We start from the raw sequence: 114,422 nt of genomic DNA on the forward strand, positions 1-114,422 counted from the left end.
CTCGGTGCGGGTAGTCATGGCATCACCTTGAATCGGGCAAAGCTACGCGAGGCCATTGGGCGTCGGCGGCAAATGGGCGCACAGGATACCACTGCACCCTATGCCGTCGCAGTTGACGAAGATCAAGCTTAGGAGTCCGATAGGGGGCTACGCGAATTCGACCCAAGGAGAAGTGCAGATGGCCAAACGTATCCAGTTCAGCGCCCATGGCGGCCCCGATGTACTTGAATATGTGGACTACACGCCGGCGGAGCCGGGCCCGCAGCAGGTTCGTGTGCGTAACGAGGCCATTGGCCTGAACTTCATCGACACCTATTTCCGCAGCGGCCTATACGCACCACCGGCCTTGCCGTCCGGTCTGGGCGCAGAAGGCGCCGGCGTGGTTGACGCGGTTGGCAGCGAAGTCACCCAATTCAAGGTCGGCGACCGCGTGGCCTACGGCAGCGGCCCGCTCGGCGCGTACAGCGAACTGCACGTACTGCCCGCCGCTAACCTGGTGCACCTGCCGGACGACATCAGCTTCGAACAAGCCGCCGGTGCCATGCTCAAGGGCCTGACCGTGCAGTACCTGTTGCGCCAGACCTATGAACTGAAGGGCGGCGAGACCATCCTGTTCCACGCTGCGGCCGGTGGCGTGGGCTCCCTGGCCTGCCAATGGGCCAAGGCGCTCGGCGTGAAGTTGATCGGTACCGTGAGTTCGCCAGAGAAAGCCGCTTTGGCCAAATCCCTCGGTGCCTGGGAAACCATCGACTACAGCAAGGAAAACGTCGCACAGCGCGTGCTGGAATTGACCGACGGCAAAAAGGTCCCGGTGGTGTACGACGGTGTCGGCAAGGACACGTGGCTGACTTCCCTGGACAGCGCGGCGCCCCGTGGGTTGGTGGTGAGCTTTGGCAATGCCTCGGGCGCGGTGGATGGGGTGAACTTGGGGATACTCTCGGCCAAGGGCTCGCTGTACGTGACCCGACCGACCCTGGCGACCTACGCCAACAACGCGGCGAACTTGCAGACGATGGCAGATGATCTGTTTTCGATGATCCAGAGCGGCAAGGTGCGCATTGATATCAACCAGCGGTATTCGCTGGCGGAAGCGGCGAAGGCACAGACGGAGTTGTCGGGGCGGCGCACCACCGGGTCGACCATCCTGTTGCCGTAAGGCTTAAGAACGCTATCGCCGGCAAGAGCACGCAATCCTCTGTAGGAGGTGCCTTGCCGGCGATCAGCCACACCTCAGTATTACGACGGTCGCACCACCTCACCGGTTGCCAGATTGCGAATCAGGCTTGGATTCTTGCGCCCGCCGAGGGCGCCACCCAGTACCAAGTCGACCTGACCACGGAAATACTGCTCCACGCGAATCCGCGAGCGCGCAGCCGGGCGGCCTTGAGGGTTGGCCGACGTGGAAATCAACGGCCCGACCAGCGAACACAAATCCCGCACCAGAGGATGGTCAGTGACCCGAAGCGCGACCGTGTCGTGCACACCGGTCACCCATTCCGGCAGCAAGTCCTGATGGGGCACCAGCCAAGTGTTCGGCCCTGGCCAGGTGCTGGCCATACGGTCGATCCAGTCTTGGGGGAAATCTTCGAAGAGAAAATCAAACTGACGAATGTTGTCGGCCACCAGGATCAGGCCCTTGTCCACCGAGCGATTCTTGATGGCGAGCAAACGGTCGACTGCTTCTTCATTCCACGGGTCGCAGCCCAAGCCCCATACCGCCTCGGTTGGATAGGCAATCACCGCGCCTGCGCGAATTTCTCGTGCGGTTTCCAACACACGCCACCTGTTGACCATTGCTCATTCTCCGGACTAAAGCTCTGGGCAGTTTACCGATCTTCTTTACAAAACCTAGTTCCAAAAAACCGGCAGCTATAAAAGCTGACCACGCGCCAGCCAGCGACCGCTTTCGCAAATCACCTGGCCTTCAAGCTCCAGCTCCGTGAGGGTCGTCAACACTTGGGACAAAGGCCGACCGCTGGCAATCGCCAGGGCTTCGCTGGTGTGGGGCGCCGCGTGCAGCAACGCCACCAGCGGATGGATCACCGGCATCGGCGCCGGGCGCGACAAGGCCTGCCAGCCCCGCAAGCCTTCGAGGATGTGCTCAATGGTTTCCACCAGCATTGCACCATCGCGGATCAACTGATGACAGCCTTTGGCCCCAGGGTGATGGATGGAACCCGGGATGGCATACACCTCCCGGCCTTGCTCGGCCGCCAGCTTCGCGGTGATCAGCGAGCCACTGGCCACACTGGCTTCCACCACCAGCACGCCCAGCGACAGGCCACTGATGATTCGATTGCGCCGCGGAAAGTTGCTCGCCTGAGGCCCAGCGTCCAGTGGGAACTCGGAAACCACTGCGCTGCCCTGGGCAATCATCGCCTCTGCGAGCCTTCGGTGGCGCTGTGGATAAACATTTTCCAGGCCGGTGCCAAGCACGCCGATGGTGTGTCCACCCACATCCAATGCCGCCTGATGCGCCGCGCCGTCGATACCCAGTGCGAGGCCACTGGTGATGACAAAACCGGCGCTGGCCAAACTACGGGAAAAAGCGGCAGCGGTGTCCATGCCAGGGCGCGACGCGCGCCGGCTGCCGACCATCGCCAGTTGCGGTTTTTCGAGGATTGAAGGGTCGCCAGCGACGAATAACAGCGGTGGCGCATCGTCGATCTGGGCTAGTAATGCCGGGTACTCAGGCTGGTCCCACATCAGCAAATGCTGGGCTGGGCGGCCCAACCACGCCAATGCCTCACTGGCGCCATCTCGGATTTCGGGACTGCGGCGAGCGTCTGCGCTGATGGTTGGCAAGCCCAGTGCACGCCAGGCACTGGCAGGCGCGCTGATGGCCTTTGAAGCGCTGCCGAACGCTTCGATCAACAACCTAAAACGCTTCGGGCCTACTTCTGGCAGCCTGTGCAAGCGTAGTCGGGCCTCCAGTTCTGAAGGGGAAATTTCATTGCTGTTTATCGGAAACATCTGATCATCCTTGACCGGAACAAGCTGTGGATAACTCTGTTGGTAACTTATTTAGCAGGCTATTTATTGCGTTTGCGCAGCAGTCTCGAAACGGTCCATGACTGCCAACGGGCGTGAGGCGCTGAGAACCAGGCCATAACTGAGTTTTTCGTAGGTGCGGAACACCAGCAGAGTGCCGGCGCGCTCATCGGGTAGCTTCGTGGGAACACCGGTGAGCGTGGCGCCGGTTTTAATGACGGTCAGCAGTTGACCCTCCACCAGACCGTCGCGCCGGCCTTTGCTCAGGGTGACAGCGTCCAGCACGCCAATCTGGGTGACGCCCCTGGGGATATCGATGATTTTTCCTTCGATGAAAGGCGCTGACTTTACGGGCTCCAGCGCCGTAGGCAATTGCGCGCGGAGCAGGCGGTCGCCAGGGCGTACCTCCTGAGTTACCCGTTGCACAGCGAGGGTCGTGAGGTCGCCCGCCATCACAAAGCGCGCGGTACCGATGTCATCGGCGTTGATACCCAGCAATTCCTGCGTTTGAGGGTCGGCGTAGACCTTGCCTCGGCGAAAGATCCCATAGCTTGGCTGGGCCGGATCCAGGTCGCCTCTGGCGTGCACACGTTCGCCATTGGCCCCCAGCACGCGCCCGCCGTCGGTCGCGACAATGTAAGGCGCATTGTCCAGATCCTGAGGCGTATCAAGAATACGGTTATGCAATAAAAACCGCTGAATGGCCTGTTGCGTCGGTTGATCCAGACGCGAGCCAGGTTGGGGAAGCAGGGCTGCGGCGAACGGGGCCCATAGCAGCAAGACGAGTAGCGATTTCCTCATGGGGTGAATCTCCTTTATTATGTGCGTTCGCGTGAAATGCCAGAGCCTTCGCGGCTTTCGAACCTTTCACACCGGCCGTATGGGTCCATCCCACCGCCGATTTGCCTTTACCTCACATGTGCAGCAATTACGCTTATGGCTATTTTGAACATCCTCGAATTCCCCGACTCGCGCCTGCGCACGATCGCCAAACCGGTGGCCGTAGTGGACGACAAGGTTCGTCAGTTGGTCGATGACATGTTTGAAACAATGTATGAAGCCCCGGGCATTGGCCTCGCCGCCACCCAGGTCAACGTGCATCAGCGCGTCGTGGTCATGGACCTGTCGGAAGACCGTAGCGAACCGATGGTGTACATCAACCCTGAGTTCGAGCCACTGACCGAAGAGATGGGCGAATATCAGGAAGGCTGCCTGTCGGTGCCGGAGTTCTACGAGAACGTCGAGCGCCCGCTGCGCGTGAAGATCAAAGCCCTGGACCGTGACGGTAAGCCGTTCGAGCTGATTGCCGAAGGCCTGCTGGCAGTGTGCATCCAGCACGAATGCGACCACCTCAACGGCAAACTATTTGTCGATTACCTGTCCACGCTCAAGCGCGACAGGATCAAGAAGAAGCTGGAAAAAAAGCATCGCCAGCAAGCTTGATGCCCTCCTTCCAAAGGCTTGCTGCGGCAAGCCTTTTTCTTTTGTGACTGTTTTTAACCGAGACTTCCCATGACCGAGCCATTGCGCATTGTTTTTGCCGGCACCCCTGAATTCGCCGCCGAACACCTCAAGGCGCTGCTTGCCAGCCCTCACGATGTCATTGCGGTGTATACCCAGCCGGATCGCCCGGCCGGTCGCGGGCAAAAACTGATGCCGAGCCCGGTCAAGCAGTTGGCGCTTGAGCACAACATTCCTGTACTGCAGCCGCCTACCCTGCGCAACGCCGAGGCCCAGGCCGAGCTGGCTGCGCTCAATCCTGACCTACTGGTGGTGGTGGCTTACGGCTTGATCCTGCCGCAAGTGGTGCTGGATATCCCGCGCCTGGGTTGCATCAACAGCCATGCGTCGCTGCTGCCACGCTGGCGCGGTGCGGCGCCGATCCAGCGCGCGGTGGAAGCCGGTGATGCGCAAAGCGGTGTGACCGTGATGCGCATGGAGGCAGGTTTGGACACCGGCCCGATGCTGCTCAAAGTGGTTACGCCGATCACCGCCGAAGACACTGGCGGCAGCCTGCACGACCGCCTGGCCGAAATGGGCCCAACTGCCGTCATCCATGCCATCGCCGGCCTCGCCGAAGGCACCTTGGAAGGCGAAGTGCAAGACGATAGCCTGGCCACCTACGCCCACAAATTGAACAAAGACGAAGCACGCATCGACTGGAGCCGCCCGGCGGTGGAGCTGGAACGGCTGGTGCGTGCCTTCAACCCGTGGCCGGTCTGCCACAGCACCCTCAACGGCGAAGCCTTGAAAGTGTTGGCTGCCCATTTGGCGGACGGCAAAGGCGCCCCCGGCGAGATAATCGGCGCCAGCAAGGAAGGCCTGTTGATCGCCTGCGGTGAACAGGCGCTGTGCCTGACGCGTCTGCAATTGCCCGGCGGCAAGGCGCTGAATTTCAGCGACTTGTTCAACAGCCGTCGTGAGAAATTTTCCCTGGGCACTGTACTTGGGGTGGCCGCGCAATGAACCCACGTCTGGCCGCCGCCAAGGCTCTCGCCGCCGTACTCAACGGCAAGGCTTCGCTGAACAGTTCACTGCCCACGCAGTTGGATAAAGTCGAAGACCGTGACCGCGGCTTCACCCAGGACCTGGCCTTTGGCACCGCCCGTTGGCAACCTCGTTTGTCGGCGCTGGCGGCCAAGCTGCTGCAAAAGCCATTCAAGGCGGCCGATGCTGACGTCGAGGCGCTGCTGCTGGTAGGGCTTTATCAGTTGCTCTACACCCGCGTGCCGGCCCACGCCGCCATCGGTGAAACCGTCGGATGCGCCGACAAGCTGAAAAAACCTTGGGCCAAGGCCTTGCTCAACGCTGTGCTGCGCCGTGCCCAACGCGAAAGCGAGGCGCTGCTGGCGGAGCTGGAACATGACCCGGTAGTGCGCACCGCCCACCCGCGCTGGCTGCAAAAATCCCTCAAGGCGTTCTGGCCCGAGCAGTGGGAAGCCATTTGCGCGGCGAACAATGCGCACCCGCCGATGATCCTGCGGGTCAACCGTCGCCATCACAGCCGTGACGCGTACCTGCAATTGCTGACGGCCGCAGGCATCAACGCGACGCCGTGCGTGTACAGCACCGACGGCATCGTGCTGGAGGCCGCCGCCGATGTACGCAGCCTGCCGGGCTTTGCCGAGGGTTGGATCAGTGTGCAGGACGAAGCCGCGCAACTGGCCGCCGACCTGCTCGATCTGGCACCGGGCCAGCGCGTGCTGGACGCTTGTTGTGCACCAGGCGGTAAGACATGTCACATCCTGGAAGTCGAAAAAGGCTTGGCCGGTGTCGTCGCTGTTGACCTGGAAGCCAAGCGCCTCGTGCGTGTAAGGGAAAACCTCGCACGCCTGGGCCTGAGCGCCGAACTGATCGCCGCCGACGGCCGTGACACCGCCGCATGGTGGGACGGCAAACCGTTCCAGCGCATTCTGCTGGACGCGCCTTGCTCCGCGACCGGTGTGATCCGCCGCCACCCGGACATCAAGCTCACACGCCAACCCGACGACATCGCCGCCCTGGCCGCGCTGCAAGGTGAACTGTTGGACGCGATGTGGCCGACCCTCGAAGTCGGCGGCATCCTGCTCTACGCCACCTGCTCGACATTGCCCACCGAAAATACTGAGGTGATCGAAGCCTTCCTCGCTCGCACAAGCGGCGCCCGTGAGCTGGATCTCGCCACGACGGCCGGTATCAAGCAGCCTCACGGTCGCCAACTGCTCGCGCAAGAAGGCGGACACGATGGCTTCTACTACGCCAAACTGATCAAGATCGCCGCCGCGCGTGGCTGAATGGTTATTGAGGGAGTGACCGGATGAAAATCATCATCCTTGGGGCAGGGCAGGTCGGCGGCACACTGGCCGAACATTTGGCCAGTGAAGCCAACGACATTACCGTGGTCGACACCGATAGCGAACGACTGCGCGACTTGGGCGACCGCCTGGATATCCGCACCGTACAAGGTCGTGCGTCGTTTCCTACGGTGCTGCGTCAGGCCGGTGCCGACGATGCCGACATGCTCGTGGCGGTGACCAACAGCGACGAGACCAATATGGTCGCCTGCCAAGTCGCCCATACCCTGTTCCACACCCCGACCAAGATCGCCCGGGTCCGCGAAGCCGCCTACCTGACCCGCGCCGGCCTGTTCGATAACGACGCCATTCCTGTAGATGTGCTCATCAGTCCTGAGCAAGTGGTGACCCACTACATCAAGCGCCTGATCGAAATCCCGGGCGCCTTGCAGGTGATCGACTTCGCCGGTGGCAAAGCCCAATTGGTCGCAGTGAAGGCCTATTACGGCGGTCCACTGGTCGGCCAACAACTGCGCCAACTGCGTGAACACATGCCCAATGTGGAAACCCGCGTAGCGGCGATTTTTCGGCGTGACCGGCCGATCCTGCCGCAGGGCGATACAGTGATCGAAGCCGACGACGAGGTGTTTTTCATCGCGGCCAAAGCGAATATTCGCGCCGTCATGAGCGAAATGCGCCGGCTCGACGAGAACTACAAGCGCATCGTTATCGCCGGCGGCGGCCAGATCGGCGAGCGGCTGGCCGAGGCCATCGAAAGTCGTTACCAAGTGAAGATCATCGAGATGAATCCGGCGCGCTGCCGGCATTTGTCCGACACCCTCGACAGCACCGTCGTCCTGCAAGGCAGCGCCTCGGACCGCGACCTGTTGATGGAAGAGAACATCGCCGACGCCGACATCTTCCTGGCCCTGACCAACGATGACGAAGCCAACATCATGTCGTCGCTGCTGGCCAAGCGGCTGGGGGCGAAGAAGGTGATGACCATCATCAACAACCCGGCCTATGTCGACCTGATCCAGGGCGGCGATATCGACATCGCCATCAGCCCGCAACTGGCGACCATCGGCACCTTGCTGGCCCACGTACGCCGTGGCGATATCGTCAGCGTGCACTCCCTGCGGCGCGGCGCGGCGGAAGCCATTGAGGCGATCGCCCATGGGGATTCGAAGTCGAGCAAAGTGATCGGCAAAGCCATCCGCGATATCGGCCTGCCGCCGGGCACAACCATTGGCGCGATCATTCGTGACGAAGAGGTGATCATTGCCCACGACGATACGATGATCGCCACGGGTGACCACGTGATCCTGTTCCTGGTGGATAAAAAACATATCCGCGATGTGGAGAAGTTGTTCCACGTGGGATTGAGCTTTTTCTGATCAACCGGAGTGACCGACATGCTCGAATCCCTGGAAAAAATGCTCGCCAAGGGTGTGGATAACTCGCTGCTGCGCTTTGGACTGGGCAAGGGTTATTTGGATCTGAAGGACAACGCCAAGGCGGCGGAGCATTTGCAGAAATGCGTCGAGTTCGATCCGAAGTATTCGGCGGCGTGGAAGTTGTTGGGCAAGGCACAGTTAGGCCAGGGTGATAACTCCGCAGCGCGACAGGCGTGGGAGAAGGGCGTTGAAGCGGCCCAGGCCCATGGCGACAAGCAGGCCGAGAAAGAGATGACGGTGTTCCTGAAGAAACTCGACCGCCAAAGCTAAGCAGATCGAAAATGTGGGAGGGGCAAGTCGAATCGTCGCACCGCCCCTCCCACATTTGGTTTTGTATTGTCTTTGGGTCAATACCACCGCTCTTCACCCGGCGGGCGTTTCTTGAAGCGCTTCATGCTCCACATGTACTGGCTCGGGTAGGCGCCGACATAACGCTCAACGACCTTGCTCATCGCGGCGCAAGACGTGGCAGTGTCGGTGCTGTACATGTCTTCCGGCGCAGCTTCCAGGATCACTTTGTAGCCCGAACCATCCGGCAGTCGCAGGGCATGCAGGAATACACCGACCGCCTTATGGCCCGCGAGCATATTCGGCACGAACTTGCTGGTGAGCGCCTGGGTTGCAAAGAATGGCACGAAGATCCCCGCCGATTCCGCCGGCTCCGGGTCAGCGGGAATACCCACTTGGCCACCTTTACGCACTTCCTTGATCACACTGAGGATGCCTTCCTTAGTGGAAGCCGCCACACGGTTGCCCAACTGCACGCGCTGTTTGCGCAGCAACTCATCCACTGCCTTGAGCTTGGGCGGGCGGTAAAAAATGATCGGTTTGCACTGGTTGCAGTAAAAGTGGTTCAACACTTCCCAGTTGCCCAGGTGGCTGGTGATGCCGACTACGCCTTTGCCCGAGGCCAGAGCTTCGTGCAGCACTTCCAGGCCTTCGACTTCACGCACCAGGTCGATGGAACGCTGGGCCGGCCAGATCCAGGCGCAGGCGCTTTCAGTCAGGGACTTGCCGATGTCCATCAGGCTTTGGCCGACCAGGCGCTCCCGGGCGGCGGGGTCCATGTCCGGAAAGCATTTTGAGAGGTTGATCCGCACCGTTTCGCGGGATCGATTGGGGGTTTTCCACATGATCCAGCCGATGGCCGAACCCACGGCTTGCACTGCGCGCCATGGCAGCAGGGCAAACAACCGAAGAGCGCCTACCAGCAAGGCGCCTTTAAACTTTTCCACAGGTCACTCCTGATCGTGTGTGGTGCGCAAAGCGCGCATTCTAACCGGCGTTGACCAAGTCCGCGTAACGGTCGCAGTCCTGAGTGTGGTCCATGACCATGCCAGAGGCCTGCATGAACGCGTAACAGATGGTCGGGCCAACAAAGGTGAAACCGGCTTTCTTGAGTGCTTTGCTCATGGCTTCAGCCTCCGGCGTAATCGCCGGCACTTCGCTGCGGTCCTTGAAATGGTTGACCTTGGGCACCCCGCCGACAAACGACCAGAGCAACCCCACCGGGTCCGCCAGCGCCAGCCAAGCCGCAGCGTTGCGCCGGGTGGCGTTGAGCTTGAGGCGGTTGCGCACGATACCTGGGTCGAGCATCAGCGCTTCGATCTCGTCATCGCTCAATTGCGCCAACCGCTGCGGATCAAAACCGAACAAGACCTTTCGATAATGCTCGCGTTTGCGTAAAACGGTGATCCAGGAAAGGCCCGCCTGGAACCCTTCGAGTAAAAGCAACTCGAACAAACCCTGCGCATCGCGTAGCGGCGTTCCCCACTCCTGATCGTGATAAGCCATGTACAGCGGATCTTCAGAACACCAAAAGCAGCGTGGCATAAGGCTCCAGGGGATGGTGGCGCGGCCGAATCGGGTATACTCCCGCTCTTTAAATCGCAGCCCAAGTAACAGGTGAATTTCGTGAGCCAGCCTACGCCAGCCGTGCGTACCTTCCAAGACTTGATCCTCGCCCTCCAGCAATACTGGGCCGAGCAAGGTTGTGTGGTACTTCAGCCCTACGATATGGAAGTAGGCGCCGGCACTTTCCACACCGCTACCTTCCTGCGGGCCATTGGCCCGGAAACCTGGAACGCCGCTTATGTGCAGCCCAGTCGTCGCCCGACTGACGGCCGCTACGGCGAAAACCCGAACCGTCTGCAGCACTACTACCAGTTCCAGGTGGTATTGAAGCCGAACCCGGACAATTTCCAGGAACTGTACCTGGGCTCGCTCAAGCATGTTGGCCTGGATCCGCTGGTCCACGATATCCGCTTTGTCGAAGACAACTGGGAGTCGCCGACCCTGGGCGCCTGGGGCTTGGGCTGGGAAGTCTGGCTCAACGGCATGGAAGTGACGCAGTTCACTTACTTCCAGCAAGCCGGTGGCATCGAGTGCTACCCGGTGACCGGCGAAATCACCTACGGCCTTGAGCGCCTGGCCATGTACCTGCAAGGCGTGGACTCGGTCTACGACCTGGTGTGGGCTGACGGCCCGTTCGGCAAAGTGACCTACGGCGATGTGTTCCACCAGAACGAAGTGGAGCAATCCACCTACAACTTCGAACACGCCAACGTCGAAAAGCTGTTCGAACTGTTCGACTTCTACGAAAGCGAAGCCAAGCGTCTGATCGAACTCGATCAGCCGCTGCCGCTGCCAAGCTATGAAATGGTGTTGAAGGCGTCCCATACCTTCAACCTGCTGGACGCCCGCCGTGCCATCTCGGTAACCGCGCGCCAGCAATACATCCTGCGAGTACGCACCCTGGCGCGTTCCGTCGCCCAAGCCTACCTGCTGGCTCGCGCCAAGCTGGGCTTCCCGATGGCAACCCCGGACCTGCGTGATGAAGTGTTGGCTAAGCTGGAGGCTGCACAATGAGTGCTCAAGATTTCCTGGTTGAACTGGGCACCGAAGAGCTGCCACCGAAGGCACTCAACACCCTGGCCGATGCGTTCCTGGCCGGGATCGAAAAAGGCCTGCAAAGCGCTGGCCTGAAGTTTGAAGCCAAGAAAGTCTACGCCGCGCCACGTCGCCTGGCCGTGTTGCTGACCGCGCTGGAAACCCAGCAACCGGACCGCAGCATTAACCTCGACGGCCCGCCGCGCCAAGCGGCTTTCGACGCTGAAGGCAATCCGACCCAGGCTGCCCTTGGTTTTGCCAAGAAGTGTGGCGTGGAACTGAGTGAGATCGACCAGAGTGGTCCGAAACTGCGTTTCAGCCAGGTCATCACCGGTAAGCCGACTGCCAGCCTGCTGCCGACCATCGTTGAAGACTCCCTGAACGACCTGCCGATCCCCAAGCGCATGCGCTGGGGTGCACGCAAAGAAGAATTCGTCCGCCCAACCCAATGGCTGGTGATGCTGCTCGGTGACCAGGTCATTGACTGCACCATCCTCGCCCAGAAGGCCGGCCGAGATTCCCGCGGTCACCGCTTCCACCATCCAGAAGCCGTACGCATCACCTCGCCGGCGAACTATGCCGCCGATCTGCGTGCAGCTTATGTGCTGGCCGACGCCAACGAGCGTCGCGAGCTGATCAGCAAGCGCACCGAAGAACTGGCCCGCCTGCAGGAAGGCACCGCCATCGTGCCGCCAAGCCTGCTCGACGAAGTGACCGCGCTGGTTGAATGGCCTGTGCCGCTGGTGTGCTCGTTCGAAGAGCGCTTCCTCGATGTGCCGCAAGAAGCACTGATCACCACCATGCAGGACAACCAGAAGTACTTCTGCCTGCTGGACGTGGACGGTAAGTTGCTGCCGCGCTTTATCACCGTAGCCAACATTGAAAGCAAAGACCCGCAGCAGATCATCGCCGGTAACGAGAAAGTCGTTCGCCCGCGACTGACTGACGCTGAGTTCTTCTTCAAGCAAGACAAGAAGCAGAAGCTCGAAGACTTCAACCTGCGCCTGCAAAACGTGGTGTTCCAGGAAAAACTCGGTAGCGTCTACGACAAGGCTGTGCGTGTTTCCAAACTCGCTGCCTACATCGCACCACGCATCGGCGGCGATGCGGCCTCGGCCGCCCGCGCTGGTTTGCTGTCCAAGTGCGACCTGGCGACCGAGATGGTCGGCGAATTCCCAGAGATGCAAGGTGTTGCCGGCTACTACTACGCCCTCAACGATGGCGAGGCCGAAGACGTCGCCCTGGCGCTGAACGAGCAGTACATGCCACGCGGTGCTGGTGCAGAACTGCCAACTACCTTGACCGGTGCGGCCGTGGCCATCGCCGACAAGCTGGATACCCTGGTGGGCATCTTCGGTATCGGCATGCTGCCTACCGGTAGCAAAGACCCGTACGCCCTGCGCCGTGCGGCATTGGGCGTGCTGCGTATCCTGATCGACAAGAAGCTCGACCTGGACCTGACACAGGCCATCGTGTTCGCGGTGGGTCAGTTCGGTACCAAGGTCAAGCAAGCGGGTCTGGCCGAGCAAGTGCTGGAGTTCGTGTTCGACCGCCTGCGTGCGCGTTACGAAGACGAAGGCGTGGACGTTTCCGTCTACCTGTCGGTTCGCGCCCTGCAGCCGGGTTCGGCGCTGGACTTCGATCAGCGCGTACAAGCCGTACAGGCCTTCCGTAAGTTGCCGGAAGCCGATGCCCTGGCCGCTGTGAACAAGCGTGTGTCGAACCTGCTGAGCAAGGCCGAAGGCCTGGGCAATGGCGACGTCGACCCTGGCCTGTTTGCCGATGCCAAAGAGTTCTCGCTGAATTCGGCCATCGCCAAGGCAGAAAACGCCGTCAAGCCGCTGATCGCCGAGCGTAACTACGCCGAAGCGCTGGCGCGCCTGGCCACCCTGCGTGAGCCGGTGGATGCGTTCTTCGAAGCCGTGATGATCAATGCCGAAGATGCCGGCGTGCGGAAAAACCGTTACGCCATGCTGGCGCGTCTGCGCGGCTTGTTCGTCAACATCGCTGACATTTCGACACTGAGCTGACCATGTTGAAACTGCTGATTCTCGATCGGGACGGGGTGATCAACTACGACTCCGACGCTTACATCAAGTCGGTGGCGGAATGGATTCCACTGCCCGGTTCGATCGAGGCCATCGCGCAGTTGAGCAAAGCCGGCTGGACGGTGGCAATCGCCACCAACCAGTCCGGCATCGCCCGTGGCTATTACGACATCGCTACCTTGGACGCCATGCACGCGCGCTTGCGCACGCTGGTGGCGGAGCAGGGCGGTGAGGTGGGGCTGGTGGTGTACTGCCCTCACGGGCCGGATGAGGGCTGCGATTGCCGCAAACCCAAACCTGGCATGTTGAAAACCATTGCAGAACATTACAAGGTGCCCTTGGCTGGGATATGGTTCGTCGGGGACAGCCTCGGTGACCTGGAGGCGGCCAAAGCCGTCGACTCTCAGCCAGTTTTGGTAAAGACCGGGAAAGGCGAAAAGACCCAGGCGAAAAACCTGCCGGTAGGCACCTTGATTTTTGACGATCTGGCGGCGGTTGCCGCAGAACTTATCAACAACTAGCCGCCCTCGACTTCCTGACCAAGGACTGTTCGGGAGTGCGCTTTTAACAGGCGGGCCCTGTCCCGCAACGGTAAATGCCGCCATGTCGATTTTGCAGGCCATCAGAACCTTTTTCTTTTACCTGCTGCTGGGCACCAGTTCGTTTCTCTGGTGCACCCTGAGCTTTTTTATTGCGCCGTTCCTCCCGTTCAAGGCGCGCTATCGCTTTATCAACGTCTATTGGTGCCGCTGCGCGTTGTGGCTGACCAAGGTGTTCCTGAACATTCGTTTCGAGGTCAAGGGGGCGGAAAACGTACCGGACCAGCCGTGCGTGATTTTGTCGAATCACCAAAGCACCTGGGAGACCTTCTTTCTCTCGGCTTACTTCTCGCCATTGAGCCAAGTGCTCAAGCGTGAGCTGCTGTACGTGCCGTTCTTCGGCTGGGCCATGGCCATGTTGCGCCCGATTGCTATCGACCGTGACAACCCCAAGGCAGCGCTCAAGCATGTCGCCAAGAAGGGCGATGAGCTGCTCAAAGACGGCGTGTGGGTGCTGATCTTTCCGGAAGGAACACGAGTCCCCTTTGGGACCGTAGGCAAGTTCTCCCGTGGAGGTACAGCATTGGCGGTCAACGCCAACCTGCCAGTGTTGCCGATTGCACATAACGCCGGCAGGTTCTGGCCGAAGACCGGTTGGGCAAAACGCGAGGGCACCATCACGGTGGTGATTGGCGAGCCAATGTACGCAGAAGGCGAAGGCCCACGCGCTATTGCAGCGCTGAATGAGCGCGCCCAGGCGTGGAATGAGGCACAGCAGCGGGCCATGGGTTCTCTACCGCCGGAGCCAGTTGTTGTGGATACGCCGGTGATATGAGGATCTGTGGATAACCTGTGTACGGTTTGTTGGCGAATCAGCTTTTTTGAGTCATAAGAAGCTGATTTACTTACATATTTCCAGAGCCGATAAAATCTCGAAAAACGTGCATAAGTTTTTTCCGCATAAAAAAACCGGTCCTTGTGACCGGTTTTTTATGCACAGCAGAAAAGGACGTTTTAACAGTCTTCCAGCAAGGGCAATTGCAGTCTGAATGTAGTGCCTTTGCCTAGGGTGCTTTCACATTCGATACGACCTCCATGGCGCTCCACGACTGCCTTGACCATGGTGAGCCCTAGCCCCAACCCTTCGCTGCCTTGGGCTGAATCAAAGCGTTTGTACTGGCTGAACAGCTCCGGTAAATCCTTGGAGGCTATCCCGGGGCCCTGGTCGCTGATAAGGCATTCCAACCAACCTTGTTCGCTGCTGTGTCTCAACCGGACGGTGGTGCCGGATGGCGAGTACTTGATCGCGTTCTCCAGCACATTGAATAACGCGCGAGTGAGTAGGGACTGATCGGCTGACACCATCCCTTCATCCGCCTCTTCAAGATCGTGGACCAGGTGAATACCTTTGAGCTGGGCGATCAGTGCTACCTGGTCAAAAGCATCCATTACCAGCATGGCAAACAGCGTCGGTTGGAAGTGGTAACCATCGGCCTCCGCTTTCGCCAACTGGACGAAGGATTCAGTCAGGCTCAAGGCTCGGCGTACTTGCTGCTCAATCTGAGAAAATACTGGCGACTCGGCGTTGTGCACGTCGAGCAGCGCGAGGATCGCCGAGTGCGGTGCACGCAGATCATGGGAAAGGAAACGCAGCATAGTTTCCCGGTGCTGCTGGGCCTCGCGCTCTTTGCTCAGGTCTGTGAGGCTTAGCAACCAACCCAGCGCCACATCCCCTTCGGCAGGTAGTAAAGGAGCAAGCTCCATGCGCAGGCTGCGTTGGTGAATATCACGGAACTCAACAAGCTCCAACGCAGAAAGGGCAGGGCGCACGCCGTTGTGCAGGGGTGGATAGCCCAGATCAACCAATTGGTCCAATAGGTTTTGGTTGACCAGATCGCTGCCGAACACGTCGCGGGCAATGCGATTGGCCAGCAGGATATTGCCTTGTGTGTCTGTGATCAGCGTCGCCACCGGCAGGCACTCCAAACCATCGGCCATAAAGCGTCGTGTGTCCCTTGTACGGCTTACCGCTTGCTCCAGGGCAAAGATGCGCCCCTGCAACACATCACCTTTGCTGGCAGGCGCACGTCGGCGCTCAGGCAGAACTTTGGGTTCGTCATCCAATCGGGCCAACTCCCAGCCAAAGTACGCCAGGATTACGCTGAGACGTCGCCAGTTCCAGATCAGGTAGCTGAGCAGCAATCCGATCAGGCAGGCCGCAGGCGACCACCAGTAGCCGATACGCAATAGGGCAAATGAGCCGAGCAAAGCCGTGAACATACAGCCAAGGGTCATCCACAGTGCAAAGCGTGGGCGGTAGAGCAGCAGCCCCAGTAGCGCCGCCACCAGGGATGTTGCCATCAGGGCAGCCACCCAGTCGGGCAAGTCCACAATGCTGCGACCTTGCAGCAATCCATTGAGCACGTTGGCCTGAATCTCCACGCCCGCCGTGGTTCCCACCATGGGTGAGAGCGGCGTGACATAGCGATCACCCATTCCCGATGCTGGCGCTCCTACCAGAATCAGACGATTGCGCAGCCGCTCGGGGGAGACTTCTCCACGTAATACGCTGACATAAGACACGCTTGGAAAATGGCTGTCGGGGGCGATATACGGGATGCGAACTGCATACTCTCGATGCCAATCCTGGGAATTCGAATCCACAGGCTCACCTGGCATCTCTGAAGGCTGGCCGCTCATCGTGAACGCCAACCACGCCAACTGAGGTGCCGTCGCATTGGGTGGGCCCTCACGTAAATAAAGGCTGCGCACCACGCCATCGCTGTCAGCCTCCACGTTGATATGCCCAACCCCCTTGGCACATTTGAGCAGCGGCCGCATTTGTACTCTGGGTGGGCTATAACTGGCAGAGTCGTCACGCCCCAAGGGCAACAGTACGTTGCCGGCGTTGCACACCGCATCTGCTAAACGTTTTTCTTGGAGGGGATCGGCGGGATCGCTGAAGATTACATCCAACAGAATGCTGGCGGGTTGTGCAGCGCTCAGACGATCGATCAGGTCGGCGTGCAAACTAGGGGGCCAAGGCCACTGGCCGAGCTTCTTCAGGCTGGCGTCATCGATAGTAACCAGCAGGATACGAGGATCCACTGGCAGCGGTGTTAGACGGCGAAGGCTGTCATACAGCGGGTTGTTCAAAGCCAGGCCAGTACTCATTGAGAGGTAGGCTGTGATCGGCAACAACAGCAAACCGATCCACAACCACTCACGAACCAGACCGTGGAACAGCCGTTGGGCATGGGTGGGTTGACGTTTTTCGGCCTTGCCCCAGAGCATCATTGATCAGCGTGTCCCTGTTGTTGGCATGCGGTAGAAGGTGGCATAGCGCCCAGTGAAGCTCATTTTCGACGCGGTGGAAAAGTTTTACTGCTTGCGACTCGTAAAGGTGGGAATTCCAAAGGGCATCCACTATCAGGGCACAGGAGTTTACGACAGCGCATGCGTCGGCTGATCCTTTTCCTTAAGGCTTGGAGCCGGTATCTTTCCCACGTAGGTAGCGAGGACTTTAACTGGGTTAATCACTTATTGATCCCAGCGTACCGAGAGATCCAAGGGGCCGACGAATCTGCGCACAATTCTTCAGATTCGACGGCCGGCATCTGTGCAGTACGTGCCTTCACTACGGCTGCAGTACTCTTCGAGAAGAAAGGACCCACCCATGCGTGTCGCAATACTGGATGACGAACCCGCTGAATTGAGACGGGTGGAACAGACACTGCGACAAATCCCCAGCACCGCCGAACAGCCCTGGACCCTTCATTGCTTCGAGCGTGGCGAAGACCTGCTGCGCCAATTGCGTCGGGAAACCTTTGACCTGCTGATACTCGACTGGCAACTGCCCGATATCACTGGCATCGCATTGCTGCGCTGGACCCGTGAACACATGGAGTCCCCACCCGCCGTGATCATGCTCACTAGCCGCGATGCTGAAAGCGATATCGTCACCGCGTTGAACAGTGGCGCCGATGATTACGTGAGCAAACCCTTTCGCCCCAATGAACTGAAGGCTCGGGTGACCGCCGTTCTACGTCGCCATGGCCTGCAGAAGCCGGCGACCCAGGAAGTACAGAGCTTCAATGATCTGACCTTTGACGATGCCGAATTGACCGTCACTCGTGCGGGAAAACCGATCAACCTCACCGAGCGGGAATACCGCTTGGCGAGCTGCTTGTTCGCCAACCTGGCCCGGCCACTGTCCCGCGAGTACCTCTATGAGCGGTTCTGGACCCATGAAGAAATGGTGTCATCGAGACCCTTGGATACGCATATCTATCGGTTGCGTAACAAGCTGGGGCTAACTGCTGACAGGGGTTGGCAGCTGTTGACGATCTATGGGTATGGGTACCGGTTGGAGAGTGTGGCGACAGCTTCCCATGGGTGAAAACGGTGATGTTCCACGTGGAGCATTTTAGAAAAACTGATTTTCACGTAATAAAAAAGGCCAACGCATAGCGTTGGCCTTTTTTCTGTGGGTCTCGCCTGGATCAGAAATCCAGGTTAGACACTGCCAGAGCATTACTCTCGATGAAGTCACGGCGAGGCTCGACCGCATCACCCATCAGGGTGTTGAAGATCTGGTCTGCCCCAATGGCGTCTTCGATGGTCACGCGCAGCATGCGACGCTGAGCAGGGTCCATGGTGGTTTCCCACAATTGATCAGGGTTCATCTCACCCAAACCTTTGTATCGCTGGATGGTGTGGCGCTTGGTGCTTTCTGCCATCAACCAGTCCAGGGCCTCTTTGAACTCCTTGACTGCTTTCTTACGCTCGCCACGCTGAATGTAGGCGCCGTCGTCCAGCAGGGTGCTTAGTTGCGCGCCCAAGGTGACCACAGTTTTGTAGTCATTGCTGCCGAAGAAGTCGCGGTTGAAGGTGACGTAGTTCGACAGACCATGGGAGATCAGTTCGACCTCTGGCAGCCATACGTTACGTTCACGGTCTTCACGCAGACTGGCTTTGTACACCAGGCCAGATTTCTCCACAGTGCGCAGACGTACTTCGTACTGGGCCAGCCACTCCTGCATCGCTGCATGATCGCCCAACTGCTCCAGGCTCACGGCCGGCAGATAGATGAAGTGTTCGGTCAGTTCCTGTGGGTATAGGCGCGACAGCCGCTTGAGGGTCTTCATAACCATGCGGAAATCGTTAACCAGACGCTCCAACGCCTCACCGGAAATACCCGGTGCTTCGTCGTTCAAGTGCAGGCTCGCATCTTCCAGAGCCGACTGCGTCATGTACTCTTCCATGGCGTCGTCGTCTTTGATGTATTGCTCTTGCTTACCCTTTTTCACTTTGTACAAAGGTGGCTGGGCGATGTAGATGTAGCCACGCTCGATCAGCTCCGGCAACTGACGGAAGAAGAAAGTCAGCAGCAGAGTACGGATGTGAGAGCCGTCGACGTCAGCATCGGTCATGATGATGATGTTGTGATAGCGCAGCTTATCGATGTTGTACTCGTCGCGACCGATACCGCAGCCCAACGCAGTGATCAAGGTGCCAACTTCCTGGGAGGAAATCATCTTGTCGAAGCGAGCTTTCTCTACGTTAAGGATCTTACCCTTCAACGGCAGGATGGCCTGGGTGCGACGGTTACGACCCTGCTTGGCGGAACCGCCAGCAGAGTCACCTTCCACCAGGTACAGTTCAGAGAGGGCAGGGTCTTTTTCCTGGCAGTCAGCCAGTTTGCCCGGCAAGCCGGCGATATCCAACGCGCCTTTACGACGGGTCATCTCGCGAGCCTTACGCGCGGCTTCCCGGGCACGCGCAGCATCGATCATCTTACCGACGACCAGCTTGGCTTCGTTCGGATTCTCCAGCAGGAAGTCCGAGAAGTATTTACCCATTTCCTGTTCAACGGCTGTCTTCACTTCGGAAGACACCAGCTTGTCTTTAGTCTGGGAACTAAACTTAGGATCCGGCACTTTCACTGAGATAATCGCGGTCAGACCTTCACGCGCATCGTCACCGGTGGTGGCAACTTTATGCTTCTTCGCCAGGCCTTCGGCTTCGATGTAGGTGTTCAGGTTACGCGTCAGCGCGGAACGGAAACCCACCAAGTGAGTGCCGCCATCGCGCTGGGGAATATTGTTGGTGAAGCACAACAGGTTCTCGTTGAAGCTGTCGTTCCACTGCAGGGCGATTTCCACGCCGATGCCGTCATCACGCTGGATGTTGAAGTGAAACACCTGGTTGACCGCAGTCTTGTTGGTGTTCAGGTATTCAACGAATGCACGTAGACCACCTTCGTACTTGAACAGTTCTTCCTTGCCGCTGCGCTCGTCCTTAAGGACGATACCCACACCGGAGTTGAGGAAGGAGAGTTCGCGAATACGCTTGGCCAGAATGTCCCAGCTGAAGTGGATATTCTTGAATGTTTCATCGGACGGCTTGAAATGAATCTGAGTACCGGTGGTTTCACTGTCGCCAACGATTTTCATAGGCTCCTGTGGAACACCGTGGACGTAGGTCTGTTCCCAGATCTTTCCGCTACGGCGAACGGTGAGGATCAGCTCTTCGGAAAGAGCATTCACTACCGACACACCCACACCGTGCAAACCGCCGGATACTTTATAGGAGTTATCGTCGAACTTACCGCCGGCGTGGAGCACGGTCATGATGACCTCTGCTGCCGAAACACCTTCTTCTTTGTGCACATCTACCGGAATGCCACGACCGTTGTCGCGCACGGTGATGGATTCGTCCGGGTGGATGATGATGCTGATGTCGTCGCAGTGACCGGCCAAAGCTTCGTCGATGGAGTTGTCGACCACCTCGAACACCATGTGGTGCAGACCGCTACCGTCATCAGTGTCGCCAATGTACATACCGGGACGTTTGCGTACGGCATCCAAACCTTTCAGCACTTTAATGCTGGTCGAGTCGTACGTGTTTTCTTCGCTCATGCCTTCACTCCCGATGGTCGTGGGTCTGGGTGATACGGCCTTGTTCCACGTGGAACAAAGCGACTGGCGTTTCCGTCTGCCAGCCTTCCCTCAATAATTCGTGGTCTACACAGGTGATAAAAACCTGGCAGCGTAATTCTTCCAACAAGCGGCATAACGCACGGCGATGTTGCTCGTCGAGTTCAGACGGCAAGTCATCCACCAGATAAATACACTGACCACGTCGGGCTTGGCTAACCAGATGACCCTGGGCGATACGCAGTGCACACACCACCAACTTCTGCTGGCCACGGGACAAGATGTCCGCAGCATTGTGTGCGCCTAATCTAAGACGCAAATCAGCCCGTTGGGGTCCGGCCTGGGTATGGCCAATTTGCTGATCCCGTTGCAGGGAAGTCGCGAGCACTGCACTCAGCTCACGCTCTTTATCCCAACCACGGTAGTAACTCAGCGTCAGCCCCTCGAGATCCAACAACTCACTCAAGGTCTGCTCAAAGACTGGTTTCAAGGCTTTGATATAGGCGCGGCGGTATTCATCTATTTCATCGCTGGCCAGGCACAATTCCCGGTCCCAGGCCGCTTGCGAAGCGGCGTCAAGTGTACCATGCCGCAGCCATGAGTTCCGCTGCCGCAGGGCCTTCTGCAGGCGCTGCCATGTGGCCATGAATCGTGGTTCCACGTGGAACACTCCCCAATCGAGGAACTGCCTGCGGATTTTCGGCGCACCTTCCAGTAATCGGAAGCTGTCAGGGTTGATCAGTTGCAACGGCAGGATCTCTGCCAGTTGCGCAGCACTGCGAGCGTTTTGCCCGTCGATGCGAATCTGGAACTCACCGCCGCGATCACGAGAAATCCCCAGGCTGCTGTGGCCCCCTTCTGCCAGTTCGACTTGACCGAAGACCGTGCAGGCCAGTTGTTCGTACTGAATCACCGGCAACAAGCGGGCACTGCGAAAGGAACGGGCAAGCCCTAGCAGGTGGATGGCTTCCAGCACGCTGGTTTTGCCACTACCGTTGGCGCCGTGGAGGATGTTGATGCGGGGGGAGGGGGAGAAGGTCACCGGGTGCAAATTGCGCACCGCGGTGACCGAGACGCGACTAAGGGACATCTAGCTTCTGCTGAGCATGATTACAGGCGCATCGGCATAACAACATAAGCCGAGTCGTCGTTGTCGGATTCCTGCACCAGAGCGCTGCTGTTGGAGTCAGACAGGATCAGGCGAACCTGTTCAGTGGTCATCACACCCAACACGTCCAGCAAGTAGCTCACGTTGAAGCCGATTTCCAGGGAACCACCGTTGTAGTCAACGCCGACTTCTTCTTCCGCTTCTTCCTGCTCCGGGTTATTGGCCTGAATTTTTAACTGACCGTTGGCCAATTGCAGACGAATACCACGGTACTTTTCGTTGGACAGAATCGCGGTACGGCTGAACGCTTCACGCAGGGCCTGACGGTCACCGATTACCAACTTGTCACCACCTTTAGGCAGCACACGCTCGTAATCCGGGAATTTGCCGTCGACCAGCTTGGACGTGAACGTGAATTCGCCGGTGGTCGCGCGGATATGGTGCTGACCCAGTACGATGCTGACATTGCCATCCGGCTCGGTGAGCAGGCGCGCCAGTTCGAGAATCCCCTTACGCGGAACGATCACCTGGTGACGATCAGGTTGGCCGATATCGGCGCGCATCGAGCACATTGCCAGACGGTGACCGTCGGTAGCCACGGCGCGGATGATGCCTTCCGACACTTCCAGCAGCATGCCGTTGAGGTAGTAACGCACGTCCTGCTGGGCCATGGCGAAGCTGGTGCGTTCGATAAGACGGCGCAGTTTACTTTGCTCAAGGCTGCAGGTCAGTGAGCCTGGGCCTTCCTCCACAGTCGGGAAATCATTGGCCGGCAAAGTGGACAGCGTGAAACGACTGCGACCTGCCTTGACCACCAACTTCTGCTCATCAACCTTAATGTCGATCAGCGCGTCGTTCGGCAGGCTCTTGCAGATGTCCATCAGCTTACGCGCTGGCACAGTAATCTCGCCAGGCTCTGCAGGCTCTTCCAGCTGCACGCGGCCAACCAATTCGACTTCCAGGTCGGTACCAGTCAGGGACAACTGCTGGCCTTCGACAACCAGCAATACGTTGGAGAGCACCGGCAAGGTCTGTCGGCGCTCGACGACGCCTGCGACCAGTTGCAGGGGTTTCAACAGGGCTTCGCGTTGAATGGTGAAATGCATGGTCTAGTCCCTTGCCTTAATAAGCTGCGCTGGTGTCATCAAGTGGTCAGTGTACGCAGCAGGTTCTTGTAGTCCTCGCGAATATCCGCGTCGGATTCCTTAAGTTCGTTGATCTTGCGGCATGCGTGCAAGACTGTGGTGTGGTCGCGACCACCAAACACATCGCCGATTTCCGGCAGGCTATGGTTGGTCAACTCCTTGGAGAGGGCCATGGCCACTTGTCGCGGACGAGCCACCGAGCGAGAACGGCGCTTGGACAGCAGGTCGGAAATCTTGATCTTGTAGTACTCGGCCACGGTGCGCTGGATGTTATCCACACTCACCAGTTTGTCCTGCAGTGCCAGCAAGTCTTTCAAGGATTCGCGAATCAGCTCGATGGTGATGTCGCGCCCCATGAAATGCGAGTGTGCGATGACTCGCTTGAGCGCGCCTTCGAGTTCACGCACGTTGGAACGAATGCGCTGTGCGATAAAGAAAGCAGCGTCGTGTGGCAGATCGACTTTTGCCTGATCGGCTTTTTTCATCAGGATCGCAACGCGGGTTTCCAGCTCCGGCGGCTCTACCGCAACGGTGAGGCCCCAGCCAAAGCGCGACTTCAAGCGTTCTTCCAGGCCTTCGATTTCCTTCGGATAACGGTCACTGGTCAAGATGACCTGTTGGCCGCCTTCGAGCAGGGCGTTGAAGGTATGGAAAAACTCTTCCTGTGAACGTTCCTTACGAGCAAAGAACTGAATGTCATCGATCAGCAAGGCGTCAACGGAACGGTAGAAGCGCTTGAACTCGTTGATGGCATTGAGCTGCAAGGCCTTAACCATGTCCGCTACGAAGCGCTCCGAGTGCAGGTAAACGACCTTGGCATTCGGGTTCTTCTTTAATAGGTGGTTACCCACAGCGTGCATCAAGTGAGTTTTACCCAAGCCCACGCCACCATAAAGGAAGAGCGGGTTGTAACCGTGCTTGGGGTTATCCGCCACTTGCCAGGCCGCGGCGCGAGCCAGCTGGTTAGATTTACCTTCGACGAAATTCTCGAAGGTAAAGGTGCGGTTCAAGTAGCTGGTGTGCTTGAGCGCGCCTTCGACCTGTACGGTGCGCTGTTCGGCGCGAATCGGTGCCTGCTGCGAGCTGGCACCAGCCATGGGGTCAAAGCTGTCGCGAGACGGCTCTTCATTAATAGGTGCGTTTTTCTGTGACGCCGATTTGGAAGGCGTCTGGGCAACGGGAGCAGGCGAGTTATTAACAGGTGCCGCTGCGGCCTGAGCTTGAGAAGCGCTCGCCGCCAATGGCGCATTCGGCGCAGCGCGAGGCGCCGAGCTGCGTTTGCTGCCTATTAATAAGGAGAGCACAGGCGCAAGGCCATTGCCGTGTTCGTCGAGCAATTCGAGAACGCGGCTCAGGTACTTCTCGTTGACCCAGTCGAGAACAAAACGATTAGGTGCGTAGACACGCAACTCGTCGCCTTCGGCTTCGACCTGTAGCGGACGGATCCAGGTGTTGAATTGCTGGGCAGGCAGCTCATCGCGCAAAAGCTCCACGCACTGCTGCCAAAGTTCCACTGACACGGATATCCCCTAAGTTGAAAGCCGGTGAGGCAAAAACAGCCGCCATTGTAGCGGCGAGCCGCCCACTTATCCACATGTAGGTTGCCCACAGGGCACCCAAAATCAATGTCTTATCCCGGAAAAAGCCGACCAGTGGTCTGTGCATAAGGTATGTGGATAAGCGGCCCTGAGCTCGTTGTACAAGTGGGGGTGAAAGTCTGTGGGTAACTGGGCTGTGGATAACATGCCATTCCACACACAGCTTATCCGACAGCGCAGCACAGGCAGGGCACCGCTTCTCCCCCATGTTGTCATCCTCTGTACATCAAGTGGAATATGGCCTCAAGGCAGTTATCCACAGAGGATGGCCTGCCTAGCTTTTATAAGCTTTACAGAAAAGCTTTAAATAACTTCCTTCTTTATTTTTATATCTATGACATTGCTCATGGAAGCCAGGCGGATAGAAAAGGGGGTTTTACCCGATAGAGATCTAATTGAAGGAAAAGCTGGTTGGAAATTGACCTAGAGGCTTGCTTTCTCTAGAATCGCCGGTCTCTTAAAACGGGGGCCATTCCGGCCCGTTGTGGACGAACCAGGTAACAACGCCATGAAACGTACTTTCCAACCAAGCACCATCAAACGCGCCCGTACTCACGGCTTCCGTGCTCGCATGGCTACCAAGAACGGCCGTGCTGTCCTGTCGCGTCGCCGCGCCAAAGGTCGTGCGCGTCTGGCAGTTTGATAATCCGGTACTGGTGGTGAGTCAGGACTTCAGTCGGGAAAAGCGTCTGCTAACACCCCGGCACTTCAAGGCAGTCTTTGACTCCCCCACCGGCAAGGTTCCGGGGAAAAATCTCCTGCTCCTTGCGCGTAACAACGATCTTGATCACCCCCGTCTCGGGTTGGTGATTGGCAAGAAGAGCGTAAAGCTCTCCGTTGAGCGCAATCGCCTCAAGCGTCTGATGCGCGAATCGTTTCGCCTCCACCAGGACACTCTGGTTGGTTGGGATATTGTTATCGTCGCGCGCAAAGGCTTGGGGGATGTAGAAAACCCCGAATTGATTCAGCATTTCGGCAAGCTCTGGAAACGTCTGGCGCGTACCAACAAACCAGCACCAGCAGTCAGCACCGAAACTGTAGGGGTAGACAGTACCAATGCGTAAACTGGCACTCGTTCCGATCCAGTTTTATCGCTATGCCATTAGTCCTCTGATGGCCAGTCACTGTCGTTTCTACCCCAGTTGTTCCTGCTACGCGTTAGAAGCCATAGAAAATCATGGTCTTCTGCGCGGTGGCTGGCTGACCTTTCGTCGTTTAGGTCGCTGTCATCCGTGGAATCCCGGTGGTTATGACCCGGTTCCACCTATCCCTACCTCCCGTTCTTCTTCGATGGCCGAGTAATCATGGATATTAAACGCACGATCCTGATCGTCGCCCTGGCAATCGTGTCCTACGTCATGGTTCTTAAGTGGAACCAGGATTATGGCCAAGCTGCCCTGCCGACTCAGAATGTTGCTACCAATCAGGCTGCCCCGGCTATTCCGGACACCCCGCTGGGTACCAATGCGTCCGCGAGTGCAGATGTTCCCAGCGCGAATGGCGAGACAAGCGCCCCTTTAGAAACGCCAGTGGTCACCAATAAAGACCTCATCCTCGTGAAAACGGATGTGCTCGACTTGGCTATCGACCCACAAGGTGGTGATATCGCGCAGTTGAAACTGCCGCTGTATCCACGTCGCCAAGACCATCCGGATGTACCGTTCCAACTGTTCGATAACGGTGGTGAACGTACTTATCTGGCGCAAAGCGGTCTGACCGGCACTAATGGTCCGGATGCGCGCGCTACCGGTCGTCCGGTTTATTCGACCGAAAAGAAGGTTTATCAACTGGCTGATGGCCAAAACCAGTTGAACGTCGACCTGAAATTCAGCCTCGACGGCGTCAACTACATCAAGCGTTTCAGTTTCACTCGCGGTTTGTACGACCTGAAGGTCACTTACCTGATCGACAACACCAGCGAAAAACCTTGGAGCGGCAATCTGTTTGCCCAACTCAAGCGTGATGGCAGCTCCGATCCTTCTTCAAGCACCGCTACTGGTACCGCTACCTACTTGGGCGCAGCCCTGTGGACAAGTAACGAGCCGTACAAAAAAGTGTCGATGAAAGATATCGACAAAGGCGCGCTGAAAGAAACCGTCCAAGGCGGCTGGGTTGCCTGGTTGCAACACTATTTCGTGACCGCCTGGATCCCGAACAAGGGTGAAGCCAACCTGGTTCAAACCCGTAAAGACAGCCAAGGTAACTACATCATTGGCTTTACTGGCCCGGCGTTGACCGTCGCTCCAGGTGCCAAGGCTGAAACCAGCGCTACCCTGTACGCCGGCCCGAAAAGCCAGGCCGTGCTGAAAGAGTTGTCCCCAGGTCTGGAACTGACTGTGGATTACGGCATTCTGTGGTTCATTGCCCAGCCTATCTTCTGGCTGCTGCAACATATCCACAGCATTGTGGGTAACTGGGGCTTCTCGATCATATTCCTGACCATGCTGATCAAGGGGATCTTCTTCCCACTGTCGGCTGCCAGCTACAAGTCGATGGCTCGCATGCGTGCCGTGGCTCCGAAACTGGCCGCGTTGAAAGAGCAGCATGGTGATGATCGGCAGAAAATGTCGCAGGCCATGATGGAGCTGTACAAGAAAGAGAAGATCAACCCGTTGGGTGGATGCTTGCCTATTCTGGTGCAGATGCCGGTGTTCCTATCGCTGTACTGGGTACTCCTGGAAAGCGTGGAAATGCGCCAGGCACCGTTCATGCTGTGGATAACTGATCTGTCGATCAAGGACCCATTCTTTATCCTGCCGATCATCATGGGCGCGACCATGTTCATCCAGCAGCGTCTGAACCCAACACCGCCGGATCCGATGCAGGCTAAAGTGATGAAAATGATGCCAATCATCTTCACCTTCTTCTTCCTGTGGTTCCCAGCTGGTCTGGTTCTGTACTGGGTGGTCAACAACGTGTTGTCGATCTCTCAACAGTGGTACATCACACGTAAAATCGAAGCGGCTACCAAAAAAGCCGAGGCGTAATTTACTCTGTGGATAACCACTCAAGACGCCCCCTAGTGGGGCGTTTTGCTTTCCGTCACTTTTGTTCTGGAACCTGCTGATGAGCGCTCCTCGTGAAACCATCGCTGCTGTCGCAACCGCTCAAGGTCGCGGCGGTGTGGGTATCGTTCGAATTTCCGGGCCCCTCGCCGGCATGGCAGCCAAGGCCATCAGCGGCCGGGAATTGAAACCGAGGTATGCCCATTACGGCCCGTTTCTGGATGCAGACCACAGCGTATTGGATGAGGGCCTGGCCCTCTATTTCCCTGGACCTAACTCTTTCACCGGTGAGGATGTCCTGGAACTGCAAGGCCACGGTGGTCCTGTAGTCCTGGATATGCTGCTGCAGCGTTGCCTGCAATTAGGCTGCCGTCTCGCCCGGCCGGGTGAGTTCAGTGAACGCGCGTTCTTGAATGACAAGCTCGATCTGGCCCAGGCCGAAGCTATCGCGGACCTGATCGAAGCGAGTTCCGCACAGGCCGCACGCAATGCGTTGCGTTCGCTGCAGGGGGCATTTTCCCTGCGTGTGCATAACTTGACCGAGCAATTGATCAGCCTGCGCATCTACGTAGAGGCGGCGATTGATTTTCCTGAGGAAGAGATCGACTTCCTCGCCGATGGCCACGTATTGGCAATGTTGGATAAAGTCCGCGAGGAGTTATCCACAGTGCTGCGTGAAGCGGGGCAAGGCGCCTTGCTGCGCGATGGCATGACGGTGGTCATTGCCGGTCGCCCCAACGCGGGTAAGTCCAGCCTTCTGAATGCCTTGGCCGGACGTGAGGCTGCCATCGTCACCGAGATTGCCGGCACCACCCGGGACATCCTGCGCGAACATATCCACATCGACGGCATGCCGCTGCACGTGGTTGACACCGCAGGCTTGCGCGATACCGATGACCAGGTGGAAAAGATCGGCGTAGAGCGCGCCCTCAAAGCCATCAGTGAAGCAGACCGCGTATTACTGGTGGTTGATGCCACTGCGCCTGAGGCTGCGGATCCTTTTGCCCTTTGGCCGGAGTTTCTTGAACAACGACCTGACCCGGCTAACGTCACCTTGATCCGCAACAAGGCTGACCTGACAGGCGAAGCCATCGCGCTTGAAATGGGTGAGGATGGCCACGTCACGATCAGCCTGAGCGCCAAGTCGGCGGGTAATGGCCTGGAATTGCTGCGCGACCATCTCAAGGCCTGCATGGGTTACGAGCAGACCTCGGAAAGCAGCTTCAGTGCGCGTCGCAGGCACCTGGAGGCACTGCGTCATGCCAGTGCGGCCCTTGAGCACGGACGCGCGCAGCTGACCTTGGCGGGGGCAGGGGAGCTGCTGGCCGAGGATCTACGTCAGGCACAGCAACTGCTGGGGGAAATCACCGGCGCCTTCAGCTCCGATGATTTGTTGGGACGGATCTTTTCCAGCTTCTGCATCGGTAAATAGCAACGTTATCCACAATGGTTTACCAGTTGTAGGACACCGTACCGAGCAAGGTACGGCTGTCACCCCAGTAACAACGCCCTGCATCGTTGCAACCGGATACATATTCCTTGTCGAACAGGTTCTTGGCATTCACATCAACCGACCAGTTTTTGTCGAACTGATAGCCAACGGATGCATCCACCAAGGTGACGCTTCCCGCGTCCAATTTTCCGTACAGCGTGGGCGCGGTGTAGGAAAAGGTACTGTCGAAATAACGCACGCCCGCCCCCAGGGACAACCCCTTGAGCCGACTGTCGAGGAATCGGTATTTGCCCCATACGGACGCCTGATTCCGCGGCACCCCGGTCAGCTGGTGCCCTTCGACCAGAGAAGTAGCGGAGTCCTTAGTGATTCGAGCATCAGTGTAGGTGTAGGCCGCCGTTAAATTCAGGTTAGGCGTGACGTTGCTGTTGACCTCGACTTCAACGCCCTTGGACCGACTTTCGCCTACTTGGCGGTAGCTGTTAGTGGTGGCGTCGAGGTAGGTGTCATCTTCCTTGCGCAAGTCATACACCGACACAGTCATTGCCGTATCCCAGCCGATCGGTTCGTACTTCACGCCTACTTCGTATTGGCTGCTGGTAATCGGCTTCAAGGGTGAACCGGCGTTGGAAATCTGCTGTACCGGCACGAATGCAGTGGAATAGCTCACATACGGCGTCAGGCCATTGTCGAACTGGTACATCACCCCGCCTTGATAGGTGAACTTGCGATCTTCAGAGCCGGTATCGCTGGCCTTGTTGACCTTGTCGCGGAAATCACTCTCGACCCAGTCCTGACGGCCACCCAACAAGAATAACCAGCGGTCATACTTGCTCTGCAGTTGTGCATAAACCCCTTTCATCTGCTGTTCGAGCAACGTGTTCTGTACTGCCAGAGGCGTGGTCGGGTCGCGCAAGTAAACAGGGTTATACACATCGATGGTGCCGGCGAACCCGGCATTCCAATCCTGATTGAAAGAAGTGCGGTCGTAGCTGGTGCCGAACAGCAGGGTATTTTCCAGCCCGCCGACCTGAAATTTTCCTTCCAGCTGGTTATCCAGGGAATAAACCATCGACTTGTTGTAGCGATCGTAAGCGTTCATGTTCAGCCGAGTCCCGAAACCGCCGTTGTTCAATTGGCCCGGCCAGGTTTCGTGACGGTTGATACGCGACTGCATGTAGCGCGAGTTCTGGCGGAACTGCCAGTCGTCATTGAAGCTATGAGCGAGCTCATACCCCGTGCTCCAGGCTTCCCGTTCGAAGGTGTTCCAGTCTGGATTCCCGAGCATGGTGTGCTTGGACAACTTACCGTTGGGATTCGTCAGTAACGTGCCGGCAGCTGGTAGGCCGAGTTCCAGGTTGGTGTGATCCTTCTGGTAGCTGGCGAGCAGGGTGAGGGTGTTGTAGTCGTCGAAATTCAGGGTCAGGGAGGGAGCAACGTAGAGGCGATCATCCGGCACATGATCAGTCTGGGTATCAGACTTGCGCCCCAGCATCACCACGCGTCCAAGGATGTCGCCGCTGTCATTGAGCGGACCGGAGATATCTACACCCACCTGACGGCGGTTATTCGAACCATAGCCCAGTTGTACCTCGCCTTGCGGCGTGGCGGTTGGATGTTTACTGACCAGGTTCACCAGGCCACCGGGGGCATTTTCACCGTAGAGCAGCGACGAAGGCCCACGGAATATTTCGACCCGCTCCAGGCCATAAGGCTCGCTGGTGGTGTCGTACCGATTGCCCTGAACACGTAGTCCATCACGCAGCAGGCCGTAGCCATAGTCTGTGGCGTTGAAACCGCGAATAAAGAACAGGTCACCGGCCAGACTATCGCCGACAGCGAAGGGCGGGGCGAAAATACCCGGCACGTAGCCCAGTACTTCGGTAAGGGACTGGGACTTCTGGTCCTTGATGCGCTGACCGGTGACGACCGATACCGAGCGCGGTGTTTCCGACAGTGGCGTGCTGGTTTTGGTCCCAACCCGGCTGTTTTGAGCTTTGTAGCCCACATCCCCGGCGATCTCCTGATTGAAACCGTCCAGTTGAACCGTGCTTACAGTCGTGGGCGCAAGGGTCAGTTCGCCTGTGGGCGCCGCTTGCAATATGTAGCTACCAGGCGCCTGGGCCACAGCCTCTAACGCCGAGTTTTGCAACAGCAGCGCAAATCCCTGCTCCACCGAATAGTCCCCCTCAAGCCCAGGGGTGTTCAAATGAGCGGTCTGCTGGGGCGAAAAGGACAGGATCACATTGGCCCTGGCCGCAAATTGGCTCAAGGCGCTGTCGAGCGGACCTGCGCCAATAGCGAAGTGCTGCACCACGCTGGCTGCAAGGGCGCCTGTTGATAACAACCCGCAGGCAGCGGCGGTAGAGGTAAGCAGCAAACCGTAGGTCAGGCCGTGGCAGGAGAGTCGCTGGCGAAGCTTAGGAGGAAGGCGCATAGGTGGATAAACCCTGAAGGTAGCGTCGTGATTACCTGTAGGGCCGCGTCAGGTAAAAAAAAGATAACCCTGTGGATTATTTTTTTGCTCAGCCGATTCGCTTCACCGAAACCCAGTAACGGGTGAAGTAATTGACCTGGATCGGCAGCGTCGCTTGCAGGTTGGCCAGCACCGCATCGGTGGAATCCAATCGGAATGTGCCGGAAACCCGCAGGCGCGCCGAAGCTGGATCGCATTGCAGGACCCCAGGTCGATAACGACCGAGCTCGTCGATCACATCGCCGAGCCGGGCATCGAGCACGATCAGTTGTCCGTCGACCCAAGCAGCTTCAGCCCCGCTGTAAGGTTGGCTTACCCCTACGCTTTGCCGATTGAATTGCGCACTCTCGCCTGCAATAAGCAGTCGGCTGAGGTCTGGTCGATCAGTGGGTGAAATGCTGACGCGGTCTTCCAGCACTCCGACCTGTGTGAAATCCGGCAGTTGGCGCACAGTAAAGTGTGTCCCCAAAGCCTGGATGCGACCCTGCTGAGTCTCAACATAGAAGGGCATCTGCGCGCCCGACTTGCCAGTGTGGATAAGAACTTCGCCTTCGCGCAGGCGTATCAAGCGCTGGCGTCCGTCGAACAGCACATCAATGGCGGTTTGGGTATTCAGGTCAATCCGGGTGCCGTCGGCCAGTTCGATGCGCCGGCGCTTGCCCAAAGGTGTACGGAAATCGGCCCAAACATTGCCCAGAGACGTATGTTGCTGAACATTCCACCCCAAGTAACCGGTGCTGCCGAGTACCAGCATCCACTTGAGCACCTGGCGACGTTGCTGTGTGGCCGACAAAGCGCGGCGAGTGAAATCCTGGGGCAAGGCACCCAGGCTGCGTTGCAATTGCTCCATCTGATTCCACGCCGCCTGATGGGACGGGTCGATGTTGAGCCATTGCTGCCATGCATGGCGCTCGGCGGCTGTGGGCGTCTGGGATTGAAACTGCACGTACCAGCCGGCGGCAGCCTCGAAGGTCTTGCGATCAGGCGCTGCCATTACAAGGAGGCCATGATCATTGAACATTCGGTCAACGCGCGAACCATGTGCTTCTTCACGGTCGTCAGTGACACCTGCAGTTGATCGGCGATCTGTTGATAAGTCAGGCCGTCAATCTGCGACAGCATGAAGATCCGCCGCGAGCGTTCGCCCAAGCTGGCGAGAGCTTTATCCACAGCCACCAGGGTTTCGATGATGATCGCCTTATCTTCTTCACTGATGGCAGTGGCATCAGGACGCTCGGCCAGGCTTTGCTTATAAGCCTGTTCAATGGCGTGACGCCTGTAGCGGTCAATTACCAGACCCCTGGCGATGGTCGCCAGATAATCACGTGGCTCAAGGATCTGCGCCGCATGGCGCCCACCAAGAATGCGCACGAACGTATCGTGTGCGACATCGGCCGCATCGCAGGCGTTATGCAACTTACCTCTGAGCCACCCGTGCAACCAAGAATGGTGCTGTTCGTAAATATGCTGGACGGCAACCGTGTGTGAAGGAGTAGGCATAGGGTGCGAGAGGGCAGGTTAATGATAATCGCTATTATTAACTGCACTGCAGATTTCTCACAATAGATCTCTTTTTACGCTGTTCACTTCCGAGTCGAAGGATTTCGGTGGCTTCACCGTGACCTCGGTATAGCGTGTTTGCTCGATTTCTGTGGATTAAGCCCTGTGAATAACCGCCCCTGTGCCCAGTTGATAACAGGGCTTGAAACCTGAGTAAAAACCCCTCTGTGGATAAGTGACTGTTTAATCCACAGGCTTAGCGTACTTATCCAAGGGCCTCATTGGCACATGACCACAGACTTTTGAATCTCTGTACATACCGTAAATAAAGGCCTGTAGAGATCTATCCACAGAAATGATGCTCAGTAGAAATAAACATAAAAACAAAGATTTAATAAATTTCTCTCTTTTAATTTCTATTGTCTGTGATTCATCCACAGCTGGTTAAATTTTGTGCAAAGGGTTCTTTAGGAAGGGCTAAGTCCCTATACTTGTCGCCAAAGCTCTAAAACCAGTTCAATCAATCAATTCCTAATTACCTACTTAAGCAGGCACGAGGTGCGTGGTGGATTTCCCTTCCCGTTTTGAAGTGATCGTCATCGGCGGCGGTCATGCCGGTACCGAGGCAGCACTGGCGTCAGCACGCATGGGCGTAAAAACCCTGTTGCTCACGCACAACGTGGAAACCCTCGGTGCAATGAGTTGCAACCCCGCCATTGGTGGTATCGGCAAAAGCCATCTGGTCAAGGAAATCGACGCCCTTGGCGGCGTAATGGCCATGGCAACCGATAAGGGTGGTATTCAATTTCGCGTTCTCAACAGCCGCAAAGGCCCGGCAGTGCGCGCCACTCGGGCACAAGCTGACCGCATTCTGTACAAGGCTGCTGTACGTGAAACCCTGGAAAACCAGCCGAACCTGTGGATATTTCAACAAGCAGCGGATGACCTAATCGTCGAACAAGACGTGGTGAAGGGCGTTGTCACCCAAATGGGTCTGCGCTTCTTCGCAGAATCTGTGGTTTTGACCACCGGAACCTTCCTTGGCGGACTTATCCACATCGGAATGCAGAATTATTCCGGTGGCCGTGCCGGTGATCCTCCGTCGATTGCCTTGGCAAAACGCCTGCGTGAATTGCCGCTGCGTGTCGGTCGCCTGAAAACCGGAACCCCGCCGCGTATCGACGGGCGTTCTGTGGATTTCTCGTTGATGACTGAGCAAGCGGGCGATACGCCGATCCCGGTGATGTCGTTCATGGGTTCCAAGGAGCAACACCCCAAACAGGTGAGTTGCTGGATTACCCACACCAATGCCCGAACTCACGAGATCATTGCCGCGAACCTCGACCGTTCGCCGATGTATTCCGGTGTGATCGAGGGGATTGGCCCGCGCTATTGCCCATCGATCGAAGACAAGATCCACCGCTTTGCCGACAAGGAGAGCCATCAGGTCTTCATCGAACCCGAAGGCCTGACTACTCACGAGCTGTACCCGAACGGGATATCCACTTCCCTGCCGTTCGACGTGCAAATCCAGATCGTGCAATCGATTCGCGGCATGGAAAACGCACATATCGTGCGACCTGGCTATGCCATCGAGTATGACTACTTCGATCCTCGTGATCTGAAGTACAGCCTGGAGACCAAAGTGATCGGCGGGCTGTTCTTCGCCGGCCAAATCAATGGCACAACCGGTTACGAAGAAGCCGGCGCCCAAGGTTTGCTTGCCGGGACCAACGCCGCATTGCGTGCACAAGGCAAAGACAGTTGGTGCCCGCGTCGCGATGAAGCGTACATCGGTGTGTTGGTGGACGACCTCATTACCCTGGGTACCCAGGAACCGTACCGGATGTTCACTTCCCGGGCGGAATACCGTCTGATCCTGCGCGAAGACAACGCCGACCTGCGGCTGACCGAAAAAGGCCGCGAACTGGGGCTGGTCGATGACGTGCGCTGGGAAGCCTTCTGCAAAAAACGTGAAAGCATTGCGTTGGAAGAGCAGCGCCTGAAAGGCACTTGGGTTCGCCCCGGTACCGAACAAGGTGATGCAATTGCCGAGAAATTCGGCACGCCGCTGACCCACGAGTACAACTTGCTGAACCTGCTGTCACGTCCGGAAATCGACTACGCTGGCTTGGTCGAAGTGACGGGCGGCGGCGCAGAAGATCCACAGGTTGCCGAGCAGGTCGAAATCAAGACGAAGTACGCCGGTTACATTGACCGCCAGCAGGACGAGATTGCTCGTCTGCGCGCCAGTGAAGACACCAAGCTGCCTGTGGATATCGACTACACCGGGATTTCCGGGCTTTCGAAAGAAATTCAGAGCAAGCTGGGGATAACTCGACCAGAAACCCTGGGTCAGGCTTCACGTATTCCCGGCGTCACCCCGGCAGCCATTTCGCTGTTGATGATTCATTTGAAAAAACGCGGCGCGGGCCGTCAGTTGGAGCAAAGCGCTTGAGTTCGTTGGTCACCCTGCAACACGCCGAAGAGTTATCCACAGGTGCACGCCAATTGGGCGTCGATCTGACGTCCGCCCAGCATGAGTTGCTGTTGGGCTACCTAGCCCTGTTGATCAAATGGAACAAGGCTTACAACCTCACGGCAGTGCGCAATCCCGATGAGATGGTGTCCCGGCATTTGCTCGACAGCTTGAGCGTGATGCCATTTATTCAAAACGGTCGCTGGTTGGATGTGGGCAGTGGCGGCGGCATGCCAGGTATCCCTTTGGCCATCCTGTTTCCCGAGTCCCAAGTGACCTGCCTGGACAGCAATGGCAAGAAAACCCGCTTCCTGACCCAGGTCAAACTCGAACTCAAGCTGGATAACCTTCACGTTATCCACAGCCGTGTCGAAGAATTCACGCCTGAACTGCCTTTCAACGGAATTGTTTCCCGGGCGTTCAGCAGCATGGAGAACTTCAGCAACTGGACACGCCACTTGGGTGACCGCGATACCCGCTGGCTGGCAATGAAGGGCGTCCATCCGAGTGATGAGCTGTTAGCATTGCCGGCAGACTTCCACCTCGATAGCGAACACGCCTTGGCTGTACCCGGTTGCCAAGGCCAACGCCATCTGCTGATACTGCGCCGCACGGCATGATTGGGAACACAAGCAAGAATGGCTAAGGTATTCGCGATAGCGAACCAGAAAGGTGGCGTGGGCAAAACCACCACCTGCATCAACCTCGCAGCATCCTTGGTCGCTACCAAGCGACGGGTGCTGTTGATCGATCTCGATCCACAGGGCAACGCCACCATGGGTAGCGGTGTGGATAAACACGGCCTGGAAAACTCGGTCTACGACTTGCTGATCGGCGAGTGTGACCTGGCCCAGGCCATGCACTATTCCGAGCATGGCGGTTATCAATTGCTGCCGGCCAACCGCGATCTGACTGCGGCGGAAGTGGTGTTGCTGGAAATGCAGATGAAAGAAAGCCGTCTGCGCAGCGCCTTGGCGCCGATCCGCGAGAACTATGATTACATTTTGATCGATTGCCCACCGTCGCTGTCGATGCTGACGCTCAATGCGTTGGTGGCTGCCGATGGGGTGATTATCCCCATGCAGTGTGAGTACTACGCACTGGAAGGTTTGAGCGACCTCGTGGATAACATCAAGCGTATCGCCGAATTGCTCAACCCAAACCTGCAGATCGAAGGCCTACTGCGGACCATGTTCGATCCGCGCCTGAGCCTGATGAACGATGTGTCGGCACAGCTCAAGGAACACTTCGGCGAGCAGCTTTACGACACCGTGATTCCGCGCAATATCCGTTTGGCCGAAGCGCCAAGCTATGGCATGCCTGCGTTGGCGTATGACAAATCGTCCCGTGGCGCCATCGCCTACCTGGCTCTGGCTGGCGAGATGGTTCGCCGCCAACGCCGCAACTCCCGCACCGCTGCAGCCCAGCCAACTTAAGGAATCCCCATGGCCGTCAAGAAACGAGGTCTCGGACGTGGACTGGATGCACTGTTGAGTGGTCCGACCGTCACATCGCTTGAAGAACAAGCGGTGCAGGCCGACGAGCGCGAGCTGCAGCACCTGCCTCTGGACTTGATCCAGCGCGGTAAATACCAGCCACGCCGTGACATGGATCCCCAGGCGTTGGAGGAACTGGCCAATTCGATCAAAGCTCAAGGCGTGATGCAGCCGATCGTGGTGCGCCCGATTGGTGGCGGTCGTTTTGAAATCATCGCCGGTGAACGCCGCTGGCGCGCCAGTCAGCAGGCCGGCAAAGAGACCATTCCCGCGATGGTGCGTGATGTGCCTGATGAAACGGCGATCGCCATGGCGTTGATCGAGAATATTCAACGCGAAGACCTCAATCCGATCGAAGAAGCGATCGCCTTGCAGCGCCTGCAGCAAGAATTCCAGCTGACGCAGCAACAAGTGGCCGAAGCGGTGGGTAAGTCCCGCGTCACCGTGTCCAACTTGCTGCGCCTGATCGCTTTGCCGGAAGTCATCAAGACCATGTTGTCCCATGGCGATCTGGAAATGGGCCACGCCCGTGCTTTGCTCGGTTTGCCGGAAAATCAACAGGTTGAAGGGGCGCGACACGTTGTCGCACGAGGGCTTACCGTTCGTCAGACTGAGGCCTTGGTTCGCCAGTGGCTCAGCGGCAAACCTGCACCGGTCGAAACGGCCAAACCCGATCCGGATATCGCGCGTCTCGAGCAGCGCCTGGCCGAGCGCCTGGGCTCTGCGGTACAAATTCGCCACGGCAAGAAAGGCAAAGGGCAATTGGTCATCGGATATAACTCCCTTGATGAGCTTCAGGGTGTCCTTGCCCACATCCGCTGAAACATTTGCTTATGTAGCGTGTGATCGGAAATCACTACCCGGCAGTTGAATAGGGGCAGAACCGCCCCTATACTCTGCGCGCATTTTGTCGGCACAAATTATGCCAAGTTATTGATTTCCGGCAGCCGACTATTGAGGAGCAAGAGTGATGGAAACCCGCACGCCAAACACGTTGCCCTTCCATCGCTTGGCTGTTTTTCCGGTTTTATTGGCTCAATTTGTCATTTTGCTAATCGCCGCATTGGCGCTTTGGTACTGGCATGGAGTCGTAGCCGGATATTCGGGACTTTGCGGAGGCCTGATAGCCTTGCTGCCCAATATGTATTTTGCTCACAGGGCCTTTCGGTTTTCCGGCGCCCGAGCAGCCCAGGCTATCGTCCGGTCTTTTTATGCCGGCGAGGCGGGGAAACTGATTTTGACGGCAGTGCTGTTTGCACTGACCTTTGCAGGTGTGAAGCCATTGGCGCCGCTGGCTGTATTCGGCGTCTTCGTGTTGACCCAACTGGTCAGCTGGTTCGCTCCCCTGCTAATGAAAACAAGACTTTCGAAACCTTAGGGCGTTTGAGGCAACCATGGCAGAAACAACCGCTTCGGGCTATATCCAGCACCACTTGCAGAACTTGACCTTCGGTCAGCTTCCCAACGGCGGCTGGGGCTTTGCCCACTCCGCAGCAGAAGCCAAAGAAATGGGCTTCTGGGCTTTCCACCTGGATACTCTGGGCTGGTCGGTCGCTTTGGGTCTGATCTTCGTCCTAATTTTCCGCATGGCGGCGAAGAAGGCGACTTCCGGTCAGCCAGGTGCTTTGCAGAACTTCGTTGAAGTATTGGTCGAATTCGTCGATGGCAGCGTGAAAGACAGCTTCCATGGCCGTAGCCCGGTGATTGCACCGTTGGCACTGACCATCTTCGTCTGGGTGTTCCTGATGAACGCCGTCGACTTGATCCCGGTTGACTGGATTCCTCAGTTGGCCATGGCGATTTCCGGCGACCCGCATATTCCATTCCGTGCCGTATCGACCACTGACCCGAACGCTACCCTGGGCATGGCCCTGTCGGTATTCGCGCTGATCATTTTCTACAGCATCAAGATCAAGGGCATCGGCGGCTTCATCGGCGAATTGACCCTGCACCCGTTCGGCAGCAAGAACATCTTTGTTCAAGCCCTGCTGATCCCGGTGAACTTCCTGCTGGAATTCGTGACCCTGATCGCCAAGCCGATCTCCCTGGCCCTGCGACTGTTCGGCAACATGTATGCCGGCGAGCTGGTGTTCATTCTGATCGCTGTGATGTTCGGCAGCGGCCTGCTCTGGCTTAGCGGCCTGGGCATTGTTCTGCAGTGGGCGTGGGCTGTGTTCCACATCCTGATCATCACCCTGCAGGCCTTCATCTTCATGATGCTGACCATCGTCTACCTGTCGATGGCGCACGAAGAGAACCATTAAGACCAGTCTCGACTAGTCTGATGTCCTTCCCGGTGAAACGGGAAGGTGGCCCACCAGGGCTATGAAACGATTTGTTTTACCGCTTTAAAATCTAAAAAACCTAAACCATACGACGTAAAAGTCGGGAGGAAAGATGGAAACTGTAGTTGGTCTAACCGCTATCGCTGTTGCACTGTTGATCGGCCTGGGCGCCCTGGGTACTGCCATTGGTTTCGGCCTGCTGGGCGGCAAATTCCTGGAAGGCGCAGCGCGTCAGCCAGAAATGGTTCCAATGCTGCAAGTTAAAATGTTCATCGTCGCCGGCCTGCTCGACGCCGTGACCATGATCGGTGTTGGTATCGCTCTGTTCTTCACCTTCGCGAACCCTTTCGTTGGTCAACTCGCCGGTTAATCACTCGTCTTTTCGAGTGATTGGTGTGTTGTGCAACGAATGAGCGAGGTATTGGCGTGAACATTAATGCAACCATTATTGGTCAGTCCTTAGCGTTCTTGATTTTTGTCGTTTTCTGCATGAAGTTCGTATGGCCTCCGGTCATCGCAGCTCTGCACGAACGTCAGAAGAAGATCGCGGATGGACTGGACGCTGCAGCACGAGCAGCTCGCGACCTGGAGTTGGCCCAAGATAAAGCGGGTCAACAACTGCGCGAAGCGAAAGCTCAAGCAGCCGAAATCATTGAGCAAGCCAAGAAACGCGGTAACCAGATCGTTGAAGAGGCTGTTGAAAAAGCCCGTATCGACGCTGACCGTGTGAAGGTTCAGGCTCAGGCCGAGATCGAGCAGGAACTGAACGGTGTCAAAGACGCGTTGCGTGCCCAACTGGGTGCTCTGGCCGTCGGCGGTGCTGAGAAGATCCTGGGTGCCACAATCGATCAAAACGCGCACGCGGAGCTGGTTAACAAACTGGCTGCTGAAATTTAAGCGAGGGCGATCATGGCAGAATTGACCACGTTGGCCCGACCTTACGCTAAGGCAGCCTTCGAGCACGCCCAGGCCCACCAGCAGCTGGCCTCTTGGTCAGCCATGCTCGGCCTGGCTGCAGCAGTGTCGCAAGACGACACCATGCAGCGCGTGCTCAAGGCCCCGCGACTGACGAGCGCAGACAAGGCCGCCACTTTTATTGAAGTGTGCGGCGACAAGTTTGATGTGAAAGTGCAGAACTTCTTGCACGTCGTTGCCGAAAACGACCGTCTCCTGCTTCTGCCGGAGATTGCCGCTCTGTTCGACCTGTACAAGGCCGAGCAAGAGAAATCGGTAGACGTTGAAGTCACCAGTGCTTTTGCATTGAACCAAGAACAGCAAGACAAACTCGCCAAGGTTCTCAGTGCACGACTCGACCGGGAAGTGCGCCTGCAAGTTGCGGAGGATGCCACCCTTATTGGTGGTGTCATCATTCGCGCCGGCGACCTGGTTATCGATGGCTCGATTCGCGGCAAACTCGCGAATCTTGCCGAAGCATTGAAATCTTGAGTTTGAAGGGGCAGCAGAGCAATGCAGCAACTCAATCCTTCCGAAATAAGTGAAATTATCAAGGGCCGCATCGACAAGCTCGATGTGACCTCCCAAGCCCGTAACGAAGGCACTGTCGTCAGCGTATCTGACGGCATCGTGCGGATTCACGGTCTGGCCGACGTTATGTACGGCGAGATGATCGAGTTTCCGGGCGGCGTCTACGGTATGGCCCTCAACCTGGAGCAAGACTCCGTAGGTGCCGTTGTATTGGGCGCATACACCAGTCTTGCTGAAGGCATGAGCGCCAAGTGCACAGGCCGCATCCTGGAAGTTCCGGTTGGTAAGGAACTGCTGGGTCGCGTAGTCGACGCACTGGGTAACCCTGTTGACGGTAAAGGTCCACTGGGCAACACCGAGACCGACGCGGTCGAGAAAGTTGCTCCAGGCGTGATCTGGCGTAAGTCGGTAGACCAGCCTGTACAGACTGGCTACAAGGCTGTCGATGCCATGATCCCTGTCGGCCGTGGCCAGCGTGAGCTGATCATCGGTGACCGTCAGATCGGTAAAACCGCTCTGGCAATCGACGCGATCATCAACCAGAAGAACAGCGGCATTTTCTGCGTCTACGTAGCTATTGGTCAGAAGCAATCGACCATCGCCAACGTGGTTCGCAAGCTGGAAGAAAACGGCGCCCTGGCCAACACGATCATCGTGGCTGCCAGTGCTTCGGAATCTCCTGCGCTGCAATTCCTGGCACCGTACTCCGGTTGCACCATGGGTGAATTCTTCCGCGACCGCGGTGAAGACGCGCTGATCGTTTATGACGATCTGTCCAAGCAAGCAGTGGCTTACCGCCAGATTTCCCTGCTGCTGCGCCGTCCACCAGGCCGTGAAGCTTACCCAGGCGACGTGTTCTATCTCCACTCCCGTCTGCTGGAGCGTGCATCCCGCGTTTCCGAAGAGTACGTAGAGAAGTTCACCAACGGCGCAGTGACCGGCAAAACCGGCTCCCTGACCGCTCTGCCGATCATCGAAACCCAGGCTGGCGACGTTTCCGCGTTCGTTCCGACCAACGTGATTTCCATCACCGACGGTCAGATCTTCCTGGAATCGGCCATGTTCAACTCGGGCATCCGCCCTGCAGTGAATGCCGGTGTTTCGGTATCCCGTGTGGGTGGTGCCGCTCAGACCAAGATCATCAAGAAGCTCTCCGGTGGTATCCGTACCGCTCTGGCTCAGTACCGTGAATTGGCGGCATTCGCCCAGTTCGCTTCTGACCTGGACGAAGCGACCCGTAAGCAACTTGAGCATGGTCAGCGCGTTACCGAGCTGATGAAGCAGAAGCAATACGCCCCAATGTCGATCGCTGACATGGCGTTGTCGCTGTATGCCGCTGAGCGTGGGTTCCTGACCGACGTTGAAATCGCCAAGGTCGGCAGCTTTGAACAAGCGCTGATTGCTTACTTCAACCGCGATCACGCCGAATTGATGGCGAAGATCAACGTGAAGGGTGACTTCAATGACGATATCGACGCTGGCATGAAAGCCGGTATCGAGAAGTTCAAGGCCACCCAAACCTGGTAAGCCGCAGCGGGAGCCGCAAGGCTCCCGCTTGCTAACCTGATAGGTGTTACATGGCAGGCGCAAAAGAGATTCGCAGTAAGATTGCGAGCATCAAAAGCACGCAAAAAATTACCAGCGCCATGGAAAAAGTGGCGGTAAGCAAAATGCGCAAGGCACAAATGCGCATGGCTGCTAGCCGTCCTTATGCGGAGCGTATCCGCCAGGTAATTGGGCATCTGGCCAACGCCAACCCGGAATACCGCCACCCGTTCATGATCGACCGCGAAGTTAAGCGTGTGGGTTATGTGGTAGTGAGCAGTGACCGTGGTTTGTGCGGTGGTTTGAATACCAACCTGTTCAAGGCCCTGGTCAAGGACATGGCGGTAAACCGCGAAAACGGCGTCGAGATCGATCTGTGTGTTGTTGGTAGCAAGGGTGCGGCCTTTTTCCGTAACTTCGGCGGTAACGTCGTTGCAGCTATCAGCCACCTGGGTGAAGAGCCGTCGATCAATGATTTGATCGGCAGTGTGAAGGTGATGCTGGATGCGTACCTGGAAGGCCGGATTGACCGCCTCTCCGTGGTATCCAACAAGTTCATCAACACCATGACCCAGCAGCCAACCGTGGAGCAATTGATTCCACTGGTGGCGACTCCGGATCAGGAACTCAAGCACCACTGGGACTACCTCTACGAACCAGACGCCAAAGAGCTGCTTGACGGCTTGATGGTGCGCTACGTGGAGTCGCAGGTGTACCAGGCGGTGGTCGAGAACAACGCAGCTGAACAAGCGGCGCGGATGATCGCGATGAAAAACGCTACCGATAACGCCGGTGATCTGATCAGCGATTTGCAGCTGATCTACAACAAGGCGCGTCAGGCTGCGATCACCCAAGAGATCTCGGAAATCGTCGGCGGCGCTGCCGCGGTTTAACGGTTCAAATATTCAGAGGATCCAGCTATGAGTAGCGGACGTATCGTTCAAATCATCGGCGCCGTTATCGACGTGGAATTTCCACGCGACAGCGTACCGAGCATCTACAACGCGCTGAAAGTACAAGGCGCGGAAACTACTCTGGAAGTTCAGCAGCAGCTGGGCGACGGCGTAGTTCGTACCATTGCGATGGGTTCCACCGAAGGCTTGAAGCGCGGTCTGGACGTAATCGACTCTGGCGCAGCCATCTCCGTACCGGTCGGTAAAGCGACTCTGGGCCGGATCATGGACGTACTGGGCAACCCGATTGACGAAGCTGGTCCGATCGACACCGAAGAGCGCTGGGGCATTCACCGTCCAGCACCTTCGTTCGCGGAACAAGCTGGCGGCAACGACCTGCTGGAAACCGGCATCAAGGTTATCGACCTGGTTTGCCCGTTCGCCAAGGGCGGTAAAGTCGGTCTGTTCGGTGGTGCCGGTGTAGGCAAGACCGTAAACATGATGGAACTGATCCGTAACATCGCCATCGAGCACAGCGGTTATTCCGTGTTCGCTGGTGTGGGTGAGCGTACTCGTGAGGGTAACGACTTCTACCACGAGATGAAGGACTCCAACGTTCTGGACAAAGTGGCACTGGTTTACGGTCAGATGAACGAGCCGCCGGGAAACCGTCTGCGCGTAGCACTGACTGGCCTGACCATGGCCGAGAAGTTCCGTGACGAAGGTAACGACGTTCTGCTGTTCGTCGACAACATCTACCGTTACACCCTGGCCGGTACTGAAGTATCCGCACTGCTGGGCCGTATGCCTTCCGCAGTAGGTTACCAGCCGACCCTGGCTGAAGAGATGGGCGTTCTGCAAGAACGTATCACTTCGACCAAGGAAGGTTCGATCACTTCGATCCAAGCGGTATACGTACCTGCGGATGACTTGACCGACCCATCGCCTGCGACCACCTTCGCCCACTTGGACGCCACCGTCGTTCTGTCCCGTGACATCGCTTCCCTGGGTATCTACCCAGCGGTCGATCCACTCGACTCGACTTCGCGCCAGCTGGACCCGAACGTGATCGGCCAGGAGCACTACGACACCGCTCGCGGCGTTCAGTACGTGCTGCAGCGTTACAAAGAACTGAAGGACATCATTGCGATCCTGGGTATGGACGAGCTGTCGGAAGCCGACAAGCAGTTGGTAAACCGTGCTCGTAAGATCCAGCGCTTCTTGTCGCAGCCGTTCTTCGTGGCTGAAGTCTTCACCGGTGCTTCGGGTAAATACGTTTCCCTGAAAGACACCATTGCTGGCTTCAAAGGCATCCTCAACGGTGACTACGACCACCTGCCAGAACAAGCGTTCTACATGGTCGGCGGCATCGAAGAAGCGATCGAGAAAGCCAAGAAACTGTAATCCAGGCGCCCGGAAACGGGCGCTCATCAGGTTGAGGCAATCAGATGGCTATGACAGTCCATTGCGATATCGTCAGCGCGGAAGGGGAAATCTTCTCCGGTCTGGTAGAAATGGTGATTGCACACGGCGAACTCGGTGACCTGGGTATTGCCATGGGCCACGCGCCGTTGATCACCAGCTTGAAGCCAGGTCCGATCACTCTGACCAAGCAAGGCGGGGAACGTGAGGTGTTTTACATCTCCGGTGGTTTCCTTGAGGTTCAGCCGAACATGGTCAAGGTACTTGCCGACACCGTGCAACGTGCTGGCGATCTGGATGAAGCCTCCGCTCAGGAAGCCGTCAAGGCTGCTGAGAAGGCCCTGAACGAAAAGGGTGCGGACTTCGACTACAGCGCTGCTGCTGTACGTCTGGCCGAGGCTGCAGCTCAGCTGCGCACGCTCCAGCAGATCCGCAAGAAGTAAGCGGCTACGCCGTGATGCTTATGCGCGATTGATTAAAAAGGGTAGCCTCGGCTACCCTTTTTCTTTTTTAGCAAAACACATCTTTGGTCTGAAGCCGGACCGTCCAGGATTGGTAGCCATTCATGTCTCTTGAAATCGTCATTCTCGCTGCAGGCCAGGGCACCCGCATGCGCTCTGCCCTGCCCAAGGTGCTGCACCCGGTGGCCGGCAACTCCATGCTTGGCCATGTTATCCACAGCGCCCGGCAGTTGGACCCGCAACGCATCCACGTAGTGATCGGCCACGGTGCCGATGCAGTGCGTGAGCGCTTGGCTGCGGATGACCTGAATTTCGTATTGCAGGACAAACAACTGGGGACCGGCCACGCCACCGCGCAAGCTGTGCCGTTCATTACCGCTGACACCGTGCTGATCCTCTACGGCGACGTGCCGCTGATCGAAGTGGAAACCCTGCAACGCCTGCTTAAGCACGTAGTGCCTGGTCAGATGGGCCTGCTCACCGTGGAACTGGAAGACCCCACCGGCTACGGACGCATTGTGCGCAATGCCGATGGCAAGGTCGCGGCCATCGTTGAGCACAAGGACGCCAGCGAGGCCCAACGTGCCATCACTGAAGGCAATACCGGTATTCTCGCCGTCCCTGGCAACAAGCTCGCCGACTGGATGAGCCGTCTGTCCAACAACAACGCTCAGGGTGAGTACTACCTCACCGACGTGATTGAGATGGCCGTGAGCGATGGCCTGCTGGTAGCTACCGAGCAGCCCCACGACCCTATGGAAGTGCAGGGCGCCAACGACCGCAAACAGTTGGCCGAACTGGAGCGTCACTACCAACTGCGAGAAGGTCGCCGCCTGATGGCTGAGGGCGTGACCCTGCGCGACCCTGCGCGTTTTGACGTACGCGGTGAGGTCACCGTGGGGCGCGACGTGCTGATCGACATCAACGTGATCCTCGAAGGTCGCGTAATCATCGAAGACGACGTAGTCATCGGCCCGAACTGCGTGATCAAGGACAGCACCCTGCGCAAGGGCGTGGTGATCAAGGCCAACAGCCATATCGACGGCGCGGTGATGGGCGAGGGCAGCGATGCTGGCCCGTTTGCTCGGTTGCGTCCGGGCACTGTGATGGGGGCCAGGGCGCATGTCGGCAACTTCGTCGAACTGAAAAATGCACGAATGGGCGACGACGCAAAGGCCGGCCACCTTGCCTACCTCGGCGATGCGGTGATCGGTGCTCGCAGCAACATCGGCGCTGGCGCAATCACCTGCAACTACGACGGCGCCAACAAGTACCAGACCACTATTGGCGAGGACGTATTCATTGGCTCGAATAACTCGCTGATTGCGCCAGTGACGATCGGTGATGGTTCGAATACTGCCGCAGGCTCAACCATCAACCAGGATGTGGATAAATCCCAACTGGCCGTAGCTCGGGCCCGCCAACGCAATATCGACGGCTGGAAACGCCCGGTCAAAATCAAAAAGACCTGAGTTATCCACAGCCTCATCAGCAGTGCTATCCAAATGTGGGAGGGGGCTTGTCCCCGATGGCGGATTTTCAGTCAATGTTCTAGTCGACTGATCGACTGCAATCGGGGGCAAGCCCCCTTCCACATTTGGCCTGCGTTGTTTGAAGAATCTGTTCCAGACGCTTGACGATATAGTCCTAATAGGTTTTGATTGCCTTCGTTATCTTTCGAAACGAAACTTATCAATACCATGTCGAAACGAAATACACCCCAACGACGCCACAACATCCTGACCTTGCTCAACGAACAGGGCGAAGTCAGCGTGGACGAATTGGCCAAGCGTTTCGAAACCTCGGAAGTCACTATCCGCAAGGACTTGGCCGCCCTAGAAAGTAACGGCCTGTTGCTGCGCCGCTACGGTGGTGCGATCACCATGCCTCAGGAACTGGTAGGCGATCCTGCCCAACCGATCTCGGCCTATAAGCGTGCGATCGCCCGTGCTGCCGTGATGCGTTTGCGGGAACACGCCCGCATCATCATCGACAGCGGCAGCACCACCGCCGCCATGATCCCGGAACTGGGCCACCAGCCCGGACTCGTGGTCATGACCAACTCCCTGCACGTAGCCAGCGCCTTGAGCGAATTGGAACACGAGCCGGTGCTGTTGATGACCGGCGGCACCTGGGACCCGCATTCGGACTCGTTCCAAGGCCAGGTCGCCGAGCAGGTGTTGCGTTCCTACGACTTTGATCAACTGTTCATCGGCGCCGACGGCATCGATCTGCAGCGTGGCACTACCACCTTCAACGAATTACTGGGTCTGAGCCGTGTGATGGCCGAGGTCGCCCGTGAAGTGGTGGTGATGGTCGAATCCGACAAGATCGGCCGCAAGATTCCCAACCTGGAACTGCCCTGGAGCAGCGTCCATACCCTTATCACCGATGATCGCCTGCCGCTTGAGGCCCGCGACCAGATCCAAGCCCGCGGCATTACGCTGATATGCGCGGCAATCATCTAGGAGAAGCACCATGTGTGGAATTGTTGGCGCAGTCGCCGAACGTAACGTTACCGCCATTCTGATCGAAGGCCTCAAGCGCCTTGAATACCGTGGCTACGACAGCGCCGGCGTGGCCGTCTTCACCAACGCCGGCAAGCTTGAGCGCATGCGTCGCCCGGGCAAGGTCAGTGAGTTGGAGCAGGCCCTGGCCGGCGAACCGCTGGTAGGTCGTTTGGGGATTGCCCACACTCGCTGGGCCACTCACGGCGCACCGTGCGAACGTAACGCCCACCCGCACTTTTCCGGTGACCTGGCCGTGGTGCACAACGGCATCATCGAAAACCACGAAGTGCTGCGCGAACAGCTCAAGAGCCTGGGGTACGTGTTCACCTCAGACACCGACACTGAAGTCATCGCCCACCTGCTCAATCACAAGCTCAAGGACCACAGCGACCTGACCACCGCCCTCAAGGCCACGGTCAAGGAACTGCACGGCGCCTATGGCCTGGCCGTCGTCAGTGCCAGCCAACCGGACCGTGTGGTAGCCGCCCGCAGCGGCAGCCCGCTGGTGATCGGCCTGGGCCTGGGCGAGAACTTTCTCGCTTCCGACCAACTGGCCCTGCGTCAGGTCACCGACCGATTCATGTACTTGGAAGAAGGCGATATCGCCGACATACGTCGTGAAAGCGTGGCGATCTGGGACGTTAACGGTAATTCCGTCGAACGCGAAGCCGTGCAATACCGCGACGGCGCCGAAGCGGCCGATAAAGGCGAATACCGCCATTTCATGCTCAAAGAGATCCACGAGCAACCTGCCGTGGTCCAGCGCACGTTGGAAGGTCGACTGAGTCAGATCCAAGTGCTGGTCAACGCGTTCGGCCCCCAGGCCGCCGAGCTGTTCGCCAAAGTGCGCAATGTGCAGATCGTCGCTTGTGGCACCAGCTACCACGCCGGCATGGTTGCCCGTTATTGGCTGGAAGACCTGGCTGGCATCCCGTGCCAGGTCGAAGTCGCCAGTGAGTTCCGCTACCGCAAGGTGGTGGTGCAGCCCGATACCCTGTTCGTGACTATCTCCCAGTCCGGCGAAACCGCCGACACCCTGGCCGCGCTGCGCAACGCCAAAGAGTTGGGCTTCCTCGCCAGCCTGGCGATCTGCAACGTCAGTATCAGCTCCTTGGTACGTGAGTCCGACCTGACCCTCCTGACCCAGGCGGGTCGCGAAATCGGCGTAGCTTCCACCAAAGCCTTCACCACCCAACTGGTTGGTTTGTTGCTACTGACCCTGTCCCTGGGCCAAGTGCGAGGCACCCTGGCCGAAGGTGTTGAAGCTACCTTGGTGGAAGAATTGCGCCGCCTGCCGACTCGCCTGGGCGAAGCACTGGCCATGGACAGCGTCGTGGAAAAAGTCGCCGAGCTGTTCGCCGACAAGAACCACACCCTGTTCCTTGGCCGTGGCGCGCAGTACCCGGTGGCGATGGAAGGTGCCCTCAAGCTCAAGGAAATCTCGTACATCCACGCCGAAGCCTACCCGGCCGGCGAGCTGAAACACGGCCCGTTGGCACTGGTGGATGACGACATGCCGGTGGTCACTGTGGCGCCGAACAACGAACTGCTGGAAAAGCTCAAATCCAACCTGCAGGAAGTACGCGCCCGTGGCGGCCAACTGGTGGTATTCGCCGACGAGAAGGCGAGCATGATCAATGGCGAAGGCACCCACGTCATCAACATGCCGCACATCAACGACACCTTGTCGCCGATCCTCTACACCATCCCGCTGCAGCTGCTGTCGTACTACGTGGCCGTGCTCAAGGGCACTGACGTAGACCAGCCGCGTAATTTGGCCAAGTCGGTGACAGTCGAGTAATACCTCGCTCACCTGGAGGCCCTGATCGTAAACATTAAAGTCTGTCTCTGAATATTAAAGTCTGTCTCGCTTGGAGCCTCCGAGGGCTCCAAGCGACGATCTATTTCTCCCGCCTCTCTGGTTCCTTGAATTCCTGGGTGATCCACCTTGCTGCTCACCATCCAACCGCACGAATCCCTACGTTCCTTTATAGAAAGACATTTCTACCTAGATTCTCGATCACCTGAGTCGATCAAGTTCAAGGAAATATCCAGGTACTACATGCGGGGATCGTCTATCGGTTTCATCGCTGAGGTACTTGGCAGATCTGACACATACGGTTTCAATCGTCTGCTCCACGATCACACAAGTTATTCGCAAGTGGCGGTTTTCCCAGACTCCGGCCAGCAAAGCTACACCAGATGGAGTTATCAGACGTCTACTATTAGATTTGAAACTGAGAGTCAGCTTCCCGGAATTTGCATCGACTGTGTAAAAGAGGATATTGATTCGCTTGGTTTCCCCTATTGGAGACGTGACCACAGATATGTGAAGGTTTGCGCGAAGCACAATACGGTACTGCTTAGGAAATGCCCTGTTTGTGGAGCCGATATCAGCCGTCACAGCTTGGGATATGGGCATGACCTTCTATGGAACGGATGTAAAGGTCGTTATATTCATCAATATGAATCAAAGAAAAATCAAGATGAAGGACAGCGATTATTTTCAAGGATTTTTGCGGAAATTGGCGAGTCGAAACTTGCTGTTGATCTTGAATTTGTTCTTGCGCATCTTGCAGATGAGGCTATAACACTTTCCGCTGCTGGGAAAATTTCTGAAGAAAAACTAAACGCAATTTATTGGAGACTTGATGGTGCCAGAAGAATTTCAGATACAAAAATCAATTATCGCCCTGACGTTATTTATAGCCAGAATATTATAGACGTCATAGGAGCTGTATATGGGAGCTTCGCAGGTTTGCTAGATAGGCTGGATAAAGCAGGTGGGTTGGTGCGGAACGTTGATGACCTAATGCGTGTCGAGTACCGGGTCTGCTTTTAGATATTACTTGTCATCCTTATCATCAAAATAATCGCTGAACGCGTTCCCCAAGTCATCATTTGTTGGTTTCCCTAAAGGCGGACGCTTAGGGCGCCTCGGGGTTTGAGCCTTCATGTCGGTATCCAGCTTCAAGCTTTTATGCGTTTCACGCTCCTCAGCCGTCAGCGCACCTTTGAAAACAGCTTGTGCGACACGGTTGTCGCGTTCCTTCCTTACGAACTGCACCACATTAGACCGCGTGGGTGAGCCGAAGGGGCAAATAAGGTCCTCTCGCTTGGATTTGTTTTGAATTGCAATCCGCTCCAGTTCCTCAACGTCTATTCTGTATGAATAATACGCACTTGAGGTATACGCTTGATGAACATCCTCAAGTTTAACCCATGTGCGGTTCGAGGCACGAGCTTGAATATATGCTTGTACCATCAGGTGAATGGCTGCACGCTTAAGCCCATAGCTCCCACGATAAATTTCGTGAGAAAAATCTGCGGGTTCGGCCCGAATTCGACCGTCACTCACAGTAATACATTCATCTATGAAATCAGCCCAGATTTTTGACTCTGGTGCATCCGGCCACATGATTCTAGGCTCTGCTACTAAACGTTGAGTGTCTTCTTGGTTACGTTTGAGCAGCTTATGCCCCAAGCTGAAGTTCGATACATACACCATGGGTAAGCCGAGGCCGGACATAGTAAGCAGTATGTCGGTCGTTAGGGCTACGCCTTTCCCAGGCGTTAAATGCTGCATTTCCTCAAGCACTGCCAGAGATATACCGCGCTTGTTTGCTTGCTGCTGTGCTCTTAATTTGAGGGTTGCAACGTTCTCACGGGTAGACACTTCAGTGCCAAGGAAATCAGTGAGTAGCTGCTTACCAGACGCTTTACCCTTAGCGCTAGCGTACCAGTAAGAGTCGGCCGTTTGGGGTTCCATGCAATGATCTATTTTGAACTCAGTAGGACCGGGCATTACGCGAAGTAGCGCTTCGATGGTCGCCGATTTACCCACACCCGCTAAGCCAGTCAGACAAACTGGAAACGTTTCTGATGGTGTTGGGTAATACAAACCGTTGACAAAAATTTGTTCTGTTTCGGACCGCATCGTCGAGTGTATCGCTGCTTTTCCTACCAGCTCTGAAATCAGCTCCAAGCTAAATTGATTTGGTAGAAAAATCTGCCTCAGTTTCATATCAAGGAAGTGAGCAGCTAACATTGGAGGTAGTCGATCAATGTCGCCAACGGGTTCTGGGCGGATCGTTACCTTTTTTCGAATGTTCTCGATATCAATCAGACCATCGAATCGCGTCCGCATTCTTTCGATCATGATTTATTACCCATAATTCGTCTTTGATCATGTAAGTCTCGCTGTGCTTCAGGGCTCTTTGCGGCTCGTCCCGGTTTTCTCACACCGGTATGCCACGCCTTGCCTGTCTCTTTTTCATACTCTTGATAGTGATGTTGTTCAATGGCAACTTTTTCGTTCCGGCGTTTTGCTTGAGCTTGGAGTCGTAACTCGTTGATGAACTTAAGGTCTTCCAGCGAAATATCCCCGCTTCCAGGTCTTGTGCTTGCGGTGTAAACGAAACTTAGCTCGTGAAGCCTGCCCTCAACCTCTACCCATATGTGACGCACACACATTGTCATGCTGTATGCTATTACGCGAATCACGCCACTGTGAGCAACGCGGTCAAATATACCGGTATTAGTAAGCTCTTTTGAGTTGTATTTTCTCCCGAAAAAATAAACGCCTTTTTCTTTGATCACCGCAGGCATAGGTGTCAAAAACTCTCTAATGGCTTCTTCAAATGACACCTTAATGCCATGGTTGCGGCCTAGGGCATCGTGGTAATTCCAAACATTCAGAGGGGTTGGTGAGAAACGTTCCAGCCACATATCTCCATCCATCCGGTCGCTTGCGTCGGAGGTCTCGTTGTCCTTGATAACCCTACGTATCTCTCTACGTGCCATCTCAACAAGATTGAGACCGCTATGAACGTGTACCGGCTGATCTTTGAACTGCTTATCCCTCGGGTGGGATGATTCAACTGTGGCTTTTGATTGCCCAGAATGTGTAGGTGTAACTTCCAGTCGGCCTAGCCATTCTTTTGATTCAGAAACGTTCATGTACACTGCAGGGCCTCTATCGAATATCATCTGGCTTGAGAGTCCTTCACAGGGCCACTCCTCTGGCTTGATATCGATACCAAAAAGCTCACAGTATTTAACCTTGCCTACTGCTATACAAAATAAGGCCATTCGGTATGCCTCTAGACTTTCCCTGCTTCTGGCGAAACCGATACCTACAACCGCCCCTGAAAGTGCACACACTGCTCTTACTACACAAAATGAGTCCAGCGGTGCTCCTTCGATGATTCCCGATATTTTTTCGCTCGGATAATAACCATCGAATTCCAACCGCTGGTTTAGGTTGCCAATCATATGAGCAAAGCTTCCGATGTCTCCAGATTTAGCACGGGCAGCGCTTGGCCCTATCATTTCTTGCGCAAGGGCTGCTGGTTCTGTTTGCCGTTTTACCCAATTCCAGAATTGATTGAAACTTGGAAAAGGCTCACCTTTGGGATGGTAAAACTCTTTTCCCGCTGAACCCTGACGAGTACGGCAACCAAAGGTCTTTCGCAGTGAATCCCCGTAAATATCGTCCTTGGTCTTATCTACCCGTTTGTGTTTCGAGAAGCCGTGCAGAATTTTTTCCTTCATTTCAGGTGTTACGGGATACCCATGATTCTGACCATGGCCGGAGGGGCGACCAAGTTTTTTATCGGTTTTCTCACTCCTGTCCCATTTGCCGCACTGGTCAAAGCGAGGCATCAATGCCCACTTAGTTTGCCCAAATACAAGGTAAGTGAAGAACCATAGCCTGATCCGTGCAGGATGCTGCCTTGGCTTTGAAGCTCTGGCGTGAGCATTGATGATTGCCTCTGGGTCATCTGAGGCCAGTATCTCCGCTCTCTTGGGAATTAGTTCTGCGATGCTCATCAGGCGGCCGTCAACTTTCTCCTCGTATGACTGTTTCGGGCCAACGCGGCGGCTTTCGCGCCATTTGGTTTCGATGCCTGCTGTCGCTCCCAGCCATGGCGGATAATCATGGCTGCCTGCCTCTACGATCTCACCATCCTCTAGCGCCGCTTCAAAGCGCAGCCGGGTCATCGTGTGCAGTTTTGCAGTTGACCCTTTTTCATCGAACTCGACCAGGCGGACACGGTTACATCCACCATCGCTGATGAGAAAGTGGTATTCCTTTCCTTTGATGAGCTCACCGCAGCCCTGGGGAGCGATGAGCCGAGATCCCGCCATCATTTGGTGGCTTCCGAGAAGAAATCCCGATAGTGGTCAATCACTTCGCACCGGGCCTGTCCAAGTGGTTGGTCAATCTGTATATATTGAAATAGGTCTACTGGCAGGGCTCGATTCCAAATATCTTGGTATATCCGTGCGATAAACTGATCCCGATGCCCCCATTTGTTGCTGTAGGCGATGGCTGCCAGCGCAGGAGGGCGACCTATATTAAAGTCCTCTTGCAGTTGATGGCTGAAGTCCTCCAGCAATTGAGAGTCAAGGCTGAGAGGCCGATCATGTAATCCGAAAATCTGATCCAAGTTGGCTACGACAATTGGATCTATATCGTCGAGCGAGAGATTTACTGTTCTGATGCCGGCGCTTGCATAATAAGTTTCTTCTAGGCGAAGACGTAACTCAGCGCGTTCACGATCTTCTCTCCGCGCTTCTAATGATTTCACTTTTGAACGCCGTTTCTCCATAAAATCAAACTTGGAAAGTTTGATGTTCCAGTTTAGAGCATAGGGTGCTGTGCCCGGCTCTCGGAGGTAGATCAGTAGGTCACCCAAGTATGGGTAGGCGGACCACTGGCGTTCGCCGCACGGCGTTTCTATCACCACCTTGGCATGGTCCATCCCTATATCTTTTGCTGCGGCGAGAGTTCCGACTAGAGGACTTAGACTCAAGCCAAGGGCGAAAGGGTGGCCATGCAGGGGATGTACATGCGGCACCGGGTGCAGCATTTTTTGCTCATGAATTTCAAACACTGCTGGATTGAACAACGCTAGTTGTGTGAACACTCGTTCAGGAATAGATAGCAGGTGAAGTGTGCGGCCCAGCTTTCGGCTGTTAAGGCGGCAGATCCTCGAAGTCTTCGGGGCTTCACCTGGTACAGCACAAATGGCGGGAACGTAATCGTCCCCCCACCGGAAATTGCCCTGGCGGTCTCTAATCCGCTTCAGCGTTTTTTCAGAAATCATTATTGTCCATACCCATACCACTTGTTCTGCCAGAGGTGGCCAAGTGGAGTACATGCGTACGAAAGGCGTACGCACACGACCTGGTCCTGTTGGGGCACCCGGATTTACGTTTCAAGGGACGAAGGGGGACTGCAGGGCTTGACGCCCCGCACACGCGGATAGACAATGATCGTGTCAGGGCACTAATCTTGACACAGGGGCTTGGGGTAAAACTCAGGCCTTTGTCTATTCTGGCTCCCCGAAAAGCTAACCAGAATTCTTCATACCGCTTACCTCTTTATATTCTAAATTTGGCTACTTTACTTGGCAGCGAACTTTTTGCTCTAGGCGCATAGCGAAGTTTGGAGACTTAGCATACGCTGCTATCTATGCATTTTTAGATCGATTCGCAGTTAAGCCTATAGCGATTATTACGCATGGTAACGCTATGAAAGCTGTGTTGACAACCTTAAAAGTTTTTTGCAAAGCGCACACAAGATTCCGGTCCCTTCCCTAGCTGCTTGATATAGCGTAAGTTTGTATGGTTGATGTGTGCAAAAGGTTTCAATTGCTCTTCGTTGGATAACTTAGAAGTTATCCACATCGCTAAGGCGTAGCTGAATATCTACGCTATCTGATAGTTCCAAAAAAACTATCCACAACTGCCATCCGGCTACAATAAGTTATCCACAGCACGTATGCGTGCCCGAGAAGCCTTTCGCATGGAGAGGTGCCCATGGCTACCTCTTGTTTTGGACTTTCCCTCGCTTGGCTACCGGGAGAGACGTTCTTCAGTCTTTGCAGTCGTCTGCATTTCCTGTCTGGTCACCTCCGCCCAGCCGCGACTACCGAGCAGCTGTTCAGCCTCTCAGAACGGTGCATCAAGCACGATGTGCCTTGTGGTTTGGATGCTTTCGAGCGGAACACCTCGGGCCTTTGGGGAGAAGCCATCTCCATCATCGAACAGCGCACCATTTTCCCGTTCTTCTCCCCTTTTCAGTCGGATAGCTCAGTCGCCGGCGCCCTTGTTCAAATCAGAGGCCCATCGCTTGGACCGCTGAAGTACCAACTCGGCCTCGTTTGTGGAGGATTTGGTGCTGATCATCCTTTGCGAGCCTGCCGGTCCTGCATGGCTCGGGACCTGGACTCGTGTGGGGTCTCATATTGGCATCTGTCCCATCAGTACCCAGGCGTGGTGGTATGCCCTGAGCACAGTGAAGTGCTTTGCGAATGCAGCCAAAATCGCCGTTGGTGTGGGCGCTTCACTTGGACGATGCCCTGGGCTGGCACATTACGCGATTCGGATTATGGCGTGATCACCTACCTGGAACGGGAACGCCTCGCTCAACTGGCCTCGGCGTGCCGCGAGTTGGGGTCTCTAGGCTTGGCCAAGCACTTTGATCCAGTAGAGGTCGCCCAGCTCTACCGCAAGTGGCTACCAACGGAAAGCGCGGCACACAGCCTGTTGACGCATATCAGCCCCTTGCGAAGGTTTCGTCCATATGGTGGGCTACCATCTACTGAGACCGCCGCCGCCAGCTTCATCAGTCAAATGGTGCGGTCACCACGGCGGCACATTCATCCACTCAAACACCTGATGATGATTACCTGGCTATTCGGCGAGGTTTCGTCCTTTGCGGTATGCCACGATATCGCTTGTGCTCAGCGGAAAGCGCTTTCGGCACTGCCGACGTCACCCCCAGTACCTGACGTTTCAGTATCACCGGCAAACAGAAAGGGCCACGCTCGGCCGAAGCGGCTCAAGCCTGAGCTCAGGGCACTTTTACTGAGCCGACTTGCTGAAGGAACGGCAAAGGATGACATTTGCCGGGAGTTTCAACTCACCATATCCACGGTGAACAAGCTGCTCCGCGCGGAGCGTGGCGTTCAAGCGTCATGGGAGGCTCGACGGATGGCTCTCGATCAGGCTGATCATCGCTTACGATGGGCTGAGCTTCAGTTGCAGTTTCCATCGCATTCTCTCACTGAGCTTCGCCGCGAATGCCAATCGCTTTACACCTGGCTGCATCGTCACGACAGAGAGTGGTTGTATGCGCAAGCTAGTCAAATGCCCAAACCTGCTAGAAACCCTAATCCGCGAGTCGATTGGGAGAGCAGGGACGAGGGACTGCAACGTGAGTTGGAAGCTGAGATTATTCGGCGATTCGGATCGGATCAGAACCTGTGTCTCAAGCAGTCGCAGATTTTCTCCCTATTCCCACGCCTTGCACAGCGTCTGGAGCGTCGAGATCGATATCCGCGAACTCGGGTCTATATGAAGCTGCTGTTCAAACGATAGGGCCGTACTGATCGGCCAGGTGTGCATCATGACCCACATGCAGAAAGCGGCCGATGTGCTGGCAGTAGCCAGGCGAATCGTGTTCTTCACGGGGGCGGGTATATCTGCCGAGAGCGGCATACCGACCTTCCGAGACAAACTCACTGGATTGTGGGCAAAGCATGACCCACAGCGTTTGGAAACCGCTGACGCGTTTCGAGAGAACTCCGCGCTGGTATGGGGGTGGTATCTGTGGCGTCGGCGCCAAGTCACTCTGGCCCAACCTAACGCAGGTCATTACTCAATCCGCAAGTTTGCGAAGGCTGGCTGGGACGTATCGGTGATCACCCAGAATATTGACAATCTACATGAGCGGGCCGGAGTAGATGCAGTTGTCCATCTGCATGGCACCCTGCTGAGCGTGAAATGCTTTGCATGCCACCGTCCGATTGCATTGGAGCTAGAACAGTTGAGCATTCCCAAAGAGGGCGAGTTGGTTGAGCCGCCCAGGTGCAGCCGCTGCAATGGTCGAGCCCGACCGGGAGTAGTCTGGTTTAAGGAGAATTTACCTGAGGATGCCTGGCTGTCGGCTGTGCGGCTCGTCAGGACCTGCGACGTGCTTATCTCCGTAGGGACATCTGGTGTGGTTAGGCCGGCAGCGGACCTGCCTGAGATGGCCATCAAAGCAAAAGCCACCGTGATCCATGTAAATCTTGAGGATGTGAGCCTGGGAGGCGATAGGGAGATCATGTTGATAGGCAGCGCTGCGCAAGTGCTGCCGGAGTTGCTCGGATGCTTGGGAGTGAAGTAGTTATCTTGAGCGACCCAGCGAGCCGAGTTGGGATTAACTCATGTTTCGAAGCGGCTGATCACTACAATGAGAGAGAAACGGATTTAATCTGGCATACAGAGCATTGGGAGGTCAGTCCAATGAGTTCTTCAATCTTGAGACCTCAAACAGGGGCCGCAGCTCAACCGCCGACGTTCCAGTTGACCCATGCTGAGACAGGAAGCTTGAGTCATCTGGACATCCTGCGCCTTGTCCAAGCTGGTTTTGCCCTCAGTGATGTTCAGGCTATGGTCCGCTCATCAAGCCTGTTTAAAGCTCACAAGCTCCTAGAGCGAATCATGGGGAAGTCCGCTCGGACCATCCAACGGCTGAGTAATCTCCAGAACGAAGTCCGATTGAATCCCCAGCAGAGCGCTGTAGCGCTCCAATACGCCCAGGGACTTGAGCTTGCAGTGATGGTCTTCGGCTCTCAAACCCTCGCCGAGAATTGGCTGGGACGGTCATGTAAGCATCTGTCAGGGATTGTTCCTTTCGAGATGCTCAATACCTCGGTGGGTTTCAAGGTTGTGATGGAATACCTGGAGCGCGCTCGCTTGGGTGTTTATCAGTAGCGGCGTGCCCCTCCACGCGAGATATGGTCACTCGGGGATCATCTGATTTCATACGCTTGCTGACGTGAGGAGATAGGAGATGAAAGTTATCGGTAAGGTCGAAATTGATGGTGTCAGAGACGTTGTTTGCGATGTCTGCCGGCTCACCACCAAGGTAAACAACGTTGGGCTTCAATTTGCAACGTTGCAGGCACATTGGGGCTATGGAACGAAGCATGACGGTGAGCGCTACGAGATACACCTGTGTGAAGGCTGCTTTTTCCAAGCTGTTGCCGGCCTCAAGCAAGAGCGGCGTACTCAAGGGCTCTTCGACGATGATGGCAGAATGCCGAATGATGAATTCGGTTTGATTACGAGGGATGATTTCTTCAAGGACAGAGGTTGATGCAGCTTGGCCACAACGGCCGTTTCCGCAGAAGAAAATAGTAGTTCACTTCGATTGCAGGTTCTTGTTCAGAACGCACTAATTAAGAGGGAGCGGACCCATTGATGACCTGGGTCACGATGCGTTCTCTCACGCCACACAAGCTTTTGCCCGAATCCTGAAATCACGACAGATGCTTCGACCATAGTTATCGCAGGCACGCTCGCTTTGACTACTGGTGGCAGTGCTCTTCCGTTTGAACCGCCACCTCTGTCTGCGCCTGCAGAGAAGGGTACTCGGAAGGCACGTTCGTTGAAAGTTTACAAAAACCCGCATTCGGGCGAGATCGTTGAGACCAAAGGTGGTAATCACAAGCTGCTTAAAGCCTGGAAAAATGAGCATGGTTCGGATGTCGTAGAGTCTTGGCTTTCGAAGTGAATTACAGTTAGCAGACGCAAAGGCCCTCAATGAGGGCCTTTTTTTTCGCAGTCCGCTTTGCCATGTCAACGCTTCGTACTAGCTAAAGATCCCACCTACTCGGTACCTAGGCCCCTATCGATACACGGGTACAGGTAAAGCTTTGCTGGTTTCAGCCGAAACATTCCGAACGGAGAAAAAACTGGCTACGGCAGGCTACTACTGAACCATCCTGGGCTCTATCAGACGTCGACTTCATAGAACGTTCGCCTTGGATAGCTTTAAACAACATCTTCAAGCCCTGAGGCCTGCCATGCTTAGAAATGCTCCTTTGAGTACAAAGCTACTGCTTATTTTGATGTTTCCCCTGTTGGGCTTTCTGGTCTTCGCCGGGATTTTTGTAGCTGACAAACGAGAGACACTGAGCGAGATGAACCGAGCGGTCACCGCTACCGGCACCGCGCAGAAACTCAGTGACGTAGTAACCACTATCCAGCGTGAGCGCGGCGCAAGCGGCGTGTTTCTGGGCAGCGGTGGTAAGACGATGCAGGACAAGTTGAAAGTCTTACGCCAAGAAACCGACCGTGCGGTGAGCGCGATGCATGCGCAATCGACCGAGGGTCTTATCGCGCCTGACAAGATGCTGCGCGCAATTGATGGTTTGGCCGGACTGCGTCAGCAGGTGGACACGCTCGCAATCAATAACGGCGAGTCCGGCACCCGATTCACCGATCTTATCAAAAATTTGATCGGCTTCTCTTACTCACTGGAAACCAGCATTGAGGATCCGGAAATCCTGCGTGGGCTGAGTTCACTCAATCAGTTCGTAGACATGAAAGAGCGCTCTGGTCGAGAGCGTGTACTGCTTGGCCTGGCATTCAACCAAAACCGTTTTGATGCGCCGCTGTTGTCACGTTTCAGCCGCAACATGGGCGAGTTCTCCGGCTATTTCGAGGCCTTTCAACGCTGGGCTCCTGCCGTGTTCAAAAATAAGCTGGATGCGGTTCTACAACAGCCCGCATCCGTCGATGTAGCTCGCCTGCAAAAACTCGGATTTGATACGCCTCTAGGCGATCCGCTTAATATCAAACCCGAAGACTGGTTCAACCTTTCCACCAGCCGTATCGACATGATGGCTCAGGTCGAGGCTGAACTGGGCCAGACGGTCGTGAGCCTAGCCAATGTCGCGCGTACCGATGCCCAGCGCAGTCTGTATGTCGCAATAGCCACCGTCATTCTGATGTTGATTGCGGTGCTGTGGCTCGCTTCGGTGATTATTCGCAATATCAAAATCGCTGTGGTCGACGTGAACCGCACCCTTATTTCGCTATCCACGCGTGACCTAACTGCCAGAACCCGTTACACCGGCAGAGACGAGTTTGGCGAGATCTCGCGTAACCTGGATAACATGGCCATACAGATCGGTGAAGTGATCCGTGAGATCGGGAGTGCCACGGCGCAGGTCGCGACCGCCGCCGAGCAGTCTTCGGCTGTGGCCCTGCAAACTAGCAATAACGTCGTCCAGCAGCGTCAAGGCACCGATCAGGTGGTCACTGCCATCAGCGAGATGAGCGCCACGGTCAAAGACGTGGCGCGCAGCACTACCGACGCCGCAGAGATGTCGCAGCGCGTTAATGCCAGCACTATGCAGGGCAAGGCTGAAATCGAGAACACCATCAGCTTGATCAAAGGGCTTGAGGTTCAGGCCGAACAAACATCCCGAATCATTGAGGAGCTCAAGGGTGAAAGCTATTCCATCTCCTCGGTTTTGGATGTGATTCGTGGTGTAGCAGAGCAAACCAATCTGCTAGCTTTGAACGCTGCCATTGAGGCTGCCCGTGCCGGTGAGCAGGGTCGTGGATTTGCCGTGGTCGCCGATGAGGTGCGGAATCTGGCCAAAAAGACTCAGGATTCCACCGTCAGTATCCAGAAGATGATCGCCAATCTGCAATCCGGCTCCGACCGTGCCGCCACTTCCATGCAGGAAACTCTAGGGAAGGCTCAAGAAGGCGCGAGCAACGTAGTGCGCGCAGGGGAGTTGCTAGAAGAAATAGCCGAGGGCATCGCGACCATCAGCGACAGCAACATACAGGTCGCCTCGGCGGCAGAACAACAGAGTCAGGTTGCCGAGGAGATCCACCGCAACGTAAACGACATCAACACTCTGGTTATCCAGGTCAGCGCCGGTGCTGAACAAACCGCCGTCACCAGCCGCGAGTTAGCCCGCTTGGCCGAGCAACAGCAGGGGCTGGTGGGACGGTTCAAGGTGAACTGAGTTACAAGTTTTTTTACCGGATGCTCAAATGCCCGAGAGAATGACTTTCGGGTATTTGAGGATTGGTAGGTGAGAGGGTGACGCGCCTATAAGGGCTACTTTGCTCAACGCGATAAACGAGGCTTTTCATGACGCCGGATGAGGTCAGGCCATGGATTATCAGCCGTCCTACGGCTTTCTGAAGGACTGCTTATACCGTTCTGAGTCATACAAGGTGACTTTGGCAGACGCTTACTGAACATCTTCCTAAACGAAACCACATGACGATTATCGAGCAAGCAGCCATGGGAGACGCAAGTGAAGAGAGCGTTTTATTGGAAACAGAACATTAGCGACTGGGTTTGAACGCCAAAAAGTCTTCCATGGCATGAAACTCCAACTGCTTGGCCTTGCGAGTCGGGGAAAGGTACGCGGCCATCTCTTCGAAGATGCCATCGTGATCCTTCAGGTCGGTATCTGTGTAAACGATGATAGGGATACCCCATTTTCGGAAATAGGCCTTGAGCTTGCGCATCTCCTTCTCGAAGTTCGCCTGAGCCTCTTCATTAATTAGTTTCTGGGTCTTACCGCTGGTTTCTTTCAGCCTGCCGTGGGTTGACCAAGGCGAAATTTCGAAACCGACCTTCGACAAGGTGAAGGGATCAATGATGGTGAAATCTAGGCGGTGCTCATGGTTAGCCACCTTTCCTCCGTAGCGCAGTTCCGGAATCAGCAGCGGTACGTCCAGTGGATGCTCGCTATCGAGCACGAATTGGCAGTAGCGCTTTGCTATTTCCATTTCGTGCGTTGATCCAGAGTTGCGCACTAGGGTCTGGCGGAAGAACTTCAGATATTGATCTACGGAAGAAAACTCAATGCGATCATCTTCGTCGGGTATTACGAAACCAGTCTGCAGGATATGGCCGATGGTCCAGTAATTCGGTTTGAAATGCCGAATCTCGCTCTTATCATTCTCCCAGGCTCCATTTTTGAACCGGGGAGTTACCAGGATGCCATAGGATGCATTTTTCTGACCTATCCAAATTTCGGCGTCCTCTACTTCTGGACGCTTTCGGGCAAGTGCATCGAATTGACGAAGGTAGGTTCGAGTTAGAAACAATTTGAACCAGCGCTCCACAATCTTGGAGTTCTTGATGTGCGCGTGAGCGTCGAAGTAGGGATTGCCGGGCCGTGCGGCAGATCCGAGTTCATCGAGGACTTTGAGGAAACCGCGGACATAGAGCGCGATGAACTGCCCGGGTGAGTCGATGACTTCGTGCTTGATGTCGATGTACTCGGCGTGCTTCCCGCCATAAGTCGCATTCAACGAATGCTCGCTTGGGTAACAGGTGACTTTTAGAACGTTTTCCTTAAGTTCGTTTATTTCCGCCGAAAGCTCAGCAATCCGACGATTGCGCTGTGTTTTTACCGGATCTCTAGGAGCCACTGTTGTTGTTCCTTTCCTTGGTCGCCATGCCGCGAGGCGCTCTTGGCTTTTAGCTCGGAGCCGGAGTGCGGCGCTTCGCTGTTGAGAATCCATGGATTCTCAGTAGTGGTCAACTCATCCCGGAAACTGCGTTAGGTTTTTTCTCAGCTAAGCAGCCGGTGTTGGATGCAAACTAGAATTCTTTTTCAGGCGATATGGCCTGCTCCGCGTCCTCCTATTCCCATTGTGCATAGACATCGCCTAGGATACGGGAAACACAAGGAGTGGCATTTTGCTAATACTTCATCTATCCGGCCTTACAGTGTTTTTGGATAAGAGAGCTTTACTGAATGTCGAATCCCCCACGCAATCATCACTTTATCCCCCAACACTTCCTCAAAGCTTGGCAACACACGAATGGCAGAATTTTCCGCTATCGTCGTTTACCTTCAAGCGGTGCGATGGAAATCAAGACGGTTGCCATAAAGCACACTGCTTCAATTCAGGATTTGTACCGTATCGACTTTGCAGATGGCGGATTTGAGGTCGAATCCAGCTACATCACCCCGATGATTGACGAAGCTGGTCATAAGATTATCGAGAAGGCACGTGGCAGTAGAGTTAACGATTGGAATCTGGCCGATCGTCGGCAACTGGCGAACACCCTTACGTTGTTGGAAGCTCGCCATCCAGACATCCTCAAAGCCATGGATGTTCGCTCAGAACTCGATCTCTTGCGGCAGAGGATGAAGGACGACCAGATCTTCTCGCATCGCTCAATCGATGATGTTATCGACTACTTTAAGTCGAGTGATTCGCTCGGGGTGGTGTCGTTGGTGTTGCTTGCCCAAAACGAGACTTTGCCGTTAATTGACCAGCCGTTCTCAGATGGTCTCGTGGCAGCGCACATGCAGGAGTTCAGCTGGGAGTTACCATGCTTGCTTGCTTCTGATTACCCCGCATCCCGCTGGGGAGACTATCTGAAGAACCTGTTGTTCATCATCGCCATCGCCCCAGGTAAAGCATTGGTATTTTCCGATGATCCGAACGTTATGGTCTTTGGTCGCCTTAAGTCGCATGCTCGTGCTCGACTCATCAACTTATATACCTTGGCGAAGGCGCGCGCTGCTTACTACTGCGACGGTGCGCAAGGTGAGTTCATTAGCTGCCATCTGGGCTGGGCTCTGGACCACCCAACTCTCGCAGAGCAGCGTGAATACGTCTCAAATTTCTTGATGGATGAAGATGCTTGGGATGTTTAGGGCGATTACATCAATTTCGAATACTTTTGAACAGGCTGCCTACGATCAGCAGGCAGCCATTAAACATCAGTGATGAGGTCGCTTGTTGCTCGTCATGCCGTCTAGGTGATGCGAGCTCAGGGATTCATCCTGCTGGCGTAATTCCTCCAAACACTCTGCCGAGGCTTCGCATTGCACCTCGGCATTTTGTCGCTGCGTCAGAGCCTCCAACCATTCAAGATACTGCTGGATTGTCGTAGAGTCAGTCTTGTCCATCGTGGTGGTTTTTGCCTTGTGCTTAGACGGGAAATTGTAGAGTGTTTGATGAATAGCAGTGCTTTGGTCGATGTTAATCAGTGGCCTTGGAGAACTGAACAACACGATAAGTACGAAAAACACAGGTCGAGTCTTTGCAGACGGCCAAGACAATAGCTTAGTTTTCAGAGTCGATTTTTTTTCTCTTGCAGTCATATATGGGATTCTCTTTGCACATTGCATGACACGCGCAGTTAGCGCGATAGCAAAGCGGCGCTTTGCAAAGAGGATTTACAGTTTTGAAATTCAGTGGCTTTGGACGTGTTCCAGGCGCTCTAGAACGACCCTTTCAACCATCCGAAATGGTTGTTGAGCTGCCTTGAAAAAAAGGCAAGGAACCACTTCGCCCATTGCTCTTGGCAAATAGAATCCTCTGATCGTTACACTGATGTGGATAAAGCGAAACTCCATCTTGCAGACGGATTTCGCCATTGCTCATAGATGCCGTTCAGAAGGATACCGGTCGGTGAAAATCAGAAAGACCGTGATCAAGAACTTTCGTGGTGTGAATGCGCTTGACTGGAACGTACCGCCAGCTGACATCCTCTGCCTCATAGGTAAAGGCGACTCTTCCAAGTCAACTATCCTGGAAACCCCGCAATAACTGGCGGCTTATGCCGAGGTCAGCGACGCCCGGGAACTGGAAGGCTACGGCGATCTATTGAAGGGCCAGGCGGTCGACGTGCACGATGCTCTGTGGCACAGATGCAGCGGGACGCCGAGCAGATGGCTGAGCGGGCCGCACTTCTGCACCAAGTGTTGGCCGATGTTGACGCGGAACGCCGCGCGGCGGATCTGGAGTAAACACAAAGGAGCTGGCTATTCCATCCAGGAACGGCCAACAGGACGACAAGGAGTAAGGCAATGACAGAGCAGTTCAATCCCGAAAAGAACTACGAGCTTCGCTTTGATCGCCAGTGGATGGGCGTTGTGCGCAAGGGGCTGTATTACGAGGGGGCTGACGCGTGGCGAGTTGGTGAGATTCACGACGGGAGGTTTTACTACAACGGCAAAGCGGCCGGCACCGTCGACGGGCTGATCGTGACCAGGACCGAACCCAAACCGCAAACGCTGCTGCAACTGGTGCCGCTGGAGGAATAAGCGCGCCGCACGGGGATGTCCTGCAGGATTACCAATAAAGCCGCTTATGTAAAAAAGGCCTCCACACTTTGACGATGTGCAGGGACCTTTTTTTGTCCACGGAACGTGACCCGTAACGGTAGGGAAAACAGGCACAAAAAAACCGCCGTTGGAGGGGCGGTTGATTTGTGCGTACCGAATTGGAGTTCGGTTTGCGGTTCGCTGAAAGCGCTGACGAATTGAGCATAAATTACGGTTGCACCATTGCGCAATACGTTCATGGATAATAACGGTGCTTCATCGTAGGTCAGTAAGGCTCATTGAATTGTATAGAAGCCTTCATAGAAACCTCATTGAATCGTTAATGGAAACCAGCGAACTGCGCCGAACTCCACGAAAATGCGGTGTATCTAGCCATATTCGGCTAAATTGAGCCGTCATTGTGAAAATTCCTAGAACGTCACGAGCGCGCGCAGTCAAGGACTTGACGCGAAATTGCATATTTATTTCAAAAAAACACTAAAGTGCTTTTTTCTGTCGTAGGTTTTGCGGTATTACGTAAGTCGTGGGCACGTAATGCCCTGGCCCCTTAACCGCGTCTGGAAAACGCGCCGGGAAGGAAGGGCCGAAAAACACCTGGCTCGCTGAAAGCGCTGACCCCTTTCAGTATCCGTCGCTTTGCCCGGTAAGGGTGACGGTTGTCAGGCTTCTTTGAGGAAGCCGCCTATGCGCCTTTTCAAATTGAGTTGCCGCGCCGCGTGGGGAAGTTTCTGCGCGCTCGTAAAGGTAGCGCAAGGCTACCGGGTTTTTGCCTGGCTGCGTGACCATTACGACGACCTTTGACCGCTGCAGGCCCCGCACATGCGGGGCTTTTTTCTGTGCCTGGTTCACCTGTTACAAACTCTCTCGGGATCACTAAAAGCCCAGGGAAATCACGCCCATTCATCGAATTCGATTGACACAAGTGTCACCTTGTATATGATTGTCCTTGAGCGCGAAACCAGTTGCCTCCAGCGGCTATAACTGGCGTAGGAACCCCGTCGATGGCTGGAACATCAGCGTAGGGTGAGACCTCCACACCCCTGCTTGAGGGTGTGTATATGAATATCAAGCTTAAAATTTCAGGGCTACTTTCCAAGTAGCCCTTTTTCTTTGCCTTCAGAAAAGTGTGTAGCGCTTGTACAGCAGCTGTCCATGGCGATGCTTGTTGAGCGATTTTGCGTCGGTGTGCATGAAGTTCCACAGCATTTTTCCCTCGAAAAACGCAACGCTGACCAGCATCTGCCGTTTGGATTCGTATGCTCCGATAAAAGCCAGGCGATCGCTTCCGTCGGTGAAAGCCACTTTCCATACTTCCAGTGGACCGGTTAGCGTATCTAAAGCCAACCTCACATAGCGCTCACGGGCATCCAGTCGTTTTTCGACAATATGAAAAATGCTGGTGCGCAGAATCGTTACATCGCCCATTGGGGTTTCGACGGTTAGGGACAAGATAGCGGGGTCAATAAATCCTAGGTGTTGAGCCGTCACTTCGATGGCTTCCTCATGGCTAGTCGCCGCAACTACTTCTTCCAGAGCCTGTGTACGCATCTCACGCTCTAGAGTACGGAGGTCTGGAAGATGGCAATCAACCCAAGTGGGCTGGCCCTTTATTTCAGAAATCTTGGGTAGGAGAGTGTCCGTGCTCAAACGTCGTTGCTCAATCTAGGCGGTGGTCAGGTCATCATTGTGCCATGTCTAGAAAAAGACGTTTGCAACAGCCCGGCGCACCGATCAGTTCATGATGTCACTCAGTGCTGCGCGTAGGAGCCTCTGTAACTATTTCCATCGGCGGGGGGCTGCGCTCGGCATCCCTCGTAGGTTGGCAAGCCTAAGCCTCACTGTGTTCCACAGGCCTTGCCGCTGACGCAGTGCAAGGCATCATCCAGCGAGTAGACCCGGGCGGGCTGAAGTAAGCGGATGAACAGCATCTCGATGGGTTGGATACGGCCAACTAGGTGGACAAACACATCGACCGATCCCAATTCCCGTACCAGTGGGCCCAGCCCGGTCAGCGTGGGTGCGCAAGCGACAGGGATGACCCGGTCGACGCCGAAATCGAGCCGATGCAGGTCGACCAGCTCCGGTACGGTGAGCACGGTGACCCGGGCACCGAGCTTGTGCGCTTCGCGAAAGAAGAATGAAGAAACGATCGCGTTGCCCAGTTTGGCGTCCCAGCGGGGAAGCACGATATGCAGGGGTTGGGCAAGGTCGCGAGGTGCCAGCTGACAGTCGACCAGGCAGCGCATCAACAGACGAGCGATAGCCTTTCGATGGTTTTGCAAAATCGACATCAGCTCGTACTTTCGGGAATAGCTGGCGATGATATCTATGGCACTGGGCCGTTACCAGTACTGGCCTAAGGAGGGGTAGTCCGTACGAGCTTGGAAAGTGTCTACAAAACCAGGGACGATTCATGCCTCACTACGGCGAAACACTAGCAGTCACAAAGAAACTCTGAAGTTTTTCCAATCCTTCTTTCATCAAGTGCGCATCATCGTCGCTGACCGCCTTACAACGACAATCGCCAAGGGTCAAACTTCTGACCAACCGTGATAGCGCGAAGGCTTCAGCACGCTCAAATTCGACAAATGCAATTTCATCGGTTCGCGGGTTCTGGGCAGTTATGATCAGATCCGGGCTGTCGCTCATTGGGTCATCCTTGCTTTGTGCTGGGACGCGAGAACCACATTCCCCTACGACCTCGGCCCAGCGTTTGACGGCTGGGCTTGTGGTGTAGCTGGGCGCTTTCCTATAACTGGATGATGTAGTGTGAAACCTATCCTCGGGCCTTGGTGATGGCTTCAGCGGCTATACGACGCGCATTAACGCGGGGTTCCAGCTTCATGCCCACGGCAGATAAAACAAACCCTGCTGTCAAAGCCACAAGAGACCAAACCGACATAGCCGTATCACGCGAGGCAAACATGACGATTGCCAGCATGTAAAAGGCTCCGCTTAATCAGAGCTGGCTTTGCAAGCGCACTGAGGAATTTTCTCATCGCAGTCTTTGCACACCTCACAGGAACAGTCAGGCTCTTTCTCACCGCAGTTGTCGCAAGTTTCACAGGTGCAGTTATCTTCTTTGGCGCTACAGTGACTACACCGCTCGCACACACAGTCAGCTTCCTTTTGCTCACAGTCTTCGCAATAGCTGCATTCACAGGCGCTGCCTGGCTGTTCACAACCATCACAAATTTTATCCATGGGATCCATAGCTAGCACTCCTTCAGTTTATGGGCACGGAATCCGCACCTCTCCTACGGGCTTAGCCCGCACTTGGCGGGCTTGTGGGTGCAGCGATTTTTCCGAACTATTTGGGGTTGGAGGCCGATGCCGCTATTTCGCGAAGGTCACTAATGATTTTCGGAACGACAACAGATAATTTACCGTCCTGCAGTGCAGCATTTCTGATCGTGGTGGCCACGTCTTCGACGCGCCAATACTCCTCAACAATCGGCGCTGAAACTTCCGCTTTTTCATAGATGTAACTGCTGAGCAGAACGCCTGGCACATGAGTCAACACAAAGCCCATTGCAACGCGCCCGTGCCGATTAACGCAGGCAACCAGTAGGGCAGTCATTTCCTCAAAGCGCCCATCCTTCGCCAGCTCGCGTAAAGCTCCAAGAGCAGGCTCGCTGACGTATTTTTGGTCCCAACTTTGAAAGAACTCAGCAATGATTTCTTCAATCGCCCGCATCGTGCTATCTCACCGAAAATGGTTAATAAGCAGTCAAAGCTGCCCTTCTTACGTCATGTGGTGCCAAACAAAATATTCTGACACCAGCCTCTATACATATCGAGTGTGTGGAGGGGACACAGATAAAACCATCCTCAATCTGAACGAGCATCTCCTCAACTAAGTATGTACCTAGGAGTGTTGAATCGTTCGGAATGCAACGTTCTTAAAATATATATGCAGTAGGCTATATAACTGCCGGGGCCTTCAGGAACGAGCTGGTACACCTGGCAGTTAGTCATAGAAGCTTGCGCCGCCGGCACGCTAGCGTGGCCGGCGGAGGGCCGCTCAGCGGCGAAGCGATACCATCATCGTCAGAGGAGACAAGTCTGGATTACGCTCGAACCCAGCATGCTTGGCGTAAAACTGTGCCAGGCGCTCCGTAAGAGGGTGAACCAATACTGCAGATGACGCCACCGTCTCAGACGCGATAATGGCCCGCGAAATTGCGTCATGAAGCAAATCAATCGCATAACCCTGCCCTTGTGCCGCCAGCGTCAATCCCATGCGACCCAAGATGGTTACTGGATGGATATTTGGGGTATTTCTCTGCAACTTCTTCGGAACGATGTCAGCCCTGACGGCAGAACCGTTAGACAGCGTGTAGTAGCCCGCTACCTTGTTCGTTCCGTGAAAGCAGACCACGTAGACAATTGCCTGCTTTTGAAGCTGAGCCACAAGAGCACGCTTTTTCAGATAATCGTCGATTGAAGGCTCACCGCTCCCAAACTCCGAAACGTCGTGTTTTTCAGTCAGCTTTTCGGGCGCGCTTAGCGCCATCTCGTTTTGCGATTCAGCAGGATTTGCAGACATTTGTTTTCACTCAAAGGTGTAGCGTTGAGCGCCTCCTCGAAACGGTCGAATGCATCGTCACTGAGATGGAATACCTGCTGGTCCATAATCACCTCTTGTGCGCGCTTACTCGCCGCGTCAAGGATGAAGCTAGTCCGATCCATCTTCAGCACGTCCACGGCCGCATCAATCAGGTCGCGTGTTTGAACATCTACTCGGATGTTCAACTGTTGTTTCGCGGCAGTGCCGCGATCAGTACTGGTATTCATGAGTTGCCTCGGTTGCGCACCATGCGCGTAAAGAACTTTTGGCCAGTCAGCCTCCTACGATTTATTCAGGTCGTCACGGGATCACGACTCTCCAACGGCATTGAGCAGGAGTAGGCGTTTCGAACCCGAAACAGGATTTTGTGGATGTCTTGCATGCTTGGTCACCAATTGGATTAAGGAACACTGAGAGTAACACATGTATAGCTATCGTCTATACGTATATCACTTGCTATACATTTTTCTGACCAAAGGAAGTCTGAGGTGGGCCGCAGCGGAGGATGGGGTATTTGCCAATCATTCGCGCCTTACTCGAGATAATTGCATAGCTCAGGGTGTTGGATTTTCGACCCTATGATGGCGCAGCCCAGGATAAGTCGAGATAGGCAGGATAAGCGCGTAAGTTGGTGAGGCTACTTCAGGAGCAGCCACCCTCGAGCTCACTCCAGAGCCGAAGCGGCGCTGGCAAACGTGACGTCTGCGAAATCGATTCAGACACGCGTCTGAAATCGGTCATCAATTGCAGGGAGGCTACTCCAAAACTCTCCTATATTGACTATCTCGGAGGTCGGCAAGGCTCGCCCCCCCAGAAAGGAAATGTTCTCTATTCGTTCGTTGAGTCCAAAGGAAATGTGATGAGAGTAGCGATCTTGGATATCCAAAATTTCCGCGGTATCCGTGAAGGAAGCGTTCACTTTAAAGACCATCCTGTGCTGATCGGGGCCAACAATACCGGCAAAACTACGGTGATAGAGGCGTTGACGCTTCTTCTAGGAAGGGAGCGGATGATCAGGGAACTCACCGAACATGACTTTTACGGTTCAGATCCCCAGCCTGCCGACAGAATAAAACTTGTAGCTACAATCACAGATTTTCCTTCCGAAGATCCTTACCAGAATACTGATTGGTTTAGAGACGGTAGAGGGGTGCCTAAATGGCTGGACGAAGCCAACGGTACGATCAGCGCGATTCGCATCGAAGAAGCATCGAGGCTTTGCTGCCAAATTGGCGCTCAAGCTTATTTTGACCGCGATTCACTATCGGTCGAGATGGTTCGTTACTTCCACGATCACGATAGCCCGATGGACCCCTTCGCTGAGGACTCGCCTGTAGGCGTTCCTCCTCGATTGATAAAAGAAATTGGGTTTTACCTCGTACGTGCGAGCCGTACCTGGGACAAAGTTTTTTCTTGGGGGAGTGAGCTGTTCAGACGCACGCTACAAGCAGCTGCAGCCCAACCATCCGATGCCATTTTAGCCGAGCGTGATCGGCTCAGAAGCCCGGAAGCCCCCATCGAAAACGATGATCGAATTTCACCACTGATCCAGAACGTCAACGCCGAATTAGCGAGATGCATACCGAATGCGCCTCTTGTTCAACTGCGAGTGACCAGTACCGATAGCCGATCACTTCTCGACTCTATCGCAGCACATTTTGCTGTTGTCGGAGGACTAGGCGTACCCGCAGCAAGACAAGGCAGTGGCTTGGTGTCTCTGCAAGGTTTGTTGTTACTTTTGGAACTAGGTCGAGGACGTTCAGCAGCGGGTGAGGGTTTTCTAATGGCCCTGGAGGAGCCTGAGCTTCATCTACCGCCAGCAGGGCAACAGCAGTTGGTACAACGAGTGCAAGCGCTTTCGACCCAGACCTTCATTACTACGCATTCCCCATTGATTGCAGCGGTATCAGATCCTACCTCTGTATTGATTCTTCGAAATGTTGACGGCCACCTCTCCGCCCTTCCTTTTTTAGCGGAGCCGTTGCTACCAGACGCTCAGAACTGGAAGAGGAAATTTTTTCAACAAAGTCGTGTAGATGTACTGTCGGCTTTAATGCACCCGTGTGTATTAGTGCCTGAGGGCCGTGCTGATTTCCTGTTACTCAAAACGGTGCTGCGACCTTTGATGTTGACCGAGGGTTGGTCCACGAGCATGACAGCTATGTTTGGACTGGAGGTCGGCGTGGTTCCCACTGAGGATGCCAAAGTGGTAGAGACATTCCAGTTACTATCAGCTACCCACCAAAAAGTCTGCTGCCTGGTGGACGGTGACAGAGACGGTATACGCTACATCACTAACCTTCTGGCAGAGCCCAATGCTCCCTCATCAATAATCCGATGGGCAGACGGCGAAATGATCGAAGACGCCATCGGCTGGATTCTGGATGCGGATGGAGACGACGTTGTCGGGAGGCTTGCGGAGTTGACGGAGGTTGCCCCCACGTCTGTATCTGACATCGTCACTCATTTAAAAAATAAGAAAGTGGACGTGATCTGCTATGAATCGGTTGCAGACGCGATAGTTAACTCACCTCTCTGTCGCGCCAGAGCAGCAGAGTTGTTCAGCTGTTTGGCTATGGCGTCCGCGGGAACTGCTAGCGCACATTTCGTCGCCGACCCAGATGGTGTCTGGGTATTCCAACCATGACTATTCAATCTTTCTCCGGCGCAGCAGGTTGTGGAAAGACTCATCAGTTGATGGCAAACCTAGCCGCGAGACTGGAAAGACAGCCTCTACAGACGTTTCAGAAAGTTTTGGCGTTGACCTTTATGCATGGGTCGCGTCGGCGCCTGGACGATCGACTGGGGGATGTCGCTCTGCTACGTCGGCAATACGAGTGCACCACAATCGATGGATTCGCTTGGCGAATCGTCAGTAGATGGCAAGCACTAATAACCCAATTAGAGATGAGGCATCCAAGAGTCAATGATTATGAGGCGGTCTGCCAGGTCGCCGCGGACCTCCTGTCTCACGATATCGTTGTACGCTGGATCGCCACGACATATCCCGTTGTGGTCGTGGATGAAGCACAAGATCTCACGCTAAATCGACTGAGGATAGTGCAGGCAATGGCTCCCAATGTTGACCTGCTAATTGCTGCAGATGAGTTTCAATGCCTCATCGAGGAGCTACGTCCTAACCCAGCCTGCGATTGGCTAACTGCTGTTGGCCACGACGCGCTCCTTCAGCAGCCTAGGCGCACCTCAGATCAAAATCTCCTTGCCGCCGCCGGTGCTATCCGATCAGCACAGGCTCCAGCATCAAATGGGCTCTTTAAGATTTTCCACACCCCTACACCAGCTCTCGCCGCTTCTTACGTTTCTAATGGCATTGGGTGGAATAGAGGGGGGAATCGGGTCGCGATTATCACCCCAACAATGGGGCAATTTGCCCACGGCATCCTCACATGGGTCGCCACCCGAACAACAGGCAGAGGAAACGGGCCCTACAACATAATTCTGGAAGAGTCAGAGAGTAAGCTTGCCGACGCATTCATTGACGATCTCGCTTTGCCGGACCAAGTCACATTGGCGGAAGCGTTCGCCTTGATGGCGGAAAAACCTGCACCGATTGCTCAAGACTTCGTGCGTTGGCTGGAGAAACAGCGTCGGACTAAGGGAAGGACTCATGTCCTTCGCGAAGAAATGGAGGACACAATACGGCACTCATTTTCAAACCAACGACGTCTAAGCTCACGAGATGGGCCAGGTATTCGAGCGCTAACCGTTCATGGAGCAAAAAACAGAGAATTTGATTTAGTGATTGTGCTTTGGCCTGCGGCAATTCGTGGAAATGACGAGCAACAGAGACGGCTACTTTACAATGCCGTTACCAGAGCAAAGCACCAGTGTCTGGTACTAGTACAACTCCCGAGAGCAATGACACTTCCTCCTTTCTCCGTTCGAGAGGCTTAGCTTTAAACGAGACTAGCCCTTAGCACTACGTGACCTTGGGTGAGGTTGATACAAAACAATTAGCTGCCGTAATGTCAGCAGCACCAGGACGATTTTTATGAACCGAGCTTTGAGGCAGCTCAAATTCGTCTGCCTTAGTCCAACGAACACCTAGCCCACGAACTAGATAGCGGTTCGTTCGAGAAAAATCTGATGCTTCCGAAAAATCACCCTGCCTGAAAGAAATCATTCGCAGATCGTAGAGTCGAGTGATTGCGTCCGAGATGTGGTGCCTTTTAACCCCGGTAATCAGCGCTAACCGATCGTAGGAAAGCATAGCGATACCACCACGATTTGAGTCCCTGTAAGCAAGCAAGGCGATGTACACCTTTAATGCCGACAATGACGCTCTGCTAAAGTTGAACTCAGTGAGCATGAGAATTTTGGCACCAAGCGAGCCGTCGTAGAGCCAGCGTTTCGGGATCTTCGCCCAGCTTTTACTTTCAAGCCAGCCGCAAATCATAATGTTCGACCCCTTCCTAAGGGCCTGCGCTTTTCGCTGAATCAGCCCCTCTGTTTCCAGTCGCGTCAAGGCTTTCGCAACGGTTGGCCGAGACAAGCCTGTGAGCCTAATCAGCTCCTCATAAGTCACGGTAGCATTTCCAGTGGTGAAATCTGCTCGGCAGCACAGCGCCAGGTAAAGCTTGAGCGAGGAAATGCATACGTTTCTTGCAGACTTGTCTTCCTTCAACCACATCGACTTTAACGAATAGGACTCATCCGCGAAGTTGACGAGTCCGCCTTCACGTATCCAATCGACAGGCAGTTTGGCCCATTCAGATACAGGACGACGCACTTCGATTTGGCTCATTTCGACCTCCATGCATGCACCAGCAGACCAGCACTCAGTAGCAAGATACAGCACAACGCTAGCGTTAACGGATCAGCCGAGAGAGCTTTATCAATTACAAACAGGACGGGATTCATTGCCTGGAACCTCTAAAAAATGGCTACAGGAGAAACGTTATCGCCAAGTGGACTCGCTATCTAGATATAGGCACCCTAAAAAATACACATAACCACATGATAAATATGAAAATATTGGCAAAACGTTTAGTTAATCTGACATAGGCTTAAGATGTAGTTTTTTGCCTGTTTTTTGATCAATTTTAATTCAAGTTTAAATTCCTACGCGCTCCAACTCGTCCTACCGAACGAGCAAATGTGCAGTGAAGTCAGCTGACTTATGAGCACTCGTTTTTTCCAACGACTCAACACATGCTAAGCGCGATATCGAGATCTGTGCGCAGCCTTCGACCAGAACCCATCAATACATAAATCGTATTCTTCGTCTCAAACAGACACCCATGGGTGAAAGAAACAGCCAATGTGGTTCTTGGGTGGAAAACGACCTTTACTATCTTGTATAACGGTCAAAGCGTAAACCAAAGCAGGGGCTATCGCCCCCCTCAGCGCGGCACCACTCTCAATCTCGAAGAGGCAGCATTTTTCCGGATGATGATTCTGAATGGTGCCAGCCGCTATGTTTACGCAGCCGATACACGTGATATTGAAGCGTACCTGCCCCGCACTGTCTCTCGGGAGCTGTATGACGAGGAGCAGAAACTCTGGGCGGATTGGCATGAGAGCCAGTCGAGGGAAGAGGCCGAGTATCCCGATCTTAAACGGGTCTGACGGATACCGAAATGGTGCATATACGAGAAAGCCCGCCATGGGAGGCGGGCTCTCAAGCGTCTCCAAGGGGAGTCTGTGTGCCAACGAAGTCTCGGAGCCAGCTGTCTCAGGATACCCTGCTTGAGCTCACGAGCTCAAAGCCTACGTTCATACATCGTCGTGGCCAGAGCCGAGACCGTTTTTAATATTTTTCCGAACCGGAAAGCGGCTCAGGCGGTAGGGTGAGACAGACTTTAAAACTCAATCGAACACGCTACAGGCCCCGAGATTCGTGCCGAAGTGAGACAGACTTTAATGTCTACGATCAGCCCATCGGGTCTCCAGGTTTCAACGCAAGGACGCCACGTTGATGCCATCTTCCTTTCCCCACCTCGGCGAGCGTTTGCACAATCGCCGATTTGTGGTCGCGAATAACACCCATGGGCTTTCCGGTACCGGCACGGTGTTTCATTACCGTGTCGACGGTGATGCCCTATCCAGCACCTACCAAGGCGGCCGAATCCGCACGGGGACGCAAGTCGGTCGCGTGACCGGCGCCGATACCATTGAGCTGCTTTTTCAGTGTCTGACGCTGGACGGTGAGCTGCTGTCCGGTTGGTCGCGAGGCACAGTGACTGTGGATACGTCTGGGCGTACCAGCCTGAGCTTTGTATGGGGTTGGTTATCGGGTGCGACCGGAGGCGGGGAATCGAATTATGTTGAGCTTGCTGAGGGTGACAACTGCTCCTAAGGCACAAACTCCACCCGCAACCCCCGACTTGTGCTGCGTCCTTGATCATCACTGACCCGCAACCGATATTCCCCTGACTTGCCCGGCCTCCAGTTCAGCGTGGCTTGCGGCGGGCCTTGGCCGATCAAGGTTTGATCAGCGAACCAGTACAGCGTCGCCGCATCGCTGGCCGCATTCGCGTTCAGCGGGATGCTTTCCTGGGGTTGAGACAAGCGCAGTTGGTAGCTCACCTGAGTCAGTGGCGAGCGAATCTGCGGCGCTTCGCTCTGGTCGGTGATGCGGTTGGGTTGGCAGTTTTTCATCACGTTGGGCGGGGTTCGGCGGGGCAGGCCGGCTGCTCGGTACAGGCGTTGAACGTCGCTGGGCCAGAACTCGAATATGTCCTCTCGTGTGTATTGCGGATCGAACGGCGGGCACGCGGCTTTGCCGGTGCGGGTGTCGATCAGCACCGGGCGGTGCAGGTTGGAAACACGGATCGGCGAGACGCCGGGGATGTACCAGGTCTTGCGGGTTTGCGGGCACCAGCGGTTGGGCAGCTCACCGGAGGCAGCGCAGACATCAATGCGCACCAGCCCCGCAGGCGGCTTGTCGGCTTTGATCGCGACGTTGGGTAATGCCAGGGGCAAAGCGTCAGCAATGCGGAAGAATAGCGGCGCGGCGGTCTTGGCACCAATAAACGCTGGATTTGGCCGACCATCGAAGTTACCCACCCACACCACCAACACATACGGGCCGACCAGTCCGGCGCTCCACGCATCGTGAAAACCCCATGACGTACCGGTTTTCCAGGCGGTTCGCCAATGGCGGCCGGGCAGGCCATCTGGGCGCGGGTTGCGGCGCAGCATGTCGCGCACCATAAACGCGGCCTGCGGGCTGAGCAGTTGTGCGCCGGTGGTTTGCGGCTGTTGCTGCAAGTAGCGCAACGGCCGTAAATGCCCGTCTCCCGCCAACATCACATACAGCCGCGCCAGCTCCTCCGGGGTCATCTCGCCGCCACCCAGTGCCAGGGCCAGGCCGTAATGGCTTTCGTCGCGTAGGCCTTTGATGCCGGCGCGTTGCAGCAAGCCGTATAGAGAAGGCGACTTGACCTGGCTGGCCAGCCACACGGCGGGGATATTACGACTACGGATCAACGCATCCCGGGCCGTCAGTGGGCCGACAAAACTGCCGTCGAAGTTTTCCGGTTGGAAGTAGCCGAAGTTACTCGGTAAGTCCTTGAGGATGCTCATGGGGTGGATCACCCCTTGGTCCAGCGCCAGCCCATAGAGAAACGGTTTGAGCGTAGACCCCGGCGAGCGCCGTGACAGCACACCATTGACCTGTCCATGGATGTCTGTGGATAAGTAGTCCGCTGAGCCCACCAGCGCCTTGACGCTCTGATCGCGGCTGTCGATCAGGATCGCGGTGGCGTTCTCAACCCCGGTGCTGCGCCGTTCGGCGATAAACCCGGTGATCAGACGTTCCAGCAATTGTTGCAAAGGCAGATTGAGCGTGCTGTTCAACTCATTACCAGCTTGAGCTGCCAGCAATTGCTCGCTCAAGTGTGGCGCCAAAAAAGGAATCTGCTGGCGGTTGCGCGCTTCCAAGGGCAAGTCCAGCAAACTGTCATTACGCGGGTCTTGTGGATAAGTCTCGCGCCAGTCAGCCATCAAGCGCAGCCGGGCGTTTTGCAGCGAAGGCCCAAAGCGTGCTCGACGGCCGGGCTGTTGGGGGATTACCGCCAATGCCAACGCTTCGGACAGCGACAACTGCGCCGCCGCCTTGCCAAAGTAGATGCGACTGGCCGCTTCGGCGCCTTCGATATTGCCGCCCATGGGCGCCAGGTTCAGGTACGCCTCAAGGATGTCGTGCTTGCTGTAGCGCGCTTCCAGCCACAGCGCCAACGCCATCTGCTGCAATTTGCCGGGCACTTGGCGGGTGTTGAGATCCCACAGGCGCCGCGCCAGTTGCATGCTCAACGTCGAGCCGCCTTGGCGCTGGCCTCCGCTGTAGGTGGCCATGGCCGCCCGCAGCAACGCCGGGGGATTGATCCCCGGGTGCCAGTAGAAATTGCGGTCTTCCTTGAGCAGCAGCGCCTCAATCAATGAAGGTGAAATGCGCTCCAGTGGTAGCCATAGGCGATATTGACCGTCCTGGGCCAGCGTCATACGCAACAGCGAGCCGTCGTCGGCCAATACGACCCTGGAGGAGGTAATGGCCTGTTCCAGCGGCGCATGGGGCCAAAGCCGCACGCCGGCCAGTAACGCCGCAGCTGCCAGCAGCGGCGTCAGGCGTTTAAGGCTTGGTAATTTCAAGCTGGCCTACTTTGCCGCGTCCCTGCAGGGTGGTTTCGTACATGCCTTCGGCGTAGGCCGGTGGCGTATTGAACGTCCCTGCGTTGGTGGCGCGTACGCGGTAAACGAAAGTGCCTACATCACGTAGCGCAGTGCCGTACAACACCACCCGATCATCCCGCACATCCACGTAGTCTGGCTGCCAGTTGCTCAGCTCGGTTTCGCCAATGGGGGCCTGCCAGGTGTCAGCTTCTTCTTCGCTGGCTTCTACGTACTCGGATTCTTCGCCTTCGCTTTCCTCGCTGCTCGCGGCTTCCGGCTCTGGAGGCAAGTTATACACAGGCTCGACACCGCCGGGCAGCAAGTCGACCACGGCCACTTGCTGCACTTGGTCACGGTCGGTAGCCCGTAGGCGCAAGCGCACCAGGAACTCTTCACCCACGGCTACCTTACTCACCGGCTCGCCTTTGAGGTCGAGGTATTCGTGGATTATTTCCAGGCCGTTGTTGATGGCTTTGAGCTTGGCGCCTTTATCAAAACCGGCTTCGCTGAGCATGTAGAACGCTGCCGGGCCATCGGATTTTTCCATGACCAGCTTCTGCGTGGCGCGCGGTACGGCGGCGCGCGGTGGCTGGCCGGCCATTTCCAGCAATTGTTGCTGTTTATCGCCCAGCCAGGCGGTGGCCTTGAGGGTCATGTCGCTTTGCGCGCGCTGGCCATAGTTGTCCAGGGCGCGCAGCAACAATGCCGCCGACAGCGAGTTGTAGCGCTGCTCGTTGAGTCGTTTGCCGAGCTTATCCAGTAGCGCGGTGGGCACGTCATCCATCAGTTCAGGGAAATGGCGCGCCAGCAGGTGCAAGTGTTCGGCGTCGTGCACCAGCGGGTCGTAGTACAGGCCGTCGCTGTCCCACTTATCCACAAGCGAACGCCACGGGATTTTGCGGAACAGCGTATCGGCCTGCCGATCCTGCTTGAGCAGTTTGTAGCTGGCAGCCAGGTAGGCGGCGCCCAGGTCGTTCTGCCAGCTGTCCTTGAAGTAACTCTCGTAGCGCTCGCGGATGTCGCTCAGCGCGCCGCTCACCAGAATCCCCTGACGGCTCAGCAGGTAACTGGCGTAGGCACGGTTGCGCAATTCCGACAGGCCTTCGCTCGGGCCGTTGGCCAGGTCTGTCAGATACGCGTTGGAACGCACCAGCAGGTCTTCCGGCACCGGCAGCCCGCGCTCCTTGGCTTCGATCAGGAAATCAGTGGCGTACAGGCTGGCGTACGGCGCCACGTCAGGGTTGGCTGCCCACAATCCAAAGCCACCGGCCTGGTTTTGACGCTGGCGCAACATGCGGACCGCGCTGCTGAAGGCTTGTTCAGCCTCGGGTGTGGTGCCGCCCCAGATCAATGCCGGCATGGCCTTGGACACCAATTGCTCGGTGCATGCATAGCCGTAGTCATCCAGGTAATGCTTGAGGCCGTTGGCCCATACCAGCGGCGAGGCGGCCACGCCCAACTGCACATCACGCAGCTGGCTGAACAGTTCACGTGTGGGCTTGAGTTCTTTGCTGGCGCTGTCGAAACGGCCCAGGCTCAGAGCGACGCGGTGTTCGCTCAAGGGGCGCATTGACGTGGTTTCCGCCACCTGGATCCGCTTGCCATCCGGCAGCACCGCGACAAAGCGCAGGTCTGCCGAACCGAGGGTGTCGCCGACCTTGATCTTGAATTCGGCAGTGCCTTCTTTGCGCGGTTGCAGTGACAAGGTGCTGCCCTTGTCGCCCTGCACCACGAGGCCGGCGCTGGTCTGCACTTCAAATTTCACATCCGCTGCCGCGTCGAGGTTGCTGAACACCCCGGCGCTGACGTTGAACACATCCCCCGGCGCCACGAAGGCCGGCACATTGGGCGTGATCACGATCGGCCCGCGCACGTCGGTAGTGGTCTCGCTGACGCCCACGCTGTCGGTATCCACCGCGACGGCAAACAGGTGCAACTTGCCGTTGAAGCTGTCGGGTACCTGGTAATGCAGCACGGTTTCACCGACCGGCAAATCCACCAGCCCGGACCACCACGCCACTGGCGGCTGATGTTTGCGTTTGAACGGGTTGAGGTGATTGGCCAGGGCGCCTTCCGTATCGCCTCCAGGCGCCGCCCCACTGAGCAGGCGGCTGAACTCCGGCAGGATCAGGTCAAGAATCTGACTGGTGCCGACTTCCAGCGCACGCTTCTGGAAGAAGAAACCCAGCGGATCAGGCGTTTGATAGCGCGCTACTTGCAGGATGCCTTCGTCCACCGCGTAGATCACGGCGCGGCCCGGGCGGTCGGTGTTGACCTTAATGTCGAGGATTTGCCCCGGCTCGATCTTCGCCGGGCCGTCGACCTTCAGTGCCATGCGCCGCGCGTCCAGGTTGATGCTGAAGGGCACCACACCGTAGGAAAGCGGGCTCATATAAACCTCGGACGAACCGATGTCCCGCACGAACTGCACGTTGACGTAGGCATTGCCCTCAAGGCCCGCAGGCACGCGGATATGTTGCACGCTGTTGGTGCTGTCTGCCTTGAACCACTGCTGGGTGTAAACCTTGTCGCGCTCGATGGTGATCAAGCCCGCGCCGGTGTACGGCGCGCGAATGCTGATGGCGATCTCATCACCGGTGGCGTAGCTGCGTTTATCCAGGCGCAGTTGCAGCTCGGCGTTACGCTCCAGGGAGCGCGAGGTGTTGCCGCGCCCGGCCACGCTGTAGTCGATCTGGTTGAGCAGGTTGCCGTTGGCGTCCTTGAGTTGCAGGGTGAAATCCCCTGGCGTGCCGGTGTTCAGGGTCTGCTTGGCGCCGTCTTTGGTCATCACCAGCGGTGAGGCCGGTTGGCTGATGTTCTTGATACGTGACTCGTACTTGTAGGTACCGTTGGATTGCTTCACCAGCACCGACACATAACGGTGCTCGACCACTTCGCTGGTCAAGCCATCCACCGCAAGCGGTGTGAGGTCTGGCGCGACGGCCAGCCATTGCACCTGGCGCGGAGCGTCCTTAGCGACGTATGACAGCGAATCCTGACTTTTCACACCCACCAGGTACGGCGCGGACGACACCAGCAACGCACTTTGCGCCGCCACGTTGCGGCCACCTTCAGCCTCGAACACCTGGGTCATCACTTGCAAACGATAGGTGCTGTTGGCGAAACGTTGCAGGTTGAGGTCGAGCACGGCCTGGCCGTTATCGTCGACGGTGGTTTCGGCCAGGTCTTCGGTGCTGGCGTCTTCCAGGGAATCATTGAGGCGGAAGCGGTAATCGGGGTAACGGTCGAATGCCGCGAGCGTCGGGCTCAGTGACATTTTTGCAGTAACGCGACGGCCCGAGGCCGGGGCGCCGAACAGGTGCATGGCGGTGACTTTAGCCACCACTTGGTCCGGGGGAATCCAGCCCTGCACCGGCGTGTCGTGCAGGCTCAAACTGACCTTCATGCGGTCCGGCTCGAAATCGCGGACTTTGAAGCTGACACTGCCCAGGTCTGTGCGCGTTTGCTTCTGGCCAATCAACTGCAAGGTCGCGGTGTATTCCCCGGCTGGGGCCACTTCGCTGCTGGGGAAATCAAAGGTTTCAAACCCGCTGGCGGAGAGCTTCAGTGGCTGGCGAATCACTTCCAGACCGCGCGGGTCGGTGATTTGCAGCTCCACCGGCAGACCTTGCAAGGCGCCTTTCCAGTTGCCGCTGCGCACGATCATGCCCAGGTGGGCGGTTTCGCCGGGTCGGTACAGGCCGCGGTCGGTAAACAGGTAGGCGCTGAGGCGATCAATCGCACCGTCTTCTTCCAAACCGCCTACATCAAAGCGCGACAAATCCAGCTGCTGGGACTGACGGGCGATTGGCAGGAACGATTGGTCATTGCCGCGACTGACCACATACATAAGCGGCGTTTTCTCACGGCGCAGTTCATCCAGCTTGGCGAAATGCACATGGCCTTCGCCGTCCGTGTGACCGCTGCTCACCGGCAAGCCATTGCGACCGATGATGTCGACTTGCGCGTCGGCCACCGGCGAACCATTACCGATGGACTGCACATACACGTCGTGACTGCCGTCGCTGGAGCGTTTGGCGATGATGCCGAGGTCGGTCACTACGATAAACCGCAGGTCGCTGGTACTGCTGCGTTCATATTCGAACGTACGCTCGGCCGGTTCATCCTGTGGGCTCAGCTTGAGCACGAAAATGCCGCGACGGCCGCCGTTGGCGGTGAGGTAGTGGCTCAAATCTACGTTGTCGTAGACGGTTTTGGCCGGGTCATTGGATGACATAGGAATGTCCAGAGACTGACGCTCGACCATACGATCGAAGTACTCATTGCCAAAGTTCGGCCGCGCAAAACTGCCGCTGCTCTGGTCCACCAAGTGTTGCAACTGGTTGGGCAACAGGCGGGCGATTTCCACGTGGGCGCCGGGCACTCCCCTGGCCATGAAGCCCAGGCGTTTCTCGCCAGTGAGGCTGAGCAGGGCGCCGTCAGACAGGAACTGCAAGGTGCGCGGATACGCCGGCATGCTGACCAGCGACGCCGTAGGATCCTTCGCCAGATAGCCGCCGATGGCCTCCAGGTTAGCGGGCACGCGTACATACAGCGCACGTCCGGCAGGGGCCTTGAACTTGAAGGCGTGCAGGGTGTTCAGCGGTTCGACGCTGGGCACGTGGGTCAGGTTGACCTTGGTGCTGCGGGCGAGCAGGGCGTCGTCGATTTCATTGGTGTTATAGGGGCGGGTGTCGTTCTGGGCTTTTTCCGGCAACAGCCAGGCTTGGACCTTACCGGCGATGGTGTCATCGGCTACAGCGCTGGAACTGCTGAACATCAGCACTGGCTCTGGCTCTGCGCGTTCGTTATCCACAAAGCTGATTTCGGCGCCCGTAAATGTCAGGCGATAGCGACCGGGTACGGTGACTTTGGCCACCAACGATGCGGCGCTGGCGTTGCCGCCATCGCGGGCCTTGATGCCTTCGTCGAGTTTGGCGCTGACCGGGGTGCTTTCCAGCGGGGTGGCCAAGGCTGCGGAGCGTACGTAGGCGTTGAGTTTTTTCTCGTCGAAGGTGATCTCCGGGCGATTTGGTAATTGGGCGTCGCGGTAGGTCAGGCCTTTGTCGAGGGTCACCGTTACGTGCTTGCGCAGGCTGTCTTCATCCACAGGGTGGGAAAAATGGAAGGTCGCCACCAGCTGCTTCAGCGTCGGGTTGGATGGATCCTGGTACAACTCGTTGGCGGCCAGGGTGGCGCGGAACGGTTGGGTGGAGAACTGGGTGCTGTACTGATCCAGCAATACGCCATCTGCCAACAGGTTTTTCTTGGCCAGATCAAGGGTGTAATGGGCGTCGATAGGCCAGTCTTTCTCCGGCACGAACAACAGGCTACGGTCATCCGCCCAGCGCCAGGTGCCTGCGACCTCGGGCTTTAGGGTAATGCCCTCGGTGACGGGTTTGCCGATGGCCGCAAGGGGCGCCACGGACTCGGCGAAGCGCACTTGCAAGTTATCCACAACTGGCGTTGGCTGGGTGTAGTCAGTCAGGTTGGGCTTGTGCAGCGAGTAGCTCGCGGTATGCGGCTGCGGCAGATTGGAATACCAGTGCCAGCCGTAGAAGCCAGCGGCCACGAGCAGTGCTAGCCCGAGCAATCCGGCACCCGTTTGACGCGGGTAAGCACGGGCTTTACTCCCAAGTTTTTCCACGCCACGGCCGATAGCACGCAGCCACAGCGGAGGATGCCATTGGCCGAAAACGGCCCCCACCACGGTCAGAAACACGCCGACAACACGACGGCTGATGGCTTTGAGCGAATCGAACATGGTGAGCATCCCTGGCTAAGTGCGGCGTATCTTACAGCGTCTTTGATACAAAAGATGACGCCGATACGCCGTATGGCGGGATGTTTATAGGGTTAGTGAGCGCCCATGCATGCCAGCGAGCGGTTGACCATGAGGTTGGCCATGTCCTTCAGGTGTCCGGCGGCTTTTGTGGGAGTGGGCGAGCTCCCGATGACGGTGGATCAGTCAACATCTTCAGCGAGTGACACACCGCCATCGGGAGCAAGCCCCTCCCACATTTAGCGCTCCATTGAGCTGAGAATGCTGGTGGTCAGGTCCACCAGTAGCGTACGAGGTGGAAGAAAATCGGCGCGGCGAAGCACACCGAATCCAGCCTATCCAGCATGCCGCCGTGGCCTTCGATCATATGCCCCCAATCCTTAACGCCCCGATCCCGCTTGATGGCTGACATGACGATCCCACCGGCAAAACCGAGCAGGTTGATCAGCAAGGCGATCAGGAACGACTGCCATGGGTTGAACGGCGTGGTCCACCACAGCGCGGCGCCGATCAGGGAGGACAGCAGAATCCCGCCGACAAAACCTTCCACGGTTTTGGACGGTGACAGGTTGGGCGCGATCTTGTGTTTGCCGAACAGCTTGCCGCACACGTACTGCAACACGTCCGAGAGTTGCACGACGATCACTAGATAGGCGATCAGCAGCAGGTTGCGGCCTTCGTAGCCGGGGATGTCCAACGTCAGCAGGGCCGGGACGAAAGACACGCAGAACACCGCGATCATCAAGCCCCATTGCACTTTCGAGGCACGTTCGAGGAAGTGTGTGGTGTCGCCGCCCAATGAGGCGAGGATCGGCAGCAGCAAAAACACGTACACAGGGATGAAGATCGAGAACAGCCCGTACCAGTCCGAATAAATCAGCAGGTATTGCAGCGGCAGGGCCAGGTAGAACGCGGCCACCAGCGCCGGGTAGTCGCTGCGTCGGGTCGGGGTGAGGGTGAGGAACTCGCGCAGGGCGTAGAAGGACACCGCGTAGAACAACAGGATCACCGCACCGGTGCCGAGCCAGAAGGCGATACCGATCACCACCACCATCACCCACCAGGCATTGATGCGGGCGTTGAGGTTGTCGATCACCGCGTTCGGCGTGCCACGGGTACGCAGTTTGAGGATCAGGCCGATCAGCGAGGCGAGTACCAGGATCGCGCCGATTCCGCCGAACAGCATCAGGGTTTGGCTATCCATGTCAGACATGCTCCGGGGCGAGGGCGAGCAGGGCGTCGCGTGTGCGGGCTAGAAATAGCGCCTTGTCTTCACCGTCTTCCAGTTGCAGCGGTGCACCGAAGCTGGTTGTGCATAACAACGGCAGCGGCAAAACGCGCCCCTTGGGCATGACCCGGTTGAGGTTGGCGATCCACACGGGGATCAATTCGGCCTGTGGGTAACTTTTTGCCAGGTGGTACAGGCCGCTTTTGAACGGCAGTAAGCCGTCCTCCGGATTGCGCGTGCCTTCAGGGAAGATGATCAGCGAATCGCCACCCTCCAGGGCAGCGAGCATAGGCTGTAGAGGGTTATCCACAGGGTCCTTGCGTTCGCGGTCGATCAGCACACCATTAAACACGCGGTTGATGATGTAACGACGCAGCGCGCTTTTATTCCAGTAATCACTGCCGGCCACCGGGCGCGTGAATTTGCGCAGGTTTTGCGGTAACGAGGCCCACAGCAGCACAAAGTCGCCGTGGCTGCTGTGGTTGGCGAAGTAGATGCGTTGCACCGGCACGGGCGCGCAACCCAGCCACAGGCTGCGGGCGCCGGTGACGGTGCGGGCCATGGAGGTAATCAGCGTGGCGACCACAGGTTCGAACATGGGGATTCCTTATCCGGCGAAAGGCAGCCAAGGGCTGGCGAGGATCACGCCCAGGGTCAGCAGCGCTTGCGCGCCCAGCAGCCAGGCTTGTTTGCGCAACAATTTGAGGGCGCCGCGACGGCGCTCGGCCCAAGGTCGGCCGGCCCGATTGGGCGATTGCAGGCCGAGGGTCTGCAGGGCTTGGTCGAGGTCGGTGGTGCGCTCAGTATCGCGGGCCAGCAGGGCGAACAGGTCGGCGTCGAAGGCCACGCGCAGCGCCCAGTACTTTTGCAGCATGCCGAGGATAATCATCCACAGGCTGAGCAGCAGGCAGATGATCGAAATACTCGCCATCAGCAATTGGGCCAGGCCGAATAGCACACCGGCCACGGTCAGTGCTGTGGATAACTGATCCAGCGAACGGCCACGGCGCAGCAGGCTGGCCACCACCTGGAGTTCCATATCAGCGGGCATGGGGCAAACCCTCCAATGCTTCACGGTGAGCGGGGTGCAGGACCACATCGTTCCGTGCTGCACGAATAATAGTCAGCGCTTCGTCCACCGTCGTGGCGCGCCCGCTGTGCAACAGCCAGGCGGCGACGGCGGTAGCGCTGCGTGAGTAGCCGAGGGCGCAGCACACCAACAGCGGGCCGCGTGCGCGGAGGCGTTCGATGGCTTCAGCAGCTTGCCGGCATTCGGTGGGTGTCGGCGCTATCAGATCGAGCACCGGGATGCATTGATACGCGCGGCCCTGTGGATTAATCGGCAGTTCGGCGCATAGATCCACAATGGCGCTGAATGAACTCTGCTCCTTTGAGGTAGGAATCCGCCCCAGCCAAACGTTATCCACAATCACGTTGGGCTGTGGATGGTTGCGTGTCCACAGCCGGGAATTGATCCAGGCGGCCACTAGATAGGGCGCATATAACCAGCGCGCGGCGGGTGTGAGCTGACCATCAGCGCGCTTCTGGAAACCCGCCGCGCCCAGCACGAAGTAATTCGCCTTGATCAGCCCAAGGGAAACCGCTGGCCACAGCAGCCACAGCCACCAACCGCCCAGGCTTAACGCCACGATGATCAGCGCCAGGGCGCCCAAGCCGTAGCGCACGCCCAGCTGCCAGCGCTTGCGGTCTTGGGTAAGCCGCGTATTCAACAGCGGGCTCGGATGTTCGAGCGGCCACAACCACACGCAAATCCAGCCCGCGAGGGCGCCTGTGGGTAAGTCGATAAAGTGATGTTGATAAGTGGTCAGCACCGAAATTCCGATCAACGCGAACCAGCCATGCACCAGCCAGCGCCAGAAACCTTGGGTATGACGTTGGAACATGACCCACAGGATCACCAGCAGCGCGATGTGCAGCGACGGTGCCTGGTTGAATGGCTTGTCGAAGCCCGCCAACACCGCAAACAACCAGCCAAACACGCCATCCAGCTCGGGCCGCTCGAAGGTGAAACGCAGTGGCCAGATCAGGAAGCAGCTCACCGCGATCACCTGGGCACTCAGCAGGCGCAGTGCGTGTTGCTTGAGTTCATGACGGGTGCTGGGCAGCAGCAGGGAGAAACCGTAGAGCAGGTCGATGGACCAGTAAGGCACGATGGTCCAGGCCCAGAACGGCATATGGGTTTCCCAGCCGAACACCAGCGTGCCCACGTCGCTGCGCTGGCTGGTGACCCAGGTGGCAAAGCCGTAGGTGCTGAAGAACAACGGCGCTAATAGCAGCAGCCACAGGACGGCTGGTTTCAACAAACCGGGTTCGCGCATGCTCAGATCTTCTGTGCCAGGGACACGGTAAAGATGCCCCACTCATCCACACGCTGGGTGATTTTGCGGAAACCGGCGGCTTCCACCAGTTGGTCCATTTCCGCCTGGCTGCGACGGCGCATCACCCAGGCCTGGCCTTGGCGATGGCTGGTCAATGCGCGGGCAATCAGCTCCAGTTGCGGGTGCCATGGCTGGCCGGTGTACACCAAGTAGCCACCGGGTTCGACCGCTTCGGCGAGGCCGGCCAGCGAACCGCCGACCATGCTGTTATCGGCAAACAATTCATACAGCCCAGACACCACCGCCAACGTCGGCTTGGGTTCCAGCGCCGCCAGGTCCGCGCGATCAAACGCATCGCCTTTGACGAACTGCGCGATATCCCCCAGGCCTTTCTCGCGGATCAGCGCGCCACCGTCGCGCACGTTGATATCGCTGTAGTCGCGCAACAGGATCGATTCCGGCAGCGGCGACACGCCCTGCAAGGCTTCCAGAATGTAACGCCCGTGGCCGGCGGCGATGTCGACGATACGTACTTCACGCTGTTCATCCCGCAACTTGGCCATGGCCAGGCGCAGCAGTTCTTCGACGTTCAGCTTGCGCTGACGGATGCCGCGCCAGCCGATGGAGTTGAGGTAGTTGGTGTCGATCATCCGCCCCAGCCCGCCCTTGCCGGTGGGTTTGTTGCGGTAGACGTAGTCCAGGGTACTGCCGGAGTCGAAACCGGTGTCGAAGCCCAGTTTCACCCCATCTGACAGGTTCTTGCCCAAGCCCATGCTGGCGCGGGTCATGCGCCAGTACAGGTCACGCAGGGAGTTGCGCGGCAGCGGCGCGGCGAGGGATTCGGACTCGGCGCAGGTGGCGCCCAGTTTGTCGGCGTCGAGCAGGGAGGCGCGGTCCAGCGGGTGAGCAAAGTTTTGCAGGATAAAGCGCCTGGCACTGCTCACCGCCACGGCGCGGTCACGTTCGCCGAGGGTGTCGTGGAAAAAACCGGGCAGGATATGCAGCTCTTTTTTCAGGCTGCCTAAGCGGTCGAAAAATTGCTGCTGGGGTTTGCGATGCACCACGAAGTCGGAGCCGGAGATGAGCAACTGAGTCGGCACTTGGATGGCCTGGGCATCCGCTACAACCCGGTCGGCTGCTTCGTACAGACCCAGCAGCACATTCACTGAAATCGCCTTGGTGATCAGCGGATCGCTGTCGTAGGACGCCACTCGCTCCGGGTCATGGCTGAGGAACTTGGCCTTGACGTAGCTGTTGACGAAAAAGTTGCCGCGAAACTTGCGCATCAGCGCCAGGCCTGGACGAGCGAACGGCACGTACAGCTTGACCTTGAACGCTGGCGAGGCGAGCACCAACGCGCGGATTTTCGGCGCGTAATCGTGCACCCATGTGGCCGCGATTACCGCACCGACGCTTTGGGCGATGACAGCGAAGTTTTCCTCTTCGATGCCGTAGGTGGCGCCGATATGGTCACAAAAGGTTTGCACGTCGCGGGCGCTGGTGGCGAAGCTGGGGCTGTCACCGCGCTCGCCGGGGGATTGGCCGTGGCCGCGGGCGTCCCAGGCGAAGAAGTCGAACTGGGGCAGGTTCAGCTCATCGACCAGATGGGCGATGCGGCCCGAATGCTCGTGGCCGCGATGGAACAGCACGATCGCCTGGCGTGGCTCGCCATCCGCAGGGGAAGTGGCCGGCCAGTGTCGGTAAAAAAGCTCGACGCCATCATGGGTACTGAAGGTGTGTGCTTGCTGTTCGCGCATCGCAAAATCCTTATGCAGAAGGGGAAGGGGTTTCTTTCAGGCCTTGGCGTACGCGGTTGACCAGGGTGTAGGCGAGCAGGGCGGCGACCAGCCACATCACCGTGTCGACCCAACCTGCGCCGAGCCAGCCCAGCGCTACACCGGTGGCCAGCACGCCGAGTACAAACGCCCGATCACTTTTGCCCATCGGCCCGTCGTAGCGCCGTGAAGCGCCGACCATGGGCCCGAGCACACCGGCGTATTCGCTGAATACCGCCAGCAATGCCACCAAGAGCACCGGCGCCAGGCTCACGCCCGGGATCAGTGCAAAGGGCAGGATCAGCGCGCTGTCCGCGATCACGTCACACAATTCATTGAGGTAGGCGCCCAAGCGCGACTGCTGGCCGAATTCACGGGCGAGCATGCCGTCGATGGCATTAAGGGCCATGCGCGCAATCATCCACAGCGGGATCAACGCAAATAGCCACAGGTGTTGGGCGAAGCTGGCAATCAGCAGGCCCACCAGCAGAGAAATCACTCCGGCCAGAACGGTGATTTGATTGGCGGTGGTGCCGTTGTCGTAGAGGCGCTGCACGAGAGGACGCAGCAGGTTTTGAAAACGCGGTTTGAGCTGATAGATCGAAATCATGGGGGGTGACGCTTCCTTGTCCGTGAGCCCGCGAAAAACTGGTTTGGAGTGTGCCGATTAATCATGAGATCTACCAGTGATGGCTCGTGTTTATGGGGGTTTAGTCACGCTCTGCAGAGCACTGAGAAACAAATGTAGGAGGGGGCTTGCTCCCGATGGCGATGGATCAGCCAGCACAGGCACCACCTGACAGGTCGTTATCGGGAGCAAGCCCCCTTTCACAGGGGATGTGTGTCGTGTTCAAAAGCGCTTTTTGACGAACAAAAATTTCACGTCGCGTGTTATATCGTAACGAATTGTGTACAGGCGGGCGTGTTGGGATGCAAGTGGATCTAGAAGCTGACGGCGCTTCTGTAGAAGGCCTCGCGCGCTTTCAACAGGGGCAGTTCCATGCCCGTCGATTGCGTCAGGCCGGTATCAGCCTGACAGTGCTGGCCGTCGCCGGTTGGGTGCTGGCGCTGTTTGTCGCCTTGTTTGCGCCGCTGTCGATCTGGCCGGTGGTATTGATCAACAGCGCCTGCGCGTTGCTGGTGCTGGTGGCGGGTTTGCAGTCGGCGTGGTGGGTGGCCGATTGGCGCGCCCAGGCGCTGGAGGAACCCGCGGTTGAAGTACCGGTTGAGCAAACGGGCCGGTACGCGCGGCTGGTTGGGCGCTTTGGCAAGCAGATTGGCGCGCCGGTGTTGTGGCTTGGCGGCTGGTCGCTGCTCGCGCTGGTTAGCGTTATCGAATTCTGGAACCTGGCGTTGCCGGCTTCGGCTGTAGGTCAGTCCGCCAGTATTGGCGCCGCGTTGGCCTTGGCCCTGGCGTTTGGCTTGCTGGTGTTCGAACGTCGCCTGGCCCAGGAAACCGCCGCGCAATGGCCGGAAGCTTCGCAACTAGCGCAGTTGAGCCGAGTGGCGATCATCTGCCTGGTGGTCAGCGCGATTTGCCTGCTGTTTGCCGGTGCCGAGTCCGTGTGGCCGTTGCGTCTGGCGGTGTTGATTGGCCTGCTGCCGGCACTGGTGGCGGCGGAGTTTCTGCTCAGGGGCGCGTTGTCATTATTCAGCCCGCGCCAACCGCATCTTGAACCCCGCCTGATGGCGCAAAGTTTTATCGCTGGTTTGCTGCGCTGGCCGCCACAACCGTTGCTGGCGTTGCAGCACGAGTTGCACAACCGCTTCGGCATTGACCTGCGTCAGATCTGGGCCTTTACCTACATGCGCCGCGCATTTTTTCCGGTGGTGCTGGTGGTGCTGGCGATCGGTTGGGCGCTGACCGGTGTGCATGAAGTGCCCCTGCAAGGCCGTGGGATCTATGAACGCTTCGGCAAACCGGTGCAAGTCTTCGGCCCCGGCCTGCATGCCGGGTTGCCTTGGCCATTGGGTCGCGTCATTAAAGTGGAAAACGGCGTGGTGCATGAATTGGCCACCAGCGTCAGCGAAACTGCTTCGCCCGAGCTGACACCTGCGGAAGGTCCGGCGCCGTTGATTGCCAATCGACTGTGGGACGCCAGCCATGTGAATGACAAATCCCAAGTCATCGCCAGCAGCAGCGGCGATAAGCAGGGCTTCCAGATCGTCAATATGGATGTGCGCTTCGTCTACCGCATTGGCCTTACCGACGAGGCCGCGCTGTCGGCTACGTATAACAGCGCGGATGTACCGACCCTGATCCGCAGCACCGCCAGCCGCATCCTCGTGCACGACTTTGCTTCGCGCACTCTCGACGAATTGCTCGGCGAACAACGCACCAGCCTGGCTGACGAAGTGGGGCGCGCGGTGCAGGCGGATCTGCAGAAACTCCACAGCGGTGTGGAAATCCTCGCCACCGTTGTGGAAGCCATCCACCCACCGGCCGGTGCCGCCAACGCCTATCACGGCGTGCAAGCTGCGCAGATCGGTGCTCAGGCCCTGATCTCCCGCGAGCGCGGAGCCGCCAGTGAGCAGACCAACCAGGCCCTGTTGCAAGCCAGCATTGCCCGCGATCAAGCCACGGCCACGGCCCATGAAGTGAATGCTGGCGCACAGGCGGCCGACCTGCGTTTCGCCGCCGAACAAAAGGCCTATGCCAGTGCAGGCCAGGCCTTCGTGTTGGAGCAGTACCTTGGCCAACTCAGCCAGGGTCTGGCCCACGCCAAACTGCTGATTCTGGATCATCGCCTGGGCGCCGATGGCGCACCGACGATCGATCTGCGTTCTTTTACCTTGCCGGCCGATCCCTCGGTGCCGCGTAAAGCCGTTCAATAAGGAGTCTGTCTGTTGAGCGCTCATTCCCACGATCACGGTCATCACCATCATCACGGCCACCACCATCACGGTGATGAGCACGCTGCTGGCCCATTCCCTTGGCGGCGTATGGGCTGGGCCGTGTTGCTCGTATTGTTTGCGGTCGCTGCGGCAAGCCTGGTGCAAGTGCGGTCCGGCGAAGCCACGGTGATTACGCGGTTCGGCAACCCGTCGCGGGTGTTGCTGGAGCCGGGCCTTGGTTGGCGCTGGCCGGCGCCGTTCGAAGCGGCGATCCCGGTGGACCTGCGCCTGCGCACCACCTCCAGCGGCTTGCAGGACGTGGGCACCCGCGATGGCTTGCGCATCATCGTGCAGGCCTATGTGGCGTGGCAGGTGCAGGGCGATGCCGACAATGTGCAGCGCTTTATGCGTGCGGTGCAGAACCAGCCGGATGAGGCGGCGCGGCAGATTCGCACCTTCGTCGGCTCGGCACTGGAAACCACGGCGGCCAGTTTCGACCTGTCCAGCCTGATCAACACCGACGCCAGCCAGGTACGTATCGCCGATTTCGAGGCGCAGTTGCGCCAGCAAATTGATCAACAATTGCTCACTACCTACGGCGTACGCGTGGCCCAAGTCGGTATCGAGCGGCTGACGTTGCCCTCGGTGACGCTGACCGCCACCGTCGACCGCATGCGTGCCGAGCGCGAAACCATCGCCACCGAACGCACTGCCGTGGGTAAGCGCGAAGCGGCCCAAATCCGTTCCGCCGCCGAGCGCGACGCGCGCATCGTGCAGGCCGACGCCACGGTGAAAGCCGCCGATATCGAAGCGCAATCGCGTGTCGAGGCCGCGCAGATTTACGGGCGGGCCTACGCGGGTAATCCCCAGCTGTACAACTTGCTGCGCTCGCTGGATACCTTGGGCACGGTGGTGACGCCGGGCACCAAGATCATCCTGCGCACCGACGCCGCACCATTCCGTGCGCTGGTGGACGGACCGAAGGACGTCCAGCCATGACCGAGCGTGACAGCCCGGACAGCCCATGGATTCAGGCCGGGCGCCTGACGTTCATGGCGCTGTACGCGGTGACTGTGTTGGCGGCATTGGCCTGGGCATTTTCCAATGTGCGCCAGATCGACCCGCAGAACCGCGCCGTGGTGCTGCACTTCGGCGCCCTCGACCGTATCCAGAATGCTGGCTTGCTATTGGCCTGGCCGCAGCCATTTGAGCAGGTGGTGTTGCTGCCGGCCGCCGATCGGGTGATCGAGCGGCGGGTGGAAAACCTGCTGCGTTCGGAGGCGGCGGTGCAGGCTGACCGCGTGGCCAGTTTCGCCACGCCCTTGAGCGATGCCATGGCCGGCTCCGGCTACCTGCTGACCGGGGATGCCGGAGTGGTGCAGCTGGATGTGCGGGTGTTCTACAAGGTCACCGAACCGTATTCCTTTGTATTGCAGGGCGAGCATGTGTTGCCGGCCTTGGATCGCCTGGTCACGCGCAGCGCCGTGGCCCTGACGGCGGCGCGGGACCTGGACACGATTCTGGTGGCGCGCCCGGAACTGATCGGCGCCGACAATAGCGCCGCCGAGCGTCGTGAACGGTTGCGCGGTGACCTGGTGCAAGGCATCAATAAGCGGCTGGCGGAGTTGACCTCAAGCGGCTTGGGCTTGGGGATCGAAGTCACCCGTGTCGATGTGCAGTCGAGCCTGCCGGGCCCGGCGGTGAATGCGTTCAATGCGGTGCTGACGGCCAGTCAGCAAGCCGATAAAGCGGTGGCCAATGCGCGCACCGAAGCGGAAAAGCTCACCCAAACCGCCAATCAGCAAGCTGACCGTGTGGTGCAGGTTGCCCACGCCCAGGCCAGCGAACGCTTGGCCAACGCCCAGGCGCAAACCGCCACCGTCGCCAGCCTCGCCCAGGTCAAAGACCCGGGTTTGCTTCTGCGTCTGTACCGCGAGCGCTTGCCGAAGATTCTCGGCCAGGCGGGCTCCGTGACCACGGTCGACCCTAAAGACGACTCCCGCTTGATCATCCAGGGAGCCGAGCAATGAGCGCACCTATGTTGACGTCCGCCGAGCAGCGCAGCGCTGCCCGGCAATTGACCCTGGCCATGCTGGCCTTGGGATTACTCGTGCTGGGCCTGGTGTGGCGCTGGCTGGCGCCGGACCAGACTGGCGTCAGTCAGCTATTACTGGGTGTGGCATCACTGCTGGTGGCCGTGCCGGTGATGCGTTCGGCGTGGTACAGCCTGCGGTTTCCCAGCCTGCATGGCATTACCGATCAACTTATCGCCTTGGCCATGCTTGGCGCCTGGGCTACGGGGGATCTGCTGACGGCGGCGTTGCTGCCGATCATCATGATCTTTGGGCATGTGCTGGAAGAGCGCAGCGTGATCGGTTCCCAGGAAGCGATCCATGCTCTGGGCAAACTGACTCGCAGTCATGCGCGGTTGGTGCAGGCCGACGGCAGCATTGTTGAAGTGGACAACGGCACGCTGAACACCGGCGATATCGTGGAAGTGCGCGCCGGTGACCGTGTGCCCGCCGATGGTGTGGTGTTGTCGGGCCAGGCGAGTCTGGACACGGCGCCGATCACCGGTGAGTCGGTGCCGTTGGAAGCCAGCGTCGGCGTGCAGGTGTTTGGCGGGGCGATCAACCTCGACGGTCTGCTGCGCCTTGAAGTGACGCGCACCGGCAACGAGTCGACCTTGGGCAAGGTCATCGCGCTGATGCAGAACGCCGAGCGGTCCAAGCCGCCGATCACGCGACTGCTGGAGCGCTATGCGGGCAGTTATATGGTGTTGGTGCTGCTGCTGGCGGCGGTCACCTGGTTTGTGACCAATGACGCCCAGGCGATGCTCGCCGTGCTGGTGGCGGCGTGCCCCTGTGCGTTGGTGTTGTCGGCACCTGCCACGGCGATTGCCGGGATCGCCGTTGCGGCGCGCCATGGGATTCTGATTCGCAGCTCGGCGTTCCTGGAAGAGCTGGCGGACTTGACCTCGCTGGTGGTCGACAAGACCGGCACCCTGACCTTTGGCACGCTGCGATTACAGTCCATCGAAACCCTTGAGCCGGACCGGCAGGCGTTGCTGAATCTGGCGGCCAGCCTGGGCTCGGCGAGCAGTCACCCAGTCAGCCGCGCGCTGGCGGGGTTGGCTACCCAGCAACAACTGTTGATGCTGACCGACATCCGCGAACGCCAGGGCCTCGGCGTGGTGGCGCAGACCGAGCAGGGCGAAGCGGCCCTTGGGCGTCCGGAGTTGTTCGAGCAGTTGGGCATTGCCACCACGGGCGTGCCCAACCATGACGGCCCGATTGCCGGGCTAGCCCTGAACGGGCGATTTCTCGCCTGGCTGTTGCTGGCTGACAGCGTCAAGCCGGAAGCCCGCCAGGCGCTGCAAGAATTGCGTGAGCTGGGCCTGGGCCGCCAATTGCTGCTGACCGGCGACCGTCAAAGCGTGGCCGACAGCTTGGCCTTGGACGTGGGCATCAGCGATGTCGAAGCCCAGGCGTTACCTGAGGACAAGCTCAACCGCGTGCTGGGCGAAATCGGCAGCGGCTTTCGGCCGATGGTGGTGGGCGACGGGATCAATGACTCCCTGGCGCTCAAGGCCGGCGTGGTGGGCGTGGCAATGGGCGCGGGCGGGGCGGACATCGCGCTGGCTTCGGCGGACGTGGTGCTGATCGGCAGCGACCTGCGCCGCCTCGGCACCTGTGTGCGCTTGAGTCGCCAGTGTCGGCACACGTTGCAGGTCAATGTGATCATCGGTCTGGGCTGGACGCTGGCGATTGTGGTGTTCGCCGCATTTGGCTGGTTGGGGGCCGCAGGGGCAATGATCGCGGCGGTGTTGCACAACCTCAGCACGTTGCTGGTGCTGGGTAACGCCGGGCGTTTGCTACGCTTCCACGAGCCGCTTTTGAAACTCGACGAATAATTTTCAGCAATATTTGCGCACCGCTGTAACGCCGGTGGGGGGCCTCACTCTAGTGGTGTGTCGAGACTGAACAATCCGTTCAGACCGACGCCACTACTGATCATGAGGAATACAACAATGAACATTAAATCCGCTGCTGCTGGTGCCGCTTTCGCGATGGCCGCCGCTACCATGTTTGCTGGTGTCGCCACCCAGGTACAAGCCGCAGACGCGCCAGTGCATTGCTACGGCGTAACCTCCTGCAAGGGCATGAACGACTGCAAGACCGCTGAAAACGCCTGCAAAGGCCAGGCAGAGTGCAAGGGCCACGGCTTCAAGGCTATGACCAAGGCAGCCTGTGACGCGGCTGGTGGCAAAGTCGGCGAATAACCGGCAAACGAGTGCAACCGCAGCGGCAGCCCCCCTCCGCTGCGGACACACTTTCCCCAGGAGTCAGCCATGTCCGCTTCCCTTCCAAGTCTGGGTTACGGCCTGGGTTTACGCAGTGAGTACTACCAGCAGATCCTTGAACAATCGCCGGCCGTGGATTGGTTCGAAGTGATCTCCGAGAATTATCTGGTGCAGGGCGGTAAAGCCTTGTACTTCCTGGACGCGATAGCCGAGCGCTATCCCCTGGTGATGCACGGGGTGTCCCTGTCCATCGGCGGGCCCCACGCCATCGATATCGATTACCTCAAGCAGATCAAACAGCTCGCCGAGCGTATTCACCCGGCGTGGGTTTCCGATCATCTGTGCTGGAGCCGCGGCAGTGCGCACCAGTTGCACGACCTGCTGCCTCTGCCTTACACCGAAGAAAGCCTCTATCACGTCGCCAGCCGCGTTCGCCAAGTGCAGGACGTATTGCAGCGTCCGCTGGTGCTGGAAAACGTCTCCAGTTACGTGCGTTCCAAGGCGGATGAATTCACCGAGTGGGAATTCCTCAACGCCTTGGCTCATCTGTCGGGGTGCCAGTTGTTGCTGGACGTCAATAATGTGTACGTCAGCTCTCGCAACTATGGCTTCGATGCCTGGACCTTTATCCGCAACCTGCCGCCCGACAGCATTCGTCAGCTGCATTTGGCGGGGCATATGGACTATGGCGACTACGTGGTCGATACCCACGACCATCCGGTCTGTGATCCGGTGTGGGCGCTGTACCAACAGACCCTGGAGCACGTGGGGCCTGTGTCGACGCTGTTGGAGCGCGATGACCATTTTCCGCCGTTCGAAGAGCTGCTCACCGAGTTGAGCAAGGCCCGCGAACTGGGCGCCACCGCCTTGGCCAGGAGAGCGGTATGCGCCTGACCGATTGGCAGTTGGCCTTCGAACAGCATTTATTAGCCCAAACCCCCGACGCCAACGGTGGCTTTGCCGCCACTTTATTGGGCGGGCCGACGCTGGACGTAGACACGGGCCTGGCGATCTATCACAACGCCTATATCGCGCGGTTGCAGGAAGTACTGCGGCACGACTTCAGCGCCATCCTCTATTGGCTGGGGGATGATGAGTTTGCGGCGCTGACCCACGCTTATGTACGCCGTTATCCGTCGGCCCATTACAGCTTGCGTTGGTTTGGCGAACGGTTGCCGGCGTTTATCCACGAGCACCTCGTGGCCGAACAAAGTGCACCGCTGGCAGAGCTGGCTAAGTTGGAGTGGGCTTTTACCCTGGCCTTCGATGCGCCGCAGGGTCAGCCGCTGTCCCTGAATGACATGGCGCTCCTGCCGCCCGAGGATTGGCCGGGTTTGCAGGTTGCCCTGACACCGTCCGTGCAGCAGCGACTGTGTCACTTCAACAGCGTGGGCATCTGGCGTGCCAGCAAAGATGGGGCGGATTTCCCAGGCAGCTACACCTTGGACCTGGCGCAGATCTGCCTGGTATGGCGCCTTCATCAGGTGTGCCATTACCGCAGCCTGGAACCTGCGGAAGCCTTAGCATTGGCCGGTATGGTGACGACCGGTTGGACCTTCGCAGAACTGTGTGAGCAGCTAGCAGTCACTTATGCAGAGGGTGCGCCGCTGCAGGCTGTTACATGGCTGAAACAGTGGGTCCAGGACGGTTTGCTCCAACGCCGACCTCCATAGAAGAGGGCTATCAAATCGATAGCCTCCTACTTTTATTGGGATGGTCTACCCTCAGTTCAGACGTCTGAAACAAGGGGGGACTACTCATGCTCGCGCAACTTCCACCGGCCTTACAGAATCTTCAGCTACCGCTGCGTCTGCGACTCTGGGACGGCCATGAATTCAACTTGGGCCCAGAGCCCAGTGTGACCATCGTGGTGAAGGACCCCACGGTCGTCTCGCAACTGACCCATCCCACACTCGACTCACTGGGCGAAGCCTTCGTCGAGGGCAAACTGGAGCTGGAAGGTTCCATCAGCGAAGTGATCCGGGTCTGTGATGAGCTGAGTCATGCCTTGATCGAGGGCGACGGCGACAGTCATCCGGTGCGCTCGATCCACGACAAGGCCACGGATGCAGCGGCGATTTCCTACCATTACGACCTGTCCAATGAGTTCTATCAGCTGTGGCTGGATCAGGACATGGCGTACTCCTGCGGCTATTTCGAAACCGGCAGCGAATCCATCGACCAGGCCCAACAAGACAAATTCCGCCACCTGTGCCGCAAGCTACGCTTGCAGGCGGGGGAGTATTTGCTCGACGTCGGTTGCGGATGGGGCGGGCTGGCGCGGTTTGCGGCGCGGGAGTTCGGGGTGAAAGTGTTTGGCATCACCCTGAGCAAAGAGCAGTTGGTATTGGCTCGGGAGCGAGTCAAAGCCGAGGGACTGGAAGACCAGATCGACCTGCAACTGCTGGACTACCGTGATCTACCCCAGGACGGCCGATTCGACAAAGTCGTAAGCGTGGGCATGTTCGAACACGTCGGCCACGCCAACCTGGCGCAGTACTGCCAGACCCTGTTCGGTGCGGTGCGTGAAGGCGGCCTGGTGATGAACCATGGCATCACCGCCAAGCACACCGATGGCCGCCCGGTGGGCCGTGGCGCCGGGGAGTTTATCGAGCGGTACGTGTTCCCGAACGGTGAGTTGCCACACTTGGCAATGATGACCGCCGAGATCAGCGAAGTCGGGCTTGAAGTCGTCGACGTCGAAAGCCTGCGCCTGCACTACGCGCGAACCCTGGACCATTGGAGTGAGCGGCTGGAGGACAACCTGGAAGCGGCGGCCAAGATGGTGCCAGAACAGGCGTTGCGTATCTGGCGGTTGTACCTGGCCGGTTGCGCCTATGCGTTTGCACGGGGTTGGATCAACCTGCACCAGATCCTCGCGGTGAAGCCTCACGCGGATGGTAGCCATGAACTGCCGTGGACGCGGGAAGACATCTATCGCTGATCTGATGTTCCAGAAAGGTGGAGATCCAACTGTGGGAGGGGGCTTGCTCCCGATAGCGGTATATCAGTCGCCACCCGTTGACTGACCCCCCGCTATCGGGAGCAAGCCCCCTCCCACATTTTGTTTTGTGTTGTCTGGTTAAAGGATTGGTGAGATCAAGCGCGCCACACGCATCCCAAGTTGTTGCAGGCGCCGTGTTTCGCGGCTTTCTTCCTGGCTGACTTCATGGGCCTGCGCGAAGTCATCGAGCAGCATATGCTCCACCTCCTGGGCGAAGGCTTCATCGACGGTCAGCAGCATCACTTCAAAATTCAGCCGAAACGAACGGTTGTCCATGTTGGCACTGCCAATGGCGCTGATCTCGCTGTCCACCAACACCACCTTCTGATGCAGAAAGCCCGGCGTGTAGCGGAACACCCGCACTCCGGCGCGCACGGCTTCGATGGCGTAGAGGCTGGAGGCGGCATACACAATGCGGTGATCCGGCCGCGACGGCAGCAGCAGGCGCACATCCACTCCGCGTAGTACCGCCAGGCGCAGGGCGGCAAACACCGCTTCATCGGGGACGAAATACGGGCTGGTGATCCATACCCGCTCGGTCGCTGCGTGGATGGCCTCGACGAAAAACAGCGAACAGGTTTCATACGGATCGGCCGGACCGCTGGCGAGCAATTGGCAGAGCACGCCATCTTCGGGATAGGTGTCCGGCAAGATCAGCGGCGGTAGTTCGCGCGCGGCCCAGAACCAGTCTTCGGCAAACGACTCCTGCAGGCACGCCACCACGGGACCGGTGACCTGTACATGGGTGTCGCGCCATGGCGCCAATGGCGGTTTTTTGCCCAGGTATTCATCACCCACGTTATGTCCGCCGACAAACCCGGTGATGCCATCCACCACCACGATTTTGCGATGGTTGCGAAAGTTGACCTGGAAGCGGTTGAGCCATCCACTGCGGGTGGCGAAGGCCTTGACCTGCACGCCGGCGTCGCGCAGTGATTGCACGTAGCGATGGGGCAGGGCGTGACTGCCAATGCGGTCGTAGAGCACGTAGATGGCCACGCCTTGGGCAGCCTTTTCTTTCAGCAGCGTATGTAATTGGCGGCCAAGTTCATCGTCATGAATGATGAAAAACTGAAACAACACAGCGGTTTTGGCGTTTCGAATGGCTTCAAAGATCGCGCTGAAGGTGGTGTTGCCATTGATCAGCAGGCGTACTTCATTGTTGGCCAGGCACGGCATGCGACCCAGTTTGGGCATGGCGCGCAACGAGGCGTAAGCACTGGAGTTGCGCGCAGCGAGCGCCTCCTCAACCCAAGGACGCCAGTTCAGCGCGGTGATGGCGGTGTGCATTTCCTGATTGGCCTGGCGCCGCGCCTGGATATACGCGTCGAAGGTGCTGCGGCCAAAAATCAGGTAGGGGATCAACGTGAGATAGGGCATGAACATCAGCGACAAGGCCCAGGCTATCGAGCCTTGAGCGGTCCTGACGGTCAGCACCGCGTGGATCGCGGCGAGAGTCCCGAGAAAGTGCAGCGTGGCGATGAAGTAGGCGAGCAGGTGCGGGCCAAAGAAATCCATGGACGACAGTACTCCAGACAATCCAATGCCTAACAGACCATGTTCGGCTGCGAATGTCGCTATTTTATTTGGCGTGCAACACTGGCGCCTTTGCAGCGTCTAACGCCCACAATTGCCCAGGAGTTACCCGATGAATGCTCGTCTGCTCTGTTTATCCATGGTTGTTGGTTTGTCGTTGCCGGCGGCAGCGCAGGCGCAGATGCTGGCGCCGGGCTTGTGGGAATTGACCACCAGCAATATGAAAGTCGATAACCAGGACCTGCCGGACCTGTCGCTGATCCTCGGTCAGCTCAAGCAACAGATGACCCCCGAACAGCGCGCGATGCTTGAAAAGCAGGGCATCACCATGGCAGGTAAAGGCGTGCAGGTGTGCCTCACTCCAGCCCAGGTCGCCTCGGACTCAATCCCTTTGACCGACCCGCAATCGGGCTGCAAACAGGAAGTGACCGACAAAACCGGCAACCAGTGGAAATTCCGTTTCAGCTGCCCGAAAGCTCAGGGCACTGGAGTCGCCACTTTCCAAAGCCAGAAAGAATTCACCACGACCGTCAACGGCACCTTCAATGCCACCGGTATTCAGCAGAAGGGCAGCCTGGACACTCACGCCCAGTGGCTGGGCAACGATTGCGGTACGGTCAAACCACGCGCTTAACGCAGAAAGTGCAGCGGCAAACCCTGGCAGCTGTCGACCACCTTGCCGTTGTGCCAGGCCAGGTGGCCGGAGACCAGGGTGGTGCTGACGCTGTGGCGAAAGCTGCGCTCTGCAAAGGGCGTCCAGCCGCAGCGGGCAAGAATCGGCTCATCCCTGACCGGCTTACCTTCGGGCTCGGGTTTGATCAGCACCAGGTCGGCCCAATACCCTTCACGCAGATAACCACGGTCCGGGATAGCAAACAGGTCGGCGACCCGGTGGCTGGTCTTCGCGACCAGCGTGGCCAGCGGCAGCAGCCCGTCTGCCACCAGCTCCAGTAACGCCGGCAGCGCATGTTGCACCAGGGGCAATCCCGACGGCGCTTCGCGATAGGCCAGTTGTTTTTGCGCCCAGGTATGCGGCGCGTGGTCTGTGCCAATCACATCCAAACGATCATTCAATAACGCCTGGCGCAACGCGTCGCGGTCGGCACGGGTCTTGATCGCCGGGTTGCATTTGATCTGATGGCCGAGGCGGTGATAGTCCCGGTCATCGAACAGCAAGTGGTGCACACAGACTTCGGCGGTGATGCGTTTTTGTGCCAGGGGCTTGTCTTCAAACAGAGCCAATTCGCGCGCGCTGGTGAGGTGCAGCACATGCAGGCGCGTGCCGTGGCGCTGGGCTAACTCCACCGCGAAAGAGGACGAGCGATAGCAGGCCTCGGCGTCGCGGATCAGGGGGTGCGCGACGGCGGGGATGTCATCGCCGAAACGCTCGCGCAAGCGCCGTTCGTTGGCCTGGATACTGGGCGTGTGTTCGCAGTGAGCCAGGAGGATGGTCGGGACTTCGGCAAACAGACGCTCCAGGATCCGTGGGTCGTCCACCAGCATATTGCCGGTGGACGCGCCCATGAACACTTTGACTCCCGCCACCTCGCAGGGGTCGAGGGCGGCGACGATGTCGAGATTGTCGTTACTTACCCCGAAGTGAAAGCCGTAGTTGACCACCGAGTGCAGGGCCGCGCGGCGTTTTTTATCGGCCAGCGCCTCCAGGTTCAGGGTGGCCGGGTTGGTGTTGGGCATGTCCATCACACTGGTGATGCCGCCAGCCGCGGCCGCGCGGGACTCACTGTAGAAACTGCCTTTGTCCGGCGCGCCGGGGTCACGAAAGTGCACCTGGTCGTCGATCATGCCCGGCAGTAGCCATTGCCCCTTGGCGTCGATGGCCAGTGGCGCGTTACAGCCGGTGATGCTGCTGGCGATCTTTTCGATGCGGCCATTGGCGACCAGCACGTCGGCGTCGAAAATCTGGCCCTCGTTGACCAGGCGGGCGTTGCGGATCAGCAGGCGGCTCATGGCTTAGAACTCGTTTTGCAGGGCTTTGTAACCGCGCACCAAGTCGACGTTGGTAAGTGCCACGTCTTCGGAAAACTCCGAGGCGCTGACGCTCACCGGTGGGAATTGCGACAGGTCGGTATTCGGTCCGATGCGGGTGGTGGAGGGCACGTAGAACGCGGCGGGTAAATCACGACCGTCGACCACCGAGTTATGGCGCACCACGCAACCATCGCCCACGGCGCAGTTGAACAGCACGCTGTTGAAACCGATGAATACGCGGTCGCCAACTGAGCAAGGGCCGTGGACGATGGAGCGGTGGGCGATGGAGGTGAACTCACCGATGGTCACTGCCGCGCCGGATTTGGAGTGGATGACCACGCCGTCCTGGATATTGGAATTGGCGCCGATGGTGATCGGATCCATGGCGCCGCTGGCGTCGACTTCGTCTGCGCGGATCACCGCATACGGGCCGACGAAGACGTTCTCGCCAATGATGACCTTGCCGCAGATGATGGCGGTCTTGTCGACGTAGGCCGATTCGGCAATCACTGGCAGATCGCCGGAAGGGTTCTTGCGGATCATGCGCTGGGCTCCGTGATGATGTGGACGTAGTCGCCATCAATGGCGTTGTAGAAACAGGTGGGCCGGCCTGTGTGGCAAGCCGGGCCGAGTTGGTTGACGATCAGCAGCACCGCGTCGCCGTCGCAATCCAGGCGTGCTTCCACCAACTGCTGCCAGTGACCGGAGCGTTCACCTTTGCGCCACAGTTGCTGGCGCGAGCGTGACCAGTAGCAAACTTGCCCGGTAGTGAGGGTTTCGGTGAGGGCCCGGCGGTTCATCCAGGCCAGCATCAACACCTCGCCGCTGCTGTGTTGCTGGGCGATGGCGGCAATCAGGCCATCGCTGTTCCATGGCAGGGCATCGAGCACCGGTTTGAGTGGGAAGCGACTGCCTTTGGCTGCCCCTTCCAGTTCGAGCATGCTCAGGTTCATGGCTTGCTCAGGGCGGCGCACAAGGTGTTGAGGTTGTATTCGAACAGCCCTGTAAACGTGCTGGCCGGGCCTTCGGCGGCGAGGGCGTCGGAGTACAGCGTGCCGCCGATCTGCGCGCCGCTTTCGTCGGCAATTTGCTTGAGCAGGCGCGAGTCTTTGATGTTTTCCATGAACACGGCTTTGACCTTGTCTTTGCGGATCTGTGTGATCAGCGCAGCGACTTCAGCGGCAGAGGGTTCACGTTCGGTAGACAGGCCTTGGGGGGCGAGGAACTGAATGCCATAGGCCTGGCCCAGGTAACCGAAAGCGTCATGGGAGGTGACGATGCGGCGGTTGCCTGGGGGCAGAGCACTGAATTTGGTCTTGGCTTCGGCCAGCAGGCGGTAGATTTCTTTCAGGTAGGTTTGGCTGTTGCGCAGGTAGTCGGCCTTGTTGGCCGGGTCGGCAGCCACCAGCGCCTTGGTGATGTTGTTCACATAGATTTCAGCGTTGGCCAGGTTATGCCAAGCGTGCGGGTCGGGGATGGTTTCGCCATCCTCTTCCATGGTGTGGGAGATCACGCCTTTGCTGGCGGTGACCACCGTGGCTTTGGTTTCGGTGCTGGTGACTAAGCGGCCCAGCCAGGGTTCGAAACCGAGGCCGTTCTTGATGATCAGCTTGGACTTGAGCAGCGCCTTGGCATCGTCCGGTGTGGGCTCGTAGGTGTGGGCGTCGGCATCCGGGCCGACCATGTTGCTGATCTGAATGTGGTCGCCACCGATCTGGTGCGTAATGTCATTGAGAATACTGAAGCTGGTGACCACCTGGAGTTTGTCGGCGGCCTGGGCCATCGACAGCGGCAGCAGCAGGCTGAACAGCACGAGTAGAGCGCGCATCGGGAGACACCTCATTGGGATGTAAGCAGGGGCGGGCGGCGCATCAAACCGTGCACCGGACCGAAGACCACGGACAGCAGGTACCCAGCGCCAGCCACCAGCACAATCGCCGGGCCGCTGGGCAGTGAGTAGTAGAACGACAACAACAAACCAAGCCATACCGACAGGCATCCCAGCACCGCCGACACCGCAATCAACACCGGCAGGCGCCGGCTCCAGAAACGTGAAGCGATGGCGGGTAACATCATCAGACCCACCACCATCAACGCGCCGATGGCCTGGAAACCGATCACCAGGTTCAGCACCACCAGGGTTAAAAACAGCCCATGGGCCAGCGGGCCAAGGCGGCTGACGGTTTGCAGGAACAGCGGGTCGAGGGTGTCCAGCAGCAGTGGTTTGTAGATCAGTCCCATGGCGACCAGGCTGAACCCGGACACCCAGAGCATTCCGGTAAGGGTGGTTGCGTCGACGGCCAAGGCAGAGCCGAACAGCAAGTGCAAAAGATCCAGGCGTTTACCGGCGAGGCCGAGGATCAGTACGCCAGCGGCAAGGGAAATGGGGTAGATGGCGGCGAGGCTGGCGTCTTCGCGCAGGCCGGTACGGCGAGTGATCCAAGCGGAGAGGCCAGCCATGCTCAGGCCGGCGCCGAGGCCGCCGATGGTCAGCGCCGGCAGGCTGAGCCCGGCGAACCAGAAACCCAGCGCAGCGCCGGGCAGGATGCCGTGGGCCACGGCGTCACCGATCAGGCTCATGCGGCGCAGGATCAGGAAGACACCCAGCGGGGCAGTGCTGCACGCGAGTACAAGTCCGCCGATCAGTGCGCGGCGCATAAAGACGAAGTCGAGGAAGGGCATCCATAAGTGGGCGGCGAAGTGCATCAGGCCACCTGCATCTGGGGCTGCGGGCGGATCAGCTCTTTGCTATCGCCGAACACACAACCGGTGTTTTTGATTTGCAGCACTTGCTCGGTGTGGTGGCGTACGGACGCCAAATCGTGGCAAACGATGACCAGCGTGCGGCCTTCGGCATGCCAGGCGTGGATATGTTTCCAGCACAGCGTCTGGCCGTCCTCATCGAGGGCTGCGTGGGGTTCATCGAGCAGCAACACCGGCGAATCGGCCAAACTCATGCGGGCGAGCAGGGCGCGTTGCAATTGGCCGCCGGACAACGCCATCAGCGGGCGCTGTTCCAGGCCACTGAGGCACCAGTCTTCCAGCACTGCTTGCAGGCGCTGATTGCGTTGTTGCGGGGGGAGTCGGGTGCCCCAGAAACCGGCGGCGACCAGTTCTTGCAGGCTAATGGGAAATTGGCGGTCAAGGTGTTGCTGCTGAGGCAGGAACGCTAGGCCGCCCCGGCGTGGAACATCGACGATCACCTTGCCAGCCAGCGGCTTTTGCAGGCCGGCGATGACTTTGAGCAGGCTACTTTTGCCGCAGCCATTGGGACCAATTACGCCGGTGAGGCTACCTTTTTCCAGCATGAGATCTATGGCGGGTGTGAGTGGTTGTCCGGGGGCGCCCCAGCGCAAAGCGTTGCAGGTGATCATTCAGGGTGTCTCGTCCAGCGGCTTTCAGCCACGGCATCGTGCGCGTGCAGGCTTTCGGCGTGGATCACTTTGAGGTGGAAGGCGTTGACGGCATCCGAGCGTTTCAAGGCGAGGTTCAGACGGCGGGCGGCGTCTTCGCAGAACATTAGGTTCTGTCCGTTGGCCAGGGCGAAGGCTTGTTCGTCCGCACGTTTCACAGCGGTTTGTACGGCGGTGCCGAGTGCAGTTTCGGCGTCGTTGATGATGTCGGTCAGCGCCAGTTGCTCGCCTCGCAGGTGTACGTGCAACTGCGCGCTGCTGCGCTGGCTGTGGGGTGTGGCGACGATGCCGTCTGCGCTACCGAGCCAGGTCAGTACGTCTTCATGCTGCAACGGCGTGTCGGCGAAGTCTTCGAGAAATTGCTGCTGAATCAACTGCCTGGCCAGGGCAGCGGAACAGGGGCAAGTTGAGGAATAAGTAACGTTAATTTTTAGTTCCACGTGGAACATCTGGTTTTCCAGGCGCGCTTCGATGCTGACTGGGTAGCCTTTCCAGCCAGCTAAGGGGCTGACCAGCGCCGGGCGTTTCAACAGCAAATTCGTGTGCAGACGCAGGTAGGCGTTCTTAGATAAATCTTCATGACTGTCGAGAAAACGCTGCAGTACATTGCGCAGAAGTGCAGGCGTGAGGGGCTGCTGGTCGAGCATCTCCAGTGCCAGGTACAGGCGTGACATATGAATGCCACGGGCGGTGCCGTCATCCAGGCTCACGCCGGCATCGGCGGTGGCGGTCAGGCGCTGACCGTCGATCAGGATTGGCAGGGCGATGCCGCACATGCCGACCCAGTCGAGTGGCAAGGCTTGGCGTGAAGCCTGCGCGGCGATATCCGGCAGAGTCAGCGCGTTCATGAGCAGGTCCATCGTTGGAAATAATTCGACATGTTATAGTATAACAATAGAGTCTACGATGAATTTTCTGTCGTAGCCTTTTTTCAGTCATGTCGAGTACGGACGCTCCTTTATCTGCGGTATTTGTCATGCACAGACGTCAGCTTCTCAATCTGCTCTTGGCCAGCCCCTTTTTTGTTTTGCCGCTCACGGCCTACGCCACGCAGATTCGTAACGCGCGTTTATGGCGCTCAGATGACAAGCTGCGGTTGGTGTTCGACCTCAGCGGTCCGGTGCAGTACAAGACCTTCTCCCTGACGGCGCCGGAGCGCCTGATCATCGACCTGAGCGGCGCGGTTCTCAGTGGCGACTTTTCTCAACTGGAGTTGAAGAACACCGGAATCACCTCGATTCGCTCGGGGCATTTCGGCAAATCGGATACGCGCATCGTGCTCGATCTGGCCGCACCGATGCGGCTCACCAGCTTTGTGTTGCCGCCTCAGGAGGGTCAGGGGCATCGCCTGGTGCTCGATCTCACTGGCGCCACTCAGGCGCCACGTCAAATCGCGGCTGAACGTGCGCCCTTGGTGGCGCTAGTGGAAAAGGCGCATCCCAAGCGCGACATCATGGTTGTGGTCGACCCCGGCCACGGCGGCAAAGACCCGGGCGCTATCGGCTCCAAGGGCCAGCGCGAAAAAGACGTGGTGTTGTCCATCGCCCAACTGCTGGCCAGGCGTTTGAAGCGCGAGAAGGGCTTTGACGTGAAACTGGTGCGCAACGACGACTTCTTCGTGCCGCTGCGCAAGCGCGTGGACATCGCCCGTCAGCACAAGGCCGATATGTTTATCTCGGTGCACGCCGATGCAGCGCCGCGCCTCACCGCTTCAGGGGCGTCGGTGTATGCGCTGTCGGAGGGCGGCGCGACCTCGGCCACCGCACGCTTTATGGCCCAGCGCGAAAACGGCGCGGACCTGTTGGGCGCTACCACGTTGCTCAATCTGAAGGATAAAGACCCGATGCTGGCCGGCGTGATTCTCGACATGTCGATGAACGCCACCATCGCCTCAAGCCTGCAACTGGGCAGTTCGGTGCTCGGGAGCCTGCAAAGCATTACCAGCCTGCATCAGAAACGTGTGGAACAGGCCGCGTTTGCAGTGCTCAAGTCACCGGATGTGCCCTCGATCCTGGTGGAGACGGGCTTTATCTCCAATGCCCGAGACGCCCAGCGCTTGGTGACGGCGCGTCATCAACAGGCGGTGGCGGATGGCTTGTTCGATGGCCTGAAAAACTACTTCCAGAAGAATCCGCCGATGAACAGCTACATGGCGTGGGTGCAGGAACAAAAGAATGGTCAGGCCTAACAGCCGGTAATGCGGCTGCAGGTGAACTTGGCGCTGGCCCCGCCGGAGCTGGAGAAGCGATTGATCGTGGTCCAACCCACGCGCCGCGTGTAGCCGACCCACGCCTCCCCATCTGACGCCAAACCAGTAAAAAACGTCAGTTGCCCATAACGGCTGTTGGTCTGTGCCCAATAGCGTTTGCCGACCACCTCGAAACCGCGCAAATACGTGGTTCTGCCCTCGGTCGACACACTGTAGGCGTTGCCCAGTGGGTCGACACAGGCCAGCAGGTTGGCGCTGCGCGTGCAGTTGGCCAGCAGGCTGGGCGCTTGGGCGCAAGCGGTCCCTGCCGCTGCCAGTAACAGGGCGCACAACAGGTATTTCATAAGGTTTCTCGGGGCAAGGATGCGTTCAAGCATTGCCCTCTTTGTCGAAGCGAGCAAGGGGGGATTGGCTTATTTGTATTGTTATACTATAACATTGAAAGACAGCCTGACCCGTGAACCTCTCCCCATGACTGAACAAGACCTGCTGACCCAACCGCCTGCCGACTACATGAATGAAGCCCAGCATGGCTTCTTCCGCGAACTGTTGTTGGCTCAGCGCACTGAACTGCAAGCGCGTATCGAAGGCGAATTCCTGGTGCTGCGCGAGCAGCAAACCAACAGCGACCCGGCTGACGTGGGCAGCGCCGAAGAGCAGCGCCAATGGCAACTGCGCCTGCTGGAACGGGAGAAGAAGCTGCTGGACAAGATCGACGACGCCCTCGAACTGTTGGCCCGTGGCGAATATGGCTGGTGCCGCGAAACCGGCGAACCCATCGGCCTGCAACGTCTTCTGCTGCGTCCCACCGCCACCCTGTGTATCGAAGCCAAAGAACGTGAAGAGCTGCGCGAACGCCATAAACGGGCGATTTGACCGGCTAACCCTGATGAGGATTACCTGATGCCCAATCGTCTCCCCGTTACCGTGTTGTCCGGCTTTCTCGGCGCCGGTAAAAGCACATTGCTCAACTATGTCCTGCGCAACCGCGAAAATCTGCGCGTGGCGGTGATTGTCAACGACATGAGTGAAATCAACATCGACGGCAGCGAGGTGCAGCGTGACGTCACCCTCAACCGTTCCGAAGAAAAGCTGGTGGAGATGAGCAACGGCTGTATCTGCTGCACCTTGCGTGAAGACTTGCTTGAAGAAGTCGGAAAACTCGCCAAGGAAGGTCGGTTCGATTACTTGTTGATTGAATCCACCGGTATCTCCGAACCGTTGCCGGTGGCAGAAACCTTCACCTTTCGCGATGAAAATGACCAAAGCCTGGCCGATGTTGCGCGCCTGGATACCATGGTTACCGTGGTCGATGGCATGAACTTCTTGCTCGACTACCAGGCCGCCGAAAGCCTGGCTTCGCGGGGCGAAACCCTCGGGGAAGAAGACGAGCGTTCAATCACCGACCTGTTGATCGAGCAGATCGAATTCGCCGACGTCATCTTGATCAGCAAGATCGACCTGATCAGCAGCAGCGAACGTGAAGAGCTGATGGCTATCCTTGAGCGCCTCAATGCTCAGGCGGAAATCATCCCGATGGTCATGGGCGAGGTGCCGCTGCACAAGATCCTCAACACCGGCCGCTTTGACTTCGAGCGTGCGGCCCAAGCGCCAGGCTGGTTGCAGGAGCTGCGCGGTGAGCATGTACCGGAAACCGAAGAATATGGCATCGCGTCCATGGCCTATCGCGCACGCCGCCCGTTCCATCCGCAACGCTTCTTTGACTTTATCGATCGACCTTGGGTAAACGGCAAACTGCTGCGCTCAAAGGGCTTTTTCTGGCTGGCCAGCAAGCATCAGGACGCCGGTAGCTGGTCCCAGGCAGGCGGCCTGATGCGTCACGGGTTTGCCGGACGCTGGTGGCGTTTCGTACCGAAAAGCCAATGGCCACAAGACCAAGAAAGCGTCGCGGCGATTATGGGCAACTGGCAACTGAGCACCGGCGACTGCCGCCAGGAACTGGTGTTTATCGGGCAGAACATCGACTTCGCCCACATGCGCGTGGAGTTGGATGCGTGCTTGCTCACCGATGAAGAAATGGCCCTTGGCGTGGAAGGGTGGCGCCTTTTGGCTGATCCGTTTGGTCCCTGGTATGAAGAGGCAGCCTGATGCTGGCACCGGCTATCCCCCTGCGCCCCGTGATTCGCCAGACCTGCGGTGAAACCCCGCTGGTGCTGTCCGACATCCTCGAAGACGGCGTGAACCTGGCGCTGTGGCAGCGCCAGTTGCCGCTGCATATCGCTGAGTTCGGCGCCTTGCTTGTGGCACTCAACGAGCCGTTGGCTGATTCGATGGTGATCGAACTCAACAGCGAAGACGCCAAGCCGAACTTGCGAGGATTGGCGTCCAGTTGCCGCGATCTTGAAGGTTATGAAGGCTTTGTCGCCGATGTGTCGTGGCTGGTCAGTGCTTTTGCCTGTCTGCTCGGCGCCAAGCGCATAGGCGTTCGTCTGCGATTGTTGGATAAAGCCATGTGCCCGCGTTTTCACGTCGATCATGTGCCGGTGCGGCTGATCACCACCTATGCAGGTATCGGCAGCCAGTGGTTGCGTGAAGGGGTAATGGACCGGCGCAAACTCAGCCAACCGGACGCCGAGCCCAGCGAGCGCATTGAGCAGATTCAGTGCGGTGAAGTGGCCCTGCTCAAGGGCACCAAATGGCATGGCAACGAAGGCCACGGCCTGATCCACCGCTCCCCCGCGCTGAAAGCGGATGAGCGCCGATTGATTCTGACGCTGGATTGGCTCGCGTAACCGCGTAGGATCAAACGCTCTACACGGTCCGAACGATGGCACTTATGCTGCAGAACATTCCCACCCACGTGATTGCCGGGCCCCTTGGCGCTGGCAAGACCAGCCTGATCAAGCACCTGCTCGCCCAACGCCCGGCCAACGAGCGCTGGGCGGTGCTGATTAATGAGTTTGGGCAGATCGGCCTGGATGCTGCGTTGCTGACCCAGGACGACGACGGCATTGCCTTGGGCGAGGTCGCTGGTGGCTGCCTGTGTTGTGTGAATGGCGCACCGTATTCCAGGTAGGCCTGGGCCGGTTGCTGCGTAAGGCCAAGCCGGATCGGTTGTTTATCGAACCCTCGGGCCTGGGCCATCCTGCGCAGTTGCTCCAGCAGTTGCGCGAAGCGCCGTGGCAGACGGTGCTTGCGGTTCAGCCTTGTGTGCTGGTGCTGGATGCCCAAGCGCTGGCTGCGGGCAAACCCTTGCCGCCAGCGCAGCAGGAAGCGTTGGCCAGTGCCGGACTGTTGGTGTTGAACAAGGATGAGGGGCTGGATGCTGCGCAACGCGAGGCCGTCGAACGACAGCTACCCGACCGTGGCATTTATTGGACGCGGCAGGCGTACGTGCCGCTCGGCAAACTGCCAGGTTTGAATGCGCAGGCTGAAGAGGCTGTGGATAACGTCGAGGTGCCCAAGGGGCTGGCTCAATTGCCGGCTATCTGGAGCGATCCGGCATTGCCGATCTGCCTGAGCCAGGCCCAGGAGGGCGGTTGGAGTATCGGTTGGCGCTGGCACCCGAGCCAGAAATTCGATTCCGAGCGTCTGCACCTGTGGCTGACATCGCTTGAGTGGCGCCGCGCCAAACTGGTTATCCACAGCCGTGATGGGTGGATATCGGCCAACGCTGTGGATAACAGCCCGCTCGCCTTTCACCCCAGTGAATGGCGCCGCGACTCACGTATCGAATTGATCTTCAGCACACCACAGGATATGGCTGCATTGCAGGCCGCGCTGACTGCCTGCCGTTACTGACGGTTTTTAGTCGCATGGTTCTGACGCCATTGGCTCAGCTCAATGACTTCAGCACTGGGCAGCGCTTCCTTGGCCTCGAACGGGTAGGGCGCCAGTTCGATCTGCGCGCTATGGGCGCCAAATTGCGTGATGGTCCCGCTGTGACGGGTCTCGCCCGTGACGGTGAACTCGAAATTATAGATACGCGCCAGACGCCGCCGGCCATTGGCGTCCTTCACAAAACCGATGCGTTTCAACGCTACGGCACCGTCGAGCAATTCGATATCGAGCTTGGCGCAATGCTGCTTCACCCGCGCGAGCGCCCGTTCGCGCAGGCCGTGGTTGTGCCAAACCCAGGCGGCGCCGGTCGCCAGCAGCATCAACACGAAGATGTTTCCCAGGGTCAGCATGCGAAAAACTCCAACAAAGTGAGAGCAGCTTAACTGTGTCGCTGGCCTGTCGTACAGGCTGTGTTTAGTCGCATACTGCGCGGCCAGAATTTCAATGGCTTTACGGAAATCCCCTGCATGAAACGCACACCTCATCTGCTTGCGATCCAGTCTCATGTGGTCTTTGGCCACGCCGGAAACAGCGCCGCCGTGTTCCCCATGCAGCGGGTCGGGGTGAACGTCTGGCCGCTTAACACTGTGCAGTTCTCCAACCACACCCAGTATGGCCAGTGGGCGGGCGAAGTGTTGGCGCCGCAGCAAATTCCGGCGTTGGTGGAAGGGATTGCCGCCATCGGTGAGTTGGGCAACTGTGATGCGGTACTGTCCGGCTATCTGGGCAGCGCGGCCCAGGGCCGGGCGATTCTCACCGGTGTGGCGCGTATTAAAGCGATCAATCCCAAGGCCTTGTACCTGTGCGACCCGGTGATGGGTCATCCTGAAAAAGGCTGCATCGTGCCCCAGGAAGTCAGCGATTTCCTGCTCAATGAAGCCGTCGCCATGGCCGACTTCCTGTGCCCCAACCAACTGGAATTGGACAGCTTTGCCGGGCGCAAACCGCAATCGCTGTTCGATTGTCTGGCTATGGCCAAGGCGTTGCTGGCTCGCGGGCCTAAAGCCGTGTTGGTCAAACACTTGGATTACCCGGGCAAGTTGCCGGATGGTTTCGAGATGCTGCTGGTGACCGCCGACGGCAGCTGGCACCTGCGTCGACCGCTGCTGGCGTTCCCGCGCCAACCGGTGGGCGTGGGCGACCTGACCTCGGGGTTGTTCCTGGCGCGGGTGTTGTTAGGCGACAGCCTGCTGGCCGCGTTTGAATTCACCGCAGCGGCCGTGCACGAAGTGCTGCTGGAAACCCAGGCTTGCGCCAGTTACGAGTTGGAGTTGGTGCGGGCCCAGGATCGCATTGCCCACCCACGTGTGCGCTTTGAAGCCACCCCGATCGGATTGTAAGTACACAACACCCAATGTAGGAGGGGGCTTGCTCCCGATGGCGGTGTATCAGCTACCTAAGTAATGGCTGACCCACTGCAATCGGGGGCAAGCCCCCCCCACATTTTTGATCGGGTTTGCGGCTTGGGACTTACAGCGCGTCTGCCTTGATTTCCTGGTAGCGCTTCTCCAGCTCCTGGCGAATCTGCCGGCGTTGCTGGGCCTGCACGAACCGGCGCTTGTCTTCACTGTTATGGGGTTGCAGCGGTGGTACGGCAGC

The 114,422-nt window shown here is 57.4% G+C and carries 105 protein-coding genes and 2 pseudogenes (2 of these 107 cut by a window edge); 60 read left to right on the top strand and 47 right to left on the bottom strand.

Annotated features, from left to right (window positions below):
- Positions 1–18 carry the start of an oxygen-dependent coproporphyrinogen oxidase gene (gene hemF, locus ACVWXD_RS24635; RefSeq protein WP_032885127.1) on the bottom strand. It extends 915 nt beyond the left edge of the window, so 18 of the gene's 933 nt are visible here — the first part of the coding sequence; its start codon is at positions 16–18; its stop codon lies off the left edge, out of view.
- A 160-nt stretch (positions 19–178) separates the two neighbouring features.
- Here hemF and ACVWXD_RS24640 point away from each other — a divergent pair, with 160 nt between their 5' ends.
- A complete protein-coding gene (locus tag ACVWXD_RS24640) occupies positions 179–1,156 on the top strand; it encodes an NADPH:quinone reductase (protein ID WP_260366950.1) in 978 nt (325 codons plus the stop codon).
- 80 nt (positions 1,157–1,236) lie between these two features.
- Here the strand turns inward: ACVWXD_RS24640 and ACVWXD_RS24645 are convergent, their stop codons facing one another.
- The 3 genes from ACVWXD_RS24645 to ACVWXD_RS24655 all read right to left on the bottom strand — a co-directional run bounded on the left by ACVWXD_RS24645 (position 1,237) and on the right by ACVWXD_RS24655 (position 3,792).
- Positions 1,237–1,794, bottom strand: a complete 558-nt coding sequence (locus ACVWXD_RS24645) for an L-threonylcarbamoyladenylate synthase (RefSeq protein ID WP_122754142.1) — start codon at positions 1,792–1,794, stop codon at positions 1,237–1,239.
- A 75-nt stretch (positions 1,795–1,869) separates the two neighbouring features.
- A complete protein-coding gene (gene dprA, locus ACVWXD_RS24650) occupies positions 1,870–2,973 on the bottom strand; it encodes a DNA-processing protein DprA (RefSeq protein WP_181644045.1) in 1,104 nt (367 codons plus the stop codon).
- Positions 2,974–3,036: 63 nt separating this feature from the next.
- A complete protein-coding gene (locus ACVWXD_RS24655) occupies positions 3,037–3,792 on the bottom strand; it encodes a peptidoglycan-binding protein (RefSeq protein ID WP_457371423.1) in 756 nt (251 codons plus the stop codon).
- Between the two features lie 135 nt (positions 3,793–3,927).
- On the opposite strand from ACVWXD_RS24655, the gene def reads away from it, so the two are divergent.
- From def to ACVWXD_RS24680, 5 genes are all read left to right on the top strand, one after another.
- Positions 3,928–4,434 (top strand): peptide deformylase, encoded by a 507-nt coding sequence (gene def, locus ACVWXD_RS24660; RefSeq protein ID WP_032885135.1) that lies wholly within the window; start codon positions 3,928–3,930, stop codon positions 4,432–4,434.
- A 69-nt stretch (positions 4,435–4,503) separates the two neighbouring features.
- Positions 4,504–5,457 carry a methionyl-tRNA formyltransferase gene (fmt, locus tag ACVWXD_RS24665; RefSeq protein ID WP_260366953.1) on the top strand — a complete coding sequence of 318 codons (954 nt, stop codon included), beginning with the start codon at positions 4,504–4,506 and terminating at the stop codon, positions 5,455–5,457.
- Positions 5,454–6,764, top strand: a complete 1,311-nt coding sequence (gene rsmB, locus ACVWXD_RS24670; RefSeq protein WP_032885139.1) for a 16S rRNA (cytosine(967)-C(5))-methyltransferase RsmB — start codon at positions 5,454–5,456, stop codon at positions 6,762–6,764. The genes fmt and rsmB overlap by 4 nt, the downstream gene beginning before the upstream one ends.
- A gap of 23 nt (positions 6,765–6,787) precedes the next feature.
- A complete protein-coding gene (gene trkA / locus ACVWXD_RS24675; protein ID WP_032885140.1) occupies positions 6,788–8,161 on the top strand; it encodes a Trk system potassium transporter TrkA in 1,374 nt (457 codons plus the stop codon).
- Between the two features lie 18 nt (positions 8,162–8,179).
- Positions 8,180–8,491, top strand: a complete 312-nt coding sequence (locus ACVWXD_RS24680; RefSeq protein WP_032885141.1) for a tetratricopeptide repeat protein — start codon at positions 8,180–8,182, stop codon at positions 8,489–8,491.
- Positions 8,492–8,568: 77 nt separating this feature from the next.
- Here the strand turns inward: ACVWXD_RS24680 and ACVWXD_RS24685 are convergent, their stop codons facing one another.
- Positions 8,569–9,456, bottom strand: a complete 888-nt coding sequence (locus tag ACVWXD_RS24685) for a lysophospholipid acyltransferase (RefSeq protein WP_032885142.1) — start codon at positions 9,454–9,456, stop codon at positions 8,569–8,571.
- A gap of 40 nt (positions 9,457–9,496) precedes the next feature.
- Entirely contained in the window at positions 9,497–10,054 is a 558-nt protein-coding gene (locus tag ACVWXD_RS24690; RefSeq protein ID WP_122764017.1) for a DNA-3-methyladenine glycosylase I, read from the bottom strand.
- Positions 10,055–10,135: 81 nt separating this feature from the next.
- Between ACVWXD_RS24690 and glyQ the strand changes: the two genes are divergently transcribed.
- The 4 genes from glyQ to ACVWXD_RS24710 all read left to right on the top strand — a co-directional run bounded on the left by glyQ (position 10,136) and on the right by ACVWXD_RS24710 (position 14,532).
- Positions 10,136–11,089 carry a glycine--tRNA ligase subunit alpha gene (gene glyQ / locus ACVWXD_RS24695; protein ID WP_003213601.1) on the top strand — a complete coding sequence of 318 codons (954 nt, stop codon included), beginning with the start codon at positions 10,136–10,138 and terminating at the stop codon, positions 11,087–11,089.
- Positions 11,086–13,140 (top strand): glycine--tRNA ligase subunit beta, encoded by a 2,055-nt coding sequence (glyS, locus tag ACVWXD_RS24700; protein WP_095185271.1) that lies wholly within the window; start codon positions 11,086–11,088, stop codon positions 13,138–13,140. Before glyQ ends, glyS begins: the two co-directional genes overlap by 4 nt.
- Before the next feature lie 2 nt (positions 13,141–13,142).
- A complete protein-coding gene (gmhB, locus tag ACVWXD_RS24705; RefSeq protein WP_012721458.1) occupies positions 13,143–13,679 on the top strand; it encodes a D-glycero-beta-D-manno-heptose 1,7-bisphosphate 7-phosphatase in 537 nt (178 codons plus the stop codon).
- 82 nt (positions 13,680–13,761) lie between these two features.
- Positions 13,762–14,532: a lysophospholipid acyltransferase family protein gene (locus ACVWXD_RS24710; protein WP_095185270.1), complete on the top strand. Its 771-nt coding sequence runs from the start codon at positions 13,762–13,764 to the stop codon at positions 14,530–14,532.
- A gap of 179 nt (positions 14,533–14,711) precedes the next feature.
- On the opposite strand, the gene ACVWXD_RS24715 is transcribed toward ACVWXD_RS24710, so the two are convergent.
- The gene (locus tag ACVWXD_RS24715; protein WP_122764016.1) at positions 14,712–16,994 is read right to left on the bottom strand and encodes a CHASE2 domain-containing protein; all 2,283 of its coding nucleotides are present in this window, start codon (positions 16,992–16,994) and stop codon (positions 14,712–14,714) included.
- Between the two features lie 379 nt (positions 16,995–17,373).
- On the opposite strand from ACVWXD_RS24715, the gene ACVWXD_RS24720 reads away from it, so the two are divergent.
- The gene (locus ACVWXD_RS24720) at positions 17,374–18,096 is read left to right on the top strand and encodes a response regulator transcription factor (protein ID WP_032885147.1); all 723 of its coding nucleotides are present in this window, start codon (positions 17,374–17,376) and stop codon (positions 18,094–18,096) included.
- 103 nt (positions 18,097–18,199) lie between these two features.
- On the opposite strand, the gene gyrB is transcribed toward ACVWXD_RS24720, so the two are convergent.
- Genes gyrB through dnaA form a run of 4 tightly spaced genes read right to left on the bottom strand, consistent with a single transcriptional unit; the run spans position 18,200 to position 24,408 of the window.
- The gene (gene gyrB / locus ACVWXD_RS24725; RefSeq protein ID WP_032885149.1) at positions 18,200–20,617 is read right to left on the bottom strand and encodes a DNA topoisomerase (ATP-hydrolyzing) subunit B; all 2,418 of its coding nucleotides are present in this window, start codon (positions 20,615–20,617) and stop codon (positions 18,200–18,202) included.
- Between the two features lie 4 nt (positions 20,618–20,621).
- Positions 20,622–21,725 carry a DNA replication/repair protein RecF gene (gene recF / locus ACVWXD_RS24730; RefSeq protein WP_012721452.1) on the bottom strand — a complete coding sequence of 368 codons (1,104 nt, stop codon included), beginning with the start codon at positions 21,723–21,725 and terminating at the stop codon, positions 20,622–20,624.
- A 20-nt stretch (positions 21,726–21,745) separates the two neighbouring features.
- Positions 21,746–22,849 (bottom strand): DNA polymerase III subunit beta, encoded by a 1,104-nt coding sequence (dnaN, locus tag ACVWXD_RS24735; RefSeq protein ID WP_005783345.1) that lies wholly within the window; start codon positions 22,847–22,849, stop codon positions 21,746–21,748.
- Positions 22,850–22,887: 38 nt separating this feature from the next.
- Entirely contained in the window at positions 22,888–24,408 is a 1,521-nt protein-coding gene (dnaA, locus tag ACVWXD_RS24740) for a chromosomal replication initiator protein DnaA (protein ID WP_032885151.1), read from the bottom strand.
- A gap of 586 nt (positions 24,409–24,994) precedes the next feature.
- Between dnaA and rpmH the strand changes: the two genes are divergently transcribed.
- From rpmH to mnmE, 5 genes are all read left to right on the top strand, one after another.
- A complete protein-coding gene (gene rpmH / locus ACVWXD_RS24745; protein WP_003213577.1) occupies positions 24,995–25,129 on the top strand; it encodes a 50S ribosomal protein L34 in 135 nt (44 codons plus the stop codon).
- Positions 25,130–25,145: 16 nt separating this feature from the next.
- Complete coding sequence (gene rnpA, locus ACVWXD_RS24750) at positions 25,146–25,550, top strand: ribonuclease P protein component (RefSeq protein WP_026013533.1); 405 nt, start codon at positions 25,146–25,148, stop codon at positions 25,548–25,550.
- The gene (gene yidD / locus ACVWXD_RS24755; RefSeq protein ID WP_010207715.1) at positions 25,543–25,788 is read left to right on the top strand and encodes a membrane protein insertion efficiency factor YidD; all 246 of its coding nucleotides are present in this window, start codon (positions 25,543–25,545) and stop codon (positions 25,786–25,788) included. Before rnpA ends, yidD begins: the two co-directional genes overlap by 8 nt.
- Positions 25,789–25,790: 2 nt before the next feature.
- Positions 25,791–27,473, top strand: coding sequence for a membrane protein insertase YidC (gene yidC, locus ACVWXD_RS24760; protein ID WP_032885153.1), 1,683 nt, complete (start codon positions 25,791–25,793; stop codon positions 27,471–27,473).
- 79 nt (positions 27,474–27,552) lie between these two features.
- Positions 27,553–28,923 (top strand): tRNA uridine-5-carboxymethylaminomethyl(34) synthesis GTPase MnmE, encoded by a 1,371-nt coding sequence (mnmE, locus tag ACVWXD_RS24765; RefSeq protein ID WP_032885154.1) that lies wholly within the window; start codon positions 27,553–27,555, stop codon positions 28,921–28,923.
- 19 nt (positions 28,924–28,942) lie between these two features.
- On the opposite strand, the gene ACVWXD_RS24770 is transcribed toward mnmE, so the two are convergent.
- The 3 genes from ACVWXD_RS24770 to ACVWXD_RS24780 all read right to left on the bottom strand — a co-directional run bounded on the left by ACVWXD_RS24770 (position 28,943) and on the right by ACVWXD_RS24780 (position 32,920).
- Positions 28,943–31,381, bottom strand: coding sequence for a TonB-dependent siderophore receptor (locus ACVWXD_RS24770; protein ID WP_181644046.1), 2,439 nt, complete (start codon positions 31,379–31,381; stop codon positions 28,943–28,945).
- A gap of 88 nt (positions 31,382–31,469) precedes the next feature.
- Positions 31,470–32,414: a FecR domain-containing protein gene (locus ACVWXD_RS24775; protein ID WP_181644047.1), complete on the bottom strand. Its 945-nt coding sequence runs from the start codon at positions 32,412–32,414 to the stop codon at positions 31,470–31,472.
- The gene (locus ACVWXD_RS24780) at positions 32,414–32,920 is read right to left on the bottom strand and encodes a sigma-70 family RNA polymerase sigma factor (RefSeq protein ID WP_032885157.1); all 507 of its coding nucleotides are present in this window, start codon (positions 32,918–32,920) and stop codon (positions 32,414–32,416) included. Before ACVWXD_RS24780 ends, ACVWXD_RS24775 begins: the two co-directional genes overlap by 1 nt.
- 565 nt (positions 32,921–33,485) lie before the next feature.
- Between ACVWXD_RS24780 and mnmG the strand changes: the two genes are divergently transcribed.
- The 17 genes from mnmG (at position 33,486) to ACVWXD_RS24865 (ending at position 50,338) form a co-directional block, all read left to right on the top strand.
- On the top strand, positions 33,486–35,378 hold the full coding sequence (mnmG, locus tag ACVWXD_RS24785; RefSeq protein WP_095185320.1) for a tRNA uridine-5-carboxymethylaminomethyl(34) synthesis enzyme MnmG: 1,893 nt from the start codon (positions 33,486–33,488) through the stop codon (positions 35,376–35,378).
- Entirely contained in the window at positions 35,375–36,019 is a 645-nt protein-coding gene (rsmG, locus tag ACVWXD_RS24790; protein ID WP_032885159.1) for a 16S rRNA (guanine(527)-N(7))-methyltransferase RsmG, read from the top strand. Before mnmG ends, rsmG begins: the two co-directional genes overlap by 4 nt.
- An 18-nt stretch (positions 36,020–36,037) precedes the next feature.
- Positions 36,038–36,835, top strand: coding sequence for a ParA family protein (locus ACVWXD_RS24795; protein WP_032885161.1), 798 nt, complete (start codon positions 36,038–36,040; stop codon positions 36,833–36,835).
- A gap of 9 nt (positions 36,836–36,844) precedes the next feature.
- The gene (locus tag ACVWXD_RS24800) at positions 36,845–37,717 is read left to right on the top strand and encodes a ParB/RepB/Spo0J family partition protein (protein WP_016970690.1); all 873 of its coding nucleotides are present in this window, start codon (positions 36,845–36,847) and stop codon (positions 37,715–37,717) included.
- 148 nt (positions 37,718–37,865) lie between these two features.
- Positions 37,866–38,273: a F0F1 ATP synthase subunit I gene (locus ACVWXD_RS24805; RefSeq protein ID WP_010565865.1), complete on the top strand. Its 408-nt coding sequence runs from the start codon at positions 37,866–37,868 to the stop codon at positions 38,271–38,273.
- A 16-nt stretch (positions 38,274–38,289) separates the two neighbouring features.
- The gene (gene atpB / locus ACVWXD_RS24810; protein WP_017736231.1) at positions 38,290–39,159 is read left to right on the top strand and encodes a F0F1 ATP synthase subunit A; all 870 of its coding nucleotides are present in this window, start codon (positions 38,290–38,292) and stop codon (positions 39,157–39,159) included.
- A 133-nt stretch (positions 39,160–39,292) separates the two neighbouring features.
- Positions 39,293–39,550 (top strand): F0F1 ATP synthase subunit C, encoded by a 258-nt coding sequence (gene atpE / locus ACVWXD_RS24815; protein WP_002555987.1) that lies wholly within the window; start codon positions 39,293–39,295, stop codon positions 39,548–39,550.
- 56 nt (positions 39,551–39,606) lie between these two features.
- On the top strand, positions 39,607–40,077 hold the full coding sequence (locus ACVWXD_RS24820; protein WP_008439543.1) for a F0F1 ATP synthase subunit B: 471 nt from the start codon (positions 39,607–39,609) through the stop codon (positions 40,075–40,077).
- Positions 40,078–40,089: 12 nt separating this feature from the next.
- Positions 40,090–40,626 (top strand): F0F1 ATP synthase subunit delta, encoded by a 537-nt coding sequence (locus ACVWXD_RS24825; RefSeq protein WP_032885165.1) that lies wholly within the window; start codon positions 40,090–40,092, stop codon positions 40,624–40,626.
- A 21-nt stretch (positions 40,627–40,647) separates the two neighbouring features.
- Positions 40,648–42,192: a F0F1 ATP synthase subunit alpha gene (gene atpA, locus ACVWXD_RS24830; protein ID WP_003177064.1), complete on the top strand. Its 1,545-nt coding sequence runs from the start codon at positions 40,648–40,650 to the stop codon at positions 42,190–42,192.
- Positions 42,193–42,242: 50 nt separating this feature from the next.
- Positions 42,243–43,103: a F0F1 ATP synthase subunit gamma gene (atpG, locus tag ACVWXD_RS24835; protein ID WP_010565870.1), complete on the top strand. Its 861-nt coding sequence runs from the start codon at positions 42,243–42,245 to the stop codon at positions 43,101–43,103.
- A gap of 27 nt (positions 43,104–43,130) precedes the next feature.
- Positions 43,131–44,507, top strand: a complete 1,377-nt coding sequence (gene atpD / locus ACVWXD_RS24840; RefSeq protein WP_003177062.1) for a F0F1 ATP synthase subunit beta — start codon at positions 43,131–43,133, stop codon at positions 44,505–44,507.
- A 44-nt stretch (positions 44,508–44,551) separates the two neighbouring features.
- Positions 44,552–44,968, top strand: coding sequence for a F0F1 ATP synthase subunit epsilon (locus ACVWXD_RS24845; protein ID WP_032885166.1), 417 nt, complete (start codon positions 44,552–44,554; stop codon positions 44,966–44,968).
- 122 nt (positions 44,969–45,090) lie between these two features.
- Positions 45,091–46,458 carry a bifunctional UDP-N-acetylglucosamine diphosphorylase/glucosamine-1-phosphate N-acetyltransferase GlmU gene (gene glmU, locus ACVWXD_RS24850; protein WP_032885167.1) on the top strand — a complete coding sequence of 456 codons (1,368 nt, stop codon included), beginning with the start codon at positions 45,091–45,093 and terminating at the stop codon, positions 46,456–46,458.
- Positions 46,459–46,686: 228 nt separating this feature from the next.
- A complete protein-coding gene (locus ACVWXD_RS24855) occupies positions 46,687–47,454 on the top strand; it encodes a DeoR/GlpR family DNA-binding transcription regulator (RefSeq protein WP_024078249.1) in 768 nt (255 codons plus the stop codon).
- A 10-nt stretch (positions 47,455–47,464) separates the two neighbouring features.
- Positions 47,465–49,297: a glutamine--fructose-6-phosphate transaminase (isomerizing) gene (gene glmS / locus ACVWXD_RS24860; protein WP_457371424.1), complete on the top strand. Its 1,833-nt coding sequence runs from the start codon at positions 47,465–47,467 to the stop codon at positions 49,295–49,297.
- A gap of 147 nt (positions 49,298–49,444) precedes the next feature.
- Positions 49,445–50,338, top strand: a complete 894-nt coding sequence (locus tag ACVWXD_RS24865) for a hypothetical protein (RefSeq protein ID WP_457371425.1) — start codon at positions 49,445–49,447, stop codon at positions 50,336–50,338.
- Between the two features lie 3 nt (positions 50,339–50,341).
- Here the strand turns inward: ACVWXD_RS24865 and ACVWXD_RS24870 are convergent, their stop codons facing one another.
- Genes ACVWXD_RS24870 through ACVWXD_RS24880 form a run of 3 tightly spaced genes read right to left on the bottom strand, consistent with a single transcriptional unit; the run spans position 50,342 to position 54,608 of the window.
- Positions 50,342–51,655, bottom strand: coding sequence for an ATP-binding protein (locus ACVWXD_RS24870; RefSeq protein ID WP_457371426.1), 1,314 nt, complete (start codon positions 51,653–51,655; stop codon positions 50,342–50,344).
- A complete protein-coding gene (locus ACVWXD_RS24875) occupies positions 51,652–53,649 on the bottom strand; it encodes a transposase (protein ID WP_457371427.1) in 1,998 nt (665 codons plus the stop codon). Before ACVWXD_RS24875 ends, ACVWXD_RS24870 begins: the two co-directional genes overlap by 4 nt.
- The gene (locus tag ACVWXD_RS24880) at positions 53,646–54,608 is read right to left on the bottom strand and encodes a PDDEXK family nuclease (RefSeq protein WP_101218795.1); all 963 of its coding nucleotides are present in this window, start codon (positions 54,606–54,608) and stop codon (positions 53,646–53,648) included. The genes ACVWXD_RS24875 and ACVWXD_RS24880 overlap by 4 nt, the downstream gene beginning before the upstream one ends.
- 715 nt (positions 54,609–55,323) lie before the next feature.
- On the opposite strand from ACVWXD_RS24880, the gene ACVWXD_RS24885 reads away from it, so the two are divergent.
- From ACVWXD_RS24885 to ACVWXD_RS24910, 6 genes and pseudogenes are all read left to right on the top strand, one after another.
- Positions 55,324–56,886 carry a TnsD family Tn7-like transposition protein gene (locus ACVWXD_RS24885; protein ID WP_457371428.1) on the top strand — a complete coding sequence of 521 codons (1,563 nt, stop codon included), beginning with the start codon at positions 55,324–55,326 and terminating at the stop codon, positions 56,884–56,886.
- A gap of 28 nt (positions 56,887–56,914) precedes the next feature.
- Positions 56,915–57,676 carry an SIR2 family NAD-dependent protein deacylase gene (locus ACVWXD_RS24890; RefSeq protein ID WP_101218791.1) on the top strand — a complete coding sequence of 254 codons (762 nt, stop codon included), beginning with the start codon at positions 56,915–56,917 and terminating at the stop codon, positions 57,674–57,676.
- A 119-nt stretch (positions 57,677–57,795) separates the two neighbouring features.
- Positions 57,796–58,266 (top strand): antitoxin Xre/MbcA/ParS toxin-binding domain-containing protein, encoded by a 471-nt coding sequence (locus ACVWXD_RS24895; protein ID WP_198557184.1) that lies wholly within the window; start codon positions 57,796–57,798, stop codon positions 58,264–58,266.
- A 79-nt stretch (positions 58,267–58,345) separates the two neighbouring features.
- Complete coding sequence (locus tag ACVWXD_RS24900; protein ID WP_457371429.1) at positions 58,346–58,651, top strand: hypothetical protein; 306 nt, start codon at positions 58,346–58,348, stop codon at positions 58,649–58,651.
- Between the two features lie 264 nt (positions 58,652–58,915).
- Positions 58,916–59,068, top strand: a pseudogene (locus ACVWXD_RS24905) (histone-like nucleoid-structuring protein, MvaT/MvaU family); the annotation flags it as partial.
- A 337-nt stretch (positions 59,069–59,405) separates the two neighbouring features.
- Positions 59,406–61,322 carry a methyl-accepting chemotaxis protein gene (locus tag ACVWXD_RS24910; RefSeq protein WP_043205934.1) on the top strand — a complete coding sequence of 639 codons (1,917 nt, stop codon included), beginning with the start codon at positions 59,406–59,408 and terminating at the stop codon, positions 61,320–61,322.
- 328 nt (positions 61,323–61,650) lie between these two features.
- Here ACVWXD_RS24910 and ACVWXD_RS24915 read toward each other — a convergent pair whose 3' ends face one another.
- Complete coding sequence (locus tag ACVWXD_RS24915) at positions 61,651–62,841, bottom strand: topoisomerase (RefSeq protein WP_457371430.1); 1,191 nt, start codon at positions 62,839–62,841, stop codon at positions 61,651–61,653.
- A gap of 236 nt (positions 62,842–63,077) precedes the next feature.
- Here ACVWXD_RS24915 and ACVWXD_RS24920 point away from each other — a divergent pair, with 236 nt between their 5' ends.
- Positions 63,078–63,989, top strand: coding sequence for a DUF4238 domain-containing protein (locus ACVWXD_RS24920; RefSeq protein WP_457371431.1), 912 nt, complete (start codon positions 63,078–63,080; stop codon positions 63,987–63,989).
- Between the two features lie 66 nt (positions 63,990–64,055).
- Here the strand turns inward: ACVWXD_RS24920 and ACVWXD_RS24925 are convergent, their stop codons facing one another.
- Positions 64,056–64,439: a hypothetical protein gene (locus ACVWXD_RS24925; protein ID WP_157829689.1), complete on the bottom strand. Its 384-nt coding sequence runs from the start codon at positions 64,437–64,439 to the stop codon at positions 64,056–64,058.
- Positions 64,440–65,147: 708 nt separating this feature from the next.
- Here ACVWXD_RS24925 and ACVWXD_RS24930 point away from each other — a divergent pair.
- Positions 65,148–65,384, top strand: a complete 237-nt coding sequence (locus tag ACVWXD_RS24930) for a hypothetical protein (protein WP_101218781.1) — start codon at positions 65,148–65,150, stop codon at positions 65,382–65,384.
- A gap of 1,137 nt (positions 65,385–66,521) precedes the next feature.
- Here the strand turns inward: ACVWXD_RS24930 and ACVWXD_RS24935 are convergent.
- From ACVWXD_RS24935 to ACVWXD_RS24965, 7 genes are all read right to left on the bottom strand, one after another.
- On the bottom strand, positions 66,522–66,953 hold the full coding sequence (locus tag ACVWXD_RS24935) for a PBECR2 nuclease fold domain-containing protein (RefSeq protein WP_232790524.1): 432 nt from the start codon (positions 66,951–66,953) through the stop codon (positions 66,522–66,524).
- A 287-nt stretch (positions 66,954–67,240) separates the two neighbouring features.
- Positions 67,241–67,696: a hypothetical protein gene (locus tag ACVWXD_RS24940; RefSeq protein ID WP_457371432.1), complete on the bottom strand. Its 456-nt coding sequence runs from the start codon at positions 67,694–67,696 to the stop codon at positions 67,241–67,243.
- 130 nt (positions 67,697–67,826) lie between these two features.
- Entirely contained in the window at positions 67,827–68,054 is a 228-nt protein-coding gene (locus ACVWXD_RS24945) for a DUF7706 family protein (protein WP_457371433.1), read from the bottom strand.
- 127 nt (positions 68,055–68,181) lie between these two features.
- Positions 68,182–68,346 carry a hypothetical protein gene (locus ACVWXD_RS24950; RefSeq protein ID WP_457371434.1) on the bottom strand — a complete coding sequence of 55 codons (165 nt, stop codon included), beginning with the start codon at positions 68,344–68,346 and terminating at the stop codon, positions 68,182–68,184.
- A gap of 369 nt (positions 68,347–68,715) precedes the next feature.
- Positions 68,716–69,102 (bottom strand): hypothetical protein, encoded by a 387-nt coding sequence (locus tag ACVWXD_RS24955; protein WP_457371435.1) that lies wholly within the window; start codon positions 69,100–69,102, stop codon positions 68,716–68,718.
- A gap of 327 nt (positions 69,103–69,429) precedes the next feature.
- Positions 69,430–69,954, bottom strand: a complete 525-nt coding sequence (locus ACVWXD_RS24960; protein ID WP_457371436.1) for a hypothetical protein — start codon at positions 69,952–69,954, stop codon at positions 69,430–69,432.
- The gene (locus ACVWXD_RS24965; RefSeq protein ID WP_457371437.1) at positions 69,912–70,202 is read right to left on the bottom strand and encodes a type II toxin-antitoxin system TacA family antitoxin; all 291 of its coding nucleotides are present in this window, start codon (positions 70,200–70,202) and stop codon (positions 69,912–69,914) included. The genes ACVWXD_RS24960 and ACVWXD_RS24965 overlap by 43 nt, the downstream gene beginning before the upstream one ends.
- 632 nt (positions 70,203–70,834) lie before the next feature.
- Between ACVWXD_RS24965 and ACVWXD_RS24970 the strand changes: the two genes are divergently transcribed.
- Together ACVWXD_RS24970 and ACVWXD_RS24975 are read left to right on the top strand one after the other, a co-directional pair.
- Positions 70,835–72,622 carry an ATP-dependent nuclease gene (locus tag ACVWXD_RS24970; protein WP_457371438.1) on the top strand — a complete coding sequence of 596 codons (1,788 nt, stop codon included), beginning with the start codon at positions 70,835–70,837 and terminating at the stop codon, positions 72,620–72,622.
- Positions 72,619–73,890: an ATP-binding domain-containing protein gene (locus ACVWXD_RS24975; RefSeq protein ID WP_457371439.1), complete on the top strand. Its 1,272-nt coding sequence runs from the start codon at positions 72,619–72,621 to the stop codon at positions 73,888–73,890. Before ACVWXD_RS24970 ends, ACVWXD_RS24975 begins: the two co-directional genes overlap by 4 nt.
- 25 nt (positions 73,891–73,915) lie before the next feature.
- On the opposite strand, the gene ACVWXD_RS24980 is transcribed toward ACVWXD_RS24975, so the two are convergent.
- Together ACVWXD_RS24980 and ACVWXD_RS24985 are read right to left on the bottom strand one after the other, a co-directional pair.
- Positions 73,916–74,740 (bottom strand): helix-turn-helix domain-containing protein, encoded by an 825-nt coding sequence (locus tag ACVWXD_RS24980; RefSeq protein WP_457371440.1) that lies wholly within the window; start codon positions 74,738–74,740, stop codon positions 73,916–73,918.
- Between the two features lie 400 nt (positions 74,741–75,140).
- Entirely contained in the window at positions 75,141–75,257 is a 117-nt protein-coding gene (locus ACVWXD_RS24985) for a DUF6957 family protein (protein WP_457371441.1), read from the bottom strand.
- On the opposite strand from ACVWXD_RS24985, the gene ACVWXD_RS24990 reads away from it, so the two are divergent.
- Together ACVWXD_RS24990 and ACVWXD_RS24995 are read left to right on the top strand one after the other, a co-directional pair.
- On the top strand, positions 75,241–75,564 hold the full coding sequence (locus ACVWXD_RS24990) for a hypothetical protein (RefSeq protein ID WP_457371442.1): 324 nt from the start codon (positions 75,241–75,243) through the stop codon (positions 75,562–75,564). The two genes, ACVWXD_RS24985 and ACVWXD_RS24990, sit on opposite strands and share 17 nt — an antisense overlap.
- 349 nt (positions 75,565–75,913) lie before the next feature.
- Positions 75,914–76,294, top strand: a complete 381-nt coding sequence (locus ACVWXD_RS24995; protein ID WP_032885171.1) for a hypothetical protein — start codon at positions 75,914–75,916, stop codon at positions 76,292–76,294.
- Here the strand turns inward: ACVWXD_RS24995 and pbpC are convergent.
- The 8 genes from pbpC to ACVWXD_RS25035 all read right to left on the bottom strand — a co-directional run bounded on the left by pbpC (position 76,291) and on the right by ACVWXD_RS25035 (position 90,343).
- Positions 76,291–78,588 (bottom strand): penicillin-binding protein 1C, encoded by a 2,298-nt coding sequence (gene pbpC, locus ACVWXD_RS25000; RefSeq protein WP_457371443.1) that lies wholly within the window; start codon positions 78,586–78,588, stop codon positions 76,291–76,293. The two genes, ACVWXD_RS24995 and pbpC, sit on opposite strands and share 4 nt — an antisense overlap.
- Positions 78,569–84,373: an alpha-2-macroglobulin gene (locus tag ACVWXD_RS25005; protein ID WP_457371444.1), complete on the bottom strand. Its 5,805-nt coding sequence runs from the start codon at positions 84,371–84,373 to the stop codon at positions 78,569–78,571. The genes pbpC and ACVWXD_RS25005 overlap by 20 nt, the downstream gene beginning before the upstream one ends.
- Before the next feature lie 289 nt (positions 84,374–84,662).
- Complete coding sequence (locus ACVWXD_RS25010; protein ID WP_032885177.1) at positions 84,663–85,595, bottom strand: phosphatidate cytidylyltransferase; 933 nt, start codon at positions 85,593–85,595, stop codon at positions 84,663–84,665.
- A 1-nt stretch (position 85,596) separates the two neighbouring features.
- Entirely contained in the window at positions 85,597–86,217 is a 621-nt protein-coding gene (locus ACVWXD_RS25015; RefSeq protein ID WP_032885179.1) for a lysophospholipid acyltransferase family protein, read from the bottom strand.
- 9 nt (positions 86,218–86,226) lie between these two features.
- Positions 86,227–86,670 carry a hypothetical protein gene (locus ACVWXD_RS25020; RefSeq protein ID WP_260366966.1) on the bottom strand — a complete coding sequence of 148 codons (444 nt, stop codon included), beginning with the start codon at positions 86,668–86,670 and terminating at the stop codon, positions 86,227–86,229.
- A complete protein-coding gene (locus ACVWXD_RS25025) occupies positions 86,660–87,958 on the bottom strand; it encodes a phosphatase PAP2/dual specificity phosphatase family protein (RefSeq protein WP_260366967.1) in 1,299 nt (432 codons plus the stop codon). The genes ACVWXD_RS25020 and ACVWXD_RS25025 overlap by 11 nt, the downstream gene beginning before the upstream one ends.
- Before the next feature lie 2 nt (positions 87,959–87,960).
- A complete protein-coding gene (locus tag ACVWXD_RS25030) occupies positions 87,961–89,715 on the bottom strand; it encodes a bifunctional alpha/beta hydrolase/class I SAM-dependent methyltransferase (protein WP_032885182.1) in 1,755 nt (584 codons plus the stop codon).
- Between the two features lie 10 nt (positions 89,716–89,725).
- Positions 89,726–90,343, bottom strand: coding sequence for a CDP-alcohol phosphatidyltransferase family protein (locus tag ACVWXD_RS25035; RefSeq protein ID WP_032885184.1), 618 nt, complete (start codon positions 90,341–90,343; stop codon positions 89,726–89,728).
- A gap of 320 nt (positions 90,344–90,663) precedes the next feature.
- On the opposite strand from ACVWXD_RS25035, the gene hflK (ACVWXD_RS25040) reads away from it, so the two are divergent.
- The 8 genes from hflK (ACVWXD_RS25040) to cfaB all read left to right on the top strand — a co-directional run bounded on the left by hflK (ACVWXD_RS25040) (position 90,664) and on the right by cfaB (position 99,815).
- A complete protein-coding gene (gene hflK, locus ACVWXD_RS25040) occupies positions 90,664–92,568 on the top strand; it encodes a protease modulator HflK (RefSeq protein ID WP_457371445.1) in 1,905 nt (634 codons plus the stop codon).
- A gap of 9 nt (positions 92,569–92,577) precedes the next feature.
- Positions 92,578–93,567, top strand: a complete 990-nt coding sequence (gene hflC, locus ACVWXD_RS25045) for a protease modulator HflC (RefSeq protein ID WP_371260679.1) — start codon at positions 92,578–92,580, stop codon at positions 93,565–93,567.
- Positions 93,564–94,598, top strand: coding sequence for a protease modulator HflK (gene hflK / locus ACVWXD_RS25050; RefSeq protein WP_095185259.1), 1,035 nt, complete (start codon positions 93,564–93,566; stop codon positions 94,596–94,598). Before hflC ends, hflK (ACVWXD_RS25050) begins: the two co-directional genes overlap by 4 nt.
- Positions 94,595–96,481, top strand: a complete 1,887-nt coding sequence (locus ACVWXD_RS25055; RefSeq protein ID WP_095185258.1) for a cation-translocating P-type ATPase — start codon at positions 94,595–94,597, stop codon at positions 96,479–96,481. The genes hflK (ACVWXD_RS25050) and ACVWXD_RS25055 overlap by 4 nt, the downstream gene beginning before the upstream one ends.
- 117 nt (positions 96,482–96,598) lie before the next feature.
- The gene (bufA2, locus tag ACVWXD_RS25060) at positions 96,599–96,850 is read left to right on the top strand and encodes a BufA2 family periplasmic bufferin-type metallophore (protein ID WP_032884507.1); all 252 of its coding nucleotides are present in this window, start codon (positions 96,599–96,601) and stop codon (positions 96,848–96,850) included.
- Between the two features lie 69 nt (positions 96,851–96,919).
- The gene (gene bufB, locus ACVWXD_RS25065; protein WP_457371446.1) at positions 96,920–97,765 is read left to right on the top strand and encodes an MNIO family bufferin maturase; all 846 of its coding nucleotides are present in this window, start codon (positions 96,920–96,922) and stop codon (positions 97,763–97,765) included.
- Positions 97,756–98,544 (top strand): HvfC/BufC family peptide modification chaperone, encoded by a 789-nt coding sequence (locus ACVWXD_RS25070; RefSeq protein ID WP_457371447.1) that lies wholly within the window; start codon positions 97,756–97,758, stop codon positions 98,542–98,544. Before bufB ends, ACVWXD_RS25070 begins: the two co-directional genes overlap by 10 nt.
- Before the next feature lie 86 nt (positions 98,545–98,630).
- Positions 98,631–99,815 carry a C17 cyclopropane fatty acid synthase CfaB gene (gene cfaB, locus ACVWXD_RS25075; protein ID WP_032884504.1) on the top strand — a complete coding sequence of 395 codons (1,185 nt, stop codon included), beginning with the start codon at positions 98,631–98,633 and terminating at the stop codon, positions 99,813–99,815.
- Positions 99,816–99,953: 138 nt separating this feature from the next.
- On the opposite strand, the gene cls is transcribed toward cfaB, so the two are convergent.
- Positions 99,954–101,393 carry a cardiolipin synthase gene (gene cls, locus ACVWXD_RS25080; protein ID WP_401380653.1) on the bottom strand — a complete coding sequence of 480 codons (1,440 nt, stop codon included), beginning with the start codon at positions 101,391–101,393 and terminating at the stop codon, positions 99,954–99,956.
- A 130-nt stretch (positions 101,394–101,523) separates the two neighbouring features.
- Between cls and ACVWXD_RS25085 the strand changes: the two genes are divergently transcribed.
- On the top strand, positions 101,524–102,045 hold the full coding sequence (locus tag ACVWXD_RS25085; protein WP_457371448.1) for a DUF3617 domain-containing protein: 522 nt from the start codon (positions 101,524–101,526) through the stop codon (positions 102,043–102,045).
- Here the strand turns inward: ACVWXD_RS25085 and ACVWXD_RS25090 are convergent.
- Genes ACVWXD_RS25090 through folE2 form a run of 7 tightly spaced genes read right to left on the bottom strand, consistent with a single transcriptional unit; the run spans position 102,042 to position 107,661 of the window.
- On the bottom strand, positions 102,042–103,379 hold the full coding sequence (locus tag ACVWXD_RS25090; protein WP_181643043.1) for a dihydroorotase: 1,338 nt from the start codon (positions 103,377–103,379) through the stop codon (positions 102,042–102,044). The two genes, ACVWXD_RS25085 and ACVWXD_RS25090, sit on opposite strands and share 4 nt — an antisense overlap.
- A gap of 3 nt (positions 103,380–103,382) precedes the next feature.
- Positions 103,383–103,943, bottom strand: a complete 561-nt coding sequence (locus ACVWXD_RS25095; protein ID WP_032884500.1) for a gamma carbonic anhydrase family protein — start codon at positions 103,941–103,943, stop codon at positions 103,383–103,385.
- Positions 103,940–104,353 carry a phosphoribosyl-AMP cyclohydrolase gene (hisI, locus tag ACVWXD_RS25100; RefSeq protein ID WP_095185253.1) on the bottom strand — a complete coding sequence of 138 codons (414 nt, stop codon included), beginning with the start codon at positions 104,351–104,353 and terminating at the stop codon, positions 103,940–103,942. Before hisI ends, ACVWXD_RS25095 begins: the two co-directional genes overlap by 4 nt.
- A complete protein-coding gene (locus ACVWXD_RS25105) occupies positions 104,350–105,228 on the bottom strand; it encodes a metal ABC transporter substrate-binding protein (protein ID WP_457371449.1) in 879 nt (292 codons plus the stop codon). Before ACVWXD_RS25105 ends, hisI begins: the two co-directional genes overlap by 4 nt.
- An 11-nt stretch (positions 105,229–105,239) precedes the next feature.
- Complete coding sequence (locus ACVWXD_RS25110) at positions 105,240–106,106, bottom strand: metal ABC transporter permease (RefSeq protein ID WP_032884497.1); 867 nt, start codon at positions 106,104–106,106, stop codon at positions 105,240–105,242.
- Positions 106,106–106,774 carry a metal ABC transporter ATP-binding protein gene (locus tag ACVWXD_RS25115; protein ID WP_260366974.1) on the bottom strand — a complete coding sequence of 223 codons (669 nt, stop codon included), beginning with the start codon at positions 106,772–106,774 and terminating at the stop codon, positions 106,106–106,108. The genes ACVWXD_RS25110 and ACVWXD_RS25115 overlap by 1 nt, the downstream gene beginning before the upstream one ends.
- Positions 106,771–107,661: a GTP cyclohydrolase FolE2 gene (gene folE2 / locus ACVWXD_RS25120; RefSeq protein WP_457371450.1), complete on the bottom strand. Its 891-nt coding sequence runs from the start codon at positions 107,659–107,661 to the stop codon at positions 106,771–106,773. The genes ACVWXD_RS25115 and folE2 overlap by 4 nt, the downstream gene beginning before the upstream one ends.
- 128 nt (positions 107,662–107,789) lie before the next feature.
- Here folE2 and ACVWXD_RS25125 point away from each other — a divergent pair, with 128 nt between their 5' ends.
- Positions 107,790–109,001 (top strand): N-acetylmuramoyl-L-alanine amidase, encoded by a 1,212-nt coding sequence (locus ACVWXD_RS25125; RefSeq protein WP_457371451.1) that lies wholly within the window; start codon positions 107,790–107,792, stop codon positions 108,999–109,001.
- On the opposite strand, the gene ACVWXD_RS25130 is transcribed toward ACVWXD_RS25125, so the two are convergent.
- Positions 108,998–109,366, bottom strand: a complete 369-nt coding sequence (locus ACVWXD_RS25130; protein WP_095185250.1) for a glutamine synthetase — start codon at positions 109,364–109,366, stop codon at positions 108,998–109,000. The genes ACVWXD_RS25125 and ACVWXD_RS25130 overlap by 4 nt on opposite strands.
- Positions 109,367–109,493: 127 nt before the next feature.
- On the opposite strand from ACVWXD_RS25130, the gene dksA reads away from it, so the two are divergent.
- The 4 genes and pseudogenes from dksA to ACVWXD_RS25150 all read left to right on the top strand — a co-directional run bounded on the left by dksA (position 109,494) and on the right by ACVWXD_RS25150 (position 112,784).
- Positions 109,494–109,898, top strand: a complete 405-nt coding sequence (dksA, locus tag ACVWXD_RS25135) for an RNA polymerase-binding protein DksA (protein ID WP_260366977.1) — start codon at positions 109,494–109,496, stop codon at positions 109,896–109,898.
- 27 nt (positions 109,899–109,925) lie between these two features.
- Positions 109,926–111,131: a zinc metallochaperone GTPase ZigA gene (zigA, locus tag ACVWXD_RS25140; protein WP_095185249.1), complete on the top strand. Its 1,206-nt coding sequence runs from the start codon at positions 109,926–109,928 to the stop codon at positions 111,129–111,131.
- A complete protein-coding gene (locus tag ACVWXD_RS25145; protein WP_457371452.1) occupies positions 111,131–111,775 on the top strand; it encodes a DUF1826 domain-containing protein in 645 nt (214 codons plus the stop codon). Before zigA ends, ACVWXD_RS25145 begins: the two co-directional genes overlap by 1 nt.
- Positions 111,776–111,819: 44 nt before the next feature.
- Positions 111,820–112,784 (top strand): annotated as a pseudogene (locus ACVWXD_RS25150) (CobW family GTP-binding protein).
- Here ACVWXD_RS25150 and ACVWXD_RS25155 read toward each other — a convergent pair.
- Positions 112,778–113,173: a DUF3301 domain-containing protein gene (locus ACVWXD_RS25155; RefSeq protein WP_032884488.1), complete on the bottom strand. Its 396-nt coding sequence runs from the start codon at positions 113,171–113,173 to the stop codon at positions 112,778–112,780. The pseudogene ACVWXD_RS25150 and the gene ACVWXD_RS25155 overlap by 7 nt on opposite strands.
- A gap of 117 nt (positions 113,174–113,290) precedes the next feature.
- On the opposite strand from ACVWXD_RS25155, the gene pdxY reads away from it, so the two are divergent.
- The gene (gene pdxY / locus ACVWXD_RS25160) at positions 113,291–114,163 is read left to right on the top strand and encodes a pyridoxal kinase PdxY (protein ID WP_260366980.1); all 873 of its coding nucleotides are present in this window, start codon (positions 113,291–113,293) and stop codon (positions 114,161–114,163) included.
- A 130-nt stretch (positions 114,164–114,293) separates the two neighbouring features.
- Here the strand turns inward: pdxY and ACVWXD_RS25165 are convergent, their stop codons facing one another.
- Positions 114,294–114,422: the 3' portion of an acyl-CoA thioesterase gene (locus ACVWXD_RS25165; protein ID WP_003177014.1), read on the bottom strand. 357 nt of this gene lie beyond the right edge of the window; the window shows 129 of its 486 coding nt (coding positions 358–486); the start codon falls outside the window, past its right edge — the gene reads right to left on this strand; it ends in the stop codon at positions 114,294–114,296.

The sequence above is a fragment of the Pseudomonas sp. TE3911 genome (assembly GCF_054062775.1).

Coding starts and splice junctions, on each gene's coding strand:
- ACVWXD_RS24640 (WP_260366950.1), top strand. CDS start 179: ATGGCCAAACGTATCCAGTTCAGCGCCCATGGCGGCCCCGATGTACTT.
- ACVWXD_RS24645 (WP_122754142.1), bottom strand. CDS start 1,794: ATGGTCAACAGGTGGCGTGTGTTGGAAACCGCACGAGAAATTCGCGCA.
- dprA (WP_181644045.1), bottom strand. CDS start 2,973: ATGTTTCCGATAAACAGCAATGAAATTTCCCCTTCAGAACTGGAGGCC.
- ACVWXD_RS24655 (WP_457371423.1), bottom strand. CDS start 3,792: ATGAGGAAATCGCTACTCGTCTTGCTGCTATGGGCCCCGTTCGCCGCA.
- def (WP_032885135.1), top strand. CDS start 3,928: ATGGCTATTTTGAACATCCTCGAATTCCCCGACTCGCGCCTGCGCACG.
- fmt (WP_260366953.1), top strand. CDS start 4,504: ATGACCGAGCCATTGCGCATTGTTTTTGCCGGCACCCCTGAATTCGCC.
- rsmB (WP_032885139.1), top strand. CDS start 5,454: ATGAACCCACGTCTGGCCGCCGCCAAGGCTCTCGCCGCCGTACTCAAC.
- trkA (WP_032885140.1), top strand. CDS start 6,788: ATGAAAATCATCATCCTTGGGGCAGGGCAGGTCGGCGGCACACTGGCC.
- ACVWXD_RS24680 (WP_032885141.1), top strand. CDS start 8,180: ATGCTCGAATCCCTGGAAAAAATGCTCGCCAAGGGTGTGGATAACTCG.
- ACVWXD_RS24690 (WP_122764017.1), bottom strand. CDS start 10,054: ATGCCACGCTGCTTTTGGTGTTCTGAAGATCCGCTGTACATGGCTTAT.
- glyS (WP_095185271.1), top strand. CDS start 11,086: ATGAGTGCTCAAGATTTCCTGGTTGAACTGGGCACCGAAGAGCTGCCA.
- gmhB (WP_012721458.1), top strand. CDS start 13,143: ATGTTGAAACTGCTGATTCTCGATCGGGACGGGGTGATCAACTACGAC.
- ACVWXD_RS24710 (WP_095185270.1), top strand. CDS start 13,762: ATGTCGATTTTGCAGGCCATCAGAACCTTTTTCTTTTACCTGCTGCTG.
- ACVWXD_RS24715 (WP_122764016.1), bottom strand. CDS start 16,994: ATGATGCTCTGGGGCAAGGCCGAAAAACGTCAACCCACCCATGCCCAA.
- ACVWXD_RS24720 (WP_032885147.1), top strand. CDS start 17,374: ATGCGTGTCGCAATACTGGATGACGAACCCGCTGAATTGAGACGGGTG.
- gyrB (WP_032885149.1), bottom strand. CDS start 20,617: ATGAGCGAAGAAAACACGTACGACTCGACCAGCATTAAAGTGCTGAAA.
- recF (WP_012721452.1), bottom strand. CDS start 21,725: ATGTCCCTTAGTCGCGTCTCGGTCACCGCGGTGCGCAATTTGCACCCG.
- dnaN (WP_005783345.1), bottom strand. CDS start 22,849: ATGCATTTCACCATTCAACGCGAAGCCCTGTTGAAACCCCTGCAACTG.
- rpmH (WP_003213577.1), top strand. CDS start 24,995: ATGAAACGTACTTTCCAACCAAGCACCATCAAACGCGCCCGTACTCAC.
- yidD (WP_010207715.1), top strand. CDS start 25,543: ATGCGTAAACTGGCACTCGTTCCGATCCAGTTTTATCGCTATGCCATT.
- yidC (WP_032885153.1), top strand. CDS start 25,791: ATGGATATTAAACGCACGATCCTGATCGTCGCCCTGGCAATCGTGTCC.
- mnmE (WP_032885154.1), top strand. CDS start 27,553: ATGAGCGCTCCTCGTGAAACCATCGCTGCTGTCGCAACCGCTCAAGGT.
- ACVWXD_RS24770 (WP_181644046.1), bottom strand. CDS start 31,381: ATGCGCCTTCCTCCTAAGCTTCGCCAGCGACTCTCCTGCCACGGCCTG.
- ACVWXD_RS24775 (WP_181644047.1), bottom strand. CDS start 32,414: ATGGCAGCGCCTGATCGCAAGACCTTCGAGGCTGCCGCCGGCTGGTAC.
- ACVWXD_RS24780 (WP_032885157.1), bottom strand. CDS start 32,920: ATGCCTACTCCTTCACACACGGTTGCCGTCCAGCATATTTACGAACAG.
- ACVWXD_RS24795 (WP_032885161.1), top strand. CDS start 36,038: ATGGCTAAGGTATTCGCGATAGCGAACCAGAAAGGTGGCGTGGGCAAA.
- ACVWXD_RS24800 (WP_016970690.1), top strand. CDS start 36,845: ATGGCCGTCAAGAAACGAGGTCTCGGACGTGGACTGGATGCACTGTTG.
- ACVWXD_RS24805 (WP_010565865.1), top strand. CDS start 37,866: ATGGAAACCCGCACGCCAAACACGTTGCCCTTCCATCGCTTGGCTGTT.
- atpB (WP_017736231.1), top strand. CDS start 38,290: ATGGCAGAAACAACCGCTTCGGGCTATATCCAGCACCACTTGCAGAAC.
- atpE (WP_002555987.1), top strand. CDS start 39,293: ATGGAAACTGTAGTTGGTCTAACCGCTATCGCTGTTGCACTGTTGATC.
- ACVWXD_RS24825 (WP_032885165.1), top strand. CDS start 40,090: ATGGCAGAATTGACCACGTTGGCCCGACCTTACGCTAAGGCAGCCTTC.
- atpA (WP_003177064.1), top strand. CDS start 40,648: ATGCAGCAACTCAATCCTTCCGAAATAAGTGAAATTATCAAGGGCCGC.
- atpG (WP_010565870.1), top strand. CDS start 42,243: ATGGCAGGCGCAAAAGAGATTCGCAGTAAGATTGCGAGCATCAAAAGC.
- atpD (WP_003177062.1), top strand. CDS start 43,131: ATGAGTAGCGGACGTATCGTTCAAATCATCGGCGCCGTTATCGACGTG.
- ACVWXD_RS24845 (WP_032885166.1), top strand. CDS start 44,552: ATGGCTATGACAGTCCATTGCGATATCGTCAGCGCGGAAGGGGAAATC.
- glmU (WP_032885167.1), top strand. CDS start 45,091: ATGTCTCTTGAAATCGTCATTCTCGCTGCAGGCCAGGGCACCCGCATG.
- ACVWXD_RS24855 (WP_024078249.1), top strand. CDS start 46,687: ATGTCGAAACGAAATACACCCCAACGACGCCACAACATCCTGACCTTG.
- glmS (WP_457371424.1), top strand. CDS start 47,465: ATGTGTGGAATTGTTGGCGCAGTCGCCGAACGTAACGTTACCGCCATT.
- ACVWXD_RS24870 (WP_457371426.1), bottom strand. CDS start 51,655: ATGATCGAAAGAATGCGGACGCGATTCGATGGTCTGATTGATATCGAG.
- ACVWXD_RS24875 (WP_457371427.1), bottom strand. CDS start 53,649: ATGATGGCGGGATCTCGGCTCATCGCTCCCCAGGGCTGCGGTGAGCTC.
- ACVWXD_RS24880 (WP_101218795.1), bottom strand. CDS start 54,608: ATGATTTCTGAAAAAACGCTGAAGCGGATTAGAGACCGCCAGGGCAAT.
- ACVWXD_RS24885 (WP_457371428.1), top strand. CDS start 55,324: ATGGCTACCTCTTGTTTTGGACTTTCCCTCGCTTGGCTACCGGGAGAG.
- ACVWXD_RS24890 (WP_101218791.1), top strand. CDS start 56,915: ATGACCCACATGCAGAAAGCGGCCGATGTGCTGGCAGTAGCCAGGCGA.
- ACVWXD_RS24895 (WP_198557184.1), top strand. CDS start 57,796: ATGAGTTCTTCAATCTTGAGACCTCAAACAGGGGCCGCAGCTCAACCG.
- ACVWXD_RS24900 (WP_457371429.1), top strand. CDS start 58,346: ATGAAAGTTATCGGTAAGGTCGAAATTGATGGTGTCAGAGACGTTGTT.
- ACVWXD_RS24910 (WP_043205934.1), top strand. CDS start 59,406: ATGTTTCCCCTGTTGGGCTTTCTGGTCTTCGCCGGGATTTTTGTAGCT.
- ACVWXD_RS24915 (WP_457371430.1), bottom strand. CDS start 62,841: ATGGATTCTCAACAGCGAAGCGCCGCACTCCGGCTCCGAGCTAAAAGC.
- ACVWXD_RS24920 (WP_457371431.1), top strand. CDS start 63,078: ATGTCGAATCCCCCACGCAATCATCACTTTATCCCCCAACACTTCCTC.
- ACVWXD_RS24925 (WP_157829689.1), bottom strand. CDS start 64,439: ATGACTGCAAGAGAAAAAAAATCGACTCTGAAAACTAAGCTATTGTCT.
- ACVWXD_RS24930 (WP_101218781.1), top strand. CDS start 65,148: ATGACAGAGCAGTTCAATCCCGAAAAGAACTACGAGCTTCGCTTTGAT.
- ACVWXD_RS24935 (WP_232790524.1), bottom strand. CDS start 66,953: ATGCGTACACAGGCTCTGGAAGAAGTAGTTGCGGCGACTAGCCATGAG.
- ACVWXD_RS24940 (WP_457371432.1), bottom strand. CDS start 67,696: ATGTCGATTTTGCAAAACCATCGAAAGGCTATCGCTCGTCTGTTGATG.
- ACVWXD_RS24945 (WP_457371433.1), bottom strand. CDS start 68,054: ATGAGCGACAGCCCGGATCTGATCATAACTGCCCAGAACCCGCGAACC.
- ACVWXD_RS24950 (WP_457371434.1), bottom strand. CDS start 68,346: ATGCTGGCAATCGTCATGTTTGCCTCGCGTGATACGGCTATGTCGGTT.
- ACVWXD_RS24955 (WP_457371435.1), bottom strand. CDS start 69,102: ATGCGGGCGATTGAAGAAATCATTGCTGAGTTCTTTCAAAGTTGGGAC.
- ACVWXD_RS24960 (WP_457371436.1), bottom strand. CDS start 69,954: ATGTCTGCAAATCCTGCTGAATCGCAAAACGAGATGGCGCTAAGCGCG.
- ACVWXD_RS24965 (WP_457371437.1), bottom strand. CDS start 70,202: ATGAATACCAGTACTGATCGCGGCACTGCCGCGAAACAACAGTTGAAC.
- ACVWXD_RS24970 (WP_457371438.1), top strand. CDS start 70,835: ATGAGAGTAGCGATCTTGGATATCCAAAATTTCCGCGGTATCCGTGAA.
- ACVWXD_RS24975 (WP_457371439.1), top strand. CDS start 72,619: ATGACTATTCAATCTTTCTCCGGCGCAGCAGGTTGTGGAAAGACTCAT.
- ACVWXD_RS24980 (WP_457371440.1), bottom strand. CDS start 74,740: ATGAGCCAAATCGAAGTGCGTCGTCCTGTATCTGAATGGGCCAAACTG.
- ACVWXD_RS24995 (WP_032885171.1), top strand. CDS start 75,914: ATGCCATCTTCCTTTCCCCACCTCGGCGAGCGTTTGCACAATCGCCGA.
- ACVWXD_RS25005 (WP_457371444.1), bottom strand. CDS start 84,373: ATGTTCGATTCGCTCAAAGCCATCAGCCGTCGTGTTGTCGGCGTGTTT.
- ACVWXD_RS25010 (WP_032885177.1), bottom strand. CDS start 85,595: ATGGATAGCCAAACCCTGATGCTGTTCGGCGGAATCGGCGCGATCCTG.
- ACVWXD_RS25015 (WP_032885179.1), bottom strand. CDS start 86,217: ATGTTCGAACCTGTGGTCGCCACGCTGATTACCTCCATGGCCCGCACC.
- ACVWXD_RS25020 (WP_260366966.1), bottom strand. CDS start 86,670: ATGCCCGCTGATATGGAACTCCAGGTGGTGGCCAGCCTGCTGCGCCGT.
- ACVWXD_RS25025 (WP_260366967.1), bottom strand. CDS start 87,958: ATGCGCGAACCCGGTTTGTTGAAACCAGCCGTCCTGTGGCTGCTGCTA.
- ACVWXD_RS25030 (WP_032885182.1), bottom strand. CDS start 89,715: ATGCGCGAACAGCAAGCACACACCTTCAGTACCCATGATGGCGTCGAG.
- ACVWXD_RS25035 (WP_032885184.1), bottom strand. CDS start 90,343: ATGATTTCGATCTATCAGCTCAAACCGCGTTTTCAAAACCTGCTGCGT.
- hflK (WP_457371445.1), top strand. CDS start 90,664: ATGCAAGTGGATCTAGAAGCTGACGGCGCTTCTGTAGAAGGCCTCGCG.
- hflK (WP_095185259.1), top strand. CDS start 93,564: ATGACCGAGCGTGACAGCCCGGACAGCCCATGGATTCAGGCCGGGCGC.
- ACVWXD_RS25055 (WP_095185258.1), top strand. CDS start 94,595: ATGAGCGCACCTATGTTGACGTCCGCCGAGCAGCGCAGCGCTGCCCGG.
- bufA2 (WP_032884507.1), top strand. CDS start 96,599: ATGAACATTAAATCCGCTGCTGCTGGTGCCGCTTTCGCGATGGCCGCC.
- bufB (WP_457371446.1), top strand. CDS start 96,920: ATGTCCGCTTCCCTTCCAAGTCTGGGTTACGGCCTGGGTTTACGCAGT.
- ACVWXD_RS25070 (WP_457371447.1), top strand. CDS start 97,756: ATGCGCCTGACCGATTGGCAGTTGGCCTTCGAACAGCATTTATTAGCC.
- cfaB (WP_032884504.1), top strand. CDS start 98,631: ATGCTCGCGCAACTTCCACCGGCCTTACAGAATCTTCAGCTACCGCTG.
- cls (WP_401380653.1), bottom strand. CDS start 101,393: ATGGATTTCTTTGGCCCGCACCTGCTCGCCTACTTCATCGCCACGCTG.
- ACVWXD_RS25085 (WP_457371448.1), top strand. CDS start 101,524: ATGAATGCTCGTCTGCTCTGTTTATCCATGGTTGTTGGTTTGTCGTTG.
- ACVWXD_RS25090 (WP_181643043.1), bottom strand. CDS start 103,379: ATGAGCCGCCTGCTGATCCGCAACGCCCGCCTGGTCAACGAGGGCCAG.
- ACVWXD_RS25095 (WP_032884500.1), bottom strand. CDS start 103,943: ATGATCCGCAAGAACCCTTCCGGCGATCTGCCAGTGATTGCCGAATCG.
- hisI (WP_095185253.1), bottom strand. CDS start 104,353: ATGAACCTGAGCATGCTCGAACTGGAAGGGGCAGCCAAAGGCAGTCGC.
- ACVWXD_RS25105 (WP_457371449.1), bottom strand. CDS start 105,228: ATGCGCGCTCTACTCGTGCTGTTCAGCCTGCTGCTGCCGCTGTCGATG.
- ACVWXD_RS25110 (WP_032884497.1), bottom strand. CDS start 106,106: ATGCACTTCGCCGCCCACTTATGGATGCCCTTCCTCGACTTCGTCTTT.
- ACVWXD_RS25115 (WP_260366974.1), bottom strand. CDS start 106,774: ATGATCACCTGCAACGCTTTGCGCTGGGGCGCCCCCGGACAACCACTC.
- folE2 (WP_457371450.1), bottom strand. CDS start 107,661: ATGAACGCGCTGACTCTGCCGGATATCGCCGCGCAGGCTTCACGCCAA.
- ACVWXD_RS25125 (WP_457371451.1), top strand. CDS start 107,790: ATGCACAGACGTCAGCTTCTCAATCTGCTCTTGGCCAGCCCCTTTTTT.
- ACVWXD_RS25130 (WP_095185250.1), bottom strand. CDS start 109,366: ATGAAATACCTGTTGTGCGCCCTGTTACTGGCAGCGGCAGGGACCGCT.
- dksA (WP_260366977.1), top strand. CDS start 109,494: ATGACTGAACAAGACCTGCTGACCCAACCGCCTGCCGACTACATGAAT.
- zigA (WP_095185249.1), top strand. CDS start 109,926: ATGCCCAATCGTCTCCCCGTTACCGTGTTGTCCGGCTTTCTCGGCGCC.
- ACVWXD_RS25145 (WP_457371452.1), top strand. CDS start 111,131: ATGCTGGCACCGGCTATCCCCCTGCGCCCCGTGATTCGCCAGACCTGC.
- ACVWXD_RS25155 (WP_032884488.1), bottom strand. CDS start 113,173: ATGCTGACCCTGGGAAACATCTTCGTGTTGATGCTGCTGGCGACCGGC.
- pdxY (WP_260366980.1), top strand. CDS start 113,291: ATGAAACGCACACCTCATCTGCTTGCGATCCAGTCTCATGTGGTCTTT.